The organism is Actinocatenispora comari (genome assembly GCF_017312725.1).
In the GTDB taxonomy this organism is placed as follows: Bacteria; Actinomycetota; Actinomycetes; order Mycobacteriales; family Micromonosporaceae; genus Actinocatenispora; species Actinocatenispora comari.
Genome location: NZ_BOPO01000050.1, coordinates 1 through 86,652 on the forward strand (window position 1 = coordinate 1; position 86,652 = coordinate 86,652).

Consider the following 86,652-nt stretch of genomic DNA (forward strand, 5'->3'; position numbering starts at 1 on the left):
CAGTGCGGGTCGAAGGCGGCCACTCCCCCGCCCGCGGTGCCCGGACCGGCGCGACCGACGTCCGGTCCGCCGGCCGCCGGCGGCGGGGCGCCCGGACCGACGTTCCGCCGGCCGGGAACGCCGGTGTCGCAACCGTTGCCCAGCGAGCCGAGCGTGCCGACCGGCGCGATGACCGGCGGCTGGCGGCCCACGGGCGCCACCGCCGGCTTCTCCGGCCGTACCGGAGCCGGGCTCGGCGGCGCGTCCGGGCTGGGTACCCGCAGCAGCCGCAGCCGGGCCACCGCGCGCGGCGGGCTCGGTGCCGGGCTGGTCGACGTACCGCCGGTGCCGCTGCGCGACCCGACCACGGCGGTGATGACCGACCCGAAGGTGTCGGAGTCGCGCCGCTACTGCGGCAAGTGCGACCAGCCGGTGGGGCGCTCGCGGGACGGCCAGCCGGGCCGGGCGGAGGGCTTCTGCCCGCAGTGCGGTACCGAGTTCTCGTTCCTGCCCGGGCTGACCGCCGGTGAGGTGGTCGACCACCGGTACGAGATCCTCGGCTGCCTGGCCTACGGCGGGCTCGGCTGGATCTACCTGGCCCGGGACCGGCACGTGTCGGAGGGCGGGGCGGACCGCTGGGTGGTGTTGAAGGGCCTGATCAACACCGGCGACCCGGACGCGATGGAGTCCGCGGTCGCGGAACGCCGGTTCCTGGTCGAGGTCGACCACCCGAACATCGTCAAGATCCACGACTTCGCCCGGCACCCGGACCCCAGGACCGGTGAGCTGATCGGCTACATCGTGATGGAGTACGTCGGCGGCCAGTCGCTGAAGGACCTCGCGATGGAACACCGCGACGCGGCCGGGCAGCGCGCCCCGCTGCCGTTGCCCCAGGTCCTCGCGTACGGGCTGGAGATCCTGCCGGCGCTGGGCTACCTGCACGGCCGCGGGCTGGTGTTCTGCGACTTCAAGCCGGACAACGTGATCCAGGCCGAGGAGCAGCTGAAGCTGATCGACCTGGGTGCGGTGCGCCGGCTCGACGACCCGGACGGCGCGATCTACGGCACCCCGGGCTACCAGGCGCCGGACGTGGCGACCCGCGGCCCGTCGGTGGAGTCCGACCTGTACACGGTGGGCCGCACGCTCGCCGTGCTCAGCTTCACCTTCAGCGGCTTCTCCAGCAGGTACGCGAAGTCGCTGCCCACGCCGGCGGAGATCCCGCTGTTCGCGCAGGAGCCGTCGTTCCACCGGCTGCTCGCCCGGGCCACCCACCCGGAGCCGGAGCGGCGGTTCGCGTCCGCGGCGGAGATGGCCGACCAACTGCTCGGGGTGCTGCGGGAGGTGCTGTCGGCGGCGGACGGGATCCCCCGGCCGTCGATGTCGACGCTGTTCACCGCGGAGCGCCGGCCGTTCGGCACCGCCGCCGGCGACGTGCCCGCGGGCGACGGCGGGCTCGACGGCCGGGAGGTGGTCCGGTCGCTGCCGCTGCCGCTGGTCGATCCGGCCGACCCGGCCGCGGCGTTCCTCGCCACCGTCGACGCGTCCGCGCCGGCCGAGGCGATCCAGGCGATGCGGCAGGCACCGGCGCGCACCGTCGAGGTGTCGTACCGGGTGATCCGGGCCCTGATCGAGACCGGTGACGTGGCGGCGGCGCGGGCCGAGCTGGGCCGGCTCGCCACCCCGGACGCCGACTGGCGGTACGACTGGCACCGCGGCCTGCTCGGCCTCGCCGCGGGGGCGCCGCGGGAGGCGCTCGGCGCGTTCGAGGCGGTGGCCGCGGCGCTGCCGGGCGAGCCGGCGGCGCTGTTGGCCGAGGCGGTGGCGGCGGAGCTGTCCGGCCGGGCCGACCTCGCCCTGGCCCGGTACGGCCGGGTCTGGCGGGTCGACCACGGGTACGTCAGCGCCGCGTTCGCGGTGTCCCGGCTGCTGCTCGCCGCCCGCGACCGGCAGGGCGCGATCGCGGTCCTGGACGAGGTGCCCGACTCGTCCAGCCGGCACACGCCGGCGCAGATCGCGGCGATCCGGGCCCGCCTGGACCGCTCCGGCGGGGCGCGTACCGAGGCCGACCTGGTCGACGCCGCGGCCCGGCTGGAGAAGCTCGGGCTGGACTCCGGTACGCACGCGCAGCTGTCGGTGGAGATCTTCACCGCGGCGCTGGAGTGGCTGGGCATCCCGGCCGACGCGGCGCCCGGCACCCCACCCGGTCGGCCGCCGCAGCCGACCAGCGGTACCGTGCTCGGCCGGCGGCTGGTGGAGCGCGAGCTGCGGCTCGGGCTGGAGACCGGTTACCGTGCCCTGGCCAGTCTCGAACGCACCCCGCTGGCGCGGTACGCGCTGGTCGACCGCGCGAACGCGGTCCGGCCGAGGACGCTCGTCTAGGAGGACACGTGGTTATCGCGCAGACGATCGACTGCCCGGCCTGCGGGGCGCCCGCGTCCGCCGGCTTCCGGTTCTGCGAGGCGTGCGGGACGCCGCTGCACGGCGTGCCGGCGCCGTCGGCCGCGGCCGAGTGGGTGTCCTCGTCGACCGCACCGCAACGGTGCGAGGCCTGCGGGCACACCGGGTTCAGCTCGGACGGGTACTGCGACCAGTGCGGCCAGCGCGGCCCGACCGGCCCGGACCACAGCGAGTTCGACCTCGGGCCGGTCGCCGGGGTGAGCGACATCGGGCACCGGCACGAGCGCAACGAGGACGCCTTCGCACTGGGTACCCTGCCGGGCACGCCGCTGGTGGTGGTGTGCGACGGGGTGTCCTCGTCCTCGCGCGGCGACGCCGCCTCGCACGCGGCGGTCGACGCCGCGCTGCCGGTGCTGCGCACGGCGTTGACCGAGGGTTCGCATCCGGAGAGGGCGATCGCCCGGTCGGTGCACGCGGCCCGCGAGGCGGTCACCGCGGTCGCCGGGCCGGACCAGGGCAACCCGCCGAGCTGCACGTTCGTCGCCGCGGTGGTCTCCGCCGGCTCGATCACGGTCGGCTGGGTCGGCGACAGCCGCGCGTACTGGCTGCCCGACGGCGGCACGCCATGCTGCGTGACCGTGGACGACTCGCTGGCGAACGAGCTGATCGCGTCCGGGATGCCCGCCGACGAGGCGCACGCCCAGCCGCACTCCGGCGCGCTGGTGCGCTGGATCGGGGTGGACGCCGACGACGGCCCGCCGAAGGCGCGGACCTTCACGCCGGAGGGTCCGGGCCGGCTGATCGTGTGCAGCGACGGACTCTCCCGGTACCGGTCGGCGCCGGAGGCACTGGCGTCGTCCACCCCGCCCGGGCCGCCGCTCGCGGTGGCCCGCCAGCTGACCCAGCTGGCCCTGGACGCCGGCGGCGTCGACAACATCACCGTCGTGGTCGTGCCGTACCCGCCGGCGGCACCGACCGAAGGGAGCGCCCAGTGAGCCCGCAGTCCGGTTTCACCGCCGAGGTCTACCAGAACCCCTACCTCGCCGCCGGCGCCGAGACCGTCGACGCGGTGATCACGGTGACCGCGGGCGAGGGCGGCGCGGCGCCGTCCCCGGCCGGTACGCCGAGCGCGGCCGAGGCGATCATGATCGACTGCTCCGGATCGATGGGGTACCCGCGCAGCCGGATGACCGAGGCGATCAAGGCGACCGGCGTCGCGGTCGACACGCTGCGCGACGGGGTGCTGTTCGCCGTCATCGCCGGCCGCAGCCGGGCCGAGCAGGTGTACCCGAGCCGGGGCATGGTGGCCGCGTCGGCCGACACTCGGGCGGCGGCCAAGCAGGCGATCGCCCGCCTGACGCCCAGCGGCGGTACCGCGATGGGCAGCTGGCTGGCGCTGGCGAACAAGCTGTTCGCCGAGGTACCGGCACAGGTCAAGCACGGGATCATGCTCACCGACGGACGAAACCAGCACGAGACGCCCGAGGCGCTGCGACAGGTGCTGGCCGAGTGCGAGGGCAGGTTCAGCTGCGACTGCCGGGGGGTGGGTGAGGACTGGGCGGCGAGCGAGCTGCGCACCATCGCCTCGGCGCTGCTGGGCAGCGCGGACGGGCTGGAGGAGCCGGCGGAGCTGCCGGCCGCGTTCCGGGCGATGACCGAGCAGGCGATGGGCAAGTCGGTCGCCGACGTGAAGCTGCGGCTGTGGACCCCGGCCGGTTCCACGATCCGGTTCGTCAAGCAGGTGTTCCCGCAGGTGGAGGAGCTGACCGGGCGCCGGGTCGCGGTCAGCGACCGGATCGGCGAGTACCCGACCGGCGCGTGGGGCGCGGAGAGCCGCGACTACCACGTCTCGGTGCAGGTACCGCCGGGCACCCTCGGCGAGGAGCGGCTCGCCGCGCGGGTCAGCCTGGTCTCCGACGACACCGTGATCGCGCAGTCGCTGGTGCTGGCCCGCTGGACCGAGGACGACGCGCTGTCCACCCAGATCAACGACCGGGTGGCGCACTACACCGGGCAGGCCGAGCTGGCCGAGGTGATCCAGCAGGGCCTGGAGGCGCGGGAGGCCGGCGACGACGCGACCGCGACCGCGAAGCTCGGCCGGGCGGTGCAGCTGGCCGACGAGTCCGGCCACGAGCAGACCGCGAAGCTGCTGCGCCGGGTGGTCGACGTCGAGGACGCGGCGACCGGCACGGTGCGGCTGCGCCGGGACGCCTCGTCGCTGGACGCCGAGCTCACCAACGTCCGATCCACCAAGACGATCCGGGTCAAGCGGTCCTGACGGGCGGCACTGCCCGCGCCGCCGGCGCCCGGTGACGGGGCCGGCACGACCGGCCGGTACGGATTCGAAAGGCTGCATGCACATGCCGACCTGCCCGAACGGACACACCTCGGCCGACGCCGACTACTGCGACGAGTGCGGCGCGGCGATCGGTGGCGCGGCGGCGTCCTCCGGGGCGGCCACCGCGGTGGCGACCGAGGAGCCGGCCGCGCCGGCCACCCAGACCTGCCCGCAGTGCGGCGCGACCCGCACCGGGCGGTTCTGCGAGGTGGACGGGTACGACTTCGTCGCGGCCGACCTGCGCGGGGACCAGCCGGCCACCGGCGCCGGCGGTTCCGGTACCGAGGCCGGCTCGGCGACCACGGCGCCGGCCGGCCCGTCGCCGTCCGGGCCGGCGGGCGACGACGCACCGACCGGTACCGCGGCGGAAGGCGACGCGCCGGACGCGCCGGACGCCGGTACCGCCGGTGGCAGCGGCCCCACCGGCAAGGATCCCGATCCTGCCGAGCCCGGCTCGGGCGGCGCGGGTACCGACAGTGCCGGCTCGGACAGCGCCGGCCCGAACGGTGCGGGTACGAACGGTGCGGGCACGGGCGGTGCCGGCTCGGACAGCGCCGGCTCGGATCGTGCCGGCTCGGACGGTGCGGGTACGGGCGGTGCCGGTTCGGCGGGGGCGGACGGTGCGGCGGCGGGGACGCGGTGGCGGCTCGCGGTGCGCGCGGACCACGACTACCACCTGCGGGTGCTCGCGATGAACGGTCCGGACGCGGAGCAGATGGAGTTCCCGAAGTTCGCCCCGGAGCGCCAGTTCGCGCTGCAGGACGACCAGGTGCTGGTGGGTCGGGCCAGCCGGTCCCGCGGCATCGAGCCGCAGATCGACCTGACCGGTCCGCCCGAGGACCCGGGGGTGTCCCGCTCGCACGCGATGCTGGTGCACGGCACCGACGGCTGGTCGGTGGTCGACCTGGACTCCGCGAACGGCACCTACCTCAACGACTCGGACGAGCCGATCGCGGCCAACCAGCCGGTACCGCTGCGCGACGGCGACCGGATCCACGTCGGCGCCTGGACCACCCTGCAGCTGATCACCGCATGATCGCCGGTTAGCCGGTGTCGTCGACCGACCCCGCCGAGCTGGACCGGGTACAGGCGCAGCTGGAGCTGGGCCGGGTCGCCGCCGCGCGGGAACTGGTCGGCGGCTACCTGGCCCGGCATCCCGACGACGCCCGGGGCCTGTGCCTGCTGGCGTTGTGCCAGCAACGGGACGGTTCGGTCGACGCCATGCTGGAAGCCGCCGAACGTGCCTGTGCCGCCGAGCCGCGGCTGGAGTGGGGGCACCGGTTGCGGGCGCAGGCGCTGACGCTGCTGGACCGCCCGGTCGAGGCGGTGGCCGCGGCCCGCACCGCGGTACGGCTCGGGCCGGACCGGTGGCAGTGCCACGCGATGCTGGCCTTCGCGACCAGCGCGCTGCCCGGCCGCCGCGCCGTACCGCTCGCCGCGGCGGCCGAGGCGGTACGGCTGGCGCCCGACCAAGCCGAGGCACACCACGCGCGCGGGCTGGTCCTGCACGCCAGCGGGCGGTTCGGCGCGGCGCGGCGCAGCTACCTGCGGGTGCTGCGGCTGGATCCGCAGCACGCCGGCGCGATGCGACAGCTCGGCCGCATCGCCGAGCGGCGCGGGCAGGCCGGCACCGCGCTGCGGTACTTCGGGGCGGCCGCGGCGACCGCCCCGGCGGACACCGCAGGCGCCACCCATCTGCGCCGCATCCTGCTGCGGATCGCCGGCCTCGCCTGGGCGACCGCGGCGATGCTGACCATCGTTCTGGTGTTCGGCCGGTACCCGGTCGCCTGGTTGGTCGCCGCCGCGCTGGCCGGTGGGTACCTGTGGTGGGCCGGGCGGGCGCTGCGCGCGTTGCCGGCGCCGGCGCGGGCGGCGGCCCGGGGCTGGTTGCGTACCGATGCGCGGTTGCTGGTGCGGGTGGTCGGCACCGGGGTGCTGGTGGCCGTGGCGGTGGCGGTGGCGGTGGGCGTCGGGTCCGCGGTGTTCGACACGCCGGGGCACGGCGGCGTGCTGCTGCTGTCGCTGGCCGGCTGGCTCGTGGCGCTGCTGGCGAGCGCGCTCACGGTCGTCGGCGCCGACCTGCTCGCCCACCGGCGTCGTCCGGTCACCGACGCGGGCGATCCGACCAGCCCGGACGGCGCCGGCACCCGCCTGCTGTTCCGGGTGTACTGGGCGAGCTGCGTGCTGGCCGCGGCTCTGTGGGTACCGGCGTTGCTGCTCGGCGCCGACCAACTCGTCCGGGCCACGCTGGGCGTCGCCGCCGGCGCGGCGTTCCTCGGCTGGTTCCGGTGGCTGCTGCGCCGGGCCCGCCGTGCGCGGCGCCGGTCGGCCGCCCCGCTGTGGACCCGGCTGGTGCGGCTCGCGCCGTTCTTCGCGATCGGCCGGCTGGCGAACCTGGTGTTCGCGGTGGCGGTGGTGCTGGTACCCGACTCGTACCGGGGGCTGCTGGTCGGCACGGCGGTGGCGCCCGGCATGCTGATCCCGGCCGGGCTGCTGATCCAGGGGGTCCGGCTGGTCGGCTGGGTCCGGGCCGGCGACCTGCGGGAACTCCGAGTTCGTGAGGTGACCGGTGACCGATCCTGATCTGCTCGCCAGCCTGGCCGCCGCGGTGCAGGCCAGGCCGGACGACCTGACGTTGCGGTTGCACCTGGCCGAGCTGCTGCTCGCCGTCGACCGGCAGGACGACGCGCTGGCGCACCTGAGTGCGGCGCTGGCGCAGGACCCGGCGGACGAGCGGACCCGCGCGCTGATGCGCCGCGCCCTGTCCGGCCCGGAAACCGCGTCCGACGACCCGGACGCGGAGCCGGTGTGGGACGGTTCGAGTACGGCCGCGGCGGGCTCGGACTCCGCCGGCCGCGACGAGGTTGACTGGGGTGCGTACGAGTCCGAGCTGCGTGCGGTGGCGCCGCGGTTCGGTACCGCCGGCGGCCACGACGACGCCGCGGACCGGGCCTTCGATGTCGAGCCGTCCGCGGTGCGGCTCGCCGACGTGGGCGGCATGGTCGAGGTGAAGCAGCGGCTGGAACTGGCGTTCCTCGCGCCGCTGCGCAACCCGAAGCTGCGCCGGTTGTACTCGAAGAGCCTGCGCGGCGGCCTGCTGCTGTACGGCCCGCCCGGCTGCGGCAAGACGTTCCTGGCCAAGGCGCTGGCCGGCGAGCTCGGTGCGGGTTTCCTGTCGGTGTCGGCGGCGGACGTACTGGATCGCTGGCTCGGCAGTTCCGAGCGCAACGTGCACGAGGTGTTCCGCTCCGCCCGGCGGCACGCCCCGTGCGTGGTCTTCCTGGACGAGGTGGACGCGCTGGCGGTACGGCGCAGCAAGGCCGGCGGCGCCATGCGGGCCACGGTCAACCAGCTGCTGGCCGAGCTGGACGGGCTGGAGAGCGACAACGACGGGGTGTTCGTCCTCGCCGCCACCAACGCGCCGTGGGACGTCGACACGGCGCTGCGCCGGCCAGGCCGGCTGGACCGGATGGCGCTGGTACTGCCGCCGGACGAGCCGGCCCGCGAGGCGATCCTCGGCTACCACCTGCGGGGCCGGCCGATCGCCGACATCGACCTGGGCCGGCTCGTCGCGGCCACCGACGGCTTCTCCGGCGCCGACCTGGCGCATCTGTGCCAGAGCGCGGCGGAGTACGCGATGCACGACTCGCTGGAGCGCGGCGTGGCCCGGATGATCGGGCCGGCCGACTTCGACCGCGCGCTCCGCGAGGTCCGGCCGTCGACCGGGCCGTGGCTGGAGGCGGCCCGCAACACGGTGCTGTTCGCCAACTCCGGCGGCGAGTACGACGAGCTGGCCGGCTACCTCAAGCGGCGCCGCCTGCTCTGACCCCTGCCGCGGTCCAGGCTGCTCAGCGGGCCAGGAAGTCGAGGTAGTCGCGGGCCAGGATGGCCTTCCACCAGTTCTTCGCGACCGCCCACTCCTGCGGGTGGGCGTCCCACTGCCAGTTCGGTTCCCAGCTGCCGTCCGGGTTCCTGGTGCGGCGCAGGTGGTCCTGCTCTGCGGCGATCAGCTCGGCGTACGGCGTGGCGAACTCGCGATGCCCGGGGCCGAAGAGCGACGACGGGCGCACCACGTAGTCGCCCCAGCGGGCCGGATCGCGCTCCAGCAGCGCGTCGATGTCGCCGGCCAGCCGGTCGGCGAACCCCGCCGGCGGCTCGACGCCGAGCGCCCGCAGATCGTCGTACAGGTCCAGCGCGCAGGGCAGCTCGGTCATCGTCACCGGGCCGCCGGCCACGTACCGCTCGATCAGCGCGGTCGCCTCGTCGGCGACCGGCAGCCCGGCACGCAGCAGGTAGCCGAGCAGCGCCGCGGTCGGGTTGATGCCCCACACCCGGTCGTCCGGGCCGGTATCCTGCCACCACGGCGCGTGCGGGTAGCCGTTGGTGGAGGGATCGGTGGCGTTCCACCGTCCGTCCGGCCGGCGGGTGGCGAGCAGGTAGTCGACCGCCCGCCCGACCAGCGGCACGTCCCGGTCGTAGCAGTCGATCTCGCGCAGCGCCGTGGTGGCCCGCCAGGTGCCGATCGGGGTCGAGTGCGGGGAGAAGTTGTCCGGCTCGATCGCCCAGCCGAACCCGCCGTCGTCGTTCTGGTACGCCGCGAGCGCCGTCAGGACCTGCTCGCGCCGGTCCTGGCCGCGGGAGTGCTCGAACAGCAACAGCTCCAGCGGCCGCGCGTTGCGCCGGATGAACGCCACCGTCGGATCCATCGCTGGTCCTCTCCCCCGCCGGTTTGCCACACCATAGCGGCGACCCCCGACACGATGTGGCGGCATCCGCCAGGATGGCCGGAGCCGAGCCAACCGATGTCCACAGTGGACATTCGGCGGGCCGGCGCGCCGCAGCCGGGCGGACCGGGTGCGACGCGCCGACGTACGGTCAGTTCTCGGCGACCAGCTGGTTGCGGCCGGGTACCTCGTCGGGGGCGAGGATGCGGCTGTCCCCGGGATACGGCTTGGTCCAGCCGGTCGAGGCGTACCACTCCACCCGGTTCTTCTGTGGCGTGTTGGACGCGTCCGGTACCGGCACGGTGCCGTTGTTCGGTTGGGCGTTGCTCCAGGTCACCCACTTGGTGAAGGTCGACCACTGGGCGGCCGGGATGATCGGCCGGCGCTTCGCCGCGCCGGGCTGGTGCGCCGCCGCCGAGTCGGACGACACCGCGGCGGACGACGTACCGGCCAGGCCGAAGGTCAGCGGCACCAGGTTGGGCAGCGCGTCGTACCGGCGGTAGTTCGGCGTGTTCGTGAACGCGTCGTACATCGGCTCGGCGGCGCGGTCCATCTGGTTCATCGGCTGGATACCGAGGATCTGCTCGATCGTGCGGACCACGTTCAACTGCGTGTGGTAGCCGGAGTCGACCGCGTGGTGCCGCACGTACGGGCTGGCGATGAAGGTCGGCGACCGGTGGCCGTCGACGTGGTCGACGCCGTCCTGCGAGTCGTCCTCCAGCACGAAGACGGCCGAGTCCTTCCAGTCCCGGCTGTGCGAGACGGTGTCGACGATCCGGCCGACGGCCAGGTCGTTGTCGGCCGCCATCGCCGTCGGGTACGGGTCCCGGCCGCTGGTGCCGTTCGTGTGGTCGGTGTTGACCCACATGATGTTCAGCTGCGGCAACGTGCCCTGCCGCTCGTACTTCGCGAACTCCTGCTGCCAGATGTCGACCCGGTACTGGTCCGGGATGTCCATGTTGAATGTCGGGTAGTCCGGGTTCATCACCTTGGCCAGCGACGGCACGTCGGTCGTCGTCGGGTACGCGCCGGTCGCCACCGGCGGCTCGCCGTCCTGCTTGCCTTCCAGGACCCGGGACGAGGTGTACCAGTCCTGCCAGCTCGGCGGTGGCGACGGCAGCGTCATCCGGCCGTACTCGCCGTAGTCGCGCACGCTGACGCCGGCGCGTTCCGCCGCGTCCCACAGGAAACCGTTGCGCTGGTAGAGCAGCGCGTCCTGCTTGTCGTACCCGCGGTAGAAGGAGGCGAACTCCTTCTCCAGGTAGTCGTTGGCGTCGGCCTGGTCGATCCAGTTGTGCCCGTCGGCCGACAGGGTGGCCGGGTCGTAGAAGTTGTCGAACAGGGTGAACTGGTCGGCGATCGAGTGCAGGTTCGGCGTGACCGGGGCGCCGAACTGGGCCAGTGTCGGGTCACCGTTGCCCCGGCCGGCATCGCCGAGGATCTGGTCGTAGGTGCGGTTCTCCTTGATGACCAAGAACACGTGCTTGATCTTCGAGGGCTCGCCGAGCCGGCGCGGGACCGCCACCGGCCTGGCGTCGGAGGAGCCCTTCTGGTCGGTCGCGCCGGACGCGAGCAGGTGCTCCCAGTCGTTGTTGACGAACACCTGGTGGGTGTAGTCGCCGAGCTGCCGGGAGTCCGGCTGCCGGTAGACGGTCACCGAGCCGGTGTCGTTGTACGTGTTGTGCCCGGTGGCGACGCCCCCGCCGGGGAACGTGCCGGGGCCCTTGTCGACCGAGGTCTCCGCGCCGCGCGCACCGATGCCCTTGTCGTTGGTGACGACCAGCCTGCCGACCGCCTCGCTGTACTGCACGTCGACCGGGTACCAGTCGGTCGGCACCAGCCCCTGGTAGCGCACCGGTTCCCGCGGCCCGTCGTACCGGTACTGCGCGATCGCGTTGTCCCGGCCGATGGCGACGAGCAGCGTGTGCCCACCCACGATGGTGATGGAGTCGGGGTTGCTGCCCTCGTCGGAGCCGGGCAGCGGGTTGACGTTGAACGTCTGGGTGACCGCACCGCTCGCGGTGTCGATGATGGAGACGCTGTCGTTGTTGGCGTTGGCCACGAACAGCGCCCGGCCGTGCCGGTACTCGAAGGTGGGTTGCAGGCCGACCCGGATCGTGCGGGTCTCGGTGCCGGTGGTGGTGTCCACGACCGACACGGTGCCGGTGCTCGCCGCACCGGTGGTCGGGTCGGCCACCAGCGAGGTGCCGCCGGAGGTGTTGACGAAGTCGCCGTCACCCGCGGGCCGGCCGCCCTGGTTGCTCACGTACGCGTCGTCGCCGACCACCACCACGCCGCGCGGCGCGTTGCCGACCGGGATCGTGGTGGTCAGCGTGTTCGTGGCGGTGTCGACGACGCCGAGCGCGTTGAGGTAGTTGAGCGCCACGTACAGCTTCGATCCGTCCGCCGAGAGCGCCATGCCGGCCGGCAGGTACTTGTGCTTGGCGTCCCTCATCGGGATGATCGTCGGCGATTCGGCGACCGTACCGTCGTCGTTGACGTGGAACCGCACCAGGTCACCGGCCTGCCCGAACCACAGCGTCGACCCGTCCGGCGAGTAGAGCGGGGCGTCCGGGCTGTTCTTGTGGTCGCCGAGGTAGGGGTCGTCGGTGCTGGTGGCGGTGCCGACCTGCTGGATGACCGCGCCGCTGGACACGTCCATGATGGTGAGGAACCCGGTGCCGTGCAGGTACGTCTCGGCGGCCAGGTACCTGCCGTCCGGGCTCAGCGTGCTGGCCAGCAGCCGGCCGTTGTCGACCAGGTGCCGGTCGCCGGCGGGCTTGACCCACTGGTCGTCGGGGAGCAGCACGCCCCGGGCGGTCTCGGTGCCGTCGACCTGATGGTCGCCGAACGACACGCTGCCGGCGATCGCCGCACCGGAGGCGGCGACGACGAGGCCGAGCACCACCCCGGCGGCCATCAGCCCGGGCAACCTTCTCCTGCGTTTCGCTTGCTGGGGTCGGAAACGAAGCACGAGCGTCCTCCTGACGAGGGGGGTCGGAGAGCCGTGGGCACGCGGAACCTGCCGGCCGGGGTCGGCAGCGGAACGGGTCGGTCGGGGATCGGATGGGGTCAGGTCGTGAAGCAGCCGTCGAACTCGTACAGCGGGTTGGGCACGGTCGTCCCGTCCGGCGTGCGGATGTTCTGCTGACCCACGTACCCGGACGGGCCCTGCGCGGTGTAGCAGCCGTCCGGCTGCACCGAGACCTCGTACCCGAGGGTCTGGGTGTGGCCGTCCGGTGCCGGCCAGTGCACCAGGCAGGTCCAGCCGGGTCCGGCGCCGCTGCCGGAGTTGTGGGTGCTGCCGGGCACCGCGGTGACACCGGGTTTGACCGCGCCGCCGCGGAAGCAGCGGGCCCACGCGTTGTCCGCGGTGCTCTGGTCGGTGTCACCGAGCAGCCGTTGTTGCAGCCGGTACATGTTGCGGAAGGTGGGTCCGAGGCTGCCGGCCAGCGTCGCGCCGGTGATGCCCGGACCGCCGCACCCTGCCGCCAGCGACACCAATCCCAGCAGCAGGACCAGTGTCCGGCGCATCAGCCCTCCGTGAAGTCTCGGCGGTGCAGCAGCAGGTATCCGATTCCGAGGCAGGACATTAGGTACATCGCACTCAACACGGCGCTCGTTACCAGCGGCTGGTAGTACCGGTCCGCGGTGAAGAACCCGTGCCAGGCCTCGAAGTTCGCGGTCAGCAGCAGGTGCCGGAGCGGGTCGACGCCGTTGACGAACGAGGCGAGCTGCATCAGCAGGCCCACCATGGTCGGGATGATGATGCCGGCCGGGCCGTTGCGGGTGGCGATCGAGCACAGCATCGCCAGCGCGGCGAACCCCAACGCGGCCGGCAGCACGCTCGCCCAGGCCGCGAGCACCAGCCCGGTGGCAGCGCCACCGCCGATCAGCGTGCCGGACAGGCCGACCAGCGGCTGGTGCCCGAGCACCACGACCCCGGCGGCGAGGCTGGAACAGGCCAGCAGACCCACGAACACCACCGTGTACGTGCCGGCGGCCAGCGCCTTGCCCGCGAACACCGCGCCGCGGCCGGCGCTGCGGGTCAACAGCGTCTTCCAGGTGCCGTACCGGTCCTCGGCGGCGAAGATGTCGCCCGCCACCAGGCTGATCAGCAGCGGCAACGCGTACTGCGTGGTGAAGACCAGCACCACCAGCGGCGTCGCGAAACCGGTCAGGTGCACCCACCGCCCGAACAGGGTGTCGGCCGGTACCGCGTCCTGCAGCCGCAGCGCGGCGACGAACAGCCACGGCGCGAGCACCGCCACCCCGAACACGGCGCGCACCCGCCACTGGGCGGTGAGCTTCTCCAGCTCCCAGCGGTACAGCGTCAGCGCGTACCTCACCCGTCTTCTCCCGTCGCGGCAAGGAAGAGCTGCTCCAGCGAGGTGCTGGTCTGCGCCAGCGCCCGCACCGTGACCCCGGCCCCGGCCAGCGCCAGCAGGTAGTCGTCCAGGTCGGCGGTCTCGGCGCGGACGGCCAGCCCGCCGTGCCGATGCGGCTCGACCTCGATGCCGACCCGGCCCCGCGCCGCCGCACCGGCCGCCGCATCGTCGCTGGTACGCAGGTGGTGCGCCGGCGCGGGTGCCCTGTCCCGCAACGCATCCAGGGTGCCGTGGTAGGCGACGCTGCCGGCGGACAGGATCGTCACGTCTTGACACACCTGCTCGACCTCGGCCATCAGATGGCTGGACAGCAGCACCGTGCGGCCGTCCTCGGCCAGCTCCCGCACCAGGGCGCGCATGTCCCGCATCCCGGCCGGGTCGAGGCCGTTCGCCGGCTCGTCCAGGATCAGCAGCCGCGGCTCGCGCAGCAGGGCGGCGGCGAGGCCCAACCGCTGGCGCATCCCGAACGAGAAGCCCGACACCTGGTCGGCGCCCCGGCCCGCCAGCCCGACCCGGGCCAGCAGCTCGTCGACCGTGTCGACGCTGGCGTGCCTGCCGTCCAGGCCCGCCAGCAGATCCAGGTTGGCCTGCGCGGACAGGTAGGGATAGAAGCGGGGGCTCTCCACGAAGCCGGCCACGCCGGTCGGCGCCCGGTGCGGCACGACCCGCTCGCCGAGCACCCGGACGGTGCCGGAATCGGGCCGTACCAACCCGAGCAGCATCCGCAGCAGCGTCGTCTTGCCGGCGCCGTTCGGGCCGAGCAGTCCGTGCACGGTGCCTGGGGTCACCCGCAACTCCACCGTGTCGAGCGCGCGGACAGCACCGAACCGCTTGACCACGCCGGTCAACTCGACGGCAGGTTCCGCAGGTCTCGGCACCCGCAGAAGCTAGCAGCGCCAGCCGAAGTCGAGCAAACACCGAGGTGACACGGTGCCGGCCGGCCGGTCACCGATAGGTACGGCCCTTCCAGGCGGCGCCGCGACCCCGGTGATGCGCGACCGCGGACTGCACCGTCATCGCCGCGTACAGCAGGCCGGTGGCCGGCAGGGCCAGCGCGGCGATCGCGGGCTGCCGGTAGTAGCGCAGCATCGGCAGGTACGTCGCCGCCATCAGCAACCACGCCGCGGCACCGAGCCCGGCCAGCGGCCACCGCCCGCTCAGCGCCCCGACCACGGCCGCCGCCACCGGCACCGCGAACAACACCAGCAGGCCGAGCACCGTACCGGCGAGCAGCGCCAGGTTGTGCCGCAGCTGGGCGTACGCGCTGCGGGCCACCATCCGCCACAGCGAGCGCAGCGTCGGGTACGGGCGGACGGAGTCGACGCCGTCGGCCAGGCCGAGCCAGATCCGGCCCCCGGCCCGGGCCACGCCGCGGGCGAGCGACACGTCGTCGATGACCGCGCCGCGGATGGCCGCCACTCCCCCGGCAGCGGCGAGCGCGCCGGCCCGTACCAGGGTGCAGCCGCCGGCCGCGGCGGCGGTCCGCGCGGACGGGCGGTTGACCCAGCGGAACGGGTAGAGCAGCGCGAAGAAGTACACGAACGCCGGCACCACCAGCCGCTCGGCCGCCGAGACGGTACGCAGCCGCGCCATCTGCGACACCAGGTCGAGCCGGTGCCCCTGCGCGGCCGTGACCAGCGCGGTCAGCGACCCCGGCCGGTGCGCGATGTCCGCATCGGTCAGCAACAGGTACTCGGCGGGCTCGCCCGCCCGCGCCCCGAGCGGCCCTCCGCCCACCGGGGCGGGCTCGACGGACGGGGCGGGTTCGGCGCTTGCCGTTGCGGCGGCGACGCCGGCGCGCAGGGCCCACAGCTTGCCGGTCCAGCCGGGTGCCGGTTCGCCCGGCGACAGGACCCGCAGCGGCAGCCGGGCGGTCGGTGCGGCGGCGAGCGCGGCGGCCAGTTCGGCGGTGCCGTCGGTGGAGTTGTCGTCGACCAGCAGCACCCGGGCCGGGCCCGGATAGTGCTGCGCGAGCAGCGTCGGCAGGCTGTCGGCGAGCACCGCCGCCTCGTCCCGGGCCGGTACCACCGCGACCACGCTGGGCCAGCGCACCGGCGGGTCGCCGGGCGGCGGCAACCGCTGGTCGGTACGCCAGAAGCCGCCGCGGGCCACCGCGAGCCACAGCCAGGCCGCGAGCGCCACCGCCGCGAGCACGGTGAGGATCGCCACGATCAGCGCCAACACGGCGAGCAGCGTACGCATCCACGATCGGCGCGAATCGTTGGGTACCGTACGTGATCATCACGTCGCAATGAGGAGTGGTGCAGCGATGCGTCGGGTCACCATGGTCGCCGCCGGGCTGTTCACCGCGCTGCTGGTCGCCGCGCTCCCGACCGCGGGAGCGAGCGCCGGCGGCGCGCAGTCCACCGTCGTCTCGACCGACCCGGTCGACTGGACGCCGAACGTCCTCGACGGCACCGTGTACGCGGTCGCTGTGGTCGGCGACGAGGCGATCGTCGGCGGCGACTTCCACCGGGTCGCCAGCGCCGACGGCACCGTCCAGGTGACCCGCGACGGCCTGTTCGCGTTCCGGCTCGGCACCGGCGCGATCTCCACCCGGTTCGCGCCGCAGCCGAACGGCACCGTCCGCGCGCTCGCCGCTGGCCCGGACGGCACCGTGTACGTGGGTGGCTCGTTCACCGAGCTCGCCGGCGGCGCGCACCACGGCCTCGCGCGGCTGTCGGTCGCCGACGGCTCCGCGGCGCCGCAGTTCACCGCCGGCGTCGACACCGGTACCGTCTTCACCCTCGCCGCCGACGGCTCCACCCTGTACGCCGGGGGCACGTTCGGCGCCGTCGGCGGCACCGCGCGGCCGGCGCTGGCCCGGCTGTCCGGGCGCACCGGCGCGGTCGACACCGGCTTCGACGCGTCCGTCGCGCAGCAGCGCTCCGGCCGGCTGCGGGTCAGCAAGCTGGCCCTGTCCGGTACCGGTGCGCTCGCCGTCATCGGCACGTTCACGCAGGTCGGCGGGCAGTCACGGAACCAGCTCGCGGTGGTGTCGGCGAGCACCGGAGCGGTGCGCGACTGGTACACCGACGCCTACCAGCCGCAGTGCAACGAGGCGTACAACAGCTACCTGCGCGACGTCGACTTCGCGCCGAACGGGTCGTCGTTCGTGGTGGTGACCACCGGGCACCAGGCCGGGCCGACCGCGATGTGCAACGCGGCGGCGAAGTTCGCGCTGGCCGGGTCCGGCGCGCACGACCCGGTCTGGGTCAACCGCACCGGCGGGAACACGCTGCTGTCGGTGGCCTGCACCGGCGCCGCGGTGTACGTCGGTGGGCACCAGAAGTGGCTGGACAACCCGTACGGCGACAAGTCGGCCGGCGCCGGCGCGGTGTCGCGGCCCGGCATCGGCGCGATCGACCCGGACACCGGCAAGGCGCTGGCCTGGAACCCCACCCACGACCGCGGCAACGGCGTGGACGCGCTCGTCACCTACCCGGCCGGCAGCGGCCACCCGGGCGGGCTGCTGGTGGGCAGCGACACCGAGCACATGGGCCACGAGTACCACGCCCGGATCGGCGCCTTCCCGCTGTCCTGACCGCACGAAGCCGGGCCGCGACGCTCTCCCTGGCCCAGCCGACGAAGCGGCCGCCACCCCGGGCCGCCGTCGTGAATCCGCCGCCGACCGCGAGCGGATCACGTCAGCGCGGACGCAGACCGTCGAACATCATCCGCAGCGTCGCGGACCGCAGCGCGTCGTCGGCGATCCGCGGTACCGCCCGGGACGCGCCGTGGATGAACGCGAAGACCTGCCCGACCGCCACGTCGTCGCGCACCGCGCCGGCCCGCTGGGCCCGGTCGAGCAGGGTACCGACCGCCTTCGTCACCCGCTCGCGCACCGGCGCGACCACCTGGTCGGTACCGACACCGGCCCGTTCCAGCGCATCCGCGTAGGCGATCTTGAGACTGGACGCCTCGACGGTACGGGTCAGGAAGTCGAACAGCGCCGCGCCCGGGTCGGCGGCATCGGCGAGCCGCTCGGCGTCGTCGGCCAGCGTCTCCAGCCGGGCCGCGAGCACCGCGGACAGCAGCGCCTCCTTGGTGGGGAAGTGCCGGAACACGGTACCCACGCCGACGCCGGCCCGGCGCGCGATCTGCTCGGTGGAGGCGCCCAGCCCGTCGGCCGTGAACACCTGCTGCGCCGCGTCCAACACCTTGGCGCGGTTGCGCGCCGCGTCCGCCCGGGGACTCATGGCCGGGCTCCGCTGCGCTCCGATCGGCCAGGAGACACGAGGGCACAGCACCCACGACTCGCTCGCTGACGCTCACTCACGGCCGGGCTCCGCTGCGCTCCGACCGGGCACAGCACCCGCGATTCGCTTGCTCATGCGCACTGCTCCGACACGTCTACCCCCTGGACAAACGGAGTCACCACTCCGTATCGTCAAAAGCGGAGCGGCCACTCCGAATTCTACGTCGCCACTCAGGGAGTTCACCATGTCCGACCCCGCCACCCCGCGCCAGGTCTTCGAGAGCCTGCTGCGCGGCATCACCAGCGGCGAGCTCGCCGACCTCTGGCAGCTGTACGCCGAGGACTGCGTCGTCGAGATCCCGTTCGCCCGGCCCGCCCCGCTGCGGTACGAGGGGCTCGCCGCGATGAAGGAGCACTTCACCAACCCGCTCGCGCACCGCATCGACCTCAGCGCCGAGGACGTCGAGGTGCACCGGACCGACGACCCCGAGGTGATCGTCGGCGAGTGGGTCTACCGGTTCAGCGCCGGCGGGAAGACCGCGGTGTCCCGCAACATCCAGGTGATGCGGGTCCGCGCCGGCAAGATCGTCTGGTCCCGGGACTTCCACGACCACGCCGCGGTCGCCGCGCTGCTCACCGACTGACGGCGAGCCGGGTCGGGGCGGCGATCCCGCCCCGACCCGGCCGGCTCGGCGCCCTGGCTCAGTGTCCGGCCAGCAGCGCGTGGGTGCGCCGCAGCTGCGGCAGGGAGGCCGGTGCGGCGGCCGGCACCGCGGTACCGGCCGGCAGGTGGAACGCCGAGCGCGGTGGCTTGCCGGTGGTGAACAGCCAGGTGTCGAACAGCTGCGACAGGTCGCGCCCGGACAGCCGCTCGGCCAGCCACTCGAACTGCGGGATGCTGCCGTTGCCGTACCGGTGGGTCGACGCCCAGGTGCGCAGGATGGTGAAGAACGTCCGGTCGCCGACGACGTTGCGCAGTGCCTGCAGCGTCATCGCACCCCGGTCGTACACGGCGTCGGAGAACTGGTGTTTGGCGCCCGGGTCGCCGACCTTGACGCTCCACAGTGGATCGTCGGCCGGGTGCGAGTCGTAGTCGGCCAGCGCCACCGACAGGGCGCTGCCCGCACCTGTGTGCTCGGACCACAGCCACTCGGTGTAGCCGGCGAAGCCCTCGTTGAGCCAGATGTCCGACCAGTGGTGCACCGACACCGAGTCGCCGAACCACTGGTGCGCGTTCTCGTGCACCACCACGTACGGGTCGGCGGCGGATTCGAAGAAGTCCAGCCCGTACATCGGCCGGGTCTGGTCCTCCAGCGCGAAACCCGCCTCGTGGTTCGGCACGATCCCGCCGAGCGCGTCGAACGGGTACGGCCCGAAGACCGAACTCTCCCAGTCGATCACCGACGCGGTCAGCCCCACCGACGCCCGCGCGTTCTTCGCGTGCGCCGCGCTCAACCCCTGGTCGTACGCCTCGATCACCGGGCGGCCGTGCGCGTCGGTCGAGGTGTCGAGGTCGTAGTGGCCCACCGCGAGCACCGCGAGGTAGGTGGCCATCGGTCGGCTCTCCCGCCACCGCCACGTGGTCGTACCGTGCCCGGCCGGGTGCCTGCCGGCCAGGATGCCGTTGCTGATCGCCTGGTAGCCGGTCGGCACCGTGACGTCGATCGCGTAGCTCGCCTTGTCCAGCGGGTGGTCGTTGCTGGGGTACCACCACCAGGAGATCTCCGGCTCGTTCGCCGCCACGGCGCCGTCGTCGGTGCGCATCCACGAGGTGAAACCCTCGGCCACCACCGTCGACGGGATCCCGTGGTAGCGCACCTGCACCACCATCCGCTGCCCGGTGTGCAGGGCGCGGGTGGGGGTGAGCACCAGTTCGTGGTCACCGCTGCGGTCGAACCGCGCCGGTCGCCCGTTCACGGTCACCGCGTCGGTGGTCAGCGCGAAGTCCAGGTCGAACCTGGTCAGGTACTGGGTCGCGACGCCGGTGAGCGTCGCGGTGCCGGCCAGGTGGTCGTTGCCGGGCTGGTAGTCCAGATCCAGGTCGTAGTGCGAGATCCGATACCCACCGTTGCCGTAGTCGGGGTAGTACGGGTCGCCGATGCCGGGCGCGCCGACACCACCCGACGCGGACGCCGCCGGGGCGACGCCGACGGCCAGAACCGTGGCGAGCGCCGCGGCACCGAGCGCGGTGAGCGCCCTGCCGATTCTCTTACCGGACACAGATTCACCTCCGGAGACGAAAACTCCGGAAGGAACCTATCGAATGTTTCGGTCGTCAGGTGCTCGGTCGGCCACGATCCCGCCGGAGGCCTGCACGCCGGGCGCGCGGCGCCGGTCCGGTCACTCCTCGATACGGAAGCCGACCTTCAGACCGACCTGGTAGTGCGCCACCCGGCCGTCCTCGACGTGCCCGCGTACCTGGGTCACCTCGAACCAGTCGACGTGTCGCAGAGTGCTGCACGCGCGGGAGATGCCGTTGTCGATCGCCTGGTTGATCGAGTCGGAGGAGGTGCCGACGATCTCGGCCACCCGGTATGTGTGATCGGTCATGCCCCACCATGGCACGGCGGCGTGGCCGGCGGATCCGGATCAGGTCAACCCGAGTTCGGTCCGCAGCCGGGGCAGCACCGCGAGCAGTGCCGGGTGGCCGGGCCGCGGTGTCACCAGCGACAACCGCAGCCGGGTCCGGAACGGCAGCCGGTCGATGCTCTCCCCCGGCCGCAGGTCGGTCGTCACCGCGGAGCGCGGCAGTACGGCGAGATGACCGCGGCGGCGCGCCATCCCCACCGTGGTCGGTACCGACGCGCCCCGCCGTACCGTGGCGCCGAGCAGCGTGAGTCGCTGCCGCGTCGGAGCGCCCTGCATGTCGTACGTGTAGCAGACGACCTCGCGGTCGCGCAGCGGCGTGCGCCCGGCCCCCAGCCCGGCGACCCCGGCCGGGCGGAAGGCGACCAGCTCGTCACCGCCGACCGCGCGGGCCTGGGTGCCGTGCGGCAGCGTGACCTGCTCGGCGATGGCCACCAGCGCCGCGTCCATGGTGCCCTCGGCGACCCACTCGATCAGCCGGTCGCCGTGGTCCACCCGCTGGTCGACCACCTCGTCCGGCAGCAGCGCGTCCAGCACCGGGAACAGCGCGGCCGCCATGCTCGCGAACGTACCCACCACGATCGGCCGGGCGGTGTCGGCCGACTGTGCGGCGGTGAAGGCCCGGTCCAGGTGGCCGAGGATGTGCTCGGCCTGCCGGGCCAGCTCGGCGCCGGCCGCGGTGGGTCGGGCGCCGGTGGTGTCGCGCTGGAACAACCGCACCCCGGCCCGGCGCTCCAGCCTGGTCAGCCGGGCGCTCGCGGCCGGCTGGCTGAGCCGCAGCGAGCGGGCTGCCGCGCCGATCGACCCACACCGGGCGACCGCCACCACCAGCTCCAGGTCATCGATGTCCGGTCGGGAAGCCATAACGCAAGTCTATGGGCCGCGGCCAACTTCCGGCGGCTACCGGTGGCCCCGACGCGCCCCGACGATGGGCTCATGTCCGTACCGAGGCGCGATGTCACGATCATGTTGGGCACCACGTTCGTCGTCTGGCTGGGCCAGCGCATCACCGCGGTGGCGATGCCGCTGGTGGCGCTCGCGGCCAGCCACTCCGCCTGGTCCACCGGGCTGGTCGGTGGGATGGCGGGGCTGCCGCTCGTCACCGCGCCCTGGTGGGCCCGGCGCGGCTGGCAGCGGCTCACCAGCGGCCGGGCCATCGGCCTGGTCCTGGCCGGCCAGGTCGCCGGGCTGCTGATCGTGCCGGTCGCCGCGATCGGCGACCATGTCAGCTGGTACGCGCTCGCCGCGACCGGCCTGGTCTCCGGCTGCTGCACCGCGCTCGCCGGGCCGGCGCAACGCAGCCTGCTGGCCGAGATCGCCGAACCGCTCGGCGGCTACGCCGCGGCGAAGGCGTTGGCCTGGCAGGACTTCGCGCACCGCAGCTCGATGGTGGTGGCGCCGGCGCTGGGCGCGCTCGCGGTCGGCGCCTGGGGTCCCGTACCGCTGCTGTGGTGCGAGGCCGCCGGCGTCGCGGCCGGCGCCCTCCTGCTCACCACGGTACGGGCGCGCTCCTGCGGTGCCGGCGGTACGGCCCGGGAGCCGGTGGCGCGGCTGACGATGCGGGCGGCGCTGCGGGCGCACCCGTCGATCGCGGTCGGAGTGGCGATGTCCGGAGTCGGCGGGCTGGCCTGGTTCGCGTTCACGCTGGGCCTCGCCGTGCGCGGCGCCGAGGTGGCTCGACCCGGCGCGCTGATCGCCGCCGCGATGACCGGGTACGGGTTCAGCTCGGTGCTGTCCGCCCTGGCCAGCCCGCGACTGCTGCCGCGGCTGCCCTGGCTCGCGACCGCGGCGGCGGCCTGGGTCGGGCTCGGGCTGATGTTCGTCGGCGAGGCCGGCGCCGGCGCGTCGGTGCCGCTGATCGCCGCGATCGCCGCCGTCGGCGGGCTGCTCGCACCGCTCGGCAACGGCTCGCTGGACGCCTTGATCGGGACCCGCACGACCGGTGCGGAACGCCGTACCGCGTTCGCCGCGGCGGGCTTCGTGCACGACGGCTCGGTGTCGGTCGGCCTGGTCGTCGGCGGCACGGTGATCGGGCTCGCCGGTACCACCGGCACCCTGCTGGTCACCGGCGTCGCGCAGATCGTCGCCGGTGCCGCCGGCCTGATCTGGCGGGCGCACCGCCGCGCCAGCCGGCCCGCCGACGACGCGGCGATCGCCGGCGGGAGAGGGCCGGCCCTGGCCGGGCCGGCGATCGGTCAGAGGACGGCGCCGTCGCCGTGCAGCCAGTCGGCCCACGCCTCGGCCACGTCGACCGCGCAGCCGAGCAGCTCGTCGAGCAGTTGATCGTGCGCACCCGGGACCAGCGGCACCTGCATCTCCGCGTACAGCGGGAGCCGGCCCGACTCGCCCGGCTCGCCCAGGTACGCCTTGAGGAAGCGCCGGTCGTGGTTCCACGAGTTGACCGCCGGGAAGGCCTGCGGCGCCCACTCCGGCGCCACCGTGCCGTGCGCCCGGGCGCGCACCATCAGGATGTCGCGGTCCGGCCCCTCCAGGGCGAACATCACCGCGTGCCGCTCCCACATGGCGACCAGGTTGCCGGTGCCCGGGTCGGTCAGGAAGTACACGTCGAGCCGGCGCAGCGCGGCCGACAGCCGGTCCGTGGTCACCGGGCTCGGCCCGCTGCTCGCCGCCTTGAGCAGCGGCATCAGGTCGTGCACGCCGGTGCGCTCGGCCGGCACCCGGCGGCGCACCGTCACCGCGTCGATCGGCCCGAACGCCTCCGGGCCGAACGGCCCGTCGTCGGCGGTCTGCTCGGCGCCGCCGTTGCGGGAAGCTCCGTCGGGTCGAGAAACGCTGTCGCTCCGAGAAACACCGTCGCGCTGGCTCTTACGCCACCATGGCATCGCGTCGTCCCCTGCTCGCTTATCGGGAGGTGTCCGACCGCCGGCAGGTACGCACGCACGATCTCTCGGCGCCGGCACGATCGGATCTGGTTGTCGGTGAGCCGACCGGTGGGACGCCGGTTTGGGGGGCTCCGCGGCCGACGTTACCGGCGATGGGCACGCACGTCGCGGTCGCTGTTGGACAGATCACCCGTCACTGCGTGTGATCTCGGCGGGGTTCACCGGATCGAGCGTCAGCCCACCGGGGCGTTGGTACCAGGCCGTACCGTTTCGGGCCTGTGCCGACAGCCACCGGCCCGCGGTGCCGAAACGTACCGGTTCGTCGGCGAGGAACCCCATCCGGACCAGCGCCAGCACCACCCGCATCGGTACCTCGACCTCGGTGTCACCGGTGGCCAGGGTGATGCCGGGATGGTCGAGCAGCGCGTCCCGGATCCGGCGCTCGCCGACCCCGCGGCCGGTCGAGTCGCGCAGCGTCGTCGCCGCGAGCTCGGCGATCCGGCGCAGGTCGCCCGCCGGTACCTGCTCCACCGGTTCGCCCGCCGCCGGCGGCAGCGCGCCGCGCCACTGCGCGTCGTACCGGGTGGGGAGCGCGCCGTCGGGCAGCGCGGCGAGCAGGTCACCGGCCCGTACCGTGGCGTCGTCGGCCAGCTCGCCGGCCACGGTCCGGGCGACCAGCACGCCGAACGGCAGCCGGGACCACAGCGCGAGCAGCCCGCCGGCGGCCGGCCGCAGCCGGACCAGCGCGGCCGGGTCCAACCGCACCAGCCGGGCGCAGTACGCACCGGCGTCGGGCACCGACTCCGCCGCGATCACCCGCACCGTGCCACCCCGTTCCGCTCGCCGACCGCGCGAGGCCGGTCACCCGCTCGCGCCTGGCTGGACCCTATCCGGCCGCCGAACCGCAGCGGCGTCAGCCGTCGGTGCGGGCGATGCGGGCGAGCGCGCCGGACTCCAGCGCGGTCCACAGCGCCCCGTCCGGGCCGAGTGCGATGCCGTGCGGTTCGGAGCCGGGGGTGGGCAGGTCGTGTACCTCGACGGCGCCCGTCGCGTCGATCGACCCGACCCGGTTGGCGCCCCACTCGGTGAACCAGAGCCTGCCGTCACCGCCGTCGGTGATGGCGTGCGGTCGCGCCGCACGGTCCGGCAGCGGGTACTCGGTGATCTCGCCGGCCGGGGTGATCCGGCCGAGCTGGCCGGCGCCGATCTCGACGAACCACACCGCGCCGTCCGGGCCGGCGGTGATCCCGACCGGCGCCGCGGCCTCGGTGGGCAGCGGGTGCAGCCGTACGTCACCGTCGGGATCGATCCGGCCGATCGCGTTGCGCTGGTTGAGGGTGAACCACAGTCCGCCGTCCGGGCCGGCGGTCAGCGCCGCCGGGAACGCGCCCTCGACCGGCAGCGCGAACTCGGTGGCCCGACCGTCGGTGTCGATCCGGGCGATCCGGCCGGCGGCGGTCTCGGTGCACCACAGCGCACCGTCCGGGCCGGCGGCGAGACCGAACGGGCCGCACTCCGGCGTCGGCAGCTCGAACTCGTCGAGCTCGCCACCGAGGGTCAGCCGGCCGATCCGGTGCGCCTGGTACTCGGTGAACCAGAGCGCGCCGTCCGGCCCGACGGTCACGATCGTCGGGCCGCAGCCCGGATCGAGCTGACGCACCGTCGGCTCCTCGCCGGGCACCAGCCGGCCGATCCCGCCGCTGTGCACGAGCGTGAACCACAGCGCACCGTCCGGGCCGGTGGTCAGCGCGTACGGCCCGGCGCCGGGGACGGGGTGCTCCTGGATCGAGACGCGGGTCATCCGTGCTCCTGTCTGGTGCGGTGGTGGACCACGAGCATGCGGTCGCCGCACCGATTGGTCAAGTACATTTTTCGGATCGACCCAGGTATGGTGCCCGGCATGACCACCGAACCGACGGGCCTGCGCGCCCGCAAGAAGCAGCAGACCAGGGCCGCCATCTCCGACCAGGCCACCCGGTTGTTTCTCGCCCGCGGGTTCGACCAGGTGACGATCGCGGAGATCGCCGAGGCGGCCCAGGTCGCCAAGATGACGGTGACGAACTACTTCCCGCGCAAGGAGGACCTCGCGCTCGACACGCACGACCAGTTCGTCCTGCTGCCCGCCACCACGGTACGCGACCGGCAGGTCGGCGAGTCCGCGCTGGCCGCGCTGCGCCGCGGGCAGCTCGCCGGGGTCGCCGCGCGCAACCCGCTGATCGGCTTCTCCGGCCCCGAGTTCGCCCGGCTGGTCACCGGCAGCCCGGCGCTGGTCGCCCGGCTGCGCGAGTTCCACGAGGACCGGGAGACCGCGCTCGCCGACACGCTCGCCGCCGAGACCGGCGCCGCGCCGGACGACATCGCGCCGCGGGTCGCCGCCGCCCAGCTGACCGGCGTGCTCCGGGTGCTGTTCACCGAGACGGTGCGCCGCACCCTGGACGGCCAGGACGACGACCGGATCGCCGCCGCAATGACCCGGCTCACCGAGGCCGCGTTCGACGCGCTCGCCCCGTCGCTCGCCGAGTACGCGATCCGCACCGGCTGACCGTCCGTCCCGAGCCGCCGGCACGCCCTGGCCCCGGTGGCCGCAGACCGGCCTGGCCCGGCCCGATGGCCGGCGGTCGACGTGCCCTTTCCCCGGTGGCCGGCGATCGGCCCGCGCGGCCGACGACGGGGCCGGTACGGCGGGTGGCCGCCGAACGGGACACTCCCTAGGATCGGGCCGTGTCCGAATCCCCGTACCCGCCGCACGAGCCGGTCGACATCGACCTGGACCGCGTGGACGCGGACCGTTCCGCCGCCCAGGACGACCTCCCGCCTGCTCCGGGTGCCGCGGCCACGCCGCGCGAGCACTGGTTGGCGCCGCTGGTCGGGCCGGAGGCGCTCGCCCTGATCAGCCTGGTGCTCGCCGCCGTCGGCGTGTTCGCCATGAACTCCGTCGCGTTCGTCGCGATCACCATGCAGGGCGGACCGGGTGCCGACGGCCAGGCCGTTCAGGCGCCACCGCCGGTCGGCCTGGTCGGCGTGGTGGTCGGGCTCGTCGGCGTGGTGCTGAGCGTACTGAGCCTGCGGCGCCGGCCACGCGGTCGCGAGGTGTCCGTCTGGGCCCGCGCCCTCGCCGCCACCGGTCTGGTATTCGGGCTGCTCGTCACCGCCGCCTACGCGCTGGTGTGGCGCGGCTGACCGGGCCGCTCAGGCCCCGCCCCGCTCACGCCCCGCCCCGCTCAGGCCCCCGCCACTCTCAGGCCTCCGTCCAGCGGGAGAGGAACTCCCGTTCGGCGGTGGACAGCCGGCGCGGCCGCCCCGCCGCCAGGTCGTACGGCACGAGCACCGAGGTCGCCCGGGACGCGAGCCGGCCCGCGTCGAACAGCTCGTACGAGACGCGGAACGAGGCGTTGCGGATCTCGGCGAGCCACAGCTCGATCCGCACCGGCTCGCCGAAGTCGACCGGCCGCAGGTAGTCGACCTCGTGCCGGGCGATGACCGTACCGGCCTCCAGCGTGGTGAGGCCCTCGGCGCGGGCGGCGAGGAACATCAGCGCCGCGCGGGCCTCCTCGTACAGGGTGAGGAACCGGGCGTTGTTGACGTGCCCGAAGGCGTCCAGGTCCGACCAGCGGACCGGGCAGTCGTAGCTGTACCGAGCCATCCGGAACTCGGACCTCCCGTCGAACTCGCGGCTCGCCGAACCCGGTGCGCCGCTCAGGGCTCCAGGTAGCGGCCGAGGAAGTCGCGCTCGTCCGGCTCCAGCGGCCGGGACCGCGCCGTGTCGTAGTCGTAGCCGACGAGCACGCACTCGCATCGCGCCATCGGGGTGCGGCCGTCGCGCATCTCGGCGAACAGCGTCCAGGAGCTGGTACCGATCTTGCCGACCCAGGTGTCGATGTCGAGCAGCAGCCCCGGCCGGTAGGTGACCGCGGACAGGTAGTCGACCGCCACCCGCGCCGCGATGAAGCCACGGCCACCGGGCGCACCCGCGTACCCGGCCGGCGAGGACGCCAGCATCGCCATCCTGGCGTCCTCGAACATGGTCAGGTAGCGGGCGTGGTTGAGGTGACCCAGCATGTCCGGGTCCGACCAGTGCACCTGCGCCTGGTGACGTGCGCGCACCCGCTCAGTCCCGGGTGAGCTTGCGGTAGGTGACCCGGTGCGGGCGGGCCGCCTCCGGGCCGAGCCGCTCGATCTTGTTCTTCTCGTACGACTCGTAGTTGCCCTCGAACCAGAACCAGCGCGGGCTGCCGTCGTCGTTCAGCCCTTCCCAGGCCAGGATGTGGGTGGCGATGCGGTCCAGGAACATCCGGTCGTGGCTGGTGATCACGGCGCAGCCGGGGAAGTCCAGCAACGCGTTCTCCAGCGAACCGAGCGTCTCCACGTCCAGGTCGTTGGTGGGCTCGTCGAGCAGCAGCAGGTTGCCGCCCTGCTTGAGGGTCAGCGCCAGGTTGAGCCGGTTGCGCTCGCCGCCGGACAGCACCCCGGCCGGCTTCTGCTGGTCCGGCCCCTTGAACCCGAACGCCGCGATGTACGCCCGGGACGGCATCTCGACCTTGCCCACCATCAGGTGGTCCAGCCCGTCGGAGACGACCTCCCACAACGGCTTCTTCGGGTCGATCCCGGCGCGGTTCTGGTCCACATAGGACACCTGGACCGTCTCGCCGATCCGGATCGTGCCGCCGTCCGGCTTCTCGTCGCCGACCAGCATCTTGAACAGCGTGGTCTTGCCGACGCCGTTCGGGCCGATGACGCCGACCAGGCCGTTCTGCGGCAGCGTGAACGACAGCCCGTCGAACAGCGTGTGCTCGCCGTCGCCCGGCACCTTGAACCCCTTGTGCAGGCCCTCGACCTCGACCACGACGTTGCCCAGCCGCGGTCCCGGCGGGATCTGGATCTCCTCGAAGTCCAGCTTGCGGGTCTTCTCCGCCTCGGCCGCCATCTCCTCGTACCGGCCGAGCCGGGCCCGGCTCTTGGTCTGCCGGGCCTTCGCGTTGGAGCGCACCCACTCCAGCTCGTCGGACAGCCGCTTGCGCAGCTTGGCGTCCTTGCGGCCCTCGACCGACAGCCGGGCCGCCTTCTTCTCCAGGTAGGTGGAGTAGTTGCCCTCGTAGCCGTGCACCCGGCCCCGGTCGACCTCGGCGATCCACTGCGCCACGTGGTCGAGGAAGTACCGGTCGTGCGTGACGGCGATGACGCAGCCGGGGTACTTCTCCAGGTGCTGCTCCAGCCACTGCACGCTCTCCGCGTCCAGGTGGTTGGTCGGCTCGTCGAGCAGCAGCAGGTCGGGCTGCTCCAGCAGCAGCTTGCACAGCGCGACCCGGCGGCGCTCACCACCGGACAGGTCGGTGACCGGCGCCTCCGGCGGCGGGCAGCGCAGCGCGTCCATCGCCTGCTCCAGCCGGGAGTCCAGCTCCCAGGCGTCGGCGTGGTCGAGCTCCTCCTGCAGCTGGCCCATCTCGGCCATCAGCTCGTCGGTGTAGTTGGTCGCCATCTCCTCGGCGATGGCGTTGAACCGGGCGAGCTTCGCCTTGGTGTCCGCGACCGCCTCCTCGATGTTGCCGAGGACGGACTTCGACTCGTTCAGCGGCGGCTCCTGCATCAGGATGCCGACGGTGGCGCCGGGGGCGAGCTCGGCGTCGCCGTTGGACAGCGGTTCGAGCCCGGCCATGATCTTCAGCAGGGTCGACTTGCCGGCCCCGTTCGGGCCGACCACACCGATCTTGGCGCCGGGCACGAAGCTGAGCGTGACGTCATCGAGGATGACCTTGTCACCGTGCGCCTTTCGCGCCTTACGCAGGACGTAGATGTACTGGGCCACGGTGGCCACAACCTCCGCTGACGATCGACTTCCGGTACGCGGGCAGGGCACAGCCCACTCTTGGCGTCAATCGTCTCAGGCCGGCCGGTATTCCTGGCACCGGGGCAGGCGGCAGGCCCGACCAGCCGGTACCGGCGGGCGGGCGCGGTGAAAGTGTCGGCAAGGTAACGACGGTTGCCAGCAGGTAAAGGCTCGGATGGGATGTGTGTCACCACGAATGTGGGGCGCCGGTGGTTGACATGTCCGGCGTACCCCACGTTCTTCACGTCGAAGGAGCAGCCAGGAATGCGGATCAAGCGTTCGATGGCACGACGCGCGGTGGCCGCGCTCGGGGTTCTCGCGCTGGCCGGCAGCCTCGCCGCCTGCGGTGACTCGGGTGACGACTCGGCGTCGGGCGCCAAACCGGACAAGTTGACCGGGGTCGGCCCCATCACGCTCGCCACCGGCAAGGACACCACCGGCACCCTGAACGAGATCCTCGCCGAGTGGAACAAGGCGCACCCGGACCAGAAGGTCACGCTCACCGAGCTGCCCGAGGACGCCGACCAGCAGCGGCAGCAGATGGTGCAGAACGCGCAGACCAAGTCCGACGCGTACACGATCCTCAACCTCGACGTGGTGTGGACCTCCGAGTTCGCCGCGAACGGGTGGGTCGAGCAGCTGCCCGAGAACGAGTTCGCGATGGACAAGTACCTGGCGCCGGTGGTCAAGACCGCCAAGTACTTCAACAAGCTGTACGCGGCGCCGTACGCGTCCGACGGCGCGCTGCTCTACTACCGCACCGACCTGCTCAAGCAGGCCGGCGTCGCGAAGCCGCCGACCACCTGGGACGAGATGAAGGCGGACTGCGCCAAGGTGCTCAAGCTGCCGGCCGGCAAGGGCATGTCCTGCTACGGCGGCCAGCTGGACAAGTACGAGGGCCTGACGGTGAACTTCTCCGAGGCGGTCGACTCGGCCGGCGGTGAGGTCGTCGGTTCCGACGGCAAGCCGAACGTGAACACCCCGGAAGCGAAGAAGGGCCTGGACTTCCTGGTCGACGGCGTCAAGGACAAGACGATCCCCAAGGACGCGCTGACCTGGAAGGAAGAGGAGACCCGCCGCGGCTTCGAGAGCGGCAAGGTCGTCTTCGCCCGCAACTGGCCGTACATCTACGCGCTGATGGCGAACAAGAAGGACGCGGGCAACAAGGTCGCCGGCAAGTACAACGTGGCGCCGATCCCGGGCCTGTCCGGGCCGGGCAAGGGCACGCTGGGCGGGCACAACCTCGCGATCAGCAAGTTCGCCAAGAACAAGAAGACCGCGCTGGACTTCATCAAGTGGTTCACCAGCGAGAAGAACGAGAAGACCTGGCTGACGAAGAACTCGCAGGCCCCGGTCTACGGCTCGCTCTACGACGACCCGGCGCTGCAGAAGCAGTTCCCGTACCTGTCGACGCTGAAGCAGTCGATCGAGAAGGCCGAGCCGCGCCCCGCGATCGTCAACTACGGCGACGCGACCGCCGCGATCGAGGAACAGGCGTACGCGGCGATCTCCGGGAGCAAGTCCTCCGCCCAGGCGCTGAAGGACCTGCAGACCAACCTCACGAAGATCACCAGCAAGGACAAGTAACCCCCCACCGACGGCCGGGTCCGGTTTCCGGGCTCGGCCGTCGGGCTTCTCCCGGCCGGACGCCGCGCGTGCCGGACCGGCCGTTCTCCCCCGTGTGCCCTGGAAAGGCTGATCGATGAGTTCTGTGCCCGCAGGCTGCCCGCTGCCGCCCGGCGGCGCCGGCCGTACCCGCCCCGTACCGGGGGTGGTGTCATGACCACCGCGGTCCAGGCGCCCACCCCGCCGGCCAAGGCGGTAGGCCCGATGCGGCAGGACCGGCGGCGCGGTGTCGGCCGGTTCGCCGCCCTGCTGCTGTCGCCGACGGTGCTGGTGCTCGCGCTCGTGATCGGGTACCCGATCGTGTCGGCGTTGCGGCTGTCGTTCCAGGTCACCCACCAGGGCATCAACCCGACCACCGGGATGGTGGAGAACACCAGCCACGTCGGCCTCGCCAACTACGCCGGGATCTTCAGCGGCGACTCGGCCAGCCAGTTCTGGAACGCGTTCTGGAACACCACCACGTTCACCGTCGCCGGTGTCGCGATCGAGACGGTGATCGGCGTCGCGATGGCGCTGATCATGCACAAGGCGTTCCGTGGTCGCGGCATCGTCCGGGCCAGCGTGCTCGTACCGTGGGCGATCCCGACCGCGATCTCCGGCCTGCTGTGGAAGTGGATCTTCCAGTCCGACGGCATCGCGAACACGGTGCTGCACACCCACGTGCTCTGGACGACCGAGGGCTTCCACGCCTGGGGCGCGGTGCTGATCGCGGACGTGTGGAAGACCGCACCGTTCATCGGCCTGCTCGCGCTCGCCGGCCTGCAGGTCATTCCGGGCGAGGTGTACGAGGCGGCGAAGGTGGACGGCTCCGGCCCGTGGCGCACCTTCTTCCGGATCACGCTGCCGCTGGCGCGGCCGGCGCTGGTGGTGGCCGTACTGTTCCGGATGCTGGACGCGCTGCGCATGTTCGACCTGCCGTTCGTGCTGATCGGGGCGCACAAACACTCGGTGGAGACGCTGTCCACGTTCGCCTGGTACGAGGCGTCCAACCTGCGCTACGGCACCGCCGCGGCCTACTCGACGGTGCTGTTCCTCTACATCGCGGTGGTCGCGTTCGTGTTCGTCAAGGTGCTCGGCGCCGACCTGATCGGCCGTGGCGTGGAAGGGAAGAAGAAATGACGTCACTGCCTCCGGCCGGAGCCTCCACCCCGCTCGCCGGGGCGCTCGCGGCCGACGCCACCCGGGCCGCCACCGGGCTGCCCGTCAAGCGGACCCGGCGGGCCGGTGCCAGCCCGTGGGCGTACGCCGGGATCACGGTCATCGTGATCTACTGCCTGGCGCCGTTCTACTGGATGGTCGTCTCCGCGCTGCGCCGGCCGGACGACCAGTTCTCCAACCAGGCCTTCCCGTGGCCGATCTCGCTGGCGAACTTCGAGTCCGCGTTCAAGCCGAGCAACGGGTTCGGCCGGGCGCTGCTCAACTCGCTGGTGGTGGCCGGGCTGACCACGATCCTGACGCTGGTCATCGGGATCACCGCGGCGTACGTGCTGGCCCGGCTGGAGTTCCGGTTCAAGAACGTGATCCTGGCGGCGATCATCGCCACCTCGATGTTCCCCGGCATCTCGCTGCTGGTCCCGCTGCTGAAGCTGTTCGTGTCGATCCACTGGATCAACACGTTCCAGGCGATGATCCTGCCGAGCATGAGCTTCGCGCTGCCACTGGCGGTGTTCAACCTGACCGCGTTCTTCAAGCAGATGCCGTTCGCGCTGGAAGAGGCGGCACAGATCGACGGGGCGTCGCCGATGCAGGCCTTCCGCAAGGTGATCCTGCCGCTCGCCGCGCCCGGCGTGTTCACCACCGCGATCCTGACGTTCATCGCGGCCTGGAACGAGTTCATCATCGCGCTGTCGGTGACCAACAAGCAGGACATGCGCACCGCACCGGTGATCACGTCGCTGTTCACCGGCCAGTACGGCTACGACCAGCCGTTCGGTACCCAGATGGCGGCCGGCGTGGTGGTGACCATCCCGCTGGTGATCCTGGTGCTGTTCTTCCAGCGCCGCATCGTCGAGGGGCTGACCTCCGGCGGTGTGAAGTGACCGTGCGCTAGCACCAGCCGGACCGACGCGGCCGGGGTACCCCAGTGCGGGTGCCCCGGCCGTTTCGTTGCCCTGACCGCCGTGTTTGTCCCCGTTCATCCGGGGAACGCTCAGGGTGAGATTCACACTACCGGCGGCTGAGCCGGGCGGCCGCCGGTGATTCAGTAGGCTCGATGTCTGTCCGGTTCGGCGGCGGTAGGAGGCGGCGTGTCGACAGCCAGCCCGTTCGTGGTGGTGGCCAACAGACTTCCGGTCGACGAGGTGACCACGCCGGACGGGAGCCGGGAGTGGCGCCGCTCCCCCGGCGGGCTGGTCACCGCGCTGCACCCGATCATGCGGGCCGAGCACGGCACCTGGCTGGGCTGGGCCGGCGGCACCGGCCCGGCCGCCGACGAGTTCGAGCTCGACGGGATGCGGCTGCACCCGGTCGCGCTGTCCGCGCAGGAGTTCGAGAAGTACTACGAGGGCTTCTCCAACGCCACCCTGTGGCCGCTGTACCACGACGCGGTCGAGCCGCCGGTCTACCGGCGCAGCTGGTGGGACAACTACCGCGAGGTCAATCGGCGGTTCGCCGCGGAGACCGCGAAGGTGGCCGCCGAGGGTGCGGTGGTGTGGATCCAGGACTACCAGCTGCAGCTGGTGCCGGCGATGCTCCGGGAGCTGCGGCCCGACCTGCGGATCGGCTTCTTCCTGCACATCCCGTTCCCGCCGGTGGAGCTGTTCATGCAGATGCCGCGGCGGGTGGAGATCATGCAGGGGCTGCTCGGCGCCGACCTGGTCGGCTTCCAGCGCCCGCTCGCCGCACAGAACTTCCTGCGGCTGACCCGCCACCTGCTCGGGCTGCACCCGAAGGGCCCGGAGGTGCGGGTCGACGACCGCACCGTGCGGGTGGCGGCGTTTCCGATCTCCATCGACGTGGGCGAGATCGAGCGGCTCGCCGCGAGCGAGTCGGTCCGGGCCCGCGCTGCTGAGATCCGGGCGGAGCTGGGCAACCCGAAGCACATCATCCTGGGCGTCGACCGGCTCGACTACACCAAGGGCATCGACCGGCGGCTCAAGGCGTTCCGGGAACTGCTGCAGGAGGGCACCCTCGCGGTACCGGACGTGGTGATGGTCCAGGTGGCGACGCCCAGCCGGGAGCGGGTGGCGCACTACCAGACCCTGCGCGACGCGGTGGAGCTGCAGGTCGGGCGGATCAACGGCGACTACGGCAAGGTCGGCGTGGCGGCGGTGCACTACCTGCACCAGTCGGTCGACCGGGCGGAGCTGACCGCGCTGTACTGCGCGGCCGACGTGATGATGGTGACGCCGCTGCGGGACGGCATGAACCTGGTCGCCAAGGAGTACGTGGCGGCCCGGGTGGACCTCGGTGGCTCGCTGGTGTTGTCCGAGTTCGCCGGCGCCGCCTCCGACCTGCGCCAGGCGTACCTGGTGAACCCGCACGACACCGACGCGCTCAAGGACGGGCTGGTGCGCGCCGTCCGGGTCGACCCGACCGAGTCGGCGCGCCGGATGCGGGCGATGCGGCGGTTCCTGCGCGGGCACGACGTCGACCACTGGGCCCGCTCGTTCCTGACCGCCCTCGGCGTACCGGAGGCCACCGACGCCCTCGCCTCGGTGGTGACGCCGGCGTCGCCACCCGGTCGTACCCGCCGGCCCGGCCGGCGCATCGACGGCTCCACCCGCTGACGTGCGTCCCCGAAGGCAGCCGAGCACCGACCCGCGGAGGCAGCATGAGCACCGACGACGCGATCACCGCAGCGGAGGCGGCATGAGCACCGACGACGCGATCACCGCAGCGGAGGCAGCATGAGCACCGACGACGCGATCACCGCAGCGGAGGCGGCATGAGCACCGACGACGCGATCACCGCAGCGGAGGCGGCATGAGTACGGTGGCGCCGACCGAGCCGTTGGACGCGGCGTTGCGGGCGACGCTGGGCCGGCTGGCCCGGGTACCGCAGCTGCTGGTGGCGGTGGACTACGACGGCACGCTGGCGCCGATCGTGGACGACCCGGCGGCGGCCCGGCCGCTCCCGGAGGCGGTGACGGCGCTGCGCGCGCTGGCCGAGCTGCCGCAGACGAAGGTCGCGGTGGTGTCCGGCCGGTCGCTGCGCGACCTCGCCGCGCTGTCCCGGCTGCCCAGCGAGATCCACCTGGTCGGCAGCCACGGTTCGGAGTTCGACGTCGGGTTCGTGCAGCAGCTGTCCGCGGAGGCGAGGCAGCTGCGCACCACGCTGCAGCAGCAGGTGGAGCGGATCGCCGCCGGGCAGCCGGGGGTACGGCTGGAGGCGAAGCCGGCGAGCGTCGCGGTGCACACCCGGACCGCGGGCGACGAGGTCGCGGCGGGCGTGAACGCAGCGGTACGGTCCGGTCCGGCGATGCTGCCCGGGGTGCACGTGACCGAGGGCAAGAAGGTGATCGAGCTGTCGGTGGTGCACACCGACAAGGGCACCGCGCTGGACACGCTGCGCAGCCGGCTGGGCGCCTCGGCGGTGCTGTTCGTCGGCGACGACGTCACCGACGAGAACGGGTTCGCCCGGCTGCGCGGCCCGGACGTCGGGGTGAAGGTCGGTTTCGGCGACACCCGGGCGACCCACCGGGTGGCCGACCCGGTCGAGGTGGCGAAGCTGCTCGCGCTGGTGCTCGACATCCGCCGCCGCTGGCTGTACGGGGAGCGGGCGGTGCCGATCGAGCGGCACTCGATGCTCGCCGGCGGCGACAACCTGGCGCTGGTCACTCCGGACGCCCGGATCACCTGGCTGTGCCATCCGCGGCCGGACTCGGCGGCGATCTTCGCCGACCTGCTCGGCGGCAGCCCGGCCGGGTACTTCGGGGTCGCGCCGCAGCGCGGCGGCCTGCCGCTGGGCCAGAAGTACCTGGGTGGCTCGATGACGGTGCAGACGCGCTGGTCCGGGCTGACCGTGACCGACTGGCTCGATCCGACCGGGCCGGCGAACCGCACCACCCTGGTCCGGCAGCTGACCGGCACGGTCACGGTCCGGGTGCAGTTCGCGCCGCGGCCGGAGTTCGGTCAGGTGGCGGTGCGGCTGCAGCCGCTGGGCGACGGGCTGGTGATGCTCGGGTCCAACGAGCCGGCGGTGCTCTACTCCCCCGGCGTCGACTGGGACATCGTCCAGGAGGGCGAGCACGACACCGCGCACGCGCTGATCGACCTGCGGGCCGCGGGCGGCAGCGCGGTGCTGGAGCTGCGCTGCGGTACCGACAACCTCGATCCGGCGCCGCGGCCGGTCGAGCAGCGGGCCGACGAGGCGGCGACGCAGTGGCGCGGCTGGCTGGACGGGTTGCGGCTGCCCGGGGTGAGCACCGAGCTGGTGGCGCGCAGCGCGTTGACGCTGCGGGCGCTGACCTACCGGCCGACCGGGGCGATCCTCGCCGCCGGTACCTGCAGCCTGCCGGAGGACCTCGGCGGGGTGCGCAACTGGGACTACCGGTACTGCTGGCTGCGCGACGCGGCGCTGGCGGCCCGGGCGCTGGTCGACCTGGGTTCGGTCGACGAGGCGGAGGGGCTGCTCGCCTGGACGGCCGGGGTGATCGAGCGCACCGGCGGGCATCCGGAGCGACTGCACCCGCTGTACACGGTGGAGGGGCAGACGCTGGGGCCGGAGGCGGTCATCGACACGCTGCCCGGGTACGCCGGGTCGCGGCCGGTGCGGGTCGGCAACGCGGCGAACAAGCAGCTGCAGCTCGACGTGTTCGGGCCGATCGCCGATCTGGTCGACGCGGTCGCGCAGCGCCGCGGCGCGGTCAGCGACTTCGACCGCGAGGTACTCGACGCGATGGTGGACGCGGTCGCCCGCCGCTGGTTCGAGCCGGACCACGGCATCTGGGAGCAGCGCCAGCCGCCCCGGCACCACGTGTACTCGAAGGTGATGTGCTGGCAGACGGTCGACCGGGCGCTGAACGTGGTGGCCCGACACGGCCTGCCGGAGCGGCCGGACTGGGTGGAGTTGCGCGCGGCGATCGCCGAGAACGTGCTGGAGTACGGGTGGAACGAGCAGGTCGGCGCCTACACCACCGCGTACGACGGGACCGACCTGGACGCGGCCTCGCTGTGGGTGGGGCTGTCCGGGCTGCTCGCCGACGACGACCCGCGGTTCCTGGCCACGGTGCTCGCGATCGAGGCGGAGCTGCGCAGCGGCCCGGTGGTCTACCGGTACCGCTCGGACGACGGGATGCCCGGCACCGAGGGCGGTTTCCACGTGTGCACCGCCTGGCTGATCGAGTCGTACCTGCGCACCGGGCGCCGGGCCGACGCGGAGGAGCTGTACGGGCAGTTCGTGGCGTGCTGCGGGCCGACCGGGCTGCTGCCCGAGCAGTACGACCCGCTGGCCGAGCGGGGCCTCGGCAACCATCCGCAGGCGTACAGCCATCTGGGGCTCATCCGCTGCGCGCTGCTGCTGGACTCCCGGCGCTGACTCGTCCACAGTGGACGGTCCGGAAGCGGGGCAAACTCGGTCCACTGTGGACACGCACGGGCCGCCGCGGGGCGGGTGTCGCGGCGGCCCGAGGTGTTGCGCTGCTCAGCCGACCGGGGTGAAGTCCCGGCTGGCGATGAACGGCGGGCGCGGCGACGGGGCCGCGAACGGCTGCACCGTGGCGTTCTCGACGCTGTTGAACACCACGAAGATGTTCGACCGCGGCCACGGGGTGATGTTGCCGTTCGAGCCGTGCATGCAGTTGCAGTCGAAGATCGTGGCCGACCCGGCCTTGCCGGTGAACTGCTCGATGCCGTGCTTGTTCGCGAGCAGCTTCAGGCTGTCCTGGTCCGGGGTGCCGATCTCCTGTTCCTTCAGCGACTGCTTGTAGTGCTCCGCCGGCGTCTCGCCGACGCACGAGACGAACGTGCGGTGCGAGCCCGGCATGATCATCAGGCAGCCGTTCTGGGCGAAGTTCTCCGTCAGCGCGATGGAGATGCTGCACGCCCGCATCGCCGGCATGCCGTCCTCGGCGTGCCAGGTCTCGAAGTCGGAGTGCCAGTAGAAGCCGGCGCCGCCGAACCCGGGCTTGTAGTTGATCCGGCTCTGGTGCACGTACACGTCGGAGCCGAGGATCTGCCGCGCGCGACCGACGACCCGCTCGTCGGCGACGAGCTTCGCGACCAGGTCGGAGATCTTGTGCACCTCGAAGATCGAGCGCACCTCGTTCGACGACTTCTCCACCACGGTGCGCTCGTCCGCCCGTACCGCCGGGTCGGTGGCGAGCCGGTCCAGCTCGGCGGAGTACACCTCCACCTCGGCGTCGGTGAGCAGCTGATCGACGCTGAGGTAGCCGTTCCGGTCGTAGTCCTCCAGGGTCTGCGGGTCGATCGGCCCCGTCGCGCCGGTCGACCAGACCACCGGGTCGCGGCGGAAGATCAGGCTCGGCGTCGGACGCTTGCGCGTCGGGTACTCGTCGGGCACGGTCGTCGGCAGGGTCACGGTCGTGGTCATGCGGACACCTCCTGGGTGGTCTCTTCTTCGACGATCAGCGGGTAGACACCGTTGTCGTCGTGCACCTCACGGCCGGTCACCGGTGGGTTGAACACGCAGATCGTGCGGATGTCGGTGATGGGGCGCATGATGTGGTGCTCGTGCCCGTCGAGCAGGTACATGGTGCCGGGCACGATGTGGTGCTTCTCGCCGGTGTCGGCGTTGGTCAGCTCGGCCTCGCCCTCGATGCACAGCACCGCCTCGATGTGGTTCGCGTACCACATGTGCGTCTCGGTGCCGGCGTACATCACCGTCTCGTGCAGCGAGAAGCCGACCTTCTCCTTCGCCAGTACCAACCGCTTGCTGCGCCAGGTCGCCGCCTTGACGTCGCGGTCGGTCTCGGTGATGTCGGCAAGTGAACGAACGATCATTGGTCCTCCAGCTCAGTGTGCGGCGTCGGCGACCGCATCGGTGAGGATCTCGAGTCCCTCACCCAGTTCGTCGTGGCCGATCGTCAGCGCGGGCATCAGCTTGGCGACCTCGCCGTCCGCACCGGCCGTCTCGATGAGCAGGCCGCGGTCGAACGCGCCGGTCACCACCTTCGCCGCCACGTCCGCGTCGGCGAAGGCGAGGCCCCAGGCGAGCCCCCGCCCGCGTACCGCGATGTCGAGTTCGGCGTGTTTCGACGCGATCGCGGTCAGCGCCGACTCCACCACCTCGCCCTTCGTCGCCGTCTGGGCCGGCAGTAGGTCGTCGGTCCAGAACAGTTCGAGGGCCCGGGTCGCGGTGACGAACGCCGGGTTGTTGCCCCGGAACGTACCGTTGTGCTCACCCGGCGACCACACGTCCAGTTCCGGCCGCAGCAGCACCAGCGCGAGCGGCAGCCCGTAGCCGCCGATCGACTTGGACAGGCAGACGATGTCCGGCTCGATGCCGGCCACCTCGAAGCTGAAGAACGGCCCGGTGCGGCCGCACCCCATCTGCACGTCGTCGACGATGAGCAGGATGTCGTGCCGTTTGCACAGGTCGGCCAGGGCGCGCAGCCATTCCGGGCGGGCCACGTTGATACCGCCCTCGCCCTGCACGGTCTCCACGATCACCGCGGCCGGCGCGTTCAGGCCGCTGCCCGAATCGGCCAGCAGCCGCTCGAACCACAGGAAGTCCGGCACCTGGCCGTCCAGATAGTTGTCGAACGGCATCGGCGTGGCGTGCACCAGCGGAATGCCGGCGCCGCCGCGTTTCATCGCGTTTCCGGTGACCGACAGCGAGCCGAGGGTCATCCCGTGGAACCCGTGCGTGAAGCTGATGATCGACTCGCGCCCGGTCACCTTGCGGGCCAGCTTCAACGCCGCCTCGACCGCGTTGGTACCGGTCGGCCCGGGGAACTGCACCTTGTAGTCCAGGCCGCGCGGGGCGAACACGTGCTCGCGCAACGCCGCCAGCAGCTCGCGCTTGGCGGTGGTGTGCATGTCCAGCCCGTGCGTCACGCCGTCGCGTTCGAGGTATTCGAGCAGCGCGCGTTTCAGCTCGGGCTGGTTGTGACCATAGTTCAGTGCGCCCGCACCCGCGAAGAAATCAAGGTAGGAGCGACCGTTCTCGTCGTACATTCGGCTACCGACGGCATGGTCGAAAACAACCGGCCAGGTCCGGCAGTAACTACGGACTTCGGATTCGAGATCGGCGAAGAGATTCATCATCCTCCGTCGGTTGTTCGGTTGTGGTCAGCGTGGCAGCGGACCGATTCGGAACAACACCTCCTCGTTGTGCGGGCCACCACTGAAATGCTCTTCGGTAAACAGGGATTGTTTGGTGAGCGAGGCACCGCGAGCGCGGGCGAAGCCCGCGAACAGACGCGCCGAGGGCACGTTGTCTGGTGTCACCGTGGCCTCCAGGAAGGCCACGGGCTGGGTCCTCGCAACCCGATCGACCAGCGCGTCCAGCGCGCGTACGGCCAATCCACGCCGCCGGTATGCGGCGTCGACCGCCACCTGCCAGACGAACAGCGTGTCCGGCGCATCGGGGCGCACGTACCCGGTGACGAACGAGGCCACCGAGTCACCGTCACAGCCCACCACCGAGGTGGCCGCGAAATCACGGCACCACAGCAGATAGCTGTATTCGGAGTTGACGTCGAGCGTGCCGGAATCGGCCGCCAGCCGCCACAGTCGGGACCCGTCGGCAACCGTCGGAGCCCGATAGACGACCGAGCCACCACGATCGTCGGTCATCGACTCGACGGTCGCGCTTGGCGAATCCTGCGGTTGCCCGGTCATGGCTGCCGACGATAGTCGGGGGGCACTGACCGCTCAACCGGAACGGGCCACAGCAGGCCCGGATTCCCAATAGCCACAACAGATCCCGAGAAACTGTGGCATAATTAACAGAAAATAGTTCGGGAGAAACTCTGGCCAGGCGACCCGCCCGACCGGTAACGTCAGTCGGATCCCCTGATCGACGCTGCGCTCGTTCGGCGCCGGCGTCGGGCGCCCCCGACTCCCCGGCCGAAAGCGCGCAACCCGCAACGGTTCGGCATCGCGGCCGAGCGCGCGAATCAGTCCGTTCCGATGGCGTCGACCACCGGACCGATCACCACCACCGCCGGCGCACCGATCCGCTGCCGGTCCGCCGCCGCCGCGACCGTCGCCAGCGTCGCCCGCACCGTCCGCTGCTCCGGCGTACCGCCGCGTTCCACCACCGCCGCCGGCGTGTCGGCGGCCCGTCCGAGCTCGATCAGCCGGCCCGCGATCGCGGCCAGGTTCGCCACCGCCATCAACAGCACCACGGTGCCGCGCAGCCGGGCCAACGCCGCCCAGTCCACCAGCGAGTCCGGATGGCCCGGCGGGACGTGGCCGGAGCACACCACCAGCTCGTGCGTGACGCCGCGATGGGTGACCGGGATGCCCGCCAACCCCGGTACCGCGATCGCGCTGGACACCCCGGGAACCACGGTCACCGGCACGCCGGCGGCCAGGCAGGCCGCCGCCTCCTCGCCGCCGCGGCCGAACACGAACGGGTCGCCGCCCTTGAGCCGGACCACGAACCGGCCGGCCAGCGCGCGCTCCACCAGGACCGCGTTGATCGACTCCTGGGCGAGCTGACGCCCACGCGGGATCTTCGCCGCGTCGATCACCTCGACGTCACCGCGCAGCCCGTCCAGCAGCAGCTGCGGTGCCAGCCGGTCGACCACCACCACGTCCGCCCGGGACAGCAGCCGCCGACCACGCACCGTGATCAGTTCGGGGTCGCCGGGCCCGGCACCGACCAGCGCCACCCCGGGCACCGGACGCGGCGCCGCCGGTACCAGCCGGCCCGCGGGCGGCGGCTCGGGATGCCGGAAGCGGGGCGCGTCGAGGCTGCCGTCGGCCAGGCCGGCGGCGATCGCCTCGCGCAGCCGGACCGACCGTCGCGGGTCGCCGCCGCCCCACACCGCGACGGTCAGCTCGTCGGCGCCGGTGACGGTCGGCGTCCAGGCGGTCGCCACCGCGGCGTCGTCGGCCCGGACGCAGAACACCCGGCGCCGCTCGGCCTCCGCCGACACCGCGGCGTTCGCGGCCGGGTCGTCGGTGGCCGCCAGTACCAGCCACTGACCGTCCACATCGGATGGTACGAACTGCCTTTGCCGCCAAGCGATCTCGCCGAGTGAGGCGCGCTCGTCCAGGGCCGGTGTCGCCGCCGGCGCGACCAGCGTGACGACCGCCCCCGCGGCGAGCAGGGCCGGAATCCGGCGCTGCGCGACCGCGCCGCCGCCCACCACCAGCACCGGGCGGCCGGCAAGCCGCAGCCCCAGCGGGTACAGCTCGCTCACCGGGCACCGCCGCACGCCGTCAGCGCCGCGACGAACCGGTCGGTGGTACCGGCGTCCCGGACGGTGATGCGCAGCCAGTCCGGGCCGAGACCCGGGAAGGTGTCGCCGCGGCGCACGGCGTACCCGGCGGCGCGCAGCTCGTCCCGCAACCGGTGCGCACCGGGCCGATGGACCAACACGAAGCGTGATCTCGGCTCGCCCACCACGGGCAGCCCGGCGGCGGCCAGCCGGGCCACCAGGTACCGCCGGTCGGTGTCGAGCCGCTCGGCGATGCGCCGCTCCGCGGCCACCGCGCGCGGCTCGGCGAGTACCCGGGCGGCCGCCAGGGCCGGCGACGAGACCGGCCACAGCGGCTGGGCCGCGGCGCAGCGGCCGACCACGCCGGCCGGGCCGAGCAGGTACCCGACGCGCAGGCCGGCGAGCCCCCAGGTCTTGGTGAAGCTACGGATCACCACCAGGCCGGGCAGGTCACGGCGGCCCGCGAGCGACTCCGGCTCGCCCGGCACCGTGTCGGCGAACGCCTCGTCGACCACCACGACCCGACCGGGCCGGCACAGCCCGGCGATCGTCTCCGCCGGATGCAGCACCGATGTCGGGTTCGTCGGGTTGCCGATCATGACCAGGTCGGCGTCGTCCGGCACCAGCTCGGGTGCCAGCTCGAACGGCGGCTCCAGCAGCACCCGGTCGACCCGGTGCCCGGCCGCCCGCAGCGCCGCCTCCGGCTCGGTGAACTGCGGATGCACCAGCACCGCGCGGCGCACCGGCAGCGCCCGCGCCAGCAGTACGAACGCCTCCGCCGCGCCGGCGGTGAGCAGTACCTCGGACTCCGGCCGGCGGTGCCGGGCGGCCACCGCGGCGCGGGCCGGACCCGGATCGGGGTAGCGCGCGAGGTCGTCGAGCGCGGCCCGGACCGCGTCGGCGAGCCAGCCCGGCGCCGGTTCGTGCCGGACGTTGACGGCAAGATCCACGAGGCCGGGCGCCAGTTCGGTGTCGCCATGGTGACTCAGATCGACGGCGTCGGCGGCTAGGCTCCGCTCCGGAAGCGCGACGGAACGCTCGCTCGATGCCACGCTGAGTGCTCCGTCCGGTGACGCAGCGAGGGCGCCTCCGCTCGCCGACCCGGGCGAAGCGCCCGAAGACGTCGTCGCGACGGTGACGCCGACCGCACCCGGATTCATAGCCATGACGCCATTCTCACAACCGAACGAACGGCCGAGTGTGTGCGGCCCAGTCTTGCCTTAATGTGCCTCGCTGGGATTTCGTGACCTGCGATCCCGGCATGCCGGCCGCGCAGCGGCCGGGGCGGAGCAGCAGCGGTCATGAGGACCGCAGTCTCGGCGTACGGGGAGGATTCAGCGTTGACGACTCCACAGAGCGGCCCGCCCGACGACCGTCGCACCGCGGCGCCGCCGGGCAGCGGTCGGCACCGTTCGGACCTGCCCATGCAGGCGCCGAACGCACCGACCGCGGCCGGCCCGCCGGCGCGCGGGTTCGCCGCACCGCCCAGCTCGCCGGGGCCCTACGGGTCGCCCGGCCCGTACGGACCGCCCGGTGGCGGCTTCCCGTCACCGAACGGGGCCGGGCCGTACGTGCCGTCCGCGCGCTCCGGCCCGCGCAACGAGCCCGTGCAGCCGCAGGACTCGGCCGCCGGCCGCTACCGGTCGCTGAAGGACATGTCGGCCCAGCAGCCGCCGGCCGCCCCGCCGCAACGGGCCGCGCCGCGGCAGACCGCCGTGCCGGACGCGCTGCAGAACCTCACCACGACCACCGAACAGCCGAAGCGGAAGTGGACCGGGCGCCGGTGGACCATCCTCGGCAGCATCGCCGGCGCGGTGGTGCTGGTGCTGGTCGTCGGCGGCTACTTCGGCTACCGAGCGGTCGCGCCCTACTACGGGCTCGGCTACGTCAGCGGGCGCTCCACCACCGTCGAGGGGGTGAAGCTGACCACGACCCAGGTCAAGTGCGGGCTGTCCACGCCGCCGTTCGGCGAGCGCGGCACGCCGCACGGCGCGTACTGCGCGATCGTCGTCTCGGCGCACAACGTCGGCAAGCAGACCGCGGTGATCAACCTGCGCACCTGGACCGCCGACCTGGACGTCGGGCTGGACCACGTCGAGCCGGTCACCGAGTGGCTCGCGTTCCGCAACGAGATCGTCGAGACCGGGCAGAAGGCCAGCTTCCAGCTCGCGTACGACATCCCGACCGGTGCCCGGCTGGACCGGTTGCACCTGGTCGTCGGCGAGCACAACGGCACCATCGCCACCACCTGAGACCGAACCGGCCGCGCCGTCTCGTACCGGGACGGCGCGCCGGTCCGGCCGCGCCGCAGCACCGGCGCGACGGCAACGGCGACCGGCGCCACGCCGTGAGCGGCCGGCGCACCGGTGTGTGCGGGTGGCGAGGTCGGCACGGCGGCGCAGCGGTGCGCTGACGGACATCGAGCTACCGAACCCCGGCCGTCAGCCGGCCGCGTGCGGGTCGCCGCGCAGGTCGGCCGGGACCAGCGACCAGACGCTCAGGTCGACCCGGCCCGACTCGACCACGCCCGCGTTGCGCAGCAGGCCCTCGTAGACGAAGCCGGCCTTCTCGGCCACCCGGCGGGAGGCCACGTTGCCGGCCGCGACGCGCACCTCGACCCGCTGGAACCGGTGCTCCAGGATCAGGTCGACGGCGAGCGCGTCGGCCGCCTCCGCGGTGTAGCCGAAACCGCGCGCATCGGGTGCCACCGCGTACGAGATCTCGGTGCTGTGGGTGCCCCAGTCGGTGCGCTTGGTCCACAGCAGGCCGACCAGCCGGTCGTCGTCGCGCTGCACGATGCCGTAGTGGTCGCCGTCGCCTCGGGTGCGCCGCTCGGCCGCCATCCAGGTGCACCACATCTTCGCGTCGGCGTCCGTGTACGGCGAGGGGAGCGACATCCAGCGCCGGGTCTGCCGATCGGCGAACACCGCGGTGACCTCGGACGTGTCCGCACCGGTCAGCGGGCGCACCAGCAGCCGGGGCGTGACCACGGTCAGCTCCGGGAAGCGGGCAGCCGAAACTGTCTGCGCGGTCATCTGTCCTGCCTTCGTCATACCGCCCCCGCGGGACCAAAGCACGTCAACAGTACTCACCCGCCCGGCTCGGAACCAAACCGCCCACGCGGCGCGAAAGTCAGCCGATGGCCGCCACGAACCGCGCAGCCATCTCGGGATGGCCGGCCCAGTGTACGGTCAAGAACGAGGCGTGCACCTTGCGCCAGATGAAGCCCTCCGGCCGACCGCCGTTCCACTGCCAGGCCGCGTTGTCGCCGGCCCGCGGCGTCACCGTCGCGCGGTGGTGCTTGTGCCCGACCACCCGGGCGCCGACCTTGACCACCGAGCTCGACGCCCGCGCCACCGCATCCCGGTAGCCCAGCACCAGCAGGTTCGTGGTCTGTGCGGACGCGTCGAACATGCCGCACATCTCCCGCCCGTCGTGCTCCTTGACCAACCAGAGCAGACCCGCGTTCTCGGCATAGATCGGGCCGTCCTCGCGGGCCAGCGCGACCACGTCGTCCTGCAGCCGCCGGTTCGCCGACAGCTCGTCCGCGAACGCCTCCGGGAAACCACCGCCGAACACCAGCGCCCGGGTACCGGCGGGCAGCCGCTCGTCGCGCACCGGGTCGAACGGCACCACCTCCGCACCGGCGGCGGTCAGCAGCTCACCGGTCTCCGGGTACGAGAAGCTGAACGGGTCGGAGCCCGCCACCGCGACGATCGGCCGCTCCCCGGCGGCCGGCAGGCGGTCGGTGGCGTACCCGACGGCGGCCGGCGAGACCGGCGCGGCGGCCTCCGCCGCGGCGCCGACGGCGGACTCCGGCGACCAGGTGTCCACCGACAGCGGCGGCGCGGACCGGGCCAGCGCCAGCAGCCGCTCCAGGTCGAGCCGGGCCAGCATCCGCTCCCCCAGCCGGCGCACCGCGCGCACCGCGTCGACCGCGCCGTCCACCACCGGAACCATCCCGTACGTCCGGGGCGGCAGCTGGCTGAAGTCGTGCCGGCGCAGCACCCCCAGCACCGGGACGCCGATCTCGCCGAGCGCCGAGCGCAGGATCTCCTCGTGCCGGTCGGACGAGACCCGGGTCAGGATCACCCCGCCGAGCCAGAGCTGGTCGTCGTACGCCCGGAAGCCGTGCACCAGGGCGGCCGCCGACTGGCCCATCGCCGCCGCGTCCACCACCAGCACCACCGGCGCCCGCAGCATGCCGGCGACCTGGGCGGTGTTCTCCTCGCCGGCCCGGCCGGACAGCCCGTCGTAGAGGCCCATCGTGCCCTCCACGATCGCCACGTCAGCGTCCCGGGCACCGTGCAGGAACAGGCCGGGCAGCAGGTCGCCGCCGACCATCCGGGGGTCCAGGTTGCGGCCGACCCGGCCGGCGGCGAGACCGAGATAGCCGGAATCGACATGATCCGGACCGATCTTGAACCCGGCCATGGTCAGACCGCGCGCCGCCAGCGCCGCGATCAGGCCGACGGACACTGCGGTCTTGCCGTGCCCGGACGAGGGCGCGGTGATCACGAGGCGGGGAACGGCGGGCATCGGGGCACTCCTCGGTGCGGAAAGGGCAATGATCCACTCAAGGGTCTGCCGGCGGACCTCGTCCGAAGATCCCCCGAACAGCCCCTGTCAGTCTGCGCAACGCATGCAAACCACAGCTCAGCGCCCCCGGTGCCGCCGCCCGGCGCAGGTCGGTAGCGTTGACCCGTGCCCGACACCGGCTCGCCGACGCAGGCGAGGCCCAGCGTTCTCGGCGTGCTCCGCACGCCCCGCTGGGTGCTGTTCGGACTGCTCGCGATCGCGCTGGCGGTCGGCATGGTCTTCCTCGGCGTCTGGCAGCTGCACCGCTACCAGCTGCGCTCCAGCATCAACGATCGGATCGACCGGCACGCCGCCGCGGCGCCGGTCGCCGGCACCGACCGGATCCTGCCGGCCGGGCGCAGCCCGTCGGACGCCGACGAGTACCTCCGCGTCCGGCTCACCGGCCGGTACGACCCGGCGCACCAGATGCTCGCCCGGGTCCGCACCGTCAACGGCAACGTCGGGTACGAGATCCTCACCCCGCTGCGCCGCTCCGACGGCACCGCGGTGCTGGTCGACCGTGGCTGGCTGCCGCCGGCCGATCCGGACGGCGCGGCCGACCCGAAGGTACCGGCGACGCCGCGCGGCACCGTGACCGTGGTCGGCCAGGTACGGCTGCCGGAGAGCGGTGGCAGTGGCCCGACCCGGCGCAACGGCCACGTGGAGGTGCGCCGGATCGATCCGCGGCTGCTCGCGTCCGCGGTGCCCTACCCGATCGCCGGCGGCTACGTCACCGCCACCTCGCAGACCCCGGCGCTGTCCTCCCGGTTCGTCCCGATCCCGATCGACCACCAGAACGCCGCGATGAACCTGTCGTACATCCTGCAGTGGTGGCTGTTCTCCGGCATGGCGCTGGTGGGCTTCGGGCTGCTGATGCGGTGGGAGTCGCGCAAGCGGGCCGGGCTGTCCGCGCCCGGAGACCGCCCACCCGGCGCGCGGTCGGCCGGGGCGTCGGCGGGCCGCGGTTCGCGGCTGCCCGAGGACGAGCCGGCCCGACCCGCCGGCGGCTCGCGGCTGCCGGAGGACAACGTGGCCGCGGCGGCGCCCGCCGTCCCGGATCGTTCGTCCCGGCTGCCGGAGGACCACCCCGGCACGCCCTGACCGGCCCGTGCGCGCGGGAGGGTCGGGCGTCGTCGGGGTCAGCCGGCCGGTTCACCACCCGAGGCGCGCCAGATCTCCCGCACCGTGTCGATGGTGTCCGCCTCCGCCGCCGACTTGTCCTCCCGGTAGCGCAGCACCCGGGCGAACCGCAACGCCAGCCCGGCCGGGTACCGCGGGCTGGTCTGCACGCCGTCGAACGCGACCTCGACGAGCAGCTCCGGCCGGACCCGAACCAGGTAGCGCCCGGTGTCGACGGCCAACTCCTGGAGCCGTTCGGTCTGCCAGGCGAGCATCGCGTCGGTCAGCCCCTTGAACGTCTTGCCCAGCATCACGAAGCCGTCCGGGCCGGCGGCGCCGAGGTGCAGGTTGGACAGCAGGCCACGGCGCCGGCCGTGACCCCACTCGGCGGCCAGCACGACCAGGTCGAGGGTGTGCCGGGGCTTCACCTTCAGCCAGCCACCGCCGCGCCGCCCCGCCTCGTACGGCGCGGCGAGCGACTTGATCACCACGCCCTCCTGCCCGGCGGCGACGGCGTCGGCGAACCGCTGCTGGGCCTCCTGGGCCGAGCCGGTGGTGCGCCGACCGACCCGGGCCACCGCGGGCACGATCCGGGCCAGTTCGGCGAACCGGGCCGATGCCGGCTCGTCGAGCAGGTCGACCCCGTCGGCATGCAGCACGTCGAAGAAGAACGGATGCAGCGGTAGCTGCGCCGGATCGGGTGCCCGCCGACCGATCCGCGCCGCGGTCACCTGGAACGGCCGGGGCCGGCCGGCGTCGGTCAGCGCCAGCGCCTCGCCGTCCAGCACCAGGCTGCCAGCCGGCATCGCCCGGGCCGCCGCCACCAGCTCCGGCACCCGGTCGGTGATGTCGTCCAGGCTGCGGGTGAACACGGCCACCTCGGAGCCGTCCCGGTGCACCTGCACCCGGACGCCGTCCAGCTTGTCGTCGACCGAGACCGGCGCGCCGTCGACCGCCAGCCGGCGCATCGCCTCGGCCACGTCCGGCGCCGGCTGGGCCAGCATCGGCGCCAGCGGCCGCCCCACCGTCAGGCCGAACTCGGCGAGCGCGGCCTCGCCACCGGACAGCGCGGCGGCGGCGACGGCGCGCAGGTCGCCGGACCGCAGCAGCGCGCGCCGGACGGCGGTCGAGTCGACCTCGGCGGCCCGGGCCACCGCCTCGGCCAGCACACCGGCCAGCGCTCCCTGCCGCACCTCGCCGGCCACCAGCCCGGACAGCAGCCGCTGCTCGTCGGCGGTCGCGGCGCCGAACAGCTGGCCGAGCATGGCCCGCCGCCGGGTGGTCGAGCCCGCACCGCGCTGACCGGCGATCTCGGCGAACGCGACGTCGACCGCGGCGACGGTCAGCGTCGGATGCTCGGTCGGGGCGGGCAGCTCGCGCAGCCCCGCCCAGCCGACGCCGAGCTGACGCTGGCGCAGCTCGCCGGACAGGTAGGCGACGCCGGCGGCCACCTCGTCGGGCGCGAGCCGGCGCAGCGCGTCGGCGAGCAGCTCCACCTTCGCCAGCCGCGACCGGGTCGCCGCCACCGCGGCCGAGGTCGACGCCACCTCCGCGAACAACATCCACCCATCCTGCCCGGCCGGTACGACACTTCCGCGGCGATCGGGGCGGTCGGCCGGCGGCTCGACCGTCCAGATCGGACCGTCCGAACCGGAGGGTCGCCCCGGACCGGACGCCGGGAACGTCGTACCCATCTGGCACAGTGGGCGCGGCCGTGTCGATCGGTGCGTTCCGGTGTCGTACCAGCCTGCCGGGACGGGCAGCGAGCAGACCGTGCCATTCGGTGCATCGGCGCCGCCCGGCCTCGGGCGGCGCCGCGATTCTGGGGAGGACGCCGACGATGGTGATGGGGCCGACGCACGCGATGTCCGGCGCCGCGGTCTGGCTGGCCGGCTGCTGGGCCGCCGGCCACTGGTGGGACTACCACCCCGACCCGGTGCAGCTCGGCGTCGGCGCCGCGGTGTGTGCCGGCGCGGCGCTGCTGCCCGACCTCGACCTGTCCGGCCGGGTCACCGCCAACAAGGGCGGCGCCATCGTCGCGCACACGTTCGGCGTCGTGTCGTTGTTCCTCGCCGAGTGCGTCGAGAAGATCTCCCTCGGGGTCTACAAGCTGACCCGGATGCGCCGCGATCCGCAGCGGCACAACGGTCACCGCACCCTCACGCACACCTGGCTGTTCAACGTCGGGCTCGGGTTCGGCGTCGGCGAGCTGTGCACCAGGTTCGGCAAGTGGGCGGTGATCGGCGTGCTGTTCTTCATGTTCGCGCTGGCCATTCGCGGCCTGCTGCACACCTGGGCGAAGAAGCGCGGCTGGGTGATCACCACCTTGTGCGCGCTCGCCGCCGCCTTCTCCGCGTACGCGTTGCTGCCGACCGGCCGCGGCTACCCGGTGATCGGCGTGGCCATCGCCGCCGGCGGCATCGTGCACACGTTCGGCGACATGATCACCAAGGAGGGCTGCCCGGTGATCTGGCCGCTGCCGACGGGGCGGCGCACCTGGCGCGAGTTCGGCGTGCCCGACGCGGTTGCTGTCAAGGTCGGCGGCGGGGTCGAACGGAGGCTGCTGCTGCCGGTGTTCGTGCTGGTCGCGCTCGTCGCCGGGGTCGCCGTGCTGGCACCCGGCTTCCTACACCACCTGGCCGACTCCGCGCTCGGCTGAGTGCCGGCGCGGCGCCGATCGGCGCCCCGGCCCCCGGCGCGGTCCGGTGCCGGTCGGCGTGACCGGCACCGGCTCGCTCAGGTCCAGAAGCGGAACAGCTGGTCGCCCAGCGCCACCGCGCCGAGCGGGATGCCGATCAGGTCGGCGAGGAAGAACACCAGCCGGAAGAACAACGCGTTCACCCGCGGCTCCCACAGCAGCGCGAACACCAGCAGCATCCCGTACGGAGCGATCATCGCCGCACCGCGCCGCCAGTGCGGCGGCAACCACGGCTCCAGGATGCCGTAGCCGTCCAGGCCCGGCACCGGCACCAGGTTCAGCACGCTCGCGGTGACCTGCAGGAAGCCGAGGAACGCCAGCGCGGCCCAGAAGTCCAGATGGGTCGAGTCGGCCACGCCGAGCCAGAACGGCGCCGCCAGCAGCAGCGCGAAGACCACGTTGAACGCCGGGCCGGCCGCCGAGACCAGGCTGTGCCGGGCCCGACCACCGATCCGCGCCCGGTCCACCCACACCGCGCCGCCGGGCATGCCGAACCCGCCCAGCAGGACGAACACCAGCGGCAGCACGAAGGACAGCAGCACGTTGGAGTACTTGAGCGGGTTGAGGGTCAGGTAGCCGCGCTCGACCACGCCGCCGTCACCGAACCGGTACGCGAGGAACGCGTGGCCGAACTCGTGCAGGCACAGCGACACCAGCCAGCCCGAGCCGACCAGAAGGAACGCGTCGACGCGGACGTTGCCCACGCCCGTCCAGGTGGCGGCGCCGGACGCCACCAGCAGCGCGACCAGCCCGAGGAAGATCCAGGACGGTCGACGCTGCCGGTCGCCGGGTCTCACCGCTCCGACGCCGGTGCGAGCTTGGCCAGCAGCAGCGCCTCGGCCACGCAGGCCCGCCGCCACTCACCCAGGTGCAGGCTCTCGTTGGCGCCGTGCGCCCGCGCGTCCGGGTCCTCCACGCCGGTCACCAGGATCGCCGCGGACGGGAACGCATCGGCGAACTCAGCCACGAACGGGATCGAGCCGCCGATGCCCATGTCGACCGGCGCGGCGCCGTCCCAGGCGGTCCGGAACGCGTCCCGGGCCGCGTCGAACACCGGGCCGGTCGCGTCGATCTGGTACGGCGCGCCCAGCTCACCGCGCGTCACGGTCACCGAGGCGCCCCACTCGACGTGCGTGCGCAGGTGCTCCAGCAGCGCGGTCATCGCGGCCTCGGGGTCCTGGCCGGGCGCGAGCCGCAGGCTGACCTTGGCCCGCGCCGACGCGACCAGCGTGTTCGACGCGTTCTGCACGGATGGGCAGTCGATGCCGATCACAGTCACGGCAGGCTTGTTCCAGTTGCGCTCGGTGATCGAACCGGTGCCGACCAGCTGCACCCCGTCGAGCACGCTGGACTCCTCGCGCAGCCGCTTCTCCGGCATCTCCACGCCGGTCGGGCCGGCCTCGTGCAGGCCGGGCACGGCGACGTTGCCCTGCTCGTCGTGCAGGGTGGCGAGCACCCGGCACAGCGTGGTGAGCGCGTCCGGCACGACCCCGCCGTACATCCCGGAGTGCACGGCGTGCTCCAGCGTGCGCACCTCGACGTAACAGTCGGCCAGGCCACGCAGCGAGGTGGTCAGCGCCGGCGTGCCGACGTCCCAGTTGCCGGAGTCGGCGAGCACCAGCACGTCGGCGGTGAGCAGCGCGGCGTACTCGTGCAGGAAGCGCTCCAGGGTCGGCGAGCCGCACTCCTCCTCGCCCTCGATGAACAGGGTCACACCGACCGGCGGCCGGCCGTCGAAGGCGCGGATGGCGGCCAGGTGGGCGGTCACTCCGGCCTTGTCGTCGGCGGCGCCGCGGCCGTAGAGCCGCTCCCCCTGCTGGGTCGGCTCGAACGCGGCAGTGTGCCAACCGCTCTCGTCACCGACCGGCTGCACATCGTGGTGCGCGTAGAGCAGCACGGTCGGTGCGCCGGGCGGCGCCGGGATGCGGCCGACGACGGCCGGTTGGCCGCCCTCGACGCTGAGGATCTGCACGTCCGGCACGCCGGCGGACCGGCACAGCTCGGCGACCAGTTCGGCCGAGCGCCGGACCTGCTCGTGGTCGAAGCCCGGGAACGCGACGCTCGGCACCCGGACCAACCGTTCCAGGTCGGCGCGAACCTCGGGGAGCACCCGGTCGACCGCGGCCGTGACATCCGCATCGCTGGGAGTGCTCATGCGGCACCTCCCCGCGACGGTCGCGGCGAGCAGGGCAACGGCGCAGGTCGGAGTGGGGTCATCGTCATGGTCCGGATCGTATGCACCCGGTCAGCGATCGTCGCCCCCCGGGTCCTCGCCGCGACGGGCGTCGCCGGACACCCAGGCCCGCAGCTTGTCCGCCCCGGCCTTGGCCCACTCACCGGCCACGTTGGCCCCGTCACCGAACCGGCGCAGCAGGCCGGCCAGCGGGTCCTGGGACCGCGCGAACGCGTCCTGGTAGGACTTGGCGGCCGCCTTGACCTCCTCGCTGACCGAGGCGTCCGCGTCGTCCTCGCGCAGCGGGTAGTCGCCGGACAGCACCCGCCGGTACTCGCCGGTCTCCACCCAGCGACGCAGCTCGGCGGCGCGGGCCACCGGCATCGGATGGGTCGAGGCCTCCAGCAGCATCAGCTTGACCAGGCTGTCCCGCAGGTCGCCGTTGGCCCGGTCGTACTCGTTGGCCTGGGCCAGGAACGCCGCGGTGTCGATGTCGGACAGGTCGCCGCCGCCGGCGAACTTCATGTGCACCCGCAGCGCGGCGGCCGGGTCCTGGCCGGCGAGCAGGCCGGCCCGGTCGGACGACAGCTCCGCCTTGCGGTACCACTCCATCAGCGCCGCGACGATGCCGCGCAGGGCCAGCGCTCCCAGCGGGATCCAGTTCAGCCCCCGCATCAGTTCCAGCAGCCAGACCAGCAGCGTGTGGTAGACGGCGTGACCGGAGCGGATGTGGCCGAGCTCGTGGCCGAGCACGAACCGCAGCTCGTCGTCGTCCATCATCTGCACGGTGGCGCTGTTGACCACGATGAACGGCTTGTCCATGCCGAAGGCGCCGGCGTTGGCGAACGGCGTCTGGGAGACGTAGAGCTCCGGCAGGTCGGCCGGCTCGCCGGCGTCGAGCGCCGCCGCCGCCTCCAGGTAGATCGCGTGCACCCGCGAGTACTGCCAGCCGTTGGCCCGGATCGACGAGCCCAGGTACTTCATCCGGAAGTAGCGCTCGTTGAACAGGCCGAAGAACTTGCGCAGGATCTCGTCGAACCCGCGCAGCTCACGCAGCGCCACCAGGGCACCGCGGTCGGCCGGGTGCTCCCAGGCCCGCGAACTGATCCCGGTGAGGGTGACCCGACGGCGCGCGGGCTGCCGGGCGCCGGCGTCCTCTCGGTCCGGGCCACGTCCCGCACCATCCTGGCCGCTGCCCCCGCGCGGTCCGTTGCCGGTCGAGTCGGTCATCGTGCCCTCCCGCGATTCGTCTGTGTGCCGTCAACGCTAGGCCGTCCCGGCCACCGTCGGCTGCCTTCCCCACCCGCAAGATGCCCCTACGGGAAACCCTGGCACGACCCGACGCCGGGAACTATCCGGACAAAGTGCGTTTCCGGCCGATGATCGATGGTCGGGGCACCATCCGCCACCAGGTCGACCCGCTCGACCGTGCGGTCGGCCGCGAAGTGCTGGTCCTCGTCGCTCATCCACCTGGTCCAATCGGGCACCACGCCGGCGCCGTCGCGGCGCACGCCCCGCTCGTACCGGAGTCGCCGGTCGGTCTGCACGTAGAGCGACCTGGTGAGCAGCGGCCGGGCCGCCGCCCGCGCGGTCGTGACCCCGTCGAGCAGCAGCACGTCGGGGCGGCCGATCGGCTCGAACCGGTCCGGGAACGCGCCACGCTGCCAGTCGTACCGCCGGAACCGGGCCGGTTCACCCCGGCGCAGCGGCGCCAGCACCCACTCCTCCAGCCGTGGCCAGAACGACACGATGTCCAGCCAGCCCTGCAGCAGATCGTCGGTGTGCAGCAGATACACCCCGGCACCGGTGGCGGTCAGCGCGTCGGTGAGCCGGGTCGCGAGGGTGCTCTTGCCCGAGCCCGCGCGCCCGTCCACCGCGACCACCCGAGCCGGACCACACCGGGCCGGAGCGGCCAGGATCTCGGCGGCCAACCGGTCGAACGAGACGACCTCGCGATCACCGGTGACGAGCGGCTCGGCCGGGCGGGCCGGCGGTGGACCGGCCGCCACGGTGGGACGGTCGGTGCCGTCCAACACGGCCAGTACCTGAGCGAGGCGACGCGGAACAGCCGACGTCACGAACCGTGGACCGGGCGCTGCGGCCGGGGTCGGGGTCGGCGGCGGCGGTGGGGTACCGGGCGTCGTCCCGGAAGTGGCGGGCGGCGGGCCAGGCGCTGGGACCAGCGGCTCGGTGGGAACGGTCGGTGCGGTCGCCGGCGGGACGGACCGGCCGAGCGGCGGCACCGGTGGCTCGCCGGGCGGGACGGGCCGGCCGAGCGGCGGCACCGGTGGCGGGCCGGGCGGGACGAACGGCAGGCCCGGCGGTGCGCCGTGCGCGATCAGCCGTTCGAGCGCGGCGCCGTCGAGATGCTGGTCGACCAGGTCGCCGAGGCGGTCGAGGGACGCCTCGCGCAGCGCCGGGACGTCGGTGTCGGTCGACACCTGGAAGCCGTCACGGCCGGCCAGCCGGGCGACCTCGACGAGGAACGCCCGGCGGAACGCGTTGCCGTCGAAGGTGCCGTGCCAGTGGGTTCCGAAGACCGAGCCGGCTCGGCACCCCTCGCCCGCGCCCGCCGCGTCCACGATCAGCGGCGCGGCGGTCGCGTCGTAGCCGACCTCGGCCCGGCCGTGATGGATCTCGTACCCGTGCACCGGCGCGCCGAGTGCGCTCCCGTCGACGCGGGCGAGCCGCTTGCCGGCGGCGAACCGGACGTGCACGGGCAGCAGCCCGAGCCCGTCGACCAGCCCCCGCCCGCTCTCCACCGGATCGTCGATCGTGGCGCCGAGCATCTGGTAGCCGCCGCACAGCCCGAGCACCGGGCGACCGGCGGCGGCGTGCGCCCGGATCGGTTCGGCGAGCCCGCGGTGTCGCAGCCAGTCCAGGTCGGCCACGGTCGCCTTGCTGCCGGGCAGCACGATCAGGTCGGCGTCGGCCAGCTCGGCGGCCGAGGTGGTCAGCCGGACCGAGACGCCGGGCTCGGCGGCGAGCGCCTCGACATCGGTGGCGTTGGAGATGCGGGGCAGCCGAACCACCGCGACCCGCAGCCACTGCGAGCCGCGGGCCGGCCCGGGGCGGCCGAGCAGCCGCCCGTCGGAGTACGACAGGGAGTCCTCGGTGTCCCACCACAGGTCCGGCTGGTAGGGCAGGACGCCGAGGGTGGGCCGACCGGTGAGGTCGGTGAGCATGTCGAGCCCGGGCCGCAGCAGCGCGGCGTCGCCGCGGAACTTGTTGATCACGAAGCCGGCGACCAGCCGCTGATCGGCCGGTTCCAGCAGCGCCAGGGTGCCGAACATCGAGGCGAACACTCCGCCGCGGTCGATGTCACCGACGACGATGGTGGGCAGTTCGGCGGCCCGGGCCAGCCCCATGTTGGCCAGGTCACCGGCCCGCAGGTTGATCTCGGCCGGGCTGCCGGCCCCCTCGCAGATCACCACGTCGTACTCGGCGCGCAGCTGGTCGAGGGTGGTGGCGACGATCCGGCCGAGTTCGGCGCGCAGCGCACCGTAGCGCCCGGCGGACACCTCGCCGCGCGCCTCGCCCAGCACCACGACCTGGCTGCGGCGGTCGGAGCCGGGCTTGAGCAGCACCGGGTTGAACCGCACGCTCGGCTCCAGCCCGCTCGCCGCGGCCTGCCACGCCTGCGCCCGACCGATCTCGCCACCGTCGGGCGTGACGGCCGAGTTGTTCGACATGTTCTGCGCCTTGAACGGCGCGACCCGCACGCCGCGCCGACGCAGGTACCGGCAGAGGGCGGCGACGAGGGTGCTCTTGCCGGCGTCGGAGGTGGTACCCGCGACCAGCAGGGAGCCGCGCAGCCCGGTCACCGGGACCGTCCGCGCCGGGCGGCGAGCCGCCGCGCCACTCGCACGGTGGCACGACGCAGCAGGGCCCGCCGGGCCGGGGCCGCCAGCAGGTGCCCGGCGGTGATCGCGACCGTGGCCGCGCCGACCACCGCGGACAGCCGGGCCGCCCGGACGATGTCGACCGGTTCGGCCCGACGGCCGGTGCCGAGCTGCGGCCGGTCCTCGACTCGGCCGGCGTACACGTTCCGGCCCCCCAGCCGCACGCCGAGGGCGCCCGCGGCGGCCGCCTCGACCTGGCCGGCGTTGGGGCTGGGGTGCCGGTGTCCGTCCCGCAGCCAGGTGTGCAGCGTGGACCGCCGACTGCCGCCGACGACCGGCGCGGCCGCGACGGTCAGCGCCGCGGCCAACCGGGCCGGGGCGAGGTTCGCCAGGTCGTCGAGTCGGGCAGCGACCGTGCCGAACCTGCGGTAGCGCGGGGACCGGTGCCCGACCATCGCGTCGAGGGTGTTGATGGCGCGGTAGCCCACCAGGCCGGGCAGGCCGGCCAGCGCGCCCCAGCACAGCGGCGCGACCACCGCGTCCGAGGTGTTCTCGGCGAGAGACTCGACCGTGGCGCGGGCCAGCCCGGAAGTGTCCAGTGTGGACGGATCGCGGCCGCACAGCCGGGGCAGCCGGGCCCGCGCGTCGGCCAGGTCACCGGCGGTGAGTGCGGCGGCCAGCCCGGTCGCCTCGCGGCGCAGCGAGGTGCCGCCGAGCACCAGCCAGGTGCCACCCGCGACCGCGACGGCCCGGGCGAGCGGACGACGTCGGGTGGCGAGCCCGACGCCCAGCGCCGCGGCCACCGGAACGCCGACCGCGACCGCGGCGAAGCGCAGCCCGGCCGACCGGGATGGCCGGTAGCTGCGGCGTTCCCACCGCTGGACCAGAGATCCGAAACCCGCGACCGGATGCAGCCGGCGTGGATCGCCGAACACCAGGTCGAGACCGGCCCCGGCGACCAGGCCCGCACCGTTGGCGGCCGCCAGCCGCCATGCGGCATCGTCGCCGAGGCGTCCCGGCCGGTCCGCGAGCAAGGACACGGAGCGCTCGGCGAGGGCGCGGGCCAGGTTTGCGGGCAGGCCGGACCGGAGCCCGGGGCGGGCGACGAGTTCGGCGATCAGCTCGACGCCCTGCCGTACCGCGGGCAGCCAGGTCTCGACCGCCGCGGTCAGGTCGCCGTGGCGCGCCGGCGCGACCGCCCGGCCGTCCAGCAACCCGCCGCCCAGGCGGACGATCTCGTCGCCCCGAACCATGGCATTCCTCCCCGAAACGCTGCCAACCCCGACCCGGGGCCGGTGGCTCGTCACCGGCAGCCTATGTGCCGTGCGGCCGGCCACCGACAGCCGTGTCGCTCACCCACGCCCGATCACCGTGTCGCCCACGCCCAGTCCGACCCCGTCGTGCACGCCGCCGCTCCGACCCGCCTGCTCACTCGGCCGCCGCGCACCGCACGCTGCTACCGCCGGCACGAACCTGCCGGCACGGCCCGGCTGCTCACGCCGCCTCCGACTGCGGGGTGGTCAGCTCCGGGTCGGCACCGCCGAGGGCGAGCACGGTGACCGGCGCGGGCTGCTCGGCCTGCGGGGAGGGGCGCCGCTGGAACGTGGCGGTGCCACGGCTGAGGTCGGGACCGACGGTGGTCGCCTCGACCTCGTACGACCAGCGCCGGGTGCCGTCGGACGCCTCGTAGGACCGGCTGTACAGGTTGCCGGAGACCAGCACCGGGTCGCCGCGGTGCAGCGAGGCGGCCACGTTCTCGCCGAGCCGGCGCCAGCAGCTGACCCGCAACTGCAGCGAGTTGCCGTCGACCCAGCCGCCCTTCTCCTTGTTGAAGGTGCGGGCGGTGGTGGCGATGCTGAAGTTGGCCACCGGCACCTCGTTGGTGCGGGTGTAGGTCAGCCGGACCTCACTGATGACCGTGCCGACCAAGGTGAGCTTGGTTTCGAACATGCTGGCTCCCGTGACAGGCGACCGAACCAGCGGTCCGGCCGCGGCTGATGACCGCTCGCCGCCACGGTCCCCCGCCACCTCGGCCGCCGTCCGCCCCGCGGTCGGATCTGTGGACAACCGCCGGGCCTGTGGACCGCCTCGCCGCTGGCGCGGTTTCGTGGTAACGCTGGTGGCCGTTTCCGGTACCGTCCGGGGCCGAGACTCGGGAGGCAGCCGTGCACGGTACCCACGGCAGCGGCGACGGACCGGTCACGGTGCACGACGTGGCGGTCGCCGCCGGCGTGTCCCGGCAGACCGTGTCGAACGTGGTCAACGCGCCGGAGCGGGTCAGCCCGGCGACCCGGCAGCGGGTGCGGGCGGTCATCGACGAGCTGGGCTACCAGCCGAACCGGGCCGCCCGCGCGTTGCGCGCGCACGCGTCCCGGCTGATCGGGTACCGGATCCGGCCGAACCGGCCGGACGCGCTCGCCGCGATCCTGGACCGGTTCCTGCACGCGTTCGCCGAGGCGGCCCGCGACCTGGACCATCACCTGCTGCTGTTCGCCGCGGCCGAGGCCGACGAGGTGGCGGCGTGCGACCGGTTGCTGCGCAGCGGCGCGGTGGACGGGTTCGTGCTGACCGATCTGGACTACCGGGACCGGCGGCCAGCGGCGATCGCGGCGCTGGGCGCCCCGTTCGCCTCGTTCGGCCGGACCGGCGACGAGTTCGTCTGGGTCGACGTGGACAACGCCGCCGGCACCGAACGGGCCACCGAGCACCTGGTCGCGGCCGGGCACCGGCGCATCGGGTACGTCGGGGTGCCGGCCGGGGACCGGATCGGCGACGACCGCGAGTCCGGCTGGCGCACCGCGATGCGCCGGCACGGTCTGGACCAACGCCTCGCCCGGCACGCGGCGGACAGCATCGAGGCGGGCGCGCGGGCCGGCGCCGAGCTGCTGGACGACGCCGAGCCGCCGACGGCGATCGTCGCGGCGACCGACGTGTTCGCGGTCGGGGTGTTGCGCGCGGCCGTGCAGCGCGATCTGCGGGTCGGACCGGACCTGGCGGTCTGCGGCTTCGACGACACCCCGACCGCCGACGTGCTCGGTCTGACCAGCGTGCGGCAGCCGGTCGAGGAGGTGGCCCGGGCGATGATGGCGGTACTGGCGCCGCAACTGCCCGGTGCGCCCGCCGAGCTGCCCCGGCCGCCGGCGACCCGGCTGTTCGTTCCGGAACTGGTCGTCCGCGACTCGACCGGTTGAGCGGATGCCCTGCGCCGCACCAGCGGGCCTGGGCGCATCGCGCCGACGGCCGGCGACCGCAGCGCGCCCGAGGCCGGCGCCGCCACGGGGCCGCTGCGGCGAACCGGCGGACGGTCAGTCCACAGTGGAGGTCAGAGCGACTCCCAGCCGCCCTGACGCCAGACCAGCAGGTGCCGGCTGAGCAGGTTCTCGTGGCCGGCGAAGAAGACCCGCTCGCAGGCCCGATGCACCTTCTCCAGCCCGGCCTGCGACTCGCTGCCGGTCACGAACATCACGTCCCGGGCGGGCGCGCCGACGACCACCTCGCCCTCGACCTGCTCGGCCAGGCTGGACCAGACGTCGTCGGAGGTCAGCAGCGTCGCCTCGATGCCCTCGAAGGACAGCGTGAACACCGGCGGCAGGCCGTGCACCTCGACCCGCTCCAGCTGGGCGGCCAGGTTGCCCGCGGCGGTGCGGCGCAGTTGCCGGTGGCCCAGGTCGAGCTCGGTCAGGTCGTCCGCGGTGACCAGGCGGTCGCCGTACGGCGGGGGCAGGTGATAGCCGACGACGAGATCGGCGTACCACTCCTCGAGCACCGGCGCGTCCGGGCCGGCGGCCGGGAACGCGCTCGCGACGTCGCGGGAGAGGGGCATCGGAATGATCGCTGACACACTCGGCTGCACGCAGAAAACGTACTGCCTGTCGCCAAGTCCGCGCTGACCCGACCCCGCGCTCAGGTGGGCCCGGTCGCCGGCAACACCTTCTGCAACCAGTGGGTCGCGGACGGGTTGTCGTTGTACCGGGAGATCTCGACGTACCCGTGCCGGCGGTAGAGCCGCAGCGCCTCGGCCAGCGGGGCGGCGGTGTCCAGCCGCATCGTGTGGCAGCCGAGGTCGCGGGCGGCGTCCTCGGCGACGGCGAGCAGCCGGCCGCCGAGCCCGGCGCCACGGCCGGCGGGACGCACGTACATGCGTTTGAGTTCGGCGATACCGGGGGCGATGGCGCGCACGGCGAGGCAGCCGAGCGGGGTGCCGTCGTCGGTGCAGCACACGATCATGCTGCCGTCGGTCGCCTCGGCGTCCGGGTCACCGCCGCCGCCGTCGAAGTCGTCGAGCCGGGACGCGACCTCGGCCAGGTATTCACGCAACAGTTCGGCCGCAGGTCGGTACGCCTCGGCTCCGCTCAGGATCTTCATCGTACGACGTACGGTACGCTGTACGTTATGCCGACGCAACGTCTCACCGCCGAGCAGATCACCGCCGCCGCCCTGGACCTGATGGACGCGGAGGGCCTCGCCGCGGTGTCCATGCGCGCGCTCGCGCAGCGACTCGGCGTCGGCACCATGACCCTGTACGGCTACTACCGCTCCCGCGACGAGCTGCTCGACGCGGTCGTCGACGCTGCCACGGCCGACGCGGCGAACCACCACGGTTCCGGCCGTCCCGGCGGCGCACCGGTGGACGAGTTGACCCGGCTGTTCACCGCGCTGCACCGAACCCTGTCCGACCACCCGGCCCTGTACCGGATCCGGATGTCCCGGCCGTTCCTGAGTCCCGGCGTGCTGCGGCTGTGCGACCGGGCCCTGGGGCAGTTGCGCCGTGCCGGGCTGGACGACGCGGCGGCGGTCCGCGGCTACCGGACGCTCTACCTTTTCACCCTCGGTTGCGTCACCTACGCGGGCCAGGACGCCGCGGACACCCGCAGCGCACTCGGTGCGCTACCGTCGGGTGATTTCCCTCACCTGAGCGCGGTGGCGCCGACGATGGTGGCGACGGCCGGCGGCCCGGACGAGTTCGCGACCGGGCTGACCACGCTGCTCGCCGCGATCCTCGGCCGCACCGGCTGATGCGGTCGCGCGCTCCGCGCTGCGCCCGACGCGGCGGCCGTCGACCGGCGATCCCGTTCCGGCCCGTTGCCGCCTCGGCGGGGCTGGCGTCACGGTTCGCACTCCGCCAAGATGTCCCGGGGGCTGCTCACGGTAGCCTTCAGCCGCGAGCTGATCCCCTCGGCGAGCGACGCGCCCGTAGCTCAGTGGATAGAGCAGCTGCCTTCTAAGCAGACGGTCGTAGGTTCGAGTCCTACCGGGCGCACCTCGTTTACCCAGGTCAGCGAGTTGCCGCCGGGTCGGTTCGGCGCGAGTGGCCGCCTCGGTACCGGCGCCGGTAGCAACCCCGCCCCGACCCGGGCGGGTCAGCCATCGTTCGGACCCGTTCGGCCGGCCCGCGCGGCCCGCAACGCGGCCCTCGCCTCGCGCACGAGCCGGGCGTGCCGTCGTGCCAGCTCCTCGACCCGTCGCGCCCGCTGCGCCGGGGACAGGCCGGTCAGCCCGAGTCGCTCGTCTCGCGCCCGCTGAGACATCCGCGCCCCTTCCCGGCGACGGCTACTGCCGCGGTCTGGCGTGGAAGCCGAGGATACCGACGTGTTCCTCGCCGTACCGGTCGTCGCCGGTGTCGAACTGGCCGGACGAGGTGCCCGCGTCGCCCCGGCCGAAGCGGGTTTCGCGCCACAGTGCCAGCGCGACCGGGGCGAGTTCGGCGTGGCCCGCGTCCTTCGCTTCGATCTCGACGATGTGGCCGGCGGTCTCGATCCGAACCCGGGTCATCGAATCCTCCTCGCAGCACGCTCGGCCGGCGACGTCCGCGGCCGGTACCACGATCGCAGCCCGGTACCAGTCGCGCCCTCGCCCACCCGGGCAGCGCGGCCGCCGGGATCGGCTCCGGGATCGCCGAACCGGTTGCGGCTCGGCGACCGAGGCGATAACGTACAACCAAATGGTTGTAGATGACTTGTCGGACGGCGAGCTGGACCGGGTCTTCCGAGCGTTGGCGGACCCGACCAGGCGCGACATCCTGGTCCGCACGATGCGGGCCGGCGAATCGGTGTCGTCGCTCGCCGCGCACTACCGGATGAGCTTCGCCGCGGTGCAGAAACACGTCGCCGTGCTCGAACGGGCGGGGCTCGTCAACAAACAACGGCACGGGAGGGAGCAGATCGTGCACGGTGACCCCGAGACGCTGCACCGGGCCACGACGCTGCTCGAGCGGTACGAGCGGCTCTGGACCGACCGCGCCACACGCATCGCCGGCATCCTCGCCGACGAGGAAGGGAGCACGACATGACAGTCCTGAAGGACACCGCCGATCCAGCCACGTTGACCCTGACGTTCGTGGCGGAGTTCGACGCCGCGCCCGAGGAGGTCTGGCAGGTGTGGGAGGACCCGCGCAAGCTGGAGCGCTGGTGGGGGCCGCCGACCTACCCGGCGGCGTTCACCCGGCACGAGTTCGTCGAGGGCGGCGAGTGCCGCTACCACATGACCGGGCCGGAGGGCGACCAACACCACGCCTGGTGGCGGATCGAGTCGATCGACAAGCCGCACACGCTGGAGATCGAGGACGGCTTCTCCGGCGACGACGGCGAACCGCTGCCCGACGACGAGCCGGTCACCATGCGGGTCACGTTCGAGCCGACCGACGGCGGCACCCGGATGACGACGGTGACGCACTTCGCCAGTACCGAGCAACTGGAGAAGATGCTCGAGATGGGGATGCAGGAGGGCATGCGGCTGGCGATGGGCCAGATCGACGCCGTACTGGCGTCCGCCGCCTGAGCGGGCGCCGCGCGGCGACGAGCGTACCGACCGAGGGGCCGGTGGGGAGGGTTCGGCCCTTCCCACCGGCCCCTCCAGGCGATCTTGGGCGAAAGCCCGCCGCAGTACCGGCCACCGTCGCTACCTTGTGGCCGGGGGGTGGCGACATGGCGAACACCGGAGTGAGCACCGGCGTCGGGGTCGTGGGGTCGATCATCATCGCGATCTCGTGCGGCTACATGGCCTATCTGAAGGGCCGCGGCAAGTGGCTGTGGGGCATCCTCGGCTTCTTCTTCACGCTGATCATCCTGATCATCGTGATGTTGTTGCCGCGCAAGACACCTCGCCCGTGACGCCGCCGGGCGGCGTGCCGGCACGCCGCCCGGACCGATCGGCGGCAATCGATGGGTAAGGGTTCCGGCTCGGCCCGGTGATCATGGCCGGCGGCGTGGCACGCTAGCAGGTGGTGATCGCAGGGTCGCGGAAACCGTAGAGTGCATCCCCCGGCTGGTTGGAATGCCGTATACGAGGGTATTAGTAACTCATGATCGAGTGACGTCGTCGCCGCGGCGGGCTGGAGGCGGGACATGGGTATCCGACGGGATTTCGACACCCACGACGTTGCGTTGCAGGACACCGACTTCCGGCCCGACGCCGAGTTCGAGACTGCGGTGCACGGCTACGACCGCGGCCAGGTGCGGCGCTACGCCGACCGGGTCGAGCGCACCCTGACCGAGCTCGCCGTGCGGATGGCCCGCAGCCAGGACCGGGAACGCGCGCTGGCGCTCCAGCTCGCGGAGCTGAAGGCCGACCAGTTCGCCGAGCAACGTGAAGTCGCCATCGCCGAACTGTCCCACACCCAGTTCCTGGGTGGTCGGATGGAGCAGTTGCTCGGCGCGTCGGAGCAACTGGCGGCCGAGATCGTCGAGCAGGCGCACACCGAGGCCGAACGGGTCCGGGCCGAGGCGCGCGACGCCGCCGAGCACGCCCGTACGGCCGCCGAGAACGAGGCGGCGGCCCGGATCGGTACGGTGCAGCGCGAGATCGACGAGACGCTCGGTGCGGCGCGGCAGGAGGCCGCGAACATGGTGTCGGCCGCGAAGCAGGAGGCCACGACCACGCTGACCGGAGCGCACCGGGAGGCGGACGCCGCGCTGCACTCGGCCCGGTCCGAGGCGGACGCGACGCTGTCGTCGGCGCGTGAGGTCGCCGCCGGGTCGGTGGACGCGGCCCGGCAGGAGGCGGACGAGACGCTGACCGCGGCGCGTACCAGCGCGCAGCAGCTGGTGTCCGCCGCCCGCGAGCAGGCCGACTCCACCCTGGGCGCCGCGCGCCAGGAGGCGCAGCAGACGCTGGGCGAGGCGCACCGTACCGCGAAGAGCACCGTCGACGCCGCCCGCGCCCAGGCCGAGCAGGCGGTCGCCGAGGCGCGGGGCCAGGTCGACCAGATCCGCGGCGACGCGACCGCGGCGGCGACCGCGGAGCGGAACGCGGCGCACCGGGACGCCACCGCGTTGCTGGCCGCGGCCGAACGCGACGCCACCGCCGAGCGAACGGCGGCGCACGAGGCCGCGACGACCGAGCTGGACGCGGCACGGCACGAGGCGGCGACCGAGCGGGAGACCGCGCGGCGGGAGGCGGCCGCCGAGCGGGAGACGGCACACGAGAAGGCGACCGCCGAGTTGACCGCGGCGCACGAGGCGGCCGAGGCGGAGCGGGCGCAGGCGCACAGCCAGGCCACCGCGCAGCTCGCCGACGCGCAGCTGAAGGCCAGCGCCGAGCTGGCGGACGCGCACGAGCGGGCCACCGCGGAGCTGGCCGAGGCGCACCGGCAGGCGACCCAGGAGCTCGCGGCGGCCAACCACGACGCCGAACAGACCCGCGCCGCGGCACAGGCACAGGCCGAGCAGATCCTGGTCGACGCGCGGCACCGGTTCGCCCAGCTGACCCAGCTGCGGCACCGCATCCAGCACGAGATCGCGACGATCCAGTCGACGGTCGAGGCGCTCGCCGGCGACGCGACGCCGCCGCTCGGCACCACCGCCGACCCGCGTTGGCCGGTGGAGAACGCGCCGCGCCGGCACCGCGCCGACGACCGCAAGGTGAGCGAGGCGCTGTCCGTGGTGGACGCCGGCGACCGCTGACCCGGTCGCGACGCCTCGCGAGCCGCACCGGGGGCGGCGCGGTCGGGCCACCCCGGTACGGCCCGGGCCGGACGGTCGTAGGGTCGGGGCATGGTGAGTTACGCGAGCGCGAACACGGTGGATCGGGACGGGCTGCTCGACTTCGTCCGGCCCCGGCACCATGCGGTGCTGATCACCACCCGCCGGGACGGCCGGCCGCAGACCTCCCCGGTCACCTGCGGTACCGACGGCGCCGGCCGGGTGGTGGTCTCGACCTACCCGCAGCGGGCCAAGGTGCACAACGTCCGGCGCGATCCGCGGGTGAGCCTGTGCGTGCTCTCCGACGAGTTCAACGGGCCGTACGTGCAGCTCGACGGCACCGCCGAGGTGCGCGACCTGCCCGAGGCGCTGGACGACCTGGTGGAGTACTACCGGGGCATCGCCGGCGAGCATCCGGACTGGGACGAGTACCGGGCCGCGATGCAGCGCCAGGGAAAGTGCCTGATCCGGGTCACGATCGAGCGGTGGGGACCGATCGCCGAGGGCGGCTTCCCCCCGCCCGCGGCCGACTGACCACCGAGGCTCGCACGACGCCGGTGGCCGAAACCGGTCGCGCGAGACGCCGCCGGTCGGCCAGACTGCGGGCATGCCCAGCACGTTCGATGACCTCGTCGCCGAGGCGCTGGCGGTACCGGCCGGGTGGGACTTCGGCTGGCTCGCCGGCCGGGCCGACGAGGCACGGCCGTGGTGGCGCTACTCGCACCTGGTGACCGAGCGGATGGCCGCCGCTCGCGCCGCGCTCGACATCCAGACCGGTGCCGGTGAACTGCTCGCCCGGCTGCCGGTCGTGCCGCCGCGGCTGGCCGCGACCGAGTCCTGGCCGCCGAACGTGGCGCTGGCGCGAAGCCGGCTGGCGCCGCTGGGCGGCACCGTGGTCGAGGTCGCCGACGACGCCGACCTGCCGTTCGACGACGGCTCGTTCGACCTGGTCACCTGCCGGCATCCGACGGTCCTGCGGTGGTCGGAGATCGCCCGGGTGCTGGCGCCGGGCGGCAGCTACCTGTCCCAGCAGGTCGGGGCCGGTTCGGTACGGGAGCTGACCGACGCGCTGATGGGCCCGCAGCCGGTGAGCCAGGTGCGGGCCGCCGCCCGGGCCCTCGGCCGGGCCGAGGCGGCGGGCCTGGACGTCGTCCGGCTGCACCAGCAGTCGCTGCCGATGCGGTTCGACGACATCGCCGCGGTCATCGTGTTCCTGCGGACGGTAGTGTGGATCGTGCCGGACTTCGACGTCGAGCGCTACCGCGACCAGCTGGTCGCGCTGCACGACCGGATCACCGCGCACGGCCCGTTCCGGGCCACCTCGGAGCGGTTCCTGATCGAGGCCCGCCGCCCGGCGAGCTGACCCGCCGTCCCGCACCCGGCAGCCGCGCCGGACCGCTCGTCCACCGTCGTACCGCCCGCCATCCCGATCCAGCCGCCGGTTCAGACGAGCAAGGCCGCTCGGGCGGGTCAGGCAGGTCAGGCGGGGACGGTGGCGGCGGCGAGCACGGCGGCGGTTGGCACCGCGCAGGCGCCGTCTGCGTTGCGGTACGGCTCGGCCAGCCGGCCCAGTTCGGCCCGGATCCGGTCCCGGGTGGCGGCCGGCTGCGCGGCGAGCAGCACGCTGGCGGTACCGATCCCACCCTCGGCGCCGGCCCACCAGTCGGCGACCGTGGTCCGGTGCAGCCAGTCCAGCCGCCGCCCGGTCACCTCGGTCAACCCGGCGGCGGACAACAGCCCCGACAACCCGGCCACGGTACGGGCGAAGTCGTGTTCGGCGGCCAGCCGCGGCAGCACGACCGGCTCCGCGGCGACCGCCCGGACCGCCTCGCCCAGCAGCGACTGCAGCCGCGGCGGCGGGTACGGCCAGATCGTGACGGCGATGCGGCCGCCCGGCCGGGTCAGCCGGGCCAGCTCGGCGACCGCGGCGGCGGGCACCCCGACGTGGTTGAGTACGAAGTTTGCGACCACCGCGTCGAACGCTCCGGTGGCGAACGGCAGCGCCGGCACGGCACCGACCCGTACCGCGGCGCCGGGTGCGGCCGACCGGGCCGCCGCGGCCATGCCGGCATCGGCGTCGACCGCGGTGACCAGCGCGCCCCGGCCCAGCGCGACCGCGGCGACGGTGCCGGTGCCCGTACCGACGTCCAGCGTGCGGGTACCGGCGGTGACCGCGGCGGCGTCGAGCAGCGCACCGGCCGGGTACGCGCACAGGGGTGCGAAGGTGCAGGCGAAGGTTGCGGTGCCGCCGCGCCGCCAGGGGCTGTCTCGAGGTCCCCGGCCGAGCGAGGCGAGTCCCGTTTGCTCGCTCGCAAGGCGGAGGGCAGTTCGTGTGCCGGGCTTGCACACGGGCTGACCGACAACGCCGCGAGCGGGCAAACGGGGCCGCCGCAGCCGGCACGCGGACTTCGAGACGGCCCTAAGCCCGCTCGTAGCGGTCGAACGCGGTCATGCCGTCCCTCCCCTGGTCCGCCGAACCGGCACTGTCATGATCGGCGAACCCGCCGCGGACGTGCGGGTCAGGGTCGATAATCGCGGGAAGGGTCGGCCGCGGTGGGCGCGGGCCGGGACGAGACAGACCCGCTCGGGAGGTGCCATGAGCGAGCCGGATCCGGTACGGCGACTGCGCGACGAGCTGGACACGGTGGGCGAGCAGCGCCGGCAGCTGGCCGCGACGCTGGCCGACGACCGGCAGCCCGGGGACACCGCCGACCAGGCCGAGGGCATCGAGCGGGCGAACGAGCTGCGCCGGCTGGATGCGCGCATCGCGCAGTTGCAGCGGCTGCTGGACGGCGGGGACACCGGTACCGGCCTGCCGTTCGGGACCCGCGCGGTGCTGCGGTTCGCCGACGGCGACACCGAACGGGTCGAGATCGCGCCGGTGCCGGCGAGCGGCAGCGGCAGCGCGGCGATCACCCGGGAGAGCCCGCTCGCGCGGGCGCTGACCGGGCACGCCGTCGGCGACATCGTCACCTGGCGCACCCCGGGCGGCGACGCGTCGGCCGAGCTGGTCGAGCTGCGCCCGCCGACCACCTGACCCGGTCTCCTCGCCTGGTGGCAACGCCGTACGCCGGTTCGGATCGTCGATCGCCCCAGCTGTCCGGGCGCAGGACACGTGTCGGTTCACCGTTCGGTTGCCGTGACTGTGTCCGTCGCTTGCCCAGGCGATCTTGCGCAACTCGTGACGCCGCCGCCGCGTCGTTCTGACGACGGGCGGGGAACGGCGGCAGGAGCAGCACATGGCGGCGGGGTACTGCGACGGGCGCGGATCGTCCGGGACTTCCCGTGGCACGCGCACTGGCGTGGCCGGTCGATCGTGCCGGCTACCACGTTCCCGCAGCGGGCCGGACACCCGCAGCATCGTCCGGAACTTCCTGCACGCCGACCACCTGCTGTCCGGCAACGAGTTCTAGCCCGGTGCGACCGACAGTCGCTAGACCGGGTCGGGGTGGAACTCGCGGAGGAAGTCGCGGCCCGGCTCGACCAGGCCGTAGGTCGACTCGGGCACCTCCCGCCACGCGCCGGGCAGGTCGCCGAGCGGCTCGGACACGATGATCCGGGTCTGTTCGGACAGCCGCCGGAAGTTGGCGTTGTCCGGGTACAGCTCGCGCAGCGCCTCGATCCGCCGGGAGTAGAACAGCGACCGGGACTCCCGCTGGCTGGAGTACCGGAAGATCCAGACGTGTTCGCCGTTGGAGGTGGCGACCGTCATCTGCACCGGGTTCGCGATGCCGTGCTCGGCGGCGACCCGTTCGACGTGACCGACCATCCGGGCGACGGCGACGGGCGGGTCGTCCCGCAGCCCGTAGCTCAGCGCCAGGTAGAACATCAGCTCTGAGTCGGTGGACCCCTCCAGGTGCGGGAACAGCTCCGGCTCGATCGCGAGTGCCAGTTCCCGCTTGATCCGGTGGAAGTCGTGGATCTCGCCGTTGTGCATCCACAGCCAGGTCCGGTACCGGAACGGGTGGCAGTTGGTCTCCTGCACGGCGGTGCCGGTGGAGGCGCGGATGTGCGCGAAGAACAGCCCGGTCTCCAGATGCTCGGACAGTTCGCGCAGGTTCCGGTCGCCCCAGGCCGGACCGATGCCGCGGAACAGGCCGGGCGGCCGCGGGCCGTCGTACCAGCCCATCCCGAAGCCGTCGCCGTTGAGCGTGGTCGCGCCGAGCTTGGCGTGCATGCTCTGGTCGATCAGCGAGTGGTCGACCTTGTACAGCAGTTCCTCGGGCCGGATCGGTGACCCGGAGTACACCAGCCATCGGCACATGGGTTCATCATCGGCTCACGCCACCCGGTCCGGGCCGGAACGCCGCAGCGTCACCCGCTCCCCCGCGGCACGTCACGGCGCGTACCGGCTGCGGCGACGCCGCTGCCCCGCACCGTCGGACCTGGACGATTCGCCCGGCACCGGACGGGCGGTTCTGCCAGGGTTGAGCCCATGCGGGTACGGGTGTCCTGGACGCTGATCGTCCCGGTACTGGCGGTCGTGGTGCTGGCGCTGTCCTGGGGCCGCCACCTGGGCCCGGTACCGGTGGCGCTGGTCGCGGTGCTGCTGGCCGGCGCGGTACTGGCGGCGGTGCAGCACGCCGAGGTCGTCGCGCACCGGGTCGGCGAGCCGTTCGGTTCGCTGGTACTGGCGGTCGCGGTCACCATCATCGAGGTGGCGCTGATCGTCACGCTCAGCATCTCCGGCGGCGCGGAGTCCGACACGCTCGCCCGGGACACCGTGTTCGCCGCCGTCATGATCACCACGAACGGGATCGTCGGGCTGGCGCTGCTGATCGGGTCGGTGCGGCGCGGGCTGGCCGAGTTCAATCCGGAGGGCAGCGGCGCCGCGCTCGCCACCGTCGCCGCACTCTCGACGCTGAGCCTGGTGTTGCCGCGGTTCACCGGGTCCTCGCCGGCCGGCGAGTTCTCCGGCCCGCAACTGGCGTTCGCCGCCGTGGCCTCGCTCGCCCTGTACGTGGTGTTCGTGCTGACGCAGACCCGGCGGCACCGGGACTTCTTCCTGCCGGTGGAGATCGCGGCGAGCAGGCCGGCCGACGAGCGGCACGCGCCCCGCCCGTCCAGCCGGCAGGCGCTCGCCAGCCTCGGTCAGCTGCTGCTCGCGCTGATCGGGGTGGTGGGGCTGGCGAAGGTGGAGTCGCCGGCGATCGAGGCCGGGGTGCGCGCGGTCGGCTTCCCCGCCTCGTTCGTCGGCGTCGTGATCGCCCTGCTGGTACTGGCGCCGGAGACGCTGTCGGCGACCCGGTCGGCGCTGCGGGCCCGGGTGCAGATCAGCCTCAACCTCGCGTACGGCTCGGCGATGGCGTCGATCGGCCTGACCATCCCGACGATGGCGCTGGCGTCGATCTGGCTGCCGAACCGGCTGGTGCTGGGGTTGGGCCCGACGCACATCGTGCTGCTCGCGCTGACCGTCGTGGTGGGCGTGCTGACGGTGGTACCGGGCCGGGTCACCCGGCTGTCCGCCAGCGTGCACCTGGTGCTGCTGGCCGCCTTCGTCTTCCTCGCCATCCGCCCCTGACCTGCCCTGCCCCTGCCCCTGCACCAGCACCGGCACCGGCACCGGCACCGGCACCGGCACCGTCCATAGTGGACATCCTGGGTGCGGCCCACGGCCCGGTCAGGTGGTGACGACCAGCTTGCCGGTGGTGTGCTCCCGGGCGAAGTCGGCGCAGGCCCGGGCTCCGTCGGCCAGGCGGTACCGGCGCCCGATGGTGGCGCTCAACGCGCCCCCGACGGCCTGTTCCGCCACCTCGCGCATGCCGCCGAACCGGGCGTCGAGGTCCAGCACGAAGTGCAGGCGCACGTCGTCGCGGCCGAGCGACTCCGGAAGCGGCACCGGATAGGTGATGGTGAGCAACCGTCCGCCGGACCGGAGCGCGGCGGCGACGGCGGCGAGCCGGTCGCCGGGCAGTACCGCGTTGACCGCGACGTCGACGCCGGCCGGGTAGTCCGCCGGCCCGTACCCGATCACCTCGGCGGCACCGAGCGATCGCAGCAGCGCGGCGTCGGCCGGCGTACCGGTGGCCACCACCCGGGCACCGGCCGCGGCCAGCAGCGGAAGCACCGTGGTACCCACGCCGCCGGTGGCGCCGACGAGCAGGACGGTCTCGCCGGGGCGTACCTGCGCGGTGGCGAGCAGTGCCCGCGCGGTCAGGCCGACGGTGGGCAGCGCCGCCGCCTGCGCCACGTCGAGACCGGCGGGGCGGTGTGCGAGCAGCGGCGTGTCCGCCTCGAAGACCGCGTACTCGGCCAGCGTGCCGGTGCTCAGCGACCGTGCGGCGGTGCCCGCCATGGCCCGCAGCGCCCGCGGCACCGACTGGCCGAAGATCTCGTCGCCGACCCGGTACCCGGTCACTCCGGCGCCGAGCCGGCTGACGGTGCCGGCGAAGTCGTTGCCCGGTACGTGCGGGAACTCCAGCGGCGTGCTGTCCCGGAACGCGCCACCCGGCAGCACGATGTCGGCCGGGTTGACCGAGGCGGCGGCGATGCGTACCTGAAGCTGTCCCGGCCCCGGCACGGGCACCGGGACCTCGCCGACCGTGTACGTCTCGGGTGGACCGTACCCGGTCGCGACGACTGCCTTCATGCGTCCCCCTCTAAACGGACCGCGTGGTCATCTTTTCTCCGGGGACGCTAGCAACAAGCGGACCGCGCGGTCAACTTGTTAGCCTGGCAGCGTGACCGACCATCGCCCGCTGCGCGCCGACGCGGCCCGCAACCGGAAGGCGCTGCTGGCGGTGGCGGCGGACGAGTTCGCCGAACGCGGCCTGGAGACCTCCGTCGCGGACATCGCCCGACGGGCCGGCGTCGGCAAGGGCACGGTGTTTCGCCACTTCGCCTCCAAGGACGAGCTGATCGCCGAGATCGTCCTGGACCGGATCACCGAGCTCAACGCGGTCGGCGAGCGGTTGCTGGCCGCCGCCGACCCCGGCGCCGCGCTGCTGGAGTTCCTCACCGTCGCGGCCCGGCAGCGGCAGCAGCGCGACCTGTCCTTCCTGCAGGAGGCCGGCGAGCTGCGGGCCGACGTCGTCGACTGCCGCACCCGGCTGTACGAGATCGTCGCCGCGCTGGTCGACCGCGCCCGCGCGCACGGTGCGGTACGCGACGACGTCACCGGCACCGACGTGGTCCTGCTGATGTGCGCCCCGAACCACGTCACCAGCTACCTGCCGGACGCGTCGCCGGACCTGTGGCAGCGCTACCTCGCCATCATCTTCGACGGGCTGCGGCCGGCCGGCGCGCATCCGCTGCCGCAGCCGCCGCCGACCCCCTGACGCGGCCACGCGCCGCCGGTCAGCCGTGGCGCGCCGACCTGCGGTGCGACCGCCGCCGGGCGGCCTCGTGCGCCTGGCGCAGCAGCCGAACCGCCAGGTCATGCGTACGCGGGCCGGGATCGACGATCGACACCCAGCCCTGCGTGCGGTAGAGCGGGTGCGGGAAGACGACGTCGGTTGCGGTGCGGTCCCGCGGTGTCGCCGCCGCCCGCGGGTCCTCGCCGGTGAGCTCGACGAACGCGGCGGCGCCGACGTGGATGTTCAGCCGCCAGCGGCCCGGCGGGTCGAGGTCGCACTCGTCGTCGTCCGGGTAGTTCTTCGTGACGATCGTGGCGTAGGGCTGCTCCCGCTGGGGCACCTGGCCGTCCGGGGCGTAGTAGAAGAAGTGATCACCCCAGGCGATCTCGGGAAAGGCGCTGCCCGCGGCCGGCGCGAGCTCCAGTACCCCGTCGAAGGCGCGGATCGTGTCGAGAAGTCGGTCCATACTCATGGTTCGAGCATGTACTTGAAGTGCTTATGGAGGGTTCGATGGGCGCCGCGGCGTCGATGACCACCGCCGCGGTCGCCGCCGCGGCCGGCTGTTCCGCCCAGCAGGTACGTGACCTGGAGCGGCTGGGCGTGATCCCGCCGGCGGCCCGGTCCGGCAACGGGTACCGCCGGTTCGCCCCGGCGCACCTGGACGCCCTGCACGCCTACCGCGCACTCGCGTACGCGGTGGGCCCGGTCGAGGCGCGAGCGGCGATGCGGGCGATCCGGCACCAACCACCGGACCAGGGTGCGGCGCTGATCTGCGGCTTCCACGCCCGGCTGAACGAGGAGCGGGCGCAGGCGCTCGCCGCCCGGCTCGCGCTGGAGTCGATCCGGGCCGAGGCGCGCACCGACGCCGAGCCCGCCGACGGCGACTCGATGACCATCACCGAACTGTCCCAGGCCCTCGGGGTACGGGCGTCCACGCTCCGGTTCTGGGAGAAGGTGGGTCTGGTGGCGCCGGAGCGCGTCGGCACGCCCGCCGGAACGGCGCGGCGGTACCCGCTGGCCGCGATCAGGGAGGCGCGCATCACCGCGGCGCTGCGCGCCGGCGGCTACCGCATCCCCGATGTGCACACGGCGATCACGGCGGTACGCGACCTCGACGAGGTGGGCGGCTCGCTCGCCGCGCTGGACGCCCGGCTGGCGGCCGTCGCCGACCGTGCCCTCGCCCTGCTGCGGGCGGGTGAACTGCTGGCGGAGCTCATCTCGCCGGCGGGCGGGCAGCCTGGGTCGCCGGCACGCGGTCGTCGGGACCAGCCCTGACCGGTACCGCGTCGTGACCGGCCCGACCGATGCCGCGTCGTGAACCGCCCGACCGGTGCCGCGTCGTGACCGGCGCCGCGTCGTGAACCGCCTACCGGTGCCGCGTCGCGACCGGCCGTGACCGGCGCCGCGTCGTGAACCGCCCGGCCCGGGATCGGCGGCAGCCAGCCTCGGACCGGGCGGCCGGTCACTCGCTGCCGACCGCGGCGAACGTACCCGGCTGGTACGAGCCACCGGGGTTGTGCACCATGACGTTCATCCGGGTGGCCGCGTTGATCATCGCGATCAGGCACACCAGGGTGCCGAGCTGGTCGTCGTCGTAGTACTCGCGGGCGGCGGCCCACGTCTCGTCGGACACGCCGTGCCGGGCGTCGCCGAGCCGAGTACCCTCCTCCGTCAGTGCCAGCGCGGCCCGTTCCGCCGCGGTGAACACCGTCGACTCCCCCCAGACGGCGACCAGGCTGATCCGTACCGGGGTCTCGCCGGCGGCCGCGGCCTCCTTGGTGTGCGCGTCGACGCACAGGCCGCAGCCGTTGATCTGACCGACCCGCAGCTGCAGCAGCTCGCGCAGCGTCTTCGGCAACGTCGACTGCTCCAGCGCCATGGCGGCGTTGGCGAAGCGCTTGAGCGCCCTGGCCGGGGTCGGGCTGGCGAACAGGTCGATTCGGGGTTCCATGGAAGCTCCTGACTCGTGTGCCGCGCGGTGTTCGCGCGGCTCGGTGACGACCATGGAGATGCCGCCGCAGCGGCCGGTGTGACGGCGGTGCACTGTGACGTGCTGCACCCGCCCGGGTCGTCACACCGCGCCGGTCGGCGGCGTCTCGTGCACGGGCGCCGGTCCGAGGCACGGCCGGCAGCGACGGCCCGCAGACGAGGGGGACGGTCGATGAACCAGCCAGACGAACGGGCCAGCGCCGATCCGGGCCGCGCGGACCCGGCCCGCACCGACCCGGCCCCGGCCGGCGGCTCCGACCGGGCGGCCCCGGCCGGCGGCGACCCGGGGCGGGCGGACCCGGCCACGGAAGCCTTCCTGGCCCACCGGAACCTGCTGTTCACCGTCGCCTACGAGATGCTCGGGTCGGCGACCGACGCCGAGGACGTGCTGCAGGAGACCTGGCTGCGCTGGATCGGCGTCGACCTCGGACCCATCCGGGACCAGCGGGCCTACCTGGTCCGCATCACCACTCGGCAGGCGCTGACCCGGCTTCGCACGCTGCGCCGGCGGCGCGAGTCCTACGTCGGCCCGTGGCTGCCGGAGCCGCTGCTGACCACGCCGGACGTGGCCGACGACGTCGAGCTGGCCGACAGCGTCTCGATGGCGATGCTGCTGGTGCTGGAGACGCTCACGCCGACCGAGCGCGCCGTGTTCGTGCTGCGGGAGGTGTTCGACCTCGGGTACGACGAGATCGCCGCCGCGGTGGACCGGACGCCGGCGACGGTGCGCCAGATCGCCCACCGGGCCCGGGCACACGTCGCGGCGCGCCGGCCGCGGGAGGTCGTCTCCGCGGCACAGAGCCGCGACGTGCTGGCGGCGTTCCACCGGGCCGTCGAGACCGGCGACCTGCAGCGGCTGCTCGACCTGCTCGCCCCGGACGTGGTACTGCTGACCGACGGTGGCGGCGTGGTGCGGGCGGCGCTGACACCGATCGTGGGCGCCGAGCGGGTGGCTCCGGTACTGGGCAACCTCACCGGCACGGCGACGCTGCGGCCGGCGTGGATCAACGGGCACCCGGCGCTGCTGGCCCGGTTCACCGACGGAACGGACGCGGCGGTGGCCGTACGGGTCGACGGCGGTCGGGTCACCGGGCTGTACGCGGTCCGCAACCCGGAGAAGCTGGCGCACCTGGACGCCGCCGCGTCGCTGCACCGTTGAGACGCTCCGGTGCGCCGCACCGGCGGCCGACCGGCCCGGACGCCCGGCGTCAGAAGTCGCGCACCGGGTCGACCTGCGGCGGCCCGTCGTCCGGCAGCTCGTAGGCGACGTCCTGCGGCGGCATCGGCAGGCTCGTCGCGCCGAACGGAGAGGACGGCCCGGCGTCGTCGGCGAGCAGTTCGCTGACCGGGCGGCCGACCGCGGCGTGCCCGGGCCGGCCCGTCTCGCCGGCCTCGCCGAACGCCGGATCCACCCCGTACGGAATGGGCCGGCCGGGGTCGGTGTCGGGCCGGCGATCCGGCCGCTTCCGAGACTGCGCCACCGCACTCACCTCCGGGCGCCGGGCGAGGTCCGCGTGGTCAGTGTCTCGCATCTCGCCCCGGGCCGGCCATCGGTCGGGCCCGAAGCGACCCCGATCGGGCGAACGACCGCCCGGTTTGCCGGCGATCGCCCGCCCGGCGAGACCGGCCGGCCCGCAGTGCGGGAACGCGGGTCAGTCCACCGGACCGGCCCCACGGACCACCGGATCGCCTTCGCCAAGCGTCGGACCGGCCCCGCGCACAGCCGGATCGCCTTCGCCGAGCATCGGACCGGCCCCGCGCACAGCCGGATCGCCTTCGCCGAGCGTCGGACCGGCCCCGCGGACAGCCGGGTCGGCTTCGCCGAGCGTCGGATCGGCCTCGCCGAGGATCGGCCTCGGTTCGCGGAGCATCGGGTAGAGCGCGGGTGCGTCGGGCGCGGGGCGGACGTCCGGGCCGGCCGGCCGGTAACCGAGGCGCCGGTAGAGCCGGGCGGAGTCGGCCGACGAGGCGATCAGGAACGCGGCGGTACCGGCGCGGTCCAGCTGCCGGTGCCGGTGGGCCAGCAGCGCCGCGCCCAACCCGGCGCGCTGCCGGGCGGGTGCCACGCCGACGAAGCCGAGGTAGGCGTAGCCGGGCCGGTCCGGGTACGCGTCGTGCATGGCACCGTCGAGCGCGGCGAACCGGTCGACGTGAGCGCCGCACGCGGCGGCCAGCAGCGCGTCGTAGTCGGCCGGCACCACGTCGGGCTCGCCGCCGCCCCCGGCGTACCAGAGGGCGGCGGCGCTGTCGACGTCGGTGACGTCCACGGTGGCCGCGCCGGACAGGGCGTGCCGGGCGATGATCGCCCAGTACCGCGGGTAGATCTCGCGGCGCCGCGCCAGGTCGCCGACCAGCCAGTCGGCGAGGTCACCGAGCAGGAACGCGTCCGACAGCAGCCGGGTCAGCCGGTCGGCGTCGGCCCGGCCGGCCGTCCCGATCGGCACGCTCACCCGTCACCGCCGAGCACCACCGCCTCGCTGGTGGCCGCCGGGCTCGGCTCGGGTACCGCCGCCGCCGGGCCGGCGGTCAGGTGCCGCCCACCCTGGCCGATCCGGCCGTACGCGGTGCGGTTGGTCGCCCGCCGCAGCAGGCCCCAGGCGATCCCGAGCACCGCCACCGCGCCGATGCCGGCCGGCAGTGCCCGCGCGGCGAACGAGTCGTTCGGGATTCCCACCAGGGTGCCGAAGTTGACGGTGGTGACGGTCGCGATCACGGCCAGCCCGAGGAAGCCGAGCACCGGGGCGATCCGGGCCTGCCAGGCGTTCTCGTCGCGTCGCTTGCGGGCGAAGTAGACCAGCGCGGCGACGCAGCACAACGTCATCAGCAGCAGCACACCGTAGCCGGCGAACACGGTGCCGCCGAAGAACAGTGCGGTCTCCGGGTCGGCGCCCCGCGACACCATCACCACGATGATCGCGAGGACCAGGACGGACTGGGCGATCGCGCCGCCGGCCGGCGCCGCGGTGCGCGACCAGGTACGGCCGAAGACGGCGGGCAGCACCCGGTCGCGGCCGAGTGCGAAGAAGTAACGCGCGCCGGTGTTGGAGAAACCGATCGCGGCGGCGAGCAGCGAGGTGCACAGCAGGATCTGCGCGACCCGCAGGCTCCAGCTCGGCACGTACGGCGAGACCAGGTGGAACAGGTACTGGTCGGCGTACTTGCCGGCGCCGGCGACGACGTTGTCCGGTCCGGCGGCGACGGTCATCGCCCAGGCGGACAGCGCGTAGATGGCGGCGGTGAACGCGAGCGCGCCGTACACGGCGATCCACGGCGCGCCCTTCTTCGCCTCCTCGCTGTAGTTGTACGAGTCCTCGAAGCCGACCAGGCCGGTCAGCGCGATGACCATGCCGACCAGTGCGGTACCGCCACCACCGAACAGTTCCAAAGGGTTGAGCGCGGCGAGCGAGACCGAGCCGTGCGGGTGCGCGATCTCGATGACGTCGAACACCAGGATCGCCAGGATCTCGGCGACCAGCGCGATCGCGAGGATCCGGCCGGCCAGGTTGACCTTCAGCACGCCGAGCACGGTGATCACCACCAGCGCGGCGATCGCCACCCACCAGGGCGAGATGTCCGGGCCGAACAGTTCGGCGATCTGCCGGCCGCCGGCCACCCCGAACCCGCCGAGCAGCCCCGCCTCCATCGCCGCGTACGACACGACCGCGACCAGGCCGGCGGCCACCGCGGCGACCCGGCCGATGCCGGCCGCGATCGTCACGTACAGCGCGCCGGCGTTCGGGATCCGCCGGCCCAGCGCCACGTAGCCGACCGCGAACCACCACAGGATCAGCGCCACCGCCAGGTACGCGATCGGGATGGAGGTCAGCCCGGTGACGGCCCAGCCGTTGGTCAGGCCGGCGCCGACCACGGTCAGCGGCGCGGCCAGCGCGACCACGTAGCCGCCGAGGGTGCCCCAGGACAGTCTGTTGCGGGCCAGGCGGTTGGTCACCGCGCTGGCCGGGAAGGCTTGCACAGCCACGGGAAGGACCTTTCGTGAGGGGATGACGCAGCCCCGGCGCGGCGTCGCGGGTGCACCGGGGTCGTGCGGGTCAGTGCCGTCGGGTCACGACGGCCTGCAGTTCGCTCGCGGCGTCCAGGACCGACTGCAGGTCGGGAGTGAGCCGCAGGTCGGTGGGCATCGGGAAGTGGTCGGAGAACTCGCGCCGGACCACGGCCATCAAGCCGATCGCGTCGTAGAGGCCGAACAGCACCCGGTCGGCCTCGCCGACCGGCTCCCGGTCGCGCAGCTTGCGGGGCAGCCGGGTCAGCGCGTTGACCGACGCGGTCGGCTCGACGTCGAGGAACACCTGCCGGCGGCGCAGCCCGGACCGGCGCTGCTCCTCGACCACCAGCCGGGCCATCGCCAGCCGCTCGCCGACCATCCGGTACGCCCGGTCGGAGAGGTACTCGACGAACTCCACCACCGGCCGCCGCTGGTCCCGGGCGTCCTCGACGATCTCCGACAGCACCCGGTAGCACAGCGGGTCGCGCGGCGGCGCCTCCAGGTAGAGCCGGTGGTCGGGGGCGAGCACCGGCGCGCCGGTCCCGGCAGCCGGGAACGTGCGCAGCAGCCGTTGCCGGCCGTGCGCCGGGTCGTCCCGCCAGGTCAGCATCAGCTCGGCGACCAGCGCCGCGGCACAGCCGATCCCGACCAGCCGGTGGTTGATCCGGGTGGCGCCGGTGAACGCGTCGGTGGCGCCGCGGAACAGTTCGTCGGCGATCGGCCGGACCTTCGCGCCGGCGGCGCCGGACGGCGGCCGGTTCGCGCCGGACGGCGGGTACGCCGGGTCGGCGTGCGGCATTCGCGGCGGCGCGGCGTAGGCCGGCGGCGCGGCCCGCGGTGGCTCGGTCCGCGGTGGCGGCTCGGCGCGCGGCGGGACGGGGGCCGATCGGGTCGACGGGGCAGCGTCGGGGTGCAGCTGCTCGTACCAACCGGTGTGGTTCGTACGCCGCGGGTCGGTCACCGGCGGCCTCGTGGGTGCGACGCGGGTCGCGGACGTGGGTGCGGCATGGGCGGCTGCGTCCTATCCGCGAGGCGTCGGACGGCGACGTGCGAACACAAACAGACCACCGCAGAAAGTGATGTACTGGTTGAACCTCACGCCGTCTCCACCTGGTAGGGACAAGGAAGACATATGTGCCAGCTCGGCACGCATGCAGTGAACACCACGGCGCCGGTTTTCACAAGGTAGCGGAATCGGTATCGCGTAACCGACCCGGCACCCCGATCATGACTGTTCGTGCTTGTCGCGACAGGCCTGGCCGGCCGCACCCGTTGTGCAACATCCGAGTGACAAGTACCGCACCGCGCCGTTGCTGCCGCCTGCGGTGCCCCAGGTTCGGTCCGGCCACCTAATACACTCGGCCGAGCCAGACAGCCGGGCACGTTCCGCCGCGCTCCGGCGCCACCGGGGCACAGCGTCAGGGGGTCACAATGCGTAATCGGTCGAGCCTCGACGCGGCGGCGGCCGAGAACGGCGAGTCGGTCGGCGCGGCGTGGGCCCGGCGCAAGGTCGGCAACCTGCTGCGGGAGTTGCGCGAGCAGGCCGGCGTCACGCAGGAGGACGCCGCCGCGTTCATCGAGCGGCACGTGACCACGCTGTACAAGATCGAGAACGGGCTGCCCGGGGTGAAGTTGCGGCCCAAGGGCGACATCGACGGCCTGGTCGAGCTGTACGCCGCGGACGAGGCGACGCACCGCCGGCTCACCGAACTGCTCGCGCTGACCCGGTTGAAGGGCCCGTTCACCCGCTACCGGGACGTCGTGTCGCCGGAGTTCGACCTGTACCTGGGGCTGGAGGGCTCCGCGACCGAGCTGGTCAGCTACGAGCCGGACCTGGTGCCGGGCCTGCTGCAGACCGAGGCGTACGCGTCGGCCATCACCAGCCTGCCCGGCGGCGACGGCCGCAGCCGGCCGCCGACCGAGGTGGCCAAGCGGGTGGCGCTGCGGCGCAGCCGGCAGAGCGTGCTGACCCGCGCAACCGACCCGCTGCGGCTGGACGTGGTGCTCTCCGAGACCGTGCTGCGCCGGCCGGTCGGTGGGCCGCGGGTGCTCGCCGACCAACTCGCCCACATCGTCGCGATGACCGAGCTGCCGACCGTGTCGGTGCGCGTGGTCCGGTTCGCCGCCGGACTGCACCTGGGCTACACGACCGGCCAGTTCATCGTGCTGCGCTTCCCGGAGGACCAACCGATCGCCTACTGCGACGGGTTCCTCGGGGACAACTACTTCAACAAACCGCAGGAGGTGGCGCGTTACGACGAGGCATTCGCCGACATCAGCAAGCACGCCCTGAACGCCGCGGACAGTCGCGAGTTCATCGGGCAGATCACGAAGGAGACGACCACGTGAGTGGCCTTTCCGGCGCGGTGTGGCGCAAGTCCAGCCGCAGCAGCGCCAGCAACCAGTGCGTCGAAGTGGCGACGAACCTGCCCGGGATCGTCGGGGTACGAGACTCCAAGGACCCGGCCGGAGCCGCCCTCGCGGTGGCCCCGACGGCGTTCGACGCGTTCGTACGCTTCGCCGCGGGGTGTGCCACCGCGCGATGACCCGGGTACGGCTTCCTGCCCGAAGCCGGCACCCGAGCCATCGCAGTGGTTGGACACCGCGAGACATGATGCCGCATGCGGGCACGTACCGCTAGGCCGCATCACTGTCAGTAGCCGGCTCGCGGATCCGTACCGGCACCGCCGTACGGGTCCGCGAGCCGCACCGTTCACCCCGGCGACGCGTCGCGGCCGATGCCCGCCGCGAACTGGTTCGCCGGCGGATCGAACCTCGCCCGGCCGCCCGGCCCTCATAGCCAGTGTCAAGGGAGGTACGGGTGAACAAACTCGACGGGTTCACGGAGTTCGTGACCGCCCGGTTACCGGCGCTGACCAGGCTCGGGTTCGCGCTGACCGGCGACCACCAGCTCGCCGAGGACCTGGTGCAGACCGCGCTGTTCCGGCTGGCGCAACGCTGGGGCCGGGTGGACGAACCGCAGGCGTACGCGCGCCGCATCATGATCAACGAAAGCACCTCGTGGCGGCGCCGCCGTCGGCTGCGCGAGACGTCGCTGGCCGCGGCCGGCGACCCGGCCGGCACGGTCGAGGTGGCCGAGTCGGTCGCCCGGCGCGAGTCGTTCATCGCCGCGCTGCGCACGCTGACCGCCAAGCAGCGCGCCGTGCTCGCGCTGCGCTACTACGAAGATCTGTCCGAGGTGGACACCGCCGCGGCGCTGGGCTGCTCGGTCGGCACCGTCAAGAGTCGTACCCACCAAGCGATCCGCCGGCTGCGCGAACTCGCACCGGAACTCGCGATCGGCACCGACCGGTCGCTCGCCGAGGAGGTTGCCCGATGAACGAACTCGGCCAGCTCTACCACGAGGCCACCGCGACGACCCGGCCGCCGTCCGCGCAAGCGGTCACCCAGCGCATCCAGCGGCGCTTCCGCCGTCGTCGTGCCGGCCGGTACGGCGCCGGCGTGCTCGTCGCCGTCGCCCTCGTGCTCGGCGGTGTCGCCTGGCACGGCGCCGGCACCATGCCACCGGCGCCGATCGACACCGCGGCGCGGCTGCCCGCCGACCGCCCGGTCGGCCGGGGCGAGTACGTCCAGCCGTACTTCGCCAGCGACGGGAACACCCCGCGCAACGCGCTGTTGCGTACCAGGTCCGGCGCGCGGTACGTGGTGCCGGGTCGGATCGGCCCGAGCGCGGCGGGGATGGGTACCCCGCTGTCCCCGACCGGCCGGTGGCTCGTCAGCAGCATCGGCGACCAGGTGGTGGTCCGCGACCTCACCGCGAAGCGCACGTACCGCACCGGCCGGGCCGGCGCCGACGGCATCCCGGTCGCCTGGTCGTCGAACGAGCGGTGGTTGGTGCTGCGCGGTGCGCCCGACGGCAACCACATCGACGACACGCTGTTCCGCGTCGACCTGCACAGCGGCGCCGTGCTGCGGCTCGCGACCGGAGCGCACCGCTCCGCCGGCGAGATCGCCGCCATCCTGCCGAACGGCGACCCGGTCTTCCAGGTACCCGGTAGCCGGCCGACCCCGAAGCCGGCCAAGGAGTCGCTGCTGAAGTCCGGTAGCGGCGTCTACCAGGTCGCCGACCCGAACACCGGTGCCCTGCGCACCGCGTACACGGTGCCGAACGCGCAGCTGTGGCACTCCGAGGACGTGGCCCGGATCGACCCGGCCGCGCCGAAGCACCAGCCTCGGCTCGCCTGGATGCCGAGCACCCGGGTACCGCTGATCGTGTCGCCGGACGGCGGGCAGGGCGCGGCCGTCACCACCCGCTACGGCAGGCGAAGCACGCTGAGCCTCGGGGTCGTGGACCTGCGCCACGACACCGAGAGGGCGGTCAACGTGGTCGTCGACGCCAACGGCACGACCGCCGACGGCATCGCGGCGGTGCGCGAGTGGCGTCCGGTCACCCTCGACCACGGCAGGCTCACCGTGCTGGGGCGGACCGGGATGAACGCCTACGTCGTCCGGTTGACGATCGATCTCGCCCACGGCAACGCCCTGGCGGTGCAGAAGATCCACTACCCGGAGGACAGCCTGCCTGCCGGAGCCGTCTCGACGGAGGAGTGACCGGATCGGTCGATCGGCGCCGCCGCGGGATCCGTGCGGATTCCGCGGCGGCGCCGTGGTGGCCCCGACGCGCGATCGGTTGCCGGATCAGTGCGACAGGCCGTTGATCTGGTAGTGCATGACGCGGTAGTTCTGGTTGTCGTACCACTGGCTGACGCAGACGTGGTAGTCGTCGAAGGTGGAACCGGGGATGACGAAGCCGCCGTAGGGGCTCGCGACGAGGTTGCCGACCTCCAGGCCGGGCGAGGTCGGCACGATGATGGTCTGTTCCGGCGTGGTGAACAGGTTCGAGGTGGGCAGCGGGAAGATCTGCGCGCGGATGCCGAGCGCGTCCATGTTGAGCCAGCTGAACGAGTACTGGCCGCCCATCGCGCGGAAGCAGATCTCGCCCCACCTGCGGGCGCCGGTGATCGTGGTGGGCGGGTTTCCCCAGGCCCAGGCGCCGTTCGCGTAGCCCCACGGCTGGTAGGCGCCGGGCACGCCGAGCTGGTCCTGCGGTACCCGGTGCAGCAGCAGGCCGGAGGTGACGTCGCGGTTGAACACGGTGGACAGCACGTAGCAGTAGCCGTCGTCGGCGACCGCGTAGGTCTTCTGCTGGAACTGCCCGCCGTACACCTCGGCGGGCCACTGGCACAGGTACTCCCAGGTCTCGCCGTTGTCGGTGGAGCGCCAGAAGTCGGTGTGGTCGGTCTGGTAGATCACGCCGCGCATCAGGTGCAGGTACATGGTGTCGCCGACGGTGAACACGTCGGACGGGATCGCGGTCGTGTAGCCGCCGCCGACCGGCGCGTGCCCCTCCGGTACCAGGCCGACGGCGCTCGATCCGCCGACCGCACCGTCGATGGTCAGCGAGCCGAGGTCGGCCGAGGAGGAACGCAGGCCGACCGGGGCCCGCCAGTTCGGGCCGCCGACCCCGCTGCCGTCGAACGTGTCGCCGCAGACGAACAGGATCGAGCCGTCCGGGCAGCGGGCCGGGATGCCGAGGTCGGTCCACGGCGCCGCGAAGCCGCCGGTCTCGGCCGGGCCGGTCAGGTTCTTCACCTTGAACCCGGTGACCAGGTCGGGGTGCATGCCGCTGGCCGGAGCCGCGCTTCCCGCGACGGCGTCGAGGGCGCCGGCGCCGAGCGCGATGCCGGCGACGGCGCCGAGCCCGGCGGTCAGCAGCCGGCGCCGGCCGAGGGGCGGACCGGCCGGGTCGGGGCGGTGTCTGTCTGCGGTCACGGTTGGCCTCCGGTGCGTCGAGGCAGCCGACCGGACGGAGTCGAGTCCATCTTGCCGGCTGGGTACCTTTTGGGTGAGAAATCGAATTCTCACGCCTCTGCGCGGCGCTGGCAAGCCCCTCTCCCCCGGCCAGCGGAGCATCGGCACGCCTCGCGGCGGCGCCACACCCCAGGCAGGCACGGACGGGGCGCCGGCGACGAATCACCGCGGATCGATAACCCGGACGTGCCACGCTCCCCGGTTCCGCCGGCGCACGCCCCGGACCTGCCCGTTTACTGAGCACGAAGTCGATCTTTGGAGGTACCCGATGGCCACCACCGGGACCGCTGCACGGGCCGGCCTGCGCTGGCCGGCCGTCGTCGTCGTGGTGCTGCTCGCCGTCCTGATCGGCGCGATCACCGTGCTGGCCGCCCGTACGCCGGACACCAGCAGGACCGCCGAGGCGGACGAGACGGTGACGCTGAACGCCGGAGGCGACGCCATCCGGGTCGATCCGATCCCGGGCTGGCAGGTCGCCGGCCAGTCCGACGACCAGCTGCGGTTGACCCACCGGGGCGACACGGTCAGCGTCACCGCGCTGCCGGTCGCCGGCCCGCCGGCCAGCACCTCGACCATGTTCCAGCGCCGGGCCCGACTGCTGCGCGTGCAGGACATCGCCGCGACCGAGCAGGGCGGCCAGACCACCCGGCACGGGTACGCCGGCGTCCAGGGCACCGCGGTCGGTCACGACCAGATCGGCCGGCTGAGCATCCTGCGCCACGGCGACCGCGCGCTGTCGGTACTGGTGCTGGCCGCGCCGGACCGGCTGGACGGCTACCAGCCGCAGCTGACCGCGCTGTACGACTCGATCACGGGGGCGAGCACATGACCGCGCCGGCGCTCCGGTCGCCACGCGAACTGCTGTGGCAGCCGCGCAACTGGACCTACTGGGTGTACCTGGCGGCGGTGGTCGTCGCGTTCTTCTCGATGCTGTCGGCGTTCCAGCCGCTGCGGGTACTGGCACCAGCGGCGGCGATCACCGCGGTCGGCGTCAACATCGCGCTCGGCGTGGTGATCGGGTTGATCATCGTCTGGCTCAGCGTCATCCACCGGCCGCCGACCACGCTCGCGGTCGCCGCGGTCGGCTGGGGCGGCATCGTCGCCGTCGCGATCGCCTTCTACGTCAACGGCAGCCTGCTCGGCGCGCTGCCGAGCCTGATCGGCGACAGCACGACCGCCAACTGGGGTGCCGCGATCGCCGGGCCCAGCAACGAGGAGTGGCTCAAGGCGGTCGGCGTGCTCGCCGTGATCGGCCTCGGCATCCGCTCGGTGTCCCGGCCGATCCACGGACTGTTCCTCGGCGCCTGGTGCGGGCTCGGCTTCCAGGTCGTCGAGGACATCTCGTACGCCATAAACGGGGCGCTGACCAACCCGACCAGCGACGCGGCCGGGCTCGCCGAGATCCTCGGGGTGCGCGGGATCATCGGCCTGCTGCCGTCGCACTGGGTGTTCGCCGCCTGCTCCGGCTACGGCATCGGCTACGCGCTGCTGCGCCGCGACCGGCCGCTCGTGCTGCGGGTGCTGTTCGCGCTCGGCATGTTCGCGCTCGCCTGGACGATGCACTTCCTGTGGAACTCGCCGCTGATCACCGGGCAGCTCAACCCGTTGGTCGGGATGCTGGCCAAGGTCGTGCTGATCCTCGCCGCCTTCTTCGTCGTGTACCGGCTGGCGATGCGCGCCGAGTGGCGCTGGTACCGGCACGTCCTCGACACCGATCCGGCGCTGACCCGGACACCGGCCGCGGGCATCGAGGCCGCCGGTACCGCCGCCCGGCCGATCACCGGCACCGAACCGAGTGCCGTGCCGAACTCCGTGCGTGCGGTGGGCCCCGTTCCCACCGCCACGCCCGACGACGGGGCCCAGCCGACCCTGGCGCCGGCTGGCACGCCGGGCGCCACCCCGGCCGGGTCCGACGGCACCCCGGGCGGGTCTGGCCGCGCGCCGGGCGGGTCTGGCGTCGCTCCGGGCGGGTCTGACGGCGCGCCGGGCGTCGCCCCGGGCGGGTCTGG

The 86,652-nt window shown here is 73.4% G+C and carries 81 protein-coding genes, 1 tRNA gene and 1 pseudogene; 39 read left to right on the forward strand and 44 right to left on the reverse strand.

All coding sequences use genetic code 11. The annotated features are described in order from the left end of the window. Positions 1-123 precede the first annotated feature (123 nt). The 6 genes from NUM_RS14470 to NUM_RS14495 all read left to right on the forward strand — a co-directional run bounded on the left by NUM_RS14470 (position 124) and on the right by NUM_RS14495 (position 8,540). Positions 124-2,358, forward strand: coding sequence for a serine/threonine-protein kinase (locus tag NUM_RS14470; RefSeq protein ID WP_225918573.1), 2,235 nt, complete (start codon positions 124-126; stop codon positions 2,356-2,358). An 8-nt stretch (positions 2,359-2,366) separates the two neighbouring features. Next, a complete protein-coding gene (locus NUM_RS14475) occupies positions 2,367-3,371 on the forward strand; it encodes a PP2C family serine/threonine-protein phosphatase (RefSeq protein ID WP_207125362.1) in 1,005 nt (334 codons plus the stop codon). After that, a complete protein-coding gene (locus tag NUM_RS14480) occupies positions 3,368-4,654 on the forward strand; it encodes a VWA domain-containing protein (RefSeq protein ID WP_207125363.1) in 1,287 nt (428 codons plus the stop codon). The genes NUM_RS14475 and NUM_RS14480 overlap by 4 nt, the downstream gene beginning before the upstream one ends. Positions 4,655-4,730: 76 nt before the next feature. Then, positions 4,731-5,750: an FHA domain-containing protein gene (locus NUM_RS14485; protein ID WP_207125364.1), complete on the forward strand. Its 1,020-nt coding sequence runs from the start codon at positions 4,731-4,733 to the stop codon at positions 5,748-5,750. A gap of 14 nt (positions 5,751-5,764) precedes the next feature. Next, positions 5,765-7,297, forward strand: a complete 1,533-nt coding sequence (locus tag NUM_RS37670; RefSeq protein WP_207125365.1) for a tetratricopeptide repeat protein — start codon at positions 5,765-5,767, stop codon at positions 7,295-7,297. Further along, a complete protein-coding gene (locus tag NUM_RS14495; protein ID WP_207125366.1) occupies positions 7,284-8,540 on the forward strand; it encodes an ATP-binding protein in 1,257 nt (418 codons plus the stop codon). The genes NUM_RS37670 and NUM_RS14495 overlap by 14 nt, the downstream gene beginning before the upstream one ends. A gap of 22 nt (positions 8,541-8,562) precedes the next feature. Here NUM_RS14495 and NUM_RS14500 read toward each other — a convergent pair whose 3' ends face one another. The 6 genes from NUM_RS14500 to NUM_RS14525 form a co-directional block, all read right to left on the reverse strand. Then, on the reverse strand, positions 8,563-9,420 hold the full coding sequence (locus NUM_RS14500) for a prenyltransferase/squalene oxidase repeat-containing protein (protein ID WP_207125367.1): 858 nt from the start codon (positions 9,418-9,420) through the stop codon (positions 8,563-8,565). Between the two features lie 169 nt (positions 9,421-9,589). Continuing rightward, on the reverse strand, positions 9,590-12,370 hold the full coding sequence (locus NUM_RS14505; protein WP_207125368.1) for a bifunctional YncE family protein/alkaline phosphatase family protein: 2,781 nt from the start codon (positions 12,368-12,370) through the stop codon (positions 9,590-9,592). A 140-nt stretch (positions 12,371-12,510) separates the two neighbouring features. Further along, a complete protein-coding gene (locus tag NUM_RS14510) occupies positions 12,511-12,972 on the reverse strand; it encodes a hypothetical protein (RefSeq protein WP_207125369.1) in 462 nt (153 codons plus the stop codon). Further along, on the reverse strand, positions 12,972-13,787 hold the full coding sequence (locus tag NUM_RS14515; RefSeq protein WP_207125370.1) for an ABC transporter permease: 816 nt from the start codon (positions 13,785-13,787) through the stop codon (positions 12,972-12,974). The genes NUM_RS14510 and NUM_RS14515 overlap by 1 nt, the downstream gene beginning before the upstream one ends. After that, positions 13,784-14,704, reverse strand: a complete 921-nt coding sequence (locus NUM_RS14520; RefSeq protein ID WP_225918574.1) for an ABC transporter ATP-binding protein — start codon at positions 14,702-14,704, stop codon at positions 13,784-13,786. Before NUM_RS14520 ends, NUM_RS14515 begins: the two co-directional genes overlap by 4 nt. A gap of 67 nt (positions 14,705-14,771) precedes the next feature. Next, complete coding sequence (locus tag NUM_RS14525) at positions 14,772-16,028, reverse strand: glycosyltransferase (protein WP_225918575.1); 1,257 nt, start codon at positions 16,026-16,028, stop codon at positions 14,772-14,774. A gap of 67 nt (positions 16,029-16,095) precedes the next feature. On the opposite strand from NUM_RS14525, the gene NUM_RS14530 reads away from it, so the two are divergent. Next, positions 16,096-17,370 (forward strand): NHL repeat-containing protein, encoded by a 1,275-nt coding sequence (locus NUM_RS14530; protein WP_207125371.1) that lies wholly within the window; start codon positions 16,096-16,098, stop codon positions 17,368-17,370. A gap of 103 nt (positions 17,371-17,473) precedes the next feature. Here NUM_RS14530 and NUM_RS14535 read toward each other — a convergent pair whose 3' ends face one another. Next, positions 17,474-18,025, reverse strand: a complete 552-nt coding sequence (locus NUM_RS14535) for a TetR/AcrR family transcriptional regulator (RefSeq protein WP_207125372.1) — start codon at positions 18,023-18,025, stop codon at positions 17,474-17,476. 244 nt (positions 18,026-18,269) lie between these two features. On the opposite strand from NUM_RS14535, the gene NUM_RS14540 reads away from it, so the two are divergent. Continuing rightward, positions 18,270-18,668 carry a nuclear transport factor 2 family protein gene (locus tag NUM_RS14540; protein WP_207125373.1) on the forward strand — a complete coding sequence of 133 codons (399 nt, stop codon included), beginning with the start codon at positions 18,270-18,272 and terminating at the stop codon, positions 18,666-18,668. Between the two features lie 58 nt (positions 18,669-18,726). On the opposite strand, the gene NUM_RS14545 is transcribed toward NUM_RS14540, so the two are convergent. The 3 genes from NUM_RS14545 to NUM_RS14555 all read right to left on the reverse strand — a co-directional run bounded on the left by NUM_RS14545 (position 18,727) and on the right by NUM_RS14555 (position 21,474). Further along, positions 18,727-20,244: a M1 family metallopeptidase gene (locus tag NUM_RS14545; RefSeq protein WP_225918576.1), complete on the reverse strand. Its 1,518-nt coding sequence runs from the start codon at positions 20,242-20,244 to the stop codon at positions 18,727-18,729. A gap of 120 nt (positions 20,245-20,364) precedes the next feature. Beyond that, the gene (locus NUM_RS14550) at positions 20,365-20,574 is read right to left on the reverse strand and encodes a dodecin (protein ID WP_207125374.1); all 210 of its coding nucleotides are present in this window, start codon (positions 20,572-20,574) and stop codon (positions 20,365-20,367) included. Between the two features lie 39 nt (positions 20,575-20,613). Then, positions 20,614-21,474, reverse strand: a complete 861-nt coding sequence (locus tag NUM_RS14555; RefSeq protein WP_207125375.1) for a LysR family transcriptional regulator — start codon at positions 21,472-21,474, stop codon at positions 20,614-20,616. 72 nt (positions 21,475-21,546) lie between these two features. Here NUM_RS14555 and NUM_RS14560 point away from each other — a divergent pair, with 72 nt between their 5' ends. Further along, positions 21,547-22,893 carry an MFS transporter gene (locus NUM_RS14560; RefSeq protein WP_207125376.1) on the forward strand — a complete coding sequence of 449 codons (1,347 nt, stop codon included), beginning with the start codon at positions 21,547-21,549 and terminating at the stop codon, positions 22,891-22,893. Here NUM_RS14560 and NUM_RS14565 read toward each other — a convergent pair. The 3 genes from NUM_RS14565 to NUM_RS14575 form a co-directional block, all read right to left on the reverse strand. Then, a complete protein-coding gene (locus NUM_RS14565; RefSeq protein WP_225918577.1) occupies positions 22,806-23,453 on the reverse strand; it encodes a type III secretion system chaperone family protein in 648 nt (215 codons plus the stop codon). The two genes, NUM_RS14560 and NUM_RS14565, sit on opposite strands and share 88 nt — an antisense overlap. A 186-nt stretch (positions 23,454-23,639) precedes the next feature. Then, positions 23,640-24,275 carry a hypothetical protein gene (locus NUM_RS14570; protein ID WP_207125377.1) on the reverse strand — a complete coding sequence of 212 codons (636 nt, stop codon included), beginning with the start codon at positions 24,273-24,275 and terminating at the stop codon, positions 23,640-23,642. A 91-nt stretch (positions 24,276-24,366) separates the two neighbouring features. Then, positions 24,367-25,254, reverse strand: coding sequence for a Vgb family protein (locus NUM_RS14575; protein WP_207125378.1), 888 nt, complete (start codon positions 25,252-25,254; stop codon positions 24,367-24,369). Positions 25,255-25,353: 99 nt separating this feature from the next. On the opposite strand from NUM_RS14575, the gene NUM_RS14580 reads away from it, so the two are divergent. Then, positions 25,354-25,995: a TetR/AcrR family transcriptional regulator gene (locus tag NUM_RS14580; protein WP_225918578.1), complete on the forward strand. Its 642-nt coding sequence runs from the start codon at positions 25,354-25,356 to the stop codon at positions 25,993-25,995. Between the two features lie 179 nt (positions 25,996-26,174). Beyond that, on the forward strand, positions 26,175-26,633 hold the full coding sequence (locus tag NUM_RS14585; RefSeq protein WP_207125380.1) for a hypothetical protein: 459 nt from the start codon (positions 26,175-26,177) through the stop codon (positions 26,631-26,633). A 58-nt stretch (positions 26,634-26,691) separates the two neighbouring features. On the opposite strand, the gene NUM_RS14590 is transcribed toward NUM_RS14585, so the two are convergent. From NUM_RS14590 to ettA, 3 genes are read right to left on the reverse strand one after another with little or no spacing between them, the layout of a single operon-like run. Next, positions 26,692-27,096 carry an acyl-CoA thioesterase gene (locus NUM_RS14590; protein WP_207125381.1) on the reverse strand — a complete coding sequence of 135 codons (405 nt, stop codon included), beginning with the start codon at positions 27,094-27,096 and terminating at the stop codon, positions 26,692-26,694. A gap of 53 nt (positions 27,097-27,149) precedes the next feature. Further along, positions 27,150-27,557, reverse strand: coding sequence for an acyl-CoA thioesterase (locus NUM_RS14595; protein WP_207125382.1), 408 nt, complete (start codon positions 27,555-27,557; stop codon positions 27,150-27,152). A gap of 4 nt (positions 27,558-27,561) precedes the next feature. After that, on the reverse strand, positions 27,562-29,256 hold the full coding sequence (gene ettA, locus NUM_RS14600; protein ID WP_207125383.1) for an energy-dependent translational throttle protein EttA: 1,695 nt from the start codon (positions 29,254-29,256) through the stop codon (positions 27,562-27,564). Between the two features lie 285 nt (positions 29,257-29,541). Here ettA and NUM_RS14605 point away from each other — a divergent pair, with 285 nt between their 5' ends. The 5 genes from NUM_RS14605 to otsB all read left to right on the forward strand — a co-directional run bounded on the left by NUM_RS14605 (position 29,542) and on the right by otsB (position 37,380). Then, a complete protein-coding gene (locus tag NUM_RS14605; RefSeq protein WP_207125384.1) occupies positions 29,542-30,864 on the forward strand; it encodes an ABC transporter substrate-binding protein in 1,323 nt (440 codons plus the stop codon). Between the two features lie 192 nt (positions 30,865-31,056). Next, positions 31,057-32,022: a carbohydrate ABC transporter permease gene (locus NUM_RS14610; protein WP_207125385.1), complete on the forward strand. Its 966-nt coding sequence runs from the start codon at positions 31,057-31,059 to the stop codon at positions 32,020-32,022. Further along, positions 32,019-32,942: a carbohydrate ABC transporter permease gene (locus tag NUM_RS14615; protein WP_207125386.1), complete on the forward strand. Its 924-nt coding sequence runs from the start codon at positions 32,019-32,021 to the stop codon at positions 32,940-32,942. The genes NUM_RS14610 and NUM_RS14615 overlap by 4 nt, the downstream gene beginning before the upstream one ends. 207 nt (positions 32,943-33,149) lie before the next feature. Further along, positions 33,150-34,631, forward strand: coding sequence for an alpha,alpha-trehalose-phosphate synthase (UDP-forming) (locus tag NUM_RS14620; protein WP_207125387.1), 1,482 nt, complete (start codon positions 33,150-33,152; stop codon positions 34,629-34,631). A 196-nt stretch (positions 34,632-34,827) separates the two neighbouring features. Further along, entirely contained in the window at positions 34,828-37,380 is a 2,553-nt protein-coding gene (otsB, locus tag NUM_RS14625; RefSeq protein ID WP_207125388.1) for a trehalose-phosphatase, read from the forward strand. A 105-nt stretch (positions 37,381-37,485) separates the two neighbouring features. Here otsB and thpD read toward each other — a convergent pair whose 3' ends face one another. From thpD to cobC, 6 genes are all read right to left on the reverse strand, one after another. Continuing rightward, positions 37,486-38,394 carry an ectoine hydroxylase gene (gene thpD, locus NUM_RS14630; protein ID WP_207125389.1) on the reverse strand — a complete coding sequence of 303 codons (909 nt, stop codon included), beginning with the start codon at positions 38,392-38,394 and terminating at the stop codon, positions 37,486-37,488. Next, positions 38,391-38,804 carry an ectoine synthase gene (locus NUM_RS14635; protein ID WP_207125390.1) on the reverse strand — a complete coding sequence of 138 codons (414 nt, stop codon included), beginning with the start codon at positions 38,802-38,804 and terminating at the stop codon, positions 38,391-38,393. Before NUM_RS14635 ends, thpD begins: the two co-directional genes overlap by 4 nt. 12 nt (positions 38,805-38,816) lie before the next feature. After that, a complete protein-coding gene (gene ectB / locus NUM_RS14640; protein WP_225918579.1) occupies positions 38,817-40,070 on the reverse strand; it encodes a diaminobutyrate--2-oxoglutarate transaminase in 1,254 nt (417 codons plus the stop codon). A 24-nt stretch (positions 40,071-40,094) separates the two neighbouring features. Continuing rightward, complete coding sequence (gene ectA / locus NUM_RS14645; RefSeq protein ID WP_207125391.1) at positions 40,095-40,646, reverse strand: diaminobutyrate acetyltransferase; 552 nt, start codon at positions 40,644-40,646, stop codon at positions 40,095-40,097. A gap of 278 nt (positions 40,647-40,924) precedes the next feature. Further along, positions 40,925-42,178, reverse strand: a complete 1,254-nt coding sequence (cobA, locus tag NUM_RS14650; protein WP_207125392.1) for a uroporphyrinogen-III C-methyltransferase — start codon at positions 42,176-42,178, stop codon at positions 40,925-40,927. Further along, positions 42,175-43,248, reverse strand: a complete 1,074-nt coding sequence (gene cobC / locus NUM_RS14655) for an Rv2231c family pyridoxal phosphate-dependent protein CobC (protein ID WP_225918580.1) — start codon at positions 43,246-43,248, stop codon at positions 42,175-42,177. The genes cobA and cobC overlap by 4 nt, the downstream gene beginning before the upstream one ends. 288 nt (positions 43,249-43,536) lie before the next feature. Between cobC and NUM_RS14660 the strand changes: the two genes are divergently transcribed. Continuing rightward, positions 43,537-44,448, forward strand: coding sequence for a hypothetical protein (locus NUM_RS14660; RefSeq protein WP_207125393.1), 912 nt, complete (start codon positions 43,537-43,539; stop codon positions 44,446-44,448). Between the two features lie 189 nt (positions 44,449-44,637). On the opposite strand, the gene NUM_RS14665 is transcribed toward NUM_RS14660, so the two are convergent. Then, a complete protein-coding gene (locus NUM_RS14665; protein WP_207125394.1) occupies positions 44,638-45,231 on the reverse strand; it encodes a GNAT family N-acetyltransferase in 594 nt (197 codons plus the stop codon). A 97-nt stretch (positions 45,232-45,328) separates the two neighbouring features. Continuing rightward, a complete protein-coding gene (locus tag NUM_RS14670) occupies positions 45,329-46,735 on the reverse strand; it encodes a cobyrinate a,c-diamide synthase (protein ID WP_207125395.1) in 1,407 nt (468 codons plus the stop codon). Between the two features lie 165 nt (positions 46,736-46,900). Between NUM_RS14670 and NUM_RS14675 the strand changes: the two genes are divergently transcribed. Further along, a complete protein-coding gene (locus NUM_RS14675) occupies positions 46,901-47,875 on the forward strand; it encodes an SURF1 family cytochrome oxidase biogenesis protein (protein ID WP_225918581.1) in 975 nt (324 codons plus the stop codon). A gap of 38 nt (positions 47,876-47,913) precedes the next feature. On the opposite strand, the gene NUM_RS14680 is transcribed toward NUM_RS14675, so the two are convergent. Beyond that, complete coding sequence (locus tag NUM_RS14680) at positions 47,914-49,455, reverse strand: ATP-dependent DNA ligase (protein ID WP_207125396.1); 1,542 nt, start codon at positions 49,453-49,455, stop codon at positions 47,914-47,916. A 281-nt stretch (positions 49,456-49,736) separates the two neighbouring features. Between NUM_RS14680 and NUM_RS14685 the strand changes: the two genes are divergently transcribed. Further along, a complete protein-coding gene (locus tag NUM_RS14685) occupies positions 49,737-50,552 on the forward strand; it encodes a metal-dependent hydrolase (RefSeq protein ID WP_207125442.1) in 816 nt (271 codons plus the stop codon). Positions 50,553-50,629: 77 nt separating this feature from the next. On the opposite strand, the gene NUM_RS14690 is transcribed toward NUM_RS14685, so the two are convergent. The 6 genes and pseudogenes from NUM_RS14690 to ssb form a co-directional block, all read right to left on the reverse strand. Next, complete coding sequence (locus tag NUM_RS14690) at positions 50,630-51,388, reverse strand: site-2 protease family protein (RefSeq protein WP_207125397.1); 759 nt, start codon at positions 51,386-51,388, stop codon at positions 50,630-50,632. Beyond that, positions 51,385-52,746, reverse strand: coding sequence for a dipeptidase (locus NUM_RS14695; RefSeq protein WP_207125398.1), 1,362 nt, complete (start codon positions 52,744-52,746; stop codon positions 51,385-51,387). The genes NUM_RS14690 and NUM_RS14695 overlap by 4 nt, the downstream gene beginning before the upstream one ends. 90 nt (positions 52,747-52,836) lie before the next feature. Next, complete coding sequence (locus NUM_RS14700) at positions 52,837-53,994, reverse strand: M48 family metallopeptidase (RefSeq protein WP_207125399.1); 1,158 nt, start codon at positions 53,992-53,994, stop codon at positions 52,837-52,839. 1,025 nt (positions 53,995-55,019) lie between these two features. Further along, positions 55,020-56,579 (reverse strand): annotated as a pseudogene (locus NUM_RS14705) (cobyric acid synthase); the annotation flags it as partial. A gap of 5 nt (positions 56,580-56,584) precedes the next feature. Continuing rightward, the gene (locus tag NUM_RS14710) at positions 56,585-57,592 is read right to left on the reverse strand and encodes a cobalamin biosynthesis protein (protein ID WP_225918582.1); all 1,008 of its coding nucleotides are present in this window, start codon (positions 57,590-57,592) and stop codon (positions 56,585-56,587) included. A gap of 508 nt (positions 57,593-58,100) precedes the next feature. After that, on the reverse strand, positions 58,101-58,556 hold the full coding sequence (gene ssb / locus NUM_RS14715) for a single-stranded DNA-binding protein (RefSeq protein WP_207125401.1): 456 nt from the start codon (positions 58,554-58,556) through the stop codon (positions 58,101-58,103). 215 nt (positions 58,557-58,771) lie between these two features. On the opposite strand from ssb, the gene NUM_RS14720 reads away from it, so the two are divergent. Beyond that, a complete protein-coding gene (locus tag NUM_RS14720) occupies positions 58,772-59,797 on the forward strand; it encodes a LacI family DNA-binding transcriptional regulator (RefSeq protein ID WP_207125402.1) in 1,026 nt (341 codons plus the stop codon). Positions 59,798-59,928: 131 nt separating this feature from the next. On the opposite strand, the gene NUM_RS14725 is transcribed toward NUM_RS14720, so the two are convergent. Further along, positions 59,929-60,429: a DUF1444 domain-containing protein gene (locus NUM_RS14725; RefSeq protein WP_207125403.1), complete on the reverse strand. Its 501-nt coding sequence runs from the start codon at positions 60,427-60,429 to the stop codon at positions 59,929-59,931. An 80-nt stretch (positions 60,430-60,509) separates the two neighbouring features. Next, positions 60,510-60,971, reverse strand: coding sequence for a GNAT family N-acetyltransferase (locus tag NUM_RS14730; RefSeq protein WP_207125404.1), 462 nt, complete (start codon positions 60,969-60,971; stop codon positions 60,510-60,512). Between the two features lie 27 nt (positions 60,972-60,998). Here NUM_RS14730 and NUM_RS14735 point away from each other — a divergent pair, with 27 nt between their 5' ends. Next, complete coding sequence (locus NUM_RS14735; protein WP_207125405.1) at positions 60,999-61,622, forward strand: TetR/AcrR family transcriptional regulator; 624 nt, start codon at positions 60,999-61,001, stop codon at positions 61,620-61,622. Between the two features lie 171 nt (positions 61,623-61,793). After that, positions 61,794-61,866: transfer RNA gene (locus tag NUM_RS14740), tRNA-Arg, on the forward strand. A gap of 290 nt (positions 61,867-62,156) precedes the next feature. Here the strand turns inward: NUM_RS14740 and NUM_RS14745 are convergent. Continuing rightward, on the reverse strand, positions 62,157-62,378 hold the full coding sequence (locus NUM_RS14745) for a hypothetical protein (protein WP_207125406.1): 222 nt from the start codon (positions 62,376-62,378) through the stop codon (positions 62,157-62,159). A gap of 169 nt (positions 62,379-62,547) precedes the next feature. Here NUM_RS14745 and NUM_RS14750 point away from each other — a divergent pair, with 169 nt between their 5' ends. From NUM_RS14750 to NUM_RS14775, 6 genes are all read left to right on the forward strand, one after another. After that, the gene (locus NUM_RS14750; RefSeq protein WP_207125407.1) at positions 62,548-62,895 is read left to right on the forward strand and encodes an ArsR/SmtB family transcription factor; all 348 of its coding nucleotides are present in this window, start codon (positions 62,548-62,550) and stop codon (positions 62,893-62,895) included. Next, complete coding sequence (locus NUM_RS14755) at positions 62,892-63,383, forward strand: SRPBCC family protein (protein ID WP_207125408.1); 492 nt, start codon at positions 62,892-62,894, stop codon at positions 63,381-63,383. Before NUM_RS14750 ends, NUM_RS14755 begins: the two co-directional genes overlap by 4 nt. Positions 63,384-63,529: 146 nt before the next feature. Next, the gene (locus tag NUM_RS14760) at positions 63,530-63,715 is read left to right on the forward strand and encodes a hypothetical protein (RefSeq protein WP_207125409.1); all 186 of its coding nucleotides are present in this window, start codon (positions 63,530-63,532) and stop codon (positions 63,713-63,715) included. A gap of 234 nt (positions 63,716-63,949) precedes the next feature. Next, entirely contained in the window at positions 63,950-65,506 is a 1,557-nt protein-coding gene (locus NUM_RS14765; protein ID WP_207125410.1) for a coiled-coil domain-containing protein, read from the forward strand. A gap of 90 nt (positions 65,507-65,596) precedes the next feature. Next, positions 65,597-66,058, forward strand: coding sequence for a PPOX class F420-dependent oxidoreductase (locus NUM_RS14770; RefSeq protein ID WP_207125411.1), 462 nt, complete (start codon positions 65,597-65,599; stop codon positions 66,056-66,058). A gap of 73 nt (positions 66,059-66,131) precedes the next feature. Continuing rightward, the gene (locus NUM_RS14775; RefSeq protein WP_207125412.1) at positions 66,132-66,887 is read left to right on the forward strand and encodes a class I SAM-dependent methyltransferase; all 756 of its coding nucleotides are present in this window, start codon (positions 66,132-66,134) and stop codon (positions 66,885-66,887) included. 116 nt (positions 66,888-67,003) lie between these two features. Here the strand turns inward: NUM_RS14775 and NUM_RS14780 are convergent, their stop codons facing one another. Then, the gene (locus NUM_RS14780) at positions 67,004-67,873 is read right to left on the reverse strand and encodes a class I SAM-dependent methyltransferase (protein ID WP_207125413.1); all 870 of its coding nucleotides are present in this window, start codon (positions 67,871-67,873) and stop codon (positions 67,004-67,006) included. Between the two features lie 247 nt (positions 67,874-68,120). On the opposite strand from NUM_RS14780, the gene NUM_RS14785 reads away from it, so the two are divergent. Continuing rightward, the gene (locus NUM_RS14785) at positions 68,121-68,561 is read left to right on the forward strand and encodes a GreA/GreB family elongation factor (RefSeq protein WP_207125414.1); all 441 of its coding nucleotides are present in this window, start codon (positions 68,121-68,123) and stop codon (positions 68,559-68,561) included. A 396-nt stretch (positions 68,562-68,957) separates the two neighbouring features. Here NUM_RS14785 and NUM_RS14790 read toward each other — a convergent pair whose 3' ends face one another. After that, the gene (locus NUM_RS14790) at positions 68,958-69,788 is read right to left on the reverse strand and encodes a class II glutamine amidotransferase (protein ID WP_207125415.1); all 831 of its coding nucleotides are present in this window, start codon (positions 69,786-69,788) and stop codon (positions 68,958-68,960) included. A gap of 171 nt (positions 69,789-69,959) precedes the next feature. Between NUM_RS14790 and NUM_RS14795 the strand changes: the two genes are divergently transcribed. After that, on the forward strand, positions 69,960-71,045 hold the full coding sequence (locus NUM_RS14795) for a calcium:cation antiporter (RefSeq protein ID WP_207125416.1): 1,086 nt from the start codon (positions 69,960-69,962) through the stop codon (positions 71,043-71,045). Positions 71,046-71,144: 99 nt separating this feature from the next. Here NUM_RS14795 and NUM_RS14800 read toward each other — a convergent pair whose 3' ends face one another. Beyond that, a complete protein-coding gene (locus tag NUM_RS14800; protein ID WP_207125417.1) occupies positions 71,145-72,113 on the reverse strand; it encodes an NADP-dependent oxidoreductase in 969 nt (322 codons plus the stop codon). Between the two features lie 91 nt (positions 72,114-72,204). Here NUM_RS14800 and NUM_RS14805 point away from each other — a divergent pair, with 91 nt between their 5' ends. After that, a complete protein-coding gene (locus NUM_RS14805) occupies positions 72,205-72,801 on the forward strand; it encodes a TetR/AcrR family transcriptional regulator (protein ID WP_207125418.1) in 597 nt (198 codons plus the stop codon). A gap of 19 nt (positions 72,802-72,820) precedes the next feature. On the opposite strand, the gene NUM_RS14810 is transcribed toward NUM_RS14805, so the two are convergent. Continuing rightward, on the reverse strand, positions 72,821-73,291 hold the full coding sequence (locus tag NUM_RS14810; protein ID WP_207125419.1) for a DUF6194 family protein: 471 nt from the start codon (positions 73,289-73,291) through the stop codon (positions 72,821-72,823). Positions 73,292-73,329: 38 nt separating this feature from the next. Here NUM_RS14810 and NUM_RS14815 point away from each other — a divergent pair, with 38 nt between their 5' ends. Then, on the forward strand, positions 73,330-74,094 hold the full coding sequence (locus tag NUM_RS14815) for a MerR family transcriptional regulator (protein WP_207125420.1): 765 nt from the start codon (positions 73,330-73,332) through the stop codon (positions 74,092-74,094). Between the two features lie 187 nt (positions 74,095-74,281). Here NUM_RS14815 and NUM_RS14820 read toward each other — a convergent pair whose 3' ends face one another. Next, the gene (locus NUM_RS14820) at positions 74,282-74,770 is read right to left on the reverse strand and encodes a carboxymuconolactone decarboxylase family protein (RefSeq protein ID WP_207125421.1); all 489 of its coding nucleotides are present in this window, start codon (positions 74,768-74,770) and stop codon (positions 74,282-74,284) included. A gap of 210 nt (positions 74,771-74,980) precedes the next feature. Between NUM_RS14820 and NUM_RS14825 the strand changes: the two genes are divergently transcribed. Then, positions 74,981-75,967 (forward strand): RNA polymerase sigma-70 factor, encoded by a 987-nt coding sequence (locus NUM_RS14825; RefSeq protein WP_207125422.1) that lies wholly within the window; start codon positions 74,981-74,983, stop codon positions 75,965-75,967. 49 nt (positions 75,968-76,016) lie between these two features. Here the strand turns inward: NUM_RS14825 and NUM_RS14830 are convergent, their stop codons facing one another. The 4 genes from NUM_RS14830 to NUM_RS14845 all read right to left on the reverse strand — a co-directional run bounded on the left by NUM_RS14830 (position 76,017) and on the right by NUM_RS14845 (position 79,772). Beyond that, positions 76,017-76,289 (reverse strand): hypothetical protein, encoded by a 273-nt coding sequence (locus NUM_RS14830; protein ID WP_207125423.1) that lies wholly within the window; start codon positions 76,287-76,289, stop codon positions 76,017-76,019. A 171-nt stretch (positions 76,290-76,460) separates the two neighbouring features. Beyond that, positions 76,461-77,258 carry a GNAT family N-acetyltransferase gene (locus tag NUM_RS14835; RefSeq protein WP_207125424.1) on the reverse strand — a complete coding sequence of 266 codons (798 nt, stop codon included), beginning with the start codon at positions 77,256-77,258 and terminating at the stop codon, positions 76,461-76,463. Continuing rightward, the gene (locus tag NUM_RS14840; protein ID WP_207125425.1) at positions 77,255-78,787 is read right to left on the reverse strand and encodes an APC family permease; all 1,533 of its coding nucleotides are present in this window, start codon (positions 78,785-78,787) and stop codon (positions 77,255-77,257) included. The genes NUM_RS14835 and NUM_RS14840 overlap by 4 nt, the downstream gene beginning before the upstream one ends. 70 nt (positions 78,788-78,857) lie before the next feature. Next, a complete protein-coding gene (locus NUM_RS14845) occupies positions 78,858-79,772 on the reverse strand; it encodes a GPP34 family phosphoprotein (RefSeq protein WP_207125426.1) in 915 nt (304 codons plus the stop codon). A gap of 470 nt (positions 79,773-80,242) precedes the next feature. Between NUM_RS14845 and NUM_RS14850 the strand changes: the two genes are divergently transcribed. The 4 genes from NUM_RS14850 to NUM_RS14865 all read left to right on the forward strand — a co-directional run bounded on the left by NUM_RS14850 (position 80,243) and on the right by NUM_RS14865 (position 83,383). Further along, positions 80,243-81,160, forward strand: a complete 918-nt coding sequence (locus NUM_RS14850; RefSeq protein WP_207125427.1) for a helix-turn-helix domain-containing protein — start codon at positions 80,243-80,245, stop codon at positions 81,158-81,160. Further along, complete coding sequence (locus NUM_RS14855) at positions 81,157-81,357, forward strand: DUF397 domain-containing protein (protein WP_207125428.1); 201 nt, start codon at positions 81,157-81,159, stop codon at positions 81,355-81,357. Before NUM_RS14850 ends, NUM_RS14855 begins: the two co-directional genes overlap by 4 nt. A gap of 275 nt (positions 81,358-81,632) precedes the next feature. Beyond that, complete coding sequence (locus NUM_RS14860; RefSeq protein WP_207125429.1) at positions 81,633-82,151, forward strand: SigE family RNA polymerase sigma factor; 519 nt, start codon at positions 81,633-81,635, stop codon at positions 82,149-82,151. Continuing rightward, positions 82,148-83,383, forward strand: a complete 1,236-nt coding sequence (locus NUM_RS14865; RefSeq protein WP_207125430.1) for a TolB-like translocation protein — start codon at positions 82,148-82,150, stop codon at positions 83,381-83,383. The genes NUM_RS14860 and NUM_RS14865 overlap by 4 nt, the downstream gene beginning before the upstream one ends. 87 nt (positions 83,384-83,470) lie before the next feature. Here NUM_RS14865 and NUM_RS14870 read toward each other — a convergent pair whose 3' ends face one another. Next, positions 83,471-84,604, reverse strand: coding sequence for a DUF4185 domain-containing protein (locus tag NUM_RS14870; protein ID WP_207125431.1), 1,134 nt, complete (start codon positions 84,602-84,604; stop codon positions 83,471-83,473). Between the two features lie 307 nt (positions 84,605-84,911). Between NUM_RS14870 and NUM_RS14875 the strand changes: the two genes are divergently transcribed. Both NUM_RS14875 and NUM_RS14880 read left to right on the forward strand, forming a co-directional pair. Beyond that, positions 84,912-85,472: a hypothetical protein gene (locus NUM_RS14875; protein ID WP_207125432.1), complete on the forward strand. Its 561-nt coding sequence runs from the start codon at positions 84,912-84,914 to the stop codon at positions 85,470-85,472. Next, positions 85,469-86,652 (forward strand): PrsW family intramembrane metalloprotease (locus NUM_RS14880; protein ID WP_207125433.1); only part of this gene is annotated, 1,184 nt, incomplete at its 3' end. The genes NUM_RS14875 and NUM_RS14880, both read left to right, overlap by 4 nt.

Coding starts and splice junctions, on each gene's coding strand:
- NUM_RS14725 (WP_207125403.1), bottom strand. CDS start 60,429: ATGCCCCTCTCCCGCGACGTCGCGAGCGCGTTCCCGGCCGCCGGCCCG.
- NUM_RS14785 (WP_207125414.1), top strand. CDS start 68,121: ATGAGCGAGCCGGATCCGGTACGGCGACTGCGCGACGAGCTGGACACG.
- ectB (WP_225918579.1), bottom strand. CDS start 40,070: ATGATGAATCTCTTCGCCGATCTCGAATCCGAAGTCCGTAGTTACTGC.
- NUM_RS14580 (WP_225918578.1), top strand. CDS start 25,354: ATGACCACCGAACCGACGGGCCTGCGCGCCCGCAAGAAGCAGCAGACC.
- NUM_RS14775 (WP_207125412.1), top strand. CDS start 66,132: ATGCCCAGCACGTTCGATGACCTCGTCGCCGAGGCGCTGGCGGTACCG.
- NUM_RS14485 (WP_207125364.1), top strand. CDS start 4,731: ATGCACATGCCGACCTGCCCGAACGGACACACCTCGGCCGACGCCGAC.
- NUM_RS14550 (WP_207125374.1), bottom strand. CDS start 20,574: ATGACCGATCACACATACCGGGTGGCCGAGATCGTCGGCACCTCCTCC.
- NUM_RS14825 (WP_207125422.1), top strand. CDS start 74,981: ATGAACCAGCCAGACGAACGGGCCAGCGCCGATCCGGGCCGCGCGGAC.
- NUM_RS14770 (WP_207125411.1), top strand. CDS start 65,597: ATGGTGAGTTACGCGAGCGCGAACACGGTGGATCGGGACGGGCTGCTC.
- NUM_RS14590 (WP_207125381.1), bottom strand. CDS start 27,096: ATGGCTCGGTACAGCTACGACTGCCCGGTCCGCTGGTCGGACCTGGAC.
- NUM_RS14765 (WP_207125410.1), top strand. CDS start 63,950: ATGGGTATCCGACGGGATTTCGACACCCACGACGTTGCGTTGCAGGAC.
- NUM_RS14510 (WP_207125369.1), bottom strand. CDS start 12,972: ATGCGCCGGACACTGGTCCTGCTGCTGGGATTGGTGTCGCTGGCGGCA.
- NUM_RS14730 (WP_207125404.1), bottom strand. CDS start 60,971: ATGAAGATCCTGAGCGGAGCCGAGGCGTACCGACCTGCGGCCGAACTG.
- NUM_RS14540 (WP_207125373.1), top strand. CDS start 18,270: ATGTCCGACCCCGCCACCCCGCGCCAGGTCTTCGAGAGCCTGCTGCGC.
- NUM_RS14865 (WP_207125430.1), top strand. CDS start 82,148: ATGAACGAACTCGGCCAGCTCTACCACGAGGCCACCGCGACGACCCGG.
- NUM_RS14875 (WP_207125432.1), top strand. CDS start 84,912: ATGGCCACCACCGGGACCGCTGCACGGGCCGGCCTGCGCTGGCCGGCC.
- NUM_RS14610 (WP_207125385.1), top strand. CDS start 31,057: ATGACCACCGCGGTCCAGGCGCCCACCCCGCCGGCCAAGGCGGTAGGC.
- NUM_RS14790 (WP_207125415.1), bottom strand. CDS start 69,788: ATGTGCCGATGGCTGGTGTACTCCGGGTCACCGATCCGGCCCGAGGAA.
- NUM_RS14665 (WP_207125394.1), bottom strand. CDS start 45,231: ATGACCGCGCAGACAGTTTCGGCTGCCCGCTTCCCGGAGCTGACCGTG.
- NUM_RS14700 (WP_207125399.1), bottom strand. CDS start 53,994: ATGACCGACTCGACCGGCAACGGACCGCGCGGGGGCAGCGGCCAGGAT.
- NUM_RS14820 (WP_207125421.1), bottom strand. CDS start 74,770: ATGGAACCCCGAATCGACCTGTTCGCCAGCCCGACCCCGGCCAGGGCG.
- NUM_RS14750 (WP_207125407.1), top strand. CDS start 62,548: ATGGTTGTAGATGACTTGTCGGACGGCGAGCTGGACCGGGTCTTCCGA.
- NUM_RS14680 (WP_207125396.1), bottom strand. CDS start 49,455: ATGTTGTTCGCGGAGGTGGCGTCGACCTCGGCCGCGGTGGCGGCGACC.
- NUM_RS14560 (WP_207125376.1), top strand. CDS start 21,547: ATGTCCGTACCGAGGCGCGATGTCACGATCATGTTGGGCACCACGTTC.
- NUM_RS14535 (WP_207125372.1), bottom strand. CDS start 18,025: ATGAGTCCCCGGGCGGACGCGGCGCGCAACCGCGCCAAGGTGTTGGAC.
- NUM_RS14555 (WP_207125375.1), bottom strand. CDS start 21,474: ATGGCTTCCCGACCGGACATCGATGACCTGGAGCTGGTGGTGGCGGTC.
- NUM_RS14810 (WP_207125419.1), bottom strand. CDS start 73,291: ATGAGTATGGACCGACTTCTCGACACGATCCGCGCCTTCGACGGGGTA.
- NUM_RS14850 (WP_207125427.1), top strand. CDS start 80,243: ATGCGTAATCGGTCGAGCCTCGACGCGGCGGCGGCCGAGAACGGCGAG.
- NUM_RS14755 (WP_207125408.1), top strand. CDS start 62,892: ATGACAGTCCTGAAGGACACCGCCGATCCAGCCACGTTGACCCTGACG.
- NUM_RS14800 (WP_207125417.1), bottom strand. CDS start 72,113: ATGAAGGCAGTCGTCGCGACCGGGTACGGTCCACCCGAGACGTACACG.
- NUM_RS14500 (WP_207125367.1), bottom strand. CDS start 9,420: ATGGATCCGACGGTGGCGTTCATCCGGCGCAACGCGCGGCCGCTGGAG.
- otsB (WP_207125388.1), top strand. CDS start 34,828: ATGAGTACGGTGGCGCCGACCGAGCCGTTGGACGCGGCGTTGCGGGCG.
- NUM_RS14530 (WP_207125371.1), top strand. CDS start 16,096: ATGCGTCGGGTCACCATGGTCGCCGCCGGGCTGTTCACCGCGCTGCTG.
- NUM_RS14745 (WP_207125406.1), bottom strand. CDS start 62,378: ATGACCCGGGTTCGGATCGAGACCGCCGGCCACATCGTCGAGATCGAA.
- NUM_RS14815 (WP_207125420.1), top strand. CDS start 73,330: ATGGGCGCCGCGGCGTCGATGACCACCGCCGCGGTCGCCGCCGCGGCC.
- ectA (WP_207125391.1), bottom strand. CDS start 40,646: ATGACCGGGCAACCGCAGGATTCGCCAAGCGCGACCGTCGAGTCGATG.
- thpD (WP_207125389.1), bottom strand. CDS start 38,394: ATGACCACGACCGTGACCCTGCCGACGACCGTGCCCGACGAGTACCCG.
- NUM_RS14670 (WP_207125395.1), bottom strand. CDS start 46,735: ATGCCCGCCGTTCCCCGCCTCGTGATCACCGCGCCCTCGTCCGGGCAC.
- NUM_RS14565 (WP_225918577.1), bottom strand. CDS start 23,453: ATGCCATGGTGGCGTAAGAGCCAGCGCGACGGTGTTTCTCGGAGCGAC.
- NUM_RS14635 (WP_207125390.1), bottom strand. CDS start 38,804: ATGATCGTTCGTTCACTTGCCGACATCACCGAGACCGACCGCGACGTC.
- NUM_RS14575 (WP_207125378.1), bottom strand. CDS start 25,254: ATGACCCGCGTCTCGATCCAGGAGCACCCCGTCCCCGGCGCCGGGCCG.
- NUM_RS14760 (WP_207125409.1), top strand. CDS start 63,530: ATGGCGAACACCGGAGTGAGCACCGGCGTCGGGGTCGTGGGGTCGATC.
- NUM_RS14605 (WP_207125384.1), top strand. CDS start 29,542: ATGCGGATCAAGCGTTCGATGGCACGACGCGCGGTGGCCGCGCTCGGG.
- NUM_RS14735 (WP_207125405.1), top strand. CDS start 60,999: ATGCCGACGCAACGTCTCACCGCCGAGCAGATCACCGCCGCCGCCCTG.
- NUM_RS14525 (WP_225918575.1), bottom strand. CDS start 16,028: ATGCGTACGCTGCTCGCCGTGTTGGCGCTGATCGTGGCGATCCTCACC.
- ssb (WP_207125401.1), bottom strand. CDS start 58,556: ATGTTCGAAACCAAGCTCACCTTGGTCGGCACGGTCATCAGTGAGGTC.
- NUM_RS14695 (WP_207125398.1), bottom strand. CDS start 52,746: ATGAGCACTCCCAGCGATGCGGATGTCACGGCCGCGGTCGACCGGGTG.
- NUM_RS14615 (WP_207125386.1), top strand. CDS start 32,019: ATGACGTCACTGCCTCCGGCCGGAGCCTCCACCCCGCTCGCCGGGGCG.
- NUM_RS14795 (WP_207125416.1), top strand. CDS start 69,960: ATGCGGGTACGGGTGTCCTGGACGCTGATCGTCCCGGTACTGGCGGTC.